General features: G+C 73.1%; 107 protein-coding genes and 1 pseudogene (2 of these 108 cut by a window edge). 64 read left to right on the plus strand and 44 right to left on the minus strand.

Going from position 1 to position 115343, the window contains the following annotated elements:
- A protein-coding gene (locus OG470_RS25060) for a copper resistance CopC family protein (RefSeq protein WP_328416006.1) crosses the window boundary here: on the minus strand, positions 1-100 show its start. 743 nt of this gene lie to the left of the window's left edge; the window shows 100 of its 843 coding nt (coding positions 1-100); its start codon is at positions 98-100; its stop codon lies off the left edge, out of view.
- 103 nt (positions 101-203) lie between these two features.
- Between OG470_RS25060 and OG470_RS25065 the strand changes: the two genes are divergently transcribed.
- The 3 genes from OG470_RS25065 to OG470_RS25075 all read left to right on the plus strand — a co-directional run bounded on the left by OG470_RS25065 (position 204) and on the right by OG470_RS25075 (position 2898).
- The gene (locus tag OG470_RS25065; protein ID WP_328416008.1) at positions 204-677 is read left to right on the plus strand and encodes a hypothetical protein; all 474 of its coding nucleotides are present in this window, start codon (positions 204-206) and stop codon (positions 675-677) included.
- A gap of 5 nt (positions 678-682) precedes the next feature.
- Entirely contained in the window at positions 683-2059 is a 1377-nt protein-coding gene (locus OG470_RS25070) for a hypothetical protein (RefSeq protein WP_328416010.1), read from the plus strand.
- Positions 2060-2121: 62 nt separating this feature from the next.
- The gene (locus OG470_RS25075) at positions 2122-2898 is read left to right on the plus strand and encodes a nucleotidyltransferase domain-containing protein (RefSeq protein WP_328416012.1); all 777 of its coding nucleotides are present in this window, start codon (positions 2122-2124) and stop codon (positions 2896-2898) included.
- A 38-nt stretch (positions 2899-2936) separates the two neighbouring features.
- Here the strand turns inward: OG470_RS25075 and OG470_RS25080 are convergent, their stop codons facing one another.
- The 3 genes from OG470_RS25080 to OG470_RS25090 all read right to left on the minus strand — a co-directional run bounded on the left by OG470_RS25080 (position 2937) and on the right by OG470_RS25090 (position 7912).
- Complete coding sequence (locus OG470_RS25080; RefSeq protein WP_328416014.1) at positions 2937-4331, minus strand: dihydrolipoyl dehydrogenase family protein; 1395 nt, start codon at positions 4329-4331, stop codon at positions 2937-2939.
- Between the two features lie 145 nt (positions 4332-4476).
- Positions 4477-6117, minus strand: a complete 1641-nt coding sequence (locus tag OG470_RS25085; RefSeq protein ID WP_328416016.1) for a hypothetical protein — start codon at positions 6115-6117, stop codon at positions 4477-4479.
- Between the two features lie 229 nt (positions 6118-6346).
- Positions 6347-7912, minus strand: a complete 1566-nt coding sequence (locus OG470_RS25090) for an FAD-dependent oxidoreductase (protein ID WP_442931212.1) — start codon at positions 7910-7912, stop codon at positions 6347-6349.
- Between the two features lie 82 nt (positions 7913-7994).
- On the opposite strand from OG470_RS25090, the gene OG470_RS25095 reads away from it, so the two are divergent.
- Positions 7995-8588 carry a helix-turn-helix domain-containing protein gene (locus OG470_RS25095; RefSeq protein ID WP_328416019.1) on the plus strand — a complete coding sequence of 198 codons (594 nt, stop codon included), beginning with the start codon at positions 7995-7997 and terminating at the stop codon, positions 8586-8588.
- Positions 8589-8670: 82 nt separating this feature from the next.
- Here the strand turns inward: OG470_RS25095 and OG470_RS25100 are convergent, their stop codons facing one another.
- Positions 8671-9063, minus strand: coding sequence for a hypothetical protein (locus OG470_RS25100; protein ID WP_328416021.1), 393 nt, complete (start codon positions 9061-9063; stop codon positions 8671-8673).
- Between the two features lie 133 nt (positions 9064-9196).
- Entirely contained in the window at positions 9197-10063 is an 867-nt protein-coding gene (locus tag OG470_RS25105) for an aldo/keto reductase family oxidoreductase (RefSeq protein ID WP_328416023.1), read from the minus strand.
- A gap of 141 nt (positions 10064-10204) precedes the next feature.
- On the opposite strand from OG470_RS25105, the gene OG470_RS25110 reads away from it, so the two are divergent.
- Positions 10205-10648: a winged helix-turn-helix transcriptional regulator gene (locus tag OG470_RS25110; RefSeq protein ID WP_328416024.1), complete on the plus strand. Its 444-nt coding sequence runs from the start codon at positions 10205-10207 to the stop codon at positions 10646-10648.
- Between the two features lie 26 nt (positions 10649-10674).
- Here the strand turns inward: OG470_RS25110 and OG470_RS25115 are convergent, their stop codons facing one another.
- Entirely contained in the window at positions 10675-12417 is a 1743-nt protein-coding gene (locus OG470_RS25115; RefSeq protein ID WP_442930970.1) for a sulfatase-like hydrolase/transferase, read from the minus strand.
- Positions 12417-13358 carry a CDP-alcohol phosphatidyltransferase family protein gene (locus OG470_RS25120; protein WP_442930971.1) on the minus strand — a complete coding sequence of 314 codons (942 nt, stop codon included), beginning with the start codon at positions 13356-13358 and terminating at the stop codon, positions 12417-12419. Before OG470_RS25120 ends, OG470_RS25115 begins: the two co-directional genes overlap by 1 nt.
- A 93-nt stretch (positions 13359-13451) precedes the next feature.
- On the opposite strand from OG470_RS25120, the gene OG470_RS25125 reads away from it, so the two are divergent.
- From OG470_RS25125 to OG470_RS25155, 7 genes and pseudogenes are all read left to right on the plus strand, one after another.
- Entirely contained in the window at positions 13452-14432 is a 981-nt protein-coding gene (locus OG470_RS25125) for a zinc-dependent alcohol dehydrogenase (RefSeq protein ID WP_328416025.1), read from the plus strand.
- Between the two features lie 2 nt (positions 14433-14434).
- Positions 14435-14833, plus strand: a complete 399-nt coding sequence (locus OG470_RS25130) for a 6-pyruvoyl trahydropterin synthase family protein (RefSeq protein WP_328416026.1) — start codon at positions 14435-14437, stop codon at positions 14831-14833.
- Positions 14830-15915: a glycosyltransferase family 4 protein gene (locus tag OG470_RS25135; RefSeq protein WP_328416028.1), complete on the plus strand. Its 1086-nt coding sequence runs from the start codon at positions 14830-14832 to the stop codon at positions 15913-15915. The genes OG470_RS25130 and OG470_RS25135 overlap by 4 nt, the downstream gene beginning before the upstream one ends.
- Positions 15912-16736, plus strand: a complete 825-nt coding sequence (locus OG470_RS25140; RefSeq protein ID WP_328416030.1) for a class I SAM-dependent methyltransferase — start codon at positions 15912-15914, stop codon at positions 16734-16736. The genes OG470_RS25135 and OG470_RS25140 overlap by 4 nt, the downstream gene beginning before the upstream one ends.
- A gap of 64 nt (positions 16737-16800) precedes the next feature.
- The gene (locus OG470_RS25145; protein WP_328426584.1) at positions 16801-17739 is read left to right on the plus strand and encodes a lysylphosphatidylglycerol synthase transmembrane domain-containing protein; all 939 of its coding nucleotides are present in this window, start codon (positions 16801-16803) and stop codon (positions 17737-17739) included.
- 58 nt (positions 17740-17797) lie between these two features.
- Positions 17798-18415, plus strand: a pseudogene (locus OG470_RS25150) (GTP cyclohydrolase II); the annotation flags it as partial.
- 140 nt (positions 18416-18555) lie between these two features.
- The gene (locus tag OG470_RS25155) at positions 18556-19263 is read left to right on the plus strand and encodes a RibD family protein (protein WP_328416031.1); all 708 of its coding nucleotides are present in this window, start codon (positions 18556-18558) and stop codon (positions 19261-19263) included.
- Here OG470_RS25155 and OG470_RS25160 read toward each other — a convergent pair.
- Entirely contained in the window at positions 19230-19724 is a 495-nt protein-coding gene (locus tag OG470_RS25160; RefSeq protein WP_328416033.1) for a hypothetical protein, read from the minus strand. The genes OG470_RS25155 and OG470_RS25160 overlap by 34 nt on opposite strands.
- On the minus strand, positions 19717-21084 hold the full coding sequence (locus tag OG470_RS25165) for a molybdopterin-dependent oxidoreductase (RefSeq protein WP_328416035.1): 1368 nt from the start codon (positions 21082-21084) through the stop codon (positions 19717-19719). Before OG470_RS25165 ends, OG470_RS25160 begins: the two co-directional genes overlap by 8 nt.
- A 310-nt stretch (positions 21085-21394) precedes the next feature.
- On the opposite strand from OG470_RS25165, the gene OG470_RS25170 reads away from it, so the two are divergent.
- Positions 21395-22459, plus strand: a complete 1065-nt coding sequence (locus OG470_RS25170) for an NAD-dependent epimerase/dehydratase family protein (protein ID WP_328416037.1) — start codon at positions 21395-21397, stop codon at positions 22457-22459.
- A gap of 166 nt (positions 22460-22625) precedes the next feature.
- Here the strand turns inward: OG470_RS25170 and OG470_RS25175 are convergent, their stop codons facing one another.
- The gene (locus OG470_RS25175; RefSeq protein WP_328426586.1) at positions 22626-24161 is read right to left on the minus strand and encodes a hypothetical protein; all 1536 of its coding nucleotides are present in this window, start codon (positions 24159-24161) and stop codon (positions 22626-22628) included.
- Positions 24162-24306: 145 nt separating this feature from the next.
- Between OG470_RS25175 and OG470_RS25180 the strand changes: the two genes are divergently transcribed.
- The 3 genes from OG470_RS25180 to OG470_RS25190 are packed head-to-tail and all read left to right on the plus strand — an operon-like array spanning position 24307 to position 26410.
- The gene (locus OG470_RS25180; protein ID WP_328416039.1) at positions 24307-24981 is read left to right on the plus strand and encodes a glycosyltransferase family 2 protein; all 675 of its coding nucleotides are present in this window, start codon (positions 24307-24309) and stop codon (positions 24979-24981) included.
- Positions 24978-25658 (plus strand): TIGR04282 family arsenosugar biosynthesis glycosyltransferase, encoded by a 681-nt coding sequence (locus tag OG470_RS25185; protein WP_328416040.1) that lies wholly within the window; start codon positions 24978-24980, stop codon positions 25656-25658. Before OG470_RS25180 ends, OG470_RS25185 begins: the two co-directional genes overlap by 4 nt.
- Positions 25655-26410, plus strand: coding sequence for a class I SAM-dependent methyltransferase (locus OG470_RS25190; RefSeq protein ID WP_328416042.1), 756 nt, complete (start codon positions 25655-25657; stop codon positions 26408-26410). The genes OG470_RS25185 and OG470_RS25190 overlap by 4 nt, the downstream gene beginning before the upstream one ends.
- A gap of 27 nt (positions 26411-26437) precedes the next feature.
- On the opposite strand, the gene OG470_RS25195 is transcribed toward OG470_RS25190, so the two are convergent.
- Together OG470_RS25195 and OG470_RS25200 are read right to left on the minus strand one after the other, a co-directional pair.
- Positions 26438-27451, minus strand: coding sequence for a sensor histidine kinase (locus tag OG470_RS25195; protein WP_328416044.1), 1014 nt, complete (start codon positions 27449-27451; stop codon positions 26438-26440).
- On the minus strand, positions 27444-28136 hold the full coding sequence (locus OG470_RS25200) for a response regulator transcription factor (protein WP_328416046.1): 693 nt from the start codon (positions 28134-28136) through the stop codon (positions 27444-27446). Before OG470_RS25200 ends, OG470_RS25195 begins: the two co-directional genes overlap by 8 nt.
- Positions 28137-28300: 164 nt before the next feature.
- On the opposite strand from OG470_RS25200, the gene OG470_RS25205 reads away from it, so the two are divergent.
- Positions 28301-28825, plus strand: a complete 525-nt coding sequence (locus OG470_RS25205; protein ID WP_328416048.1) for a DinB family protein — start codon at positions 28301-28303, stop codon at positions 28823-28825.
- Between the two features lie 268 nt (positions 28826-29093).
- Here OG470_RS25205 and OG470_RS25210 read toward each other — a convergent pair whose 3' ends face one another.
- Positions 29094-29339, minus strand: a complete 246-nt coding sequence (locus OG470_RS25210) for a hypothetical protein (RefSeq protein ID WP_328416050.1) — start codon at positions 29337-29339, stop codon at positions 29094-29096.
- A 282-nt stretch (positions 29340-29621) separates the two neighbouring features.
- On the opposite strand from OG470_RS25210, the gene OG470_RS25215 reads away from it, so the two are divergent.
- The 4 genes from OG470_RS25215 to OG470_RS25230 all read left to right on the plus strand — a co-directional run bounded on the left by OG470_RS25215 (position 29622) and on the right by OG470_RS25230 (position 34936).
- Complete coding sequence (locus OG470_RS25215; protein ID WP_328416052.1) at positions 29622-30839, plus strand: helix-turn-helix domain-containing protein; 1218 nt, start codon at positions 29622-29624, stop codon at positions 30837-30839.
- A 9-nt stretch (positions 30840-30848) separates the two neighbouring features.
- Positions 30849-31391, plus strand: a complete 543-nt coding sequence (locus tag OG470_RS25220; protein WP_328416054.1) for a GNAT family N-acetyltransferase — start codon at positions 30849-30851, stop codon at positions 31389-31391.
- Positions 31392-31623: 232 nt separating this feature from the next.
- Complete coding sequence (locus OG470_RS25225) at positions 31624-31917, plus strand: hypothetical protein (protein WP_328416056.1); 294 nt, start codon at positions 31624-31626, stop codon at positions 31915-31917.
- Between the two features lie 103 nt (positions 31918-32020).
- A complete protein-coding gene (locus OG470_RS25230) occupies positions 32021-34936 on the plus strand; it encodes an Hsp70 family protein (protein ID WP_328416058.1) in 2916 nt (971 codons plus the stop codon).
- A gap of 13 nt (positions 34937-34949) precedes the next feature.
- On the opposite strand, the gene OG470_RS25235 is transcribed toward OG470_RS25230, so the two are convergent.
- Both OG470_RS25235 and OG470_RS25240 read right to left on the minus strand, forming a co-directional pair.
- Positions 34950-35381: a Rieske (2Fe-2S) protein gene (locus tag OG470_RS25235; RefSeq protein WP_328416060.1), complete on the minus strand. Its 432-nt coding sequence runs from the start codon at positions 35379-35381 to the stop codon at positions 34950-34952.
- 175 nt (positions 35382-35556) lie between these two features.
- Complete coding sequence (locus tag OG470_RS25240) at positions 35557-36186, minus strand: hypothetical protein (RefSeq protein WP_328416062.1); 630 nt, start codon at positions 36184-36186, stop codon at positions 35557-35559.
- Between the two features lie 221 nt (positions 36187-36407).
- Here OG470_RS25240 and OG470_RS25245 point away from each other — a divergent pair, with 221 nt between their 5' ends.
- From OG470_RS25245 to OG470_RS25280, 8 genes are all read left to right on the plus strand, one after another.
- Positions 36408-37700 (plus strand): efflux RND transporter periplasmic adaptor subunit, encoded by a 1293-nt coding sequence (locus OG470_RS25245; RefSeq protein ID WP_328416064.1) that lies wholly within the window; start codon positions 36408-36410, stop codon positions 37698-37700.
- Between the two features lie 58 nt (positions 37701-37758).
- Entirely contained in the window at positions 37759-38523 is a 765-nt protein-coding gene (locus tag OG470_RS25250; protein WP_386982411.1) for a response regulator transcription factor, read from the plus strand.
- On the plus strand, positions 38520-40082 hold the full coding sequence (locus OG470_RS25255; RefSeq protein ID WP_328416066.1) for a sensor histidine kinase: 1563 nt from the start codon (positions 38520-38522) through the stop codon (positions 40080-40082). The genes OG470_RS25250 and OG470_RS25255 overlap by 4 nt, the downstream gene beginning before the upstream one ends.
- Before the next feature lie 46 nt (positions 40083-40128).
- Positions 40129-41370, plus strand: a complete 1242-nt coding sequence (locus OG470_RS25260) for an efflux RND transporter periplasmic adaptor subunit (protein ID WP_328416068.1) — start codon at positions 40129-40131, stop codon at positions 41368-41370.
- A gap of 44 nt (positions 41371-41414) precedes the next feature.
- The gene (locus OG470_RS25265) at positions 41415-42107 is read left to right on the plus strand and encodes an ABC transporter ATP-binding protein (RefSeq protein ID WP_328426590.1); all 693 of its coding nucleotides are present in this window, start codon (positions 41415-41417) and stop codon (positions 42105-42107) included.
- Complete coding sequence (locus tag OG470_RS25270) at positions 42104-43297, plus strand: ABC transporter permease (protein WP_328416070.1); 1194 nt, start codon at positions 42104-42106, stop codon at positions 43295-43297. Before OG470_RS25265 ends, OG470_RS25270 begins: the two co-directional genes overlap by 4 nt.
- 21 nt (positions 43298-43318) lie before the next feature.
- The gene (locus OG470_RS25275) at positions 43319-43882 is read left to right on the plus strand and encodes a hypothetical protein (protein WP_328416072.1); all 564 of its coding nucleotides are present in this window, start codon (positions 43319-43321) and stop codon (positions 43880-43882) included.
- A gap of 67 nt (positions 43883-43949) precedes the next feature.
- On the plus strand, positions 43950-44522 hold the full coding sequence (locus OG470_RS25280; RefSeq protein ID WP_328416074.1) for a nucleosidase: 573 nt from the start codon (positions 43950-43952) through the stop codon (positions 44520-44522).
- An 18-nt stretch (positions 44523-44540) separates the two neighbouring features.
- Here OG470_RS25280 and OG470_RS25285 read toward each other — a convergent pair whose 3' ends face one another.
- A complete protein-coding gene (locus tag OG470_RS25285) occupies positions 44541-45722 on the minus strand; it encodes a low temperature requirement protein A (protein WP_328416076.1) in 1182 nt (393 codons plus the stop codon).
- A gap of 186 nt (positions 45723-45908) precedes the next feature.
- Here OG470_RS25285 and OG470_RS25290 point away from each other — a divergent pair, with 186 nt between their 5' ends.
- From OG470_RS25290 to OG470_RS25310, 5 genes are all read left to right on the plus strand, one after another.
- Positions 45909-46775: a S1 family peptidase gene (locus tag OG470_RS25290; RefSeq protein WP_328416078.1), complete on the plus strand. Its 867-nt coding sequence runs from the start codon at positions 45909-45911 to the stop codon at positions 46773-46775.
- An 88-nt stretch (positions 46776-46863) separates the two neighbouring features.
- The gene (locus OG470_RS25295) at positions 46864-47892 is read left to right on the plus strand and encodes a sugar kinase (protein ID WP_328416079.1); all 1029 of its coding nucleotides are present in this window, start codon (positions 46864-46866) and stop codon (positions 47890-47892) included.
- Positions 47893-47895: 3 nt separating this feature from the next.
- Complete coding sequence (locus OG470_RS25300; RefSeq protein ID WP_328416081.1) at positions 47896-48639, plus strand: IclR family transcriptional regulator; 744 nt, start codon at positions 47896-47898, stop codon at positions 48637-48639.
- Complete coding sequence (locus OG470_RS25305; RefSeq protein ID WP_328416083.1) at positions 48636-49253, plus strand: bifunctional 4-hydroxy-2-oxoglutarate aldolase/2-dehydro-3-deoxy-phosphogluconate aldolase; 618 nt, start codon at positions 48636-48638, stop codon at positions 49251-49253. Before OG470_RS25300 ends, OG470_RS25305 begins: the two co-directional genes overlap by 4 nt.
- A 115-nt stretch (positions 49254-49368) precedes the next feature.
- Positions 49369-53085 carry a S8 family peptidase gene (locus tag OG470_RS25310; protein ID WP_328416085.1) on the plus strand — a complete coding sequence of 1239 codons (3717 nt, stop codon included), beginning with the start codon at positions 49369-49371 and terminating at the stop codon, positions 53083-53085.
- A 78-nt stretch (positions 53086-53163) separates the two neighbouring features.
- Here the strand turns inward: OG470_RS25310 and OG470_RS25315 are convergent, their stop codons facing one another.
- The 5 genes from OG470_RS25315 to OG470_RS25335 form a co-directional block, all read right to left on the minus strand.
- Positions 53164-53736, minus strand: coding sequence for a GNAT family N-acetyltransferase (locus OG470_RS25315; RefSeq protein WP_328416087.1), 573 nt, complete (start codon positions 53734-53736; stop codon positions 53164-53166).
- Complete coding sequence (locus OG470_RS25320; protein ID WP_328416089.1) at positions 53726-55789, minus strand: penicillin acylase family protein; 2064 nt, start codon at positions 55787-55789, stop codon at positions 53726-53728. The genes OG470_RS25315 and OG470_RS25320 overlap by 11 nt, the downstream gene beginning before the upstream one ends.
- A 55-nt stretch (positions 55790-55844) precedes the next feature.
- Complete coding sequence (locus OG470_RS25325) at positions 55845-56669, minus strand: ABC transporter ATP-binding protein (RefSeq protein ID WP_328416091.1); 825 nt, start codon at positions 56667-56669, stop codon at positions 55845-55847.
- Between the two features lie 29 nt (positions 56670-56698).
- Positions 56699-57727, minus strand: coding sequence for a FecCD family ABC transporter permease (locus OG470_RS25330; protein ID WP_328416093.1), 1029 nt, complete (start codon positions 57725-57727; stop codon positions 56699-56701).
- 76 nt (positions 57728-57803) lie between these two features.
- Positions 57804-58844 (minus strand): FecCD family ABC transporter permease, encoded by a 1041-nt coding sequence (locus tag OG470_RS25335; protein ID WP_328416095.1) that lies wholly within the window; start codon positions 58842-58844, stop codon positions 57804-57806.
- A gap of 157 nt (positions 58845-59001) precedes the next feature.
- Between OG470_RS25335 and OG470_RS25340 the strand changes: the two genes are divergently transcribed.
- The 9 genes from OG470_RS25340 (at position 59002) to OG470_RS25380 (ending at position 68793) form a co-directional block, all read left to right on the plus strand.
- Positions 59002-60033 (plus strand): ABC transporter substrate-binding protein, encoded by a 1032-nt coding sequence (locus OG470_RS25340; RefSeq protein ID WP_328416097.1) that lies wholly within the window; start codon positions 59002-59004, stop codon positions 60031-60033.
- 4 nt (positions 60034-60037) lie between these two features.
- Entirely contained in the window at positions 60038-60895 is an 858-nt protein-coding gene (locus OG470_RS25345; protein ID WP_328416099.1) for a siderophore-interacting protein, read from the plus strand.
- 97 nt (positions 60896-60992) lie between these two features.
- Entirely contained in the window at positions 60993-62543 is a 1551-nt protein-coding gene (locus tag OG470_RS25350; RefSeq protein WP_442930972.1) for a pyridoxal phosphate-dependent decarboxylase family protein, read from the plus strand.
- A 35-nt stretch (positions 62544-62578) separates the two neighbouring features.
- On the plus strand, positions 62579-63868 hold the full coding sequence (locus OG470_RS25355; RefSeq protein WP_328426594.1) for a lysine N(6)-hydroxylase/L-ornithine N(5)-oxygenase family protein: 1290 nt from the start codon (positions 62579-62581) through the stop codon (positions 63866-63868).
- Positions 63865-64458 carry a GNAT family N-acetyltransferase gene (locus tag OG470_RS25360; RefSeq protein ID WP_328416101.1) on the plus strand — a complete coding sequence of 198 codons (594 nt, stop codon included), beginning with the start codon at positions 63865-63867 and terminating at the stop codon, positions 64456-64458. Before OG470_RS25355 ends, OG470_RS25360 begins: the two co-directional genes overlap by 4 nt.
- A complete protein-coding gene (locus OG470_RS25365; RefSeq protein ID WP_328416103.1) occupies positions 64455-66302 on the plus strand; it encodes an IucA/IucC family protein in 1848 nt (615 codons plus the stop codon). Before OG470_RS25360 ends, OG470_RS25365 begins: the two co-directional genes overlap by 4 nt.
- Positions 66303-66475: 173 nt before the next feature.
- Positions 66476-66979 carry an anthrone oxygenase family protein gene (locus OG470_RS25370; RefSeq protein ID WP_328416105.1) on the plus strand — a complete coding sequence of 168 codons (504 nt, stop codon included), beginning with the start codon at positions 66476-66478 and terminating at the stop codon, positions 66977-66979.
- Positions 66980-67084: 105 nt separating this feature from the next.
- Complete coding sequence (locus OG470_RS25375) at positions 67085-68182, plus strand: LLM class flavin-dependent oxidoreductase (protein WP_328416106.1); 1098 nt, start codon at positions 67085-67087, stop codon at positions 68180-68182.
- Complete coding sequence (locus tag OG470_RS25380) at positions 68179-68793, plus strand: FMN reductase (protein WP_328416107.1); 615 nt, start codon at positions 68179-68181, stop codon at positions 68791-68793. Before OG470_RS25375 ends, OG470_RS25380 begins: the two co-directional genes overlap by 4 nt.
- Before the next feature lie 9 nt (positions 68794-68802).
- Here the strand turns inward: OG470_RS25380 and OG470_RS25385 are convergent, their stop codons facing one another.
- Entirely contained in the window at positions 68803-69267 is a 465-nt protein-coding gene (locus OG470_RS25385; RefSeq protein ID WP_328416108.1) for a MarR family winged helix-turn-helix transcriptional regulator, read from the minus strand.
- 137 nt (positions 69268-69404) lie between these two features.
- Here OG470_RS25385 and OG470_RS25390 point away from each other — a divergent pair, with 137 nt between their 5' ends.
- The 3 genes from OG470_RS25390 to OG470_RS25400 all read left to right on the plus strand — a co-directional run bounded on the left by OG470_RS25390 (position 69405) and on the right by OG470_RS25400 (position 70904).
- Complete coding sequence (locus tag OG470_RS25390) at positions 69405-69965, plus strand: NADPH-dependent FMN reductase (RefSeq protein WP_328416110.1); 561 nt, start codon at positions 69405-69407, stop codon at positions 69963-69965.
- 136 nt (positions 69966-70101) lie between these two features.
- On the plus strand, positions 70102-70425 hold the full coding sequence (locus tag OG470_RS25395) for an ArsR/SmtB family transcription factor (RefSeq protein ID WP_328416112.1): 324 nt from the start codon (positions 70102-70104) through the stop codon (positions 70423-70425).
- On the plus strand, positions 70422-70904 hold the full coding sequence (locus OG470_RS25400) for an SRPBCC family protein (protein WP_328416114.1): 483 nt from the start codon (positions 70422-70424) through the stop codon (positions 70902-70904). Before OG470_RS25395 ends, OG470_RS25400 begins: the two co-directional genes overlap by 4 nt.
- A 3-nt stretch (positions 70905-70907) precedes the next feature.
- On the opposite strand, the gene OG470_RS25405 is transcribed toward OG470_RS25400, so the two are convergent.
- From OG470_RS25405 to OG470_RS25425, 5 genes are all read right to left on the minus strand, one after another.
- Positions 70908-71825, minus strand: a complete 918-nt coding sequence (locus OG470_RS25405; protein ID WP_328416115.1) for an RNA polymerase sigma-70 factor — start codon at positions 71823-71825, stop codon at positions 70908-70910.
- On the minus strand, positions 71822-73027 hold the full coding sequence (locus OG470_RS25410; RefSeq protein WP_328416117.1) for an NAD(P)/FAD-dependent oxidoreductase: 1206 nt from the start codon (positions 73025-73027) through the stop codon (positions 71822-71824). Before OG470_RS25410 ends, OG470_RS25405 begins: the two co-directional genes overlap by 4 nt.
- Positions 73028-73126: 99 nt before the next feature.
- Positions 73127-74248: a hypothetical protein gene (locus tag OG470_RS25415; protein WP_328416119.1), complete on the minus strand. Its 1122-nt coding sequence runs from the start codon at positions 74246-74248 to the stop codon at positions 73127-73129.
- 21 nt (positions 74249-74269) lie between these two features.
- The gene (locus OG470_RS25420) at positions 74270-76258 is read right to left on the minus strand and encodes a zinc ribbon domain-containing protein (RefSeq protein ID WP_328416120.1); all 1989 of its coding nucleotides are present in this window, start codon (positions 76256-76258) and stop codon (positions 74270-74272) included.
- Positions 76258-76866, minus strand: a complete 609-nt coding sequence (locus tag OG470_RS25425; protein WP_328416122.1) for an IS607 family transposase — start codon at positions 76864-76866, stop codon at positions 76258-76260. The genes OG470_RS25420 and OG470_RS25425 overlap by 1 nt, the downstream gene beginning before the upstream one ends.
- Before the next feature lie 120 nt (positions 76867-76986).
- On the opposite strand from OG470_RS25425, the gene OG470_RS25430 reads away from it, so the two are divergent.
- Positions 76987-78261: an MFS transporter gene (locus tag OG470_RS25430; RefSeq protein WP_328416124.1), complete on the plus strand. Its 1275-nt coding sequence runs from the start codon at positions 76987-76989 to the stop codon at positions 78259-78261.
- Between the two features lie 467 nt (positions 78262-78728).
- On the opposite strand, the gene OG470_RS25435 is transcribed toward OG470_RS25430, so the two are convergent.
- Both OG470_RS25435 and OG470_RS25440 read right to left on the minus strand, forming a co-directional pair.
- Positions 78729-79214, minus strand: a complete 486-nt coding sequence (locus OG470_RS25435) for a GNAT family N-acetyltransferase (RefSeq protein WP_328416126.1) — start codon at positions 79212-79214, stop codon at positions 78729-78731.
- 39 nt (positions 79215-79253) lie between these two features.
- The gene (locus OG470_RS25440; protein ID WP_328416128.1) at positions 79254-80342 is read right to left on the minus strand and encodes a LacI family DNA-binding transcriptional regulator; all 1089 of its coding nucleotides are present in this window, start codon (positions 80340-80342) and stop codon (positions 79254-79256) included.
- Positions 80343-80514: 172 nt separating this feature from the next.
- Here OG470_RS25440 and OG470_RS25445 point away from each other — a divergent pair, with 172 nt between their 5' ends.
- From OG470_RS25445 to OG470_RS25485, 9 genes are all read left to right on the plus strand, one after another.
- Complete coding sequence (locus OG470_RS25445) at positions 80515-81231, plus strand: cupin domain-containing protein (protein ID WP_328416130.1); 717 nt, start codon at positions 80515-80517, stop codon at positions 81229-81231.
- A 180-nt stretch (positions 81232-81411) separates the two neighbouring features.
- On the plus strand, positions 81412-82371 hold the full coding sequence (locus tag OG470_RS25450; RefSeq protein ID WP_328416132.1) for an ABC transporter permease: 960 nt from the start codon (positions 81412-81414) through the stop codon (positions 82369-82371).
- Between the two features lie 25 nt (positions 82372-82396).
- Complete coding sequence (locus tag OG470_RS25455) at positions 82397-83401, plus strand: ABC transporter substrate-binding protein (protein WP_328416134.1); 1005 nt, start codon at positions 82397-82399, stop codon at positions 83399-83401.
- A gap of 43 nt (positions 83402-83444) precedes the next feature.
- Entirely contained in the window at positions 83445-84200 is a 756-nt protein-coding gene (locus OG470_RS25460) for an ABC transporter ATP-binding protein (RefSeq protein WP_386984587.1), read from the plus strand.
- 38 nt (positions 84201-84238) lie between these two features.
- The gene (locus OG470_RS25465; protein WP_328416138.1) at positions 84239-85390 is read left to right on the plus strand and encodes a Gfo/Idh/MocA family protein; all 1152 of its coding nucleotides are present in this window, start codon (positions 84239-84241) and stop codon (positions 85388-85390) included.
- Complete coding sequence (locus tag OG470_RS25470) at positions 85387-86538, plus strand: dihydrodipicolinate synthase family protein (protein ID WP_328416140.1); 1152 nt, start codon at positions 85387-85389, stop codon at positions 86536-86538. The genes OG470_RS25465 and OG470_RS25470 overlap by 4 nt, the downstream gene beginning before the upstream one ends.
- The gene (locus OG470_RS25475) at positions 86535-87338 is read left to right on the plus strand and encodes a sugar phosphate isomerase/epimerase family protein (protein WP_328416141.1); all 804 of its coding nucleotides are present in this window, start codon (positions 86535-86537) and stop codon (positions 87336-87338) included. Before OG470_RS25470 ends, OG470_RS25475 begins: the two co-directional genes overlap by 4 nt.
- Positions 87331-88494, plus strand: a complete 1164-nt coding sequence (locus OG470_RS25480) for a hypothetical protein (RefSeq protein ID WP_328416142.1) — start codon at positions 87331-87333, stop codon at positions 88492-88494. Before OG470_RS25475 ends, OG470_RS25480 begins: the two co-directional genes overlap by 8 nt.
- A 130-nt stretch (positions 88495-88624) precedes the next feature.
- Complete coding sequence (locus OG470_RS25485) at positions 88625-89503, plus strand: IS5 family transposase (RefSeq protein ID WP_442930932.1); 879 nt, start codon at positions 88625-88627, stop codon at positions 89501-89503.
- A 418-nt stretch (positions 89504-89921) separates the two neighbouring features.
- Here the strand turns inward: OG470_RS25485 and OG470_RS25495 are convergent, their stop codons facing one another.
- The gene (locus tag OG470_RS25495; RefSeq protein ID WP_442930975.1) at positions 89922-91481 is read right to left on the minus strand and encodes an acetolactate synthase large subunit; all 1560 of its coding nucleotides are present in this window, start codon (positions 91479-91481) and stop codon (positions 89922-89924) included.
- A gap of 114 nt (positions 91482-91595) precedes the next feature.
- On the opposite strand from OG470_RS25495, the gene OG470_RS25500 reads away from it, so the two are divergent.
- The gene (locus OG470_RS25500; RefSeq protein WP_328416144.1) at positions 91596-92123 is read left to right on the plus strand and encodes a hypothetical protein; all 528 of its coding nucleotides are present in this window, start codon (positions 91596-91598) and stop codon (positions 92121-92123) included.
- A 47-nt stretch (positions 92124-92170) separates the two neighbouring features.
- Here OG470_RS25500 and OG470_RS25505 read toward each other — a convergent pair whose 3' ends face one another.
- Together OG470_RS25505 and OG470_RS25510 are read right to left on the minus strand one after the other, a co-directional pair.
- The gene (locus tag OG470_RS25505; RefSeq protein WP_328416146.1) at positions 92171-95635 is read right to left on the minus strand and encodes a ThuA domain-containing protein; all 3465 of its coding nucleotides are present in this window, start codon (positions 95633-95635) and stop codon (positions 92171-92173) included.
- A 143-nt stretch (positions 95636-95778) separates the two neighbouring features.
- Positions 95779-97338 carry an NAD(P)/FAD-dependent oxidoreductase gene (locus tag OG470_RS25510; RefSeq protein ID WP_328416148.1) on the minus strand — a complete coding sequence of 520 codons (1560 nt, stop codon included), beginning with the start codon at positions 97336-97338 and terminating at the stop codon, positions 95779-95781.
- Between the two features lie 188 nt (positions 97339-97526).
- On the opposite strand from OG470_RS25510, the gene OG470_RS25515 reads away from it, so the two are divergent.
- From OG470_RS25515 to OG470_RS25525, 3 genes are all read left to right on the plus strand, one after another.
- Entirely contained in the window at positions 97527-98762 is a 1236-nt protein-coding gene (locus tag OG470_RS25515) for a hypothetical protein (protein ID WP_328416150.1), read from the plus strand.
- 79 nt (positions 98763-98841) lie between these two features.
- Entirely contained in the window at positions 98842-99414 is a 573-nt protein-coding gene (locus OG470_RS25520; protein WP_328416151.1) for a GNAT family N-acetyltransferase, read from the plus strand.
- Positions 99415-99455: 41 nt separating this feature from the next.
- A complete protein-coding gene (locus OG470_RS25525; protein ID WP_328416152.1) occupies positions 99456-99869 on the plus strand; it encodes a type II toxin-antitoxin system Phd/YefM family antitoxin in 414 nt (137 codons plus the stop codon).
- A gap of 54 nt (positions 99870-99923) precedes the next feature.
- On the opposite strand, the gene OG470_RS25530 is transcribed toward OG470_RS25525, so the two are convergent.
- From OG470_RS25530 to OG470_RS25560, 7 genes are all read right to left on the minus strand, one after another.
- Entirely contained in the window at positions 99924-100991 is a 1068-nt protein-coding gene (locus tag OG470_RS25530) for an ABC transporter ATP-binding protein (protein WP_328416153.1), read from the minus strand.
- Positions 100988-101803 carry an ABC transporter permease gene (locus tag OG470_RS25535; protein ID WP_328416155.1) on the minus strand — a complete coding sequence of 272 codons (816 nt, stop codon included), beginning with the start codon at positions 101801-101803 and terminating at the stop codon, positions 100988-100990. Before OG470_RS25535 ends, OG470_RS25530 begins: the two co-directional genes overlap by 4 nt.
- Entirely contained in the window at positions 101800-102552 is a 753-nt protein-coding gene (gene modA / locus OG470_RS25540) for a molybdate ABC transporter substrate-binding protein (RefSeq protein ID WP_328426596.1), read from the minus strand. Before modA ends, OG470_RS25535 begins: the two co-directional genes overlap by 4 nt.
- A 32-nt stretch (positions 102553-102584) precedes the next feature.
- Positions 102585-103010 (minus strand): TOBE domain-containing protein, encoded by a 426-nt coding sequence (locus OG470_RS25545; protein WP_328416157.1) that lies wholly within the window; start codon positions 103008-103010, stop codon positions 102585-102587.
- 263 nt (positions 103011-103273) lie between these two features.
- Positions 103274-103666: an SCO5389 family protein gene (locus OG470_RS25550; protein WP_328416158.1), complete on the minus strand. Its 393-nt coding sequence runs from the start codon at positions 103664-103666 to the stop codon at positions 103274-103276.
- A 137-nt stretch (positions 103667-103803) separates the two neighbouring features.
- Positions 103804-104295 carry an SsrA-binding protein SmpB gene (smpB, locus tag OG470_RS25555; protein ID WP_328416160.1) on the minus strand — a complete coding sequence of 164 codons (492 nt, stop codon included), beginning with the start codon at positions 104293-104295 and terminating at the stop codon, positions 103804-103806.
- 25 nt (positions 104296-104320) lie between these two features.
- Entirely contained in the window at positions 104321-106558 is a 2238-nt protein-coding gene (locus OG470_RS25560) for a hypothetical protein (protein WP_328416162.1), read from the minus strand.
- Between the two features lie 152 nt (positions 106559-106710).
- Between OG470_RS25560 and OG470_RS25565 the strand changes: the two genes are divergently transcribed.
- The 4 genes from OG470_RS25565 (at position 106711) to OG470_RS25580 (ending at position 112757) form a co-directional block, all read left to right on the plus strand.
- Positions 106711-108378 carry an FAD-dependent oxidoreductase gene (locus tag OG470_RS25565; protein ID WP_328416164.1) on the plus strand — a complete coding sequence of 556 codons (1668 nt, stop codon included), beginning with the start codon at positions 106711-106713 and terminating at the stop codon, positions 108376-108378.
- A 115-nt stretch (positions 108379-108493) separates the two neighbouring features.
- Positions 108494-109933: an ATP-binding protein gene (locus OG470_RS25570; protein WP_328416166.1), complete on the plus strand. Its 1440-nt coding sequence runs from the start codon at positions 108494-108496 to the stop codon at positions 109931-109933.
- 102 nt (positions 109934-110035) lie between these two features.
- Positions 110036-110668 (plus strand): flavin reductase family protein, encoded by a 633-nt coding sequence (locus tag OG470_RS25575; RefSeq protein WP_328416168.1) that lies wholly within the window; start codon positions 110036-110038, stop codon positions 110666-110668.
- Positions 110669-110816: 148 nt separating this feature from the next.
- Positions 110817-112757, plus strand: a complete 1941-nt coding sequence (locus OG470_RS25580; RefSeq protein WP_328426598.1) for an ABC transporter ATP-binding protein — start codon at positions 110817-110819, stop codon at positions 112755-112757.
- Between the two features lie 149 nt (positions 112758-112906).
- On the opposite strand, the gene OG470_RS25585 is transcribed toward OG470_RS25580, so the two are convergent.
- The 4 genes from OG470_RS25585 to OG470_RS25600 all read right to left on the minus strand — a co-directional run.
- Positions 112907-113422: an NUDIX domain-containing protein gene (locus OG470_RS25585; protein ID WP_328416170.1), complete on the minus strand. Its 516-nt coding sequence runs from the start codon at positions 113420-113422 to the stop codon at positions 112907-112909.
- A 64-nt stretch (positions 113423-113486) separates the two neighbouring features.
- The gene (locus OG470_RS25590; protein ID WP_328416172.1) at positions 113487-114128 is read right to left on the minus strand and encodes an SRPBCC family protein; all 642 of its coding nucleotides are present in this window, start codon (positions 114126-114128) and stop codon (positions 113487-113489) included.
- 5 nt (positions 114129-114133) lie between these two features.
- A complete protein-coding gene (locus OG470_RS25595; RefSeq protein WP_328416174.1) occupies positions 114134-114490 on the minus strand; it encodes an ArsR/SmtB family transcription factor in 357 nt (118 codons plus the stop codon).
- A gap of 28 nt (positions 114491-114518) precedes the next feature.
- On the minus strand, positions 114519-115343 hold the 3' portion of the coding sequence (locus tag OG470_RS25600) for a xanthine dehydrogenase family protein molybdopterin-binding subunit (RefSeq protein ID WP_328416175.1). Its footprint extends 1275 nt past the window's final position; the window shows 825 of its 2100 coding nt (coding positions 1276-2100); the start codon falls outside the window, past its right edge — the gene reads right to left on this strand; the stop codon is at positions 114519-114521.

The raw sequence follows: 115343 nt of genomic DNA on the forward strand, positions 1-115343 counted from the left end.
CCGGAACGGCCGGCAGCAGCAGCGTCACCACCAACGTCGCGGCCAGCGCCGCCACGGCACGGCTCAGAAGGTGACGGGCAGTGACCAGCCTCGATCGCATCCGTTCATCATGGTCATTTCCTCGCCGCCGAACAAGACGTAGAGTTCTCCTCCCCGACGATCAAATCGACAGCCGTCCCCCTCGCGTCGTTCGGAGTCCGCCCGTGTTCGTCCGTGCCCCCGGTTCCCGCATTCCCGCCGTCCTCGCCACCGGTGTCCTCACCGCCCTGCTCGCCACGGGCTGCGGGCAGAGCGACGACCCGTCCGTGGCCGACCCGTCGACGCTGCCGACGGCCGCAGCGCCGCCGACGACCACCACCGCGCCGGCCCTGCCGGACAGCCCCACACCCAGCGCCACCGCCAGCACGCCAGCGGTGGACCGGCAGATCACCGTCACGATCGCCAAGCGGCGGGTCAACCCGCCGACCGGGCGGATCACCGTGGACAAGGGCCAGTTGGTACGGATCACGGTCACCTCGGAGGTTTCCGACGAGCTGCACGTGCACGGCTACGAGCTGGGCGCCCGACTGCCGGCCGGCACGCCCGCCTCGGTGGAGTTCCGCGCCGAGAAGACCGGACTGTTCGAGGTGGAGACGCACGAGACCGAGCTGGTGCTGTTCCAGCTCGTCGTCCGCTGAGCACCATGACCGGCGCCCCAGCGGTGCTGGCGCATGGTGTCGGTGGTCGCCAGGATCTGCCGATCACGCTGCCGCAGCTCGTCATCGCCGCCGCCCTGGCCCTGGTCGTCACGTTCCTCGCGCTGGGCCTGCTCTGGCGCGAACCACGGCTCGACCGGGACGCGACCGGCGGCCGACCGGTGCCGCAGCGCCTGGCCCGGCTCGTTGACGCGCCCACGTTCCGGTGGGCACTGCGCGGCGTGGGCCTGCTCGCCGCCGGCTGGTTCTGCCTGGGCCTGCTGGCCGGGCCGGACACCCCGGACAATCCGACGGCCGGCGCGCTCTACGTGCTGCTCTGGGTCGGGCTGGTGCCCGTGTCGCTGGTGCTCGGCCCGGTGTGGCGGACGGTCAACCCGCTGCGTACCGTGCACCTGCTCGCCGCGCTGGCGGCGCGGCGTGATCCGGCGAGCGGCGTCCGTGAGCTGCCGGCCGGCCTGGGGCTCTGGCCGGCCGCCGTCACCCTGTTCGGGTTCGTCTGGCTGGAGCTGGTCGCACCCGAGAGGGCCACCCTGCCGGTCATCACCGCCTGGCTCGCCGGGTACGCCGTGGTCATGCTGGCCGGGGCGGCGTTGTTCGGTGCGGGCTGGTTCGACCGGGCCGACCCGTTCGAGGTGTACAGCGGGCTGGTCGGCCAACTCGCCCCGGTCGGCCGGGCCGCGGACGGCGTGCTGGTGTGGCGCAACCCGCTCGACGGGATAGCCGGGCTGCGGCCCCGACCCGGGCTGGTCGCCGTGGTGGTCGTACTGCTCGGCTCGACCATGTTCGACAGCCTCTCCAACGCGCCGGCCTGGCTGCGCTTCAGTCAGGAGAACGGCCTGCCGGCGGCGGTCACCGGCAGCGTCGGGCTGATCCTGGTCATCGCCGCCGTCGCCGCGGCGTACCTCGCCGCCACCGTCGCCGCGGCCCGGATCGGCCAACCCGGCGCGGCTTCGGTCGACGGTGCCGGCTCGGTCGACGGTGCCGGCTCGGGTCGCGGGGTGCCGGGCGAGCTTGTCCACTCGATCGTGCCGATCGCGGCGGGCTACCTGGTGGCGCACTACTACTCGCTGCTGATCCTGGAAGGTCAGCGCACCGTCGCGCTGCTCTCCGACCCCCTCGACACCGGCGCCAACTGGCTCGGCACCGCCGACTGGCAGCCGTACACCGGTCTGGTCACCCCCTCCGGCGTGGCCAGCCTCCAGATCACCGTCATCATCCTCGGGCACCTGCTCGGCACGCTGCTCGCCCACGACCGGGCCCTGTACCTGTTCCCCCGTGCCCGAGCGGTGGCCGGTCAGCTCCCGCTGCTGGCGCTGATGGTCGCCTACACCGTCGCCGGGCTGCTGCTGCTCTACGCCGGGTAGGGCCGCCGCCGGCCGGGCGACCCGGGTTCGGGGCGGTGTTTGGCCACGGGTGAGGATGGGGCGTGGACACGGATCTTCGCCGCTACCTCGACGAGCTGGTCGACGCCGCCCAGGGCGTGCTCGGCGACGACCTGGTGGGCGCGTACGCGGCCGGCTCGGTGGGGCTCGGCGCGTACCAGGCCGGACGCAGCGATGTGGACGTGGCGCTGGTCTGCGCCGGGCCGCTGACCGAGGCAGACAAGCGGGCGCTGGTGGCGCGGCTGCGACACGAGGCGCTGCCCTGTCCGGCACGCGGGCTGGAGTTGGTCGCGTACCAACGGGCGGTGGCCGCCGCCGGTAGCCCGGAGCCCGGCTTCGAGGTCGAGCTGAACACCGGCTCCGGAATGACGTTCCGGTGCACCCTCGACCCGGCGGACCGGCCGGCGACCGACGGCCGGTTCTGGTACGGGCTGGACCGCAGCATCCTGCACCAGAGCGGGCTGCCACTACTCGGGCCGCCAGCCGGCGAGGTCTTCGCGGACCTCGACCCGACCGACCTGCGTCGCCTGCTGATCGAGGCGCTGACCTGGTGGCTGGCCCTGCCAACGCCGCCGGACGACCAGCCGGCGCCCGGCGCGGAGGACGCGGTGCTCGGTGCCTGCCGGTCGTTGGTACGCCACCGCGACGGCGTCTGGCTGTCAAAGGCGGCGGCCGGGCAGCGGCTGATCGACGCCGGAGAGCCGGCCGAGGTGATCCGTCGGGCGGTCGCCGCGCGGCACGGCGGGCCGCCACCCAGCGGCGCCCAGGCGCGCGCCTTCCAGCACCGGGTCCGCGCCGAGATCGCCGGCCAGCCCGACTAGCACCTGGCTGGAGCAGCGCCTGGCCCGGCGCGGCTCGCTCAGCGGACCGGGCGGGACTGGAGCGACGCGAAGAGCAGGTTGAGGCCCTCGGCCATGGTCGGGTGGGTGATGATCGCATCCCGCAGCGCGGTCCACGGCATCCCGGCGAGCATGGCCAACTGCACCGACGTGATGACCTCACCGGCCTCGGCGCCGAGCAGCGCCGCACCCAGGATCTGGTCGGTGCGGGCGTCGACCACTGCCTTCCACATGCCCTCGGTCTGGCGCAACGTACGTGCCCGGGGGATCGCGGCCACCGGCAGATGGGCCACCTGGACCTCGTACCCGGCGCGGCGCGCCTCGCTCTCGGTGAGCCCGACCCGGGCAAGCTCCGGGGTGGTGAAGACGGTGTACGGGATGAGCCGACCCGCGGTGCTGCGCTGCTCACCCGCCAGGTTCGCCCGGATGATCCGGTAGTCGTCGAGCGAGGCGTGGGTGAACTGGGGAGTGCCGGCGACGTCCCCGGCCGCCCAGGTCCGCTCGGCGCTGGTGCGCAGGTACTCGTCGACCACCACGAAGCCCCGATCGTTGAGCCGGACGCCGGCGGCATCCAGCCCGAGCTCGTCGGTGACCGGCGCCCGGCCGGCCGCCACGAGCACGTCGTCCCCGGTCACCAGGCTCCCGTCGTCGAGAGTGACCTGGACCGTGCCGTCGGCGTTGCGGTCGACTCGGGCAACCGTCACGCCGACGCGCACGTCGATGCCGTCGTCGAGGAACACCTGCAGCACCGCGTTGCTGACGTCGGAGTCCTCGCGGCCGAGTAGACGGGGACCACCCTCGATCACCGTCACGGTGCTGCCGAACGACGCGAACATCTGCGCGAACTCCACCCCGACGGTGCCACCGCCGAGCACCACCAGTCGTGGCGGCAGCCGGTCTAGGTGAAGCAGGCTGTCGCTGGTCAACACCCTCGCCTCGGCCATCCCGGGTACGGACGGCAGGTGCGGGCGGGTGCCCGTGTTGACCACCACGTCGGCGCCGCGCAGCAGCCGTTCGCCGCCGTCGGCCAGCGACACCCGCACGGTCCGGGGGCCGACGAACCGGGCCTGACCGATCACCAGGTGCAGACCGGAGTCGAGGAACTGCTGCCGGTTGGCGGCGACCATCCCCTCGACGACGTCCTGTTTGTGCGCCCGCAGGAGGTCCACGTCGACCCGGCCGCCCTCCACCACCAGGCCGAGCGCGGCGGCGCCACGCAGCTGTCGGGCCGCGCGGGCGCTGGTTACCAGCGCCTTGGTCGGGATGCACGCGACGTTGATGCAGCTGCCGCCGATCATGCCGCGTTCGACCAGGGCCACCCGGCGTCCGGACCGAGCGACGTCCATGCTCAGCGTCTTGCCGGCCTTGCCGCCGCCGACGACCAGCAGGTCGAACTCCTCCGGTCGGTCGGTCACGGGGCGCTCCTCTCGCTCGCCGGCCGGGCCGGCGGCCGCCCGTGCGCGACGGCCAACCCAGCCTGCCAGCTCCGCCGAGACCGTCGACCCGGTTCCCGGCAGAATCGCCCCACTCCACCTGCGGCCCGGTCGATCGCCGCCGAGGTCAGTGCCGGGCGGCGCCGTTCTCGCTGATCGGCTGCCCGAAGGGCAGGAACGGCACGGGCGTGGGGTCGCCGTTGCCGCCGGGTCGGCCGAAAGCCGGCTCGGCATCGCCGGTTGACCCCTGCGGGGCGGTCGTCCGGTCGGCGGTCACGGCCGGCTCGTCCGTGCTGACCGGTCCGCCGGCCCGCTCGTCGTCGGACTGGTCGGCTTCGGGCTGATCGCCACCGAGCCGCTCAGCACCGGGCTGGTTGTCAGCGAGCCGCTCGTCGATGGGCTGCTCGTCAGCCGGCTGGTCGTCCGCGAGTCGGTCGGCACCGAGTCGATGGGTGGCGGGTCGGTCGACACCGGGCCGGTCGACGCCGGATCGGGTGCCCACCATCGGGTACTCGGCGGTCTCCGTACCGCCGGCGGCGGCGGCCATCACGGCGGCCGCGGCCAGGTCGGCCACCCGCTTCGCCTCCCGCTGCACCCGGGCGCGGACCTCCTTGGCGTGCCGCTCGGCGGAGTCCCCGGCCCGGCGGGCCTCATCCAGGCGGGTGCTCTCGGCGGTGAGGTCCCGGCGGACCTCGCCCAACCGCTGCTGCATTCGGGACAGCTCGTTCTCCAGCGTCTCGCCCTCCTGGCGGATCTCGGCGAGCTGCTGGCGGGCGGTCTCCAGCTCGTCGTTCAGCTGGGCTGACTCCTCCCGGCGCTCCGCAAGCTCCTGCTGCACGGTGGCGAGCTGCTCCTGGTGGGCGGCGGCCTGCTCGTTGGCGCGATTGCGCAGCTCGGTCACGTGCTGCTGTGCCTCGGCCAGCAGTTCGGCAATCTGCTGCTCGGTCGCGCTGCGCTGCTCGGCCAACTCTCGTTCCGCGGCTGCCTGCTGCTCGGCGACCTCCTGCTCGGCCGCGGTCCGCCGCTCATAGATCTCGCGTTCCACCCCGGACTGCCACTGGGCCAGCTCCTGCTGACTCTTGGACCGGGCCGACTGGATTTCCTGCTGGATCTGGGTACGGGCCGACTTCATCAGCGCGTCGGCGGCGACCCGCGTCTGGTTGAGCTGCTGCGCGCTCTGCTCGGTGATCCGCTTCGCCTCGTGCTGTGCGCGCTCGTGCGCCTCCTCACCGTCGGCGCGCAGCTGCTCCGCACGTTCCCGGATCGCGGTCAGCTCGGCCTCGGCCAGGGTTCGCCGCTCCTCGTGTGCCTGCTCGTGCTCGGCGCGTCGGGCCGCCAGTTCCTCCGACAGGTCCTGACGTGCCTGTGCGGCCCGCTCGCGGGTGTCCATGAGGATCCGCTCCGCCTCGGACCGTAGCTCGTTCGCCCGGTCGGTAGCCGACTCGGTGATTATTCCGGCCTGCTTCTCGGCGAGCGCCATGATCTCCCCGATCATCGGGCCCAGATCCTGGAACGAGGCGCGGTCCACCTGCGCCGGTTGCTCGTGTGCCTCGGCCAGCTCGGCACGCAGCCGCTGCACCTCGGCGGTCAGCTCACGGACCCGGACAGCGGATCGCCCGTGCTCACCGCTCAGCATCTTCAGCTGACCGTCGAGCTGCTCCAGGTGCTTGTCGACCTGCCGTTTGTCGTAGCCGCGCAGGGCGAGCTCGAAGCTCGGCCGAGAGGCCGCGTCGTCGCGTACCGCGAACGGCTCAGCGCCGATGGACATGCACCATCCTCCAGACGATCAGGGCGCCAGGGCCGGCGGTCGAGCACCCCGCGGGCCGTGAGTGTGGCGCAACGCTACCGCCGAGGCCGCGCCGAGAGTAGGCCCGCCCCACCGCCGGCTCCCGAGCCCGCCCTTCCTTGGTCGATCATGGAGTCGTGGTGCCCGGAAGGCCCTGATCCGCCGCTCTTGTCGCCCACCACGACTCCATGATCAACGTGGCTGGGTGGGTTCAGCGCCGCCGGGCGACCAGCACCGCGTCGTGCAGGGTGATCTCCTTGCCGTCCGGGTCGGTGCCGGCGCGGGACCGGGCCTCGGCGGTGAGTACCTCCCACCGGGCCGGATCCAGTGAGACGGCTACGTCCTCGGCGGTGTACATCATGTCCGGCATGTGCATCCGGTGCGTCGACGTCCACAGGTCGGACGGGTGGTGCCCGACGATCAGCAGGATGCCGCCCGGTGCCACGGCGGCGGCCAGCCGGGCGAACAGCTCCCGCCGCTGCGGCGGTGGCAGGTGCATGAACTGCGCGGACAGCAGGTCGTACGCCTCCTCGGCGGGCGGCTTGTCGCGCAGGTCGACGTGCGTGAACTCGATGCGGTCACCGACGCCGGCGGCGTCGGCGTGCTCCGCGGCCCTGCCCAGCGCGGTGGTGGAGATGTCCGCCGCCGTCACCCGCCAGCCGCGCTCGGCCAGCCACACCGCGTCGGCGCCCTCGCCGCTGCCCACGTCCAGCGCCCGTCCCGGGGGCAGGCCGGCGGCCTCGGTGACCAGTTGCGGGTTCGGCCGGCCGCTCCACACCGCCGGCTTGGAGTTGTAACGCTCCTCCCACGCCGGCTCCTCGAAGGTCGTGGCCACCATCTGCCGGTACGCGGTCACCGCGTCGCGGGTCTCCTCGGCGATCAGGTCGGCGTTGATCGCCGCTCCGGCGCCCAGGCCGGCCGCGGCGGCTGCGATCACCTGGCCGCGTACGTCGGCGACGTTGCCGGCCACCCAGACGCCCGGTACGGTCGTCGCCCCGGTGGCGTCGGCGGGGATCTGGCTGCCGATCACGTACCCGCCCATCGTCACCTCCTCTGGGGCCAGGCCCAGCCCGACCAGCAACCCGGCGCGGGGGGCGGTCCGGGTCGAGACCACCAGCGCGTCGAGCGGCAGCACCCGGCCGGAGGCGAGGCGGACGCCGGTCAGCGCGTCCCCGGTCACCTCCAGCGCGGCGACCGGGCCCGGCACCACGGCGATGCCCCGGGCAGCGAGCCGCTCGGCCGCCTCCTCGTCCGGTGCCGGGGCGTCGTGCAGCAGGAGCAGTACGTCCGAGCTCCACTGCCGCCACATCTCGGCCTGGTGCACGGCCATCGGACCGGTGGCCAGCACGCCGATCCGCCGGTCCTGAACCTCCCAGCCGTGGCAGTACGGGCAGTGCAGCACGTCGCGACCCCAGCGCTGCGCCAGACCGGGGACGTCGGGCAGCTCGTCGGTCAGCCCGGTGGCCACCAGCAGCCGTCGGGCCCGCACCGCGTGCCCGTTGTCGAGGCTGAGGCGGAACCCGTCGTCGTCCCGGACCGCCGTCTCCACCCGCCCGGCCAGGAACTGCCCGCCGTATCCGGCCACCTCGGCGCGCCCGGCCGCGACCAGCTCGGCCGGCGGCGTCCCCTCCCGTGCCAGGTAGTTGTGCACATGGCCGGCCGGCGCGTTGCGCGGCTCGCCGGAGTCGATCACCAGCACCGACCGTCGGGCCCGGCTCAAAGCCAGGGCTCCGCTGAGCCCGGCCGCGCCGCCGCCCACCACCACTACGTCGTACATCTCGTCCACCGGTGTTCCCCTTACTTGTCGGCTGCGCCCACCATCCGTCGCCGCCGGCCAGGTGGCAACTATCCTTGCCGTTATGGCAAACGACGACAGTGCGGCGCTGGCCGCCGTCGGCCCACGGCTGCGCGCCCTGCGCAACCAACGGGGCACGACGCTGGCCCAGCTCGCCGAACTGACCGGCATCTCGGTGAGTACCCTGTCCCGGCTGGAAAGCGGCAGTCGCCGGCCCACGCTGGAGCTGCTGCTCCCGCTGGCCCGGGCCTACCAGGTGCCCCTGGACGAGCTGGTGGACGCCCCGGCCACCGGCGACCCACGGGTACGCCCCAAGCCGATCGTCCACCACGGCGTGACGTTCCTGCCGCTGACCCGCCGACCGGGCGGTTTGCAGGCGTTCAAGCAGATCCTCCCGCCGAACACGCCCACCGGGGAGCACACCCAGCAGACCCACGAGGGGTACGAGTGGATCTACGTGCTCTCGGGCCAGCTGCGCCTGCTGCTCGGCGAGCACGATCTGACGTTGACCCCGGGCGAGGTGGCCGAGTTCGACACCCGCATTCCGCACCGGGTGATCAACCCCGGCCCGGGTACCACGGAGGCTCTCAGCCTCTTCGGGCCGCAGGGGGAGCGGCTGCACGTCCGCGCCCGGCCCACCACCTCCGACAACCGGTAGTCCGGCGCGTCTGTCCGGCTAGCCGTCCGCGTGGTGAGTCAGCGCGTCGTCAGCGGCCGACGCGGACGTTCGGTCAACGACCTCAACGACGTGCCGTGAGGGGCACGAGGATGAGGACGGCAACGCCGAGTGCGGTGGCGCCGACAGCCCACCACCAGAAGAATCCCGAAAAGGCCGAGGCGATCAGGAGCCCTATGCCGAGGCCGGCCAGCAGGCCGAGTGCGAACAAGGCCCGAGGGGGCAGGGCGAGATGCGGAAGGCGCCGCACCACGAGCACTTCCAGCCAGGTGCCGCCGAACGCCAGTAGTGCTGCGCCGACCACGTCCACGGCGGACAGTCCGTGACCTTCGCTGAGGGGCACGAGGACTCTGCCCTCGTTACTGGCGGGGACGAAGAGAATGAGCACGCCAGTGACGATGAGCAGAGCGGTGATTGCTACCTGCGTGCGTGGCGCACCCCCGACATCTTGCGACATCGCTACAGTCTCGGCCATCCGCCGTGATCTCCGCAGGGGCCGTATCGGTGAACATCGAATGCCGGCGGCACTCGCCGCGCCTTGATCCCGCCCTCCTGGCCCAACCTTGCGCGATCCGCCGGCGGATGTTCCGTTAGCGGCCGATCTTGTCCAGCTCGGCGAGGTCGTCGTCGGAGAGGGAGAGTCCCGCGCCCGCGATGTTCTCGCGCAGGTGTGTCGTGGACGAGGTGCCCGGGATCAGCAGGATGTTCGGCGAGCGCCGCAGCAGCCAGGCCAGGGCGACAGACATCGGTGTTGCCGCCAGCCGGGCGGCCACGGTCGAGAGCGCCGAGGACTGCAGTGGGCTGAAGCCGCCGAGTGGGAAGAACGGCACGTAGGCGATGCCCTGGTCGGCGAGTGCGTCGATCAGCTCGTCGTCCTGGCCGTGCGCGAGGTTGTACATGTTTTGCACGCACACGATCGGCGCGATCGTCTGCGCCTCGGCGACCTGTTCCGGCGTCGCGTTGCTCACTCCGAGGTGCCGGATCAGGCCCTGCCGCTGGAGTTCGACGAGCGTCTCGAACGCTTCGGCGACCGAACCGGGCTGAGGTCCCTCGGCATTGCCGAGTCGGAGGTTGACCAGGTCGAGCACGTCGAGACCGAGGTTCTCCAGATTCTCGAGCACAGACCGGCGCAGGCTCTCCGGGTCACGGGCCGCGGGCCAGCCGCCCTGCTGGTCGCGGTTCGCGCCGACCTTGGTCACGATGTGCAGCGAGTCGGGGTACGGGTGCAGCGCCTCCCGGATCAGCTGGTTGGTGACATGCGGCCCGTAGGCGTCGGCGGTGTCGATGTGGGTGATGCCGAGCTCGACGGCCTCGCGGAGGACGGCGAGTGCGCCGTCGTGGTCGGCCGGCGGTCCCATGACCCAGGGGCCGGCGAGCTGCATGGCGCCGTAGCCGAACCGGGTGACGGTCAGGTCTCCCAGCGTCCAGGTGCCGCCGGGAAGGGAAGTGGAGGCCATGCTCATACCTCTGGCTTTCGCGTCGCGCTGAGCGGTGCTGGTGCATCGCGGATACCTGTTCCACTATCAGGGGGTAACTTCCTGACGGGAAGTAGGCACCTAGAGGTTCGTAACGCACCCAGCAGTGGGAGGAATGGTTCGATGGCGACGACGACAGCGGCCCAGCAGAGGGCACAGGCCAAGGTGGAATATGACGCTTTCGTGGCGCAGTGTCCCAGCCGCAAGCTGCTCGACCGAATCGCGGACAAGTGGGTCACGTTGGTTCTGGCCGCGCTACGCAGCGACGGCTCGCAGCAGTTCGGCGCCGACTGCGCCGGCGAACCCCGCTCGATGCGGTACTCGGAGCTGTCGCGCATGCTGGCCGGCGTCAGCCAGAAGATGCTGACTCAGACGCTGCGCTCCCTTGAACGCGACGGTCTGGTCACCCGCACTGTGGTGCCGACCGTGCCCGTCACGGTCACCTACGAGCTGACCGACCTCGGCCTCTCCCTGCACCAGGTGATGCGCGGCTTGAAGGGCTGGGCCGAAACGCACATGGACGACGTGCTCGCCAACCGCGCGACATACGACAACCAGGTCGCCTGAGCCCAGCAGACACGACGTTTGCGTGGTCAGCGGGGTGCGGCGATCGGCGGCGTCGATGGCCCGAACGTGGTCAGGAACCGGTCCCGGAAGGTGTCCATCGGCCACACCGGAGCCTGCGGGCCGGGCCGCAGGCCGTCCTGCCAGCCCCAGCCCGCCACCCGGTCCAGCACTGCCGGGTCACGGGCGACGATGGTGATCGGGACGTCCCGGCTGGCGCCCTCGCCGGTGACCACCGGGGCGGGCTGGTGGTCGCCGAGGAAGACCAGCACCAGGTCGTCGTCCCCGTAGGTCTGCACGTAGGAGATCAACGTCTCCAGTGAGTACCCGATGGACTGCCGGTATCCGGCACGGATCCGGCCGGTGTCCCCATCGGTGTCGCCGCTGTCGTCACCGGCGGCGGCGCCGTGGTAGATCGAGCCGTCGCCCACCTCGTCCCAGCCGATCATCCGGGGCACTGCCGTCCACGGGGAGTGGCTGGAGATCAGCGGGATCTCCGCCATGATCGGTCGGTCGGCGCTGGCGCGGACCTGCTGCTGGAAGAACGACATCGTGTACTGGTCGGGCATCGGGGCGTAGCTGAACTTCGGCCCCCGGTAGCCGAGCGCTTCGGCGTCGTAGTAGCGGTCGTACGCGAAGAAGCTTTTCTCCGGCCACGGCTGGGTGGCCGCCGGCAGCACCCCGACGGTCTGCCAGCCGGCCCGCCGGAACGCGCCGTTGAGCGTGAGCCGATCGCTGGCCAGCAGGCTGCGGTGCCGCTGCTCGTTGTCCGTCCACAGGCCCGACAGCAGCGTGTCGTGTGCCAACCAGCTGCCGCCGCCGAAGGTGGGGGAGGTGAGGAAGCCGCTGCGGGCCTGGTACCCGGCCGCGCGCAGCCGCTGGGTACCGGCGTCCAGCACGGCGTTGACCTGCGGCGCCAGCTCCGGGTCCTCGACCGCGTCGCGGCCGTAGCTCTCCACGAAGGCGAGGATGACGTCCTTGCCGCGCAGCCCGGTCAGCAACTGGTCGCCCGGGACGTCGCGGAACGGGTCGGCGGCGATCTGGGCGGTGAAGGCCCCCCGGTCGCGCAGCCGCTCGTCCACCTGCCCGGCGTGCGCGCCGACCAGCGCGGTGCTCCCCGCGTCGGCCACCGGCACGCCCGGGACGACCCGCACCCCGACGACGGCGCAGACCACCCAGGCGACGGTCAGCGCGGCCACCGCCCGGGTCGCCACCCGCTCGTGGCGGGCCAGCAGCGACGCGATCCGGCGCAGCGCCAGCGTCAGCACCAGCAGCAGCGCGCCGACCAGCAGCACGATGCCCACCGCCGCGCCGACCGCGCCGGCCCGGCCGGCCGAGTCCCGGACGAAGCCGAACGCGTCGTCCAGCAGCAGCCAGTCCAGCACCAGGTCGAACGGCCGGTCGAGGGCGGTGCGGAAGCCCAGGTCGGCGAGCTTCACGATGGCCAGCAGGCCGAGCAGCGGCCCGACCACGACCACCACCACCCGCCGGGGCCGCGCCGGCAGCGCCAGTAGCAGCGCGGCGACGAGCAGCCCCTCCAGCGGGATGCGCAGGAAGGCGCCGGGCGTGAGCAGACCCAGCCGGTCCGGGCCGACCAGGACGGCGAACACCAGCAGCACCGCCAGCAGGCTGCCCGCCGCGCCCGCCATCCGCCGCGCACGGCCGCCTCTCGCGGCCAACACCCCGGGGGTACGCGCCGACGCCTCATCCGCCGTCCGGCGGCGCGGGCGGAACCGGTCAGCCAGCCGGCTCAGCCGGGCGGGAAGGGTCATCACAGCCTCCAGTCGGAGTGGACCGTACCGCCCGAGCCGCCCGCCATCGCGGAAGCGTGCACCGGCAGCAGGGGCGGTACGGAGACCGGGGACGGCACCGCGACCGGCAGCATCGGCGGCAGGACCACGAGGGCGGGCACGGCCCGCGGCGCGCGCACCGGCGGCACGGTCGGCGCCGGTGCGGCAACCGTCGGCGGCGCGGTAACCGCCGCCAGTGCGGCAGCCGGTGCCTGCGGGGCCACCGAGCGGGGCGCCGGCCGGCGCCGCCAGAGCCAGGCGACGTCCCGGCCGAACGACTCGACCAGCAGCGCCAGCGCCACCACCAGTACCAGCGTCGTCCACGGCTCCGGCAGCACCCGTGCCGCGGCCACCGCCAGCAGCACGCCCTGCGCGGCGGCCACCACCTTGCGCCAGTAGCGCGGCGGCAGCGACCCGCTCAGCCAGGGCAGCACGGCGCTCGCCGCGACGAACGCGTACCGCATCGCGCCGATGGCCAGCACCCAGGCACCGGCGGTCGGCGCGACGTACACGCTGAGCACCAGGATGAGGAACGCGTCGACCTCCATGTCGAAGCGTGCGCCGAGCGCGCTGACCGTGCCGGTGCGCCGCGCCACCAGGCCGTCCACCGCGTCCAGCAGCAGCGCCACCGCGCTCACCGCGACCAGCAACCCCACCGGCGCCGGCCGGCTGAACGAGTCCACCACCAGCGCGGTGACCGCGCCGACCAGGACACCCCGGGTCAGCGTCACCCGGTCGGCCGGGCCCAGCCGCGACGCGCCGGCCCGGTGCAGGCCCCGGCTCAACGCGAGGCAGGTCACCACCGCGTAGCCGGTCCCGACCAGCCAACCCGCGCCGCTCAGACCCACCGTGGCGGCCAGCGCAGCCAGCACGACCAGTTGCGCGCCCAGCCCGATCATCGGACCGCTTCGAACTGTGGGCACCGTACCTCCGTGTTTATGATCGACGACCCCAACAGGGAACACGGAAAACGTGGCCGTTCGGTTCGGCCGGGAGCAAAGGTGAGGTGCGCGACGGTGATCCGCGAGGCGTACGCCTGCTGGGTGCGCGAGCCCGGCGCGGCGGAGATCCGGCCGGTGTCGCTGCCCGCCCCGGGCCCCGACGAGGTGCTGGTCCGGGCGCGCTACTCCGGGGTCAGCCGGGGCACCGAGACGCTGGTCTTCGCCGGTCGGGTGCCCGCCGACCAGTACGCCGCGATGCGCGCGCCGTTCCAGGAGGGCGACTTCCCGGGCCCGGTGAAGTACGGCTACCTCAGCGTCGGCGTGGTCGAGCAGGGCCCGCCGGAACTGCTCGGGCGCACGGTCTTCTGCCTGCACCCGCACCAGAGCGCGTACATCGTGCCGGCCACCGCCGTGGTGCCGGTGCCGGACGGGGTGCCGCCCGCGCGGGCGGTGCTCGCGGGCACGGTGGAGACCGCAGTGAACGCGCTGTGGGACGCCGCGCCGCTGGTCGGCGACCGGGTCACCGTGGTCGGTGCGGGCATGGTGGGCTGCTGCGTCGCCGCGCTGCTCGCCCGGTTCCCCGGCGTGCACGTCGAACTGGTCGACACCGACGCCCGCCGGGCCGGCGTGGCCGGCGCGCTCGGCGTCGAGTTCGCCAGCCCGGCCGACGCCTCCGGTGACCGGGACCTGGTCGTGCACGCCAGCGCCACCGCCGCCGGGCTGCAACGCTCGCTGGACCTGCTCGCACCGGAGGGCACCGTCGTCGAGCTGAGCTGGTACGGCGACCGCCCGGTGCAGGTGTCGCTGGGTGGGGCGTTCCACTCCGGCCGGCTGACCGTGCGCAGCAGCCAGGTCGGCATGGTCGCACCCGCTCGACGGGGGCGGCGCAGCTACACCGACCGGCTGGCGCTCGCCCTGGACCTGCTCGACGATCCCGCCTTCGACGCGCTGATCACCGGCGCGTCCCGGTTCGCGGAGCTGCCCGACGTGCTCGCCCGACTGAGCACGGGCGACCTGCCCGCGCTCTGCCACCTCATCACCTACGACGGGGAGTGACCATGTTCAGCGTGACCGTTCGGGATCACATGATGATCGCCCACAGCTTCCGGGGCGACGTGTTCGGCCCCGCCCAGCGTCTGCACGGGGCGACGTTCGTGGTGGACGCGACGTTCCGCCGGCCCGACCTGGACGCCGACGGCATCGTGGTCGACATCGGCCTGGCCACCGAGCAGTTGCGGGCCGTGCTCGGCGAGCTGACCTACCGCAACCTCGACGACGAGGCCGCGTTCGCCGGGGTGAACACCACCACCGAGGTGCTGGCCCGCACCGTCGCCGACCGGCTGGCCGAGCGGGTGCACGCCGGCGACCTGGGCGCCGGGGCGCGCGAGCTGGCCGGTATCACCGTCACCCTGCACGAGTCGCACGTCGCCTGGGCCAGCTACGAGCGGTCGCTGTGATCGGTGCCGGCCGACCGGCACCGGTCGACCGACCGGAAGCGCCCGGCCGCGCGGTGCACGTCGTCCTGCCCGGCGACATCGACGACCCGGCCACGCCCAGCGGCGGCAACGTCTACGACCGGCGGATCTGCGCCGGGCTCGGCGAGCACGGCTGGTCGGTGCACGAGCACCCGGTGCCCGGCGCGTGGCCGCACCCCGACCCGGCCGCCCGGGCGGAGCTGGCCCGGCTGCTCGCCGCCGCGCCGGACGACGCCGTGGTGCTGCTCGACGGCCTGATCGCCTCGACCGTGCCCGATCTGCTCACCCCGCACAGCCGACGGCTGCGCCTGGTCGTCCTGGTGCACATGCCGCTGCACGACGAGGCCGAGGCCCGTGCGCTGGCCAGCGCACGGGCCGTCGTCACCACCAGCGAGTGGACCCGCCGCCGCCTGCTGGCCCGCCATCCGCTACCCGCCGACCGGGTCCGGGCCGCGCCGCCAGGGGTGACGCCGACGTCGCCGGTGCCCCCCGGCTCGGCCACCGGCGACCGGCTGCTCTGCGTGGCCGCGGTCACCCACCACAAGGGCCACGACGTGCTGGTCGACGCCCTGTCCGTCCTGGCCGCGGTGCCCTGGACGCTGGTCTGCGTCGGCACGCTGACCCGGGAGCCCGAGCTGGTGCACCGGCTGCGCGACCGGCTCGCCGGCGCGGGCCTCACCGACCGGGTCCGGCTGGCCGGCCCGCTGACCGGTGCGGCGCTCGACGACGCGTACGCCGCCGCTGACCTGCTCGTGCTGCCGTCGCGGGGCGAGACGTACGGCATGGTCGTCACCGAGGCGCTGGCCCGTGGCCTGCCGGTGCTGGGCACAGAGGTGGGCGGCCTACCGGAGGCGCTCGGGCAGACCCCCGATGGTGACCTTCCGGGGCTGCTGGTCCCACCGGACGATCCGGCCGCGCTGGCCGGCGCGCTGAGCTGGTGGTTGGGCGACAACGAGCTGCGCGCCCGGCTGCGGCGTGCCGCGCTCGCCCGACGCGACACCCTGACCGACTGGCCGGTGACCACCGCGCGCCTGGCCGCGGTGCTGGAGGAGGTGGCGGAGTGACCGTCGAGGAGACCCTGCCGTTCGCCGACTGGCTGCGGCTGCGCGAGCCCGCCGACGCGGCGGCCCGCGCCGAGGACCTGGTGGAGGCCCTCCGCCCCCGGCTGACCGGCGACGCCCCGACCCTGATCCACGACCTGGGCAGCGGCACCGGCTCGATGAGCCGCTGGCTGGCGGCCCGCCTGCCAGGGCCGCAGCACTGGGTGCTGCACGACCGGGACGCCGACCTGCTGTCCCGTGCCGCCGACGCGATGGGCAGGATCACCGCCGCCGACGGAGCACCCGTCACGGTCAGCACCCGGCACGGCGACCTCACCCGGCTGACCGCCACCGACCTGGCCGACAGTGCGCTGGTCACCGCGTCCGCGCTGCTGGACATGCTGACCGCCCAGGAGGTCGAGCGGGTGGTGGCCGCCTGCGTCGACGCCGGCTGCCCCACCCTGTTCGCGCTCTCGGTGACCGGGCAGGTCCGGCTCACCCCGGCGGACCCGCTGGACCCGGTGATCGAGGCCGCGTTCAACGACCACCAGCGGCGTACCGTCGACGGCCGGCGGCTGCTCGGCCCGGATGCCGTCGCCGCCACCGCCGCCGCGTTCGCCCGCGGAGGCGTCAACGTGCGGGAGCGGCCCAGCCCGTGGCGGCTCGGCCCCGAGCAGGCCGACCTGGCCGCCGAGTGGTTCCGGGGCTGGCTGAGCGCGGCCTGCGAACAGCGACCCGAGCTGGCCGGCCCCGCCCAGGCGTACGCCGAACGCCGGCTGGCCGACGCGGCGGCCGGCCGGCTCGGAGTGCTCGTCGAGCACCGGGACCTACTCGCCCAGGGATGAACCACTGACGCCCCGGGTACGTGCACTAGAGCAAGTGGACGATCTTCAGGGAGGACCGGCGCCGATGTTCTGGGCCTGGGCACGAGTGGTCGGCGGGGCGGGTCTGCTCGCCGTCCTGCTGTGGCAGGTGGGCAGCGGCCCGTTCCTGGCCGGCGTGCGACTGATCGACGCGCCAGCGCTGGCCGCGGCACTGCTCATCGGCGTACTCACCACGGTCTGCGCGGCCTGGCGGTGGAGCCTGGTCGCCGGTGGCCTGGGCGTACGGCTCCCGCTGGCCACCGCGGTGGCGCACTGCTACCGGGCGGTGTTCCTCAACGCCACCCTGCCCGGCGGGGTGCTCGGCGACGTACATCGGGCGGTCCGCCACGGCCGGGATGCCGGCGACGTGAGCCGGGGCATCCGCGCGGTGGTCTGGGAACGTGCCGCCGGTCAGGTGGTCCTGGTGGTTGTCGCGCTGGTGGTGCTGGCCGCCTTCCCGTCCCCGGTGCGGCCGTACCTGCCGGCCGCCGCCGCGCTGCTGGCCGTCGTCGGACTGGCCGCCGTGCTGCTGGCACGGGTCCTGCCGCACGCCGGTCGGTCGCGGTGGGCGCGCGGGCTGCGCACCGCCGTGGCAGACGTCCGGGCCGGGCTGCTGGCCCGACGGACCTGGTTCGGCGTGCTGCTCGCCTCCGCCGTGATGGTCGCCGGTCACCTGGCCACCTTCCTGGTGGCGGCGCGCACCGCCGGCTCGGACGCCCCGCTGTCCCGGCTGCTGCCGTTGACCCTGCTCGCCCTGCTCGCCATGGGGCTGCCGCTGAACATCGCCGGCTTCGGCCCGCGCGAGGGGGTGGCCGCGTGGGCGTTCGGCGCGGCCGGGCTCAGCGCGGCCGAGGGAGTCGCCACCGCCACCGTCTACGGTGCACTTGTGCTGGTGGCCAGCCTGCCCGGGGCCGCGGTGCTGCTCGCCCGGCGGGCTCGGGTTCCGGCCGCCGGTCGGGAAGGTCCCTCCGGCGGCGGCTGTTGAGCCGGTTGTGAGACGGTACGCGTCGCCGCGCGACGGTGACGCTGGACAAAGGAGTCCCATGCGCGAAGCACTGCCGGTCGCCACGGTCCGTACGCAGGTCACGGTGCCGCTGGCGTTTCCCGATGGCTACGCCACGACCGCCCGGGTGTTCTCGTTCAAGGGCCTGGTGGACGGCCGGGAACACCTCGCTTTCGGCCTCGGCGACTGGGCCGGCGCGCTGGACCGGCTCGCCACCGACGGTGAGCCGCCACTGGTCCGGCCGCACAGCGAGTGCCTGACCGGCGACGTGTTCGGCAGTCAACGCTGCGACTGCGGGCCGCAGTTGCGCGAGGCGGCACAGCGGATCGCCGAGGCCGGTGGTTTCCTGCTCTACCTGCGGCAGGAGGGCCGCGGCATCGGCCTGTACGCCAAGCTCGACGCGTACGCCCTGCAGGACGCGGGGCTGGACACCTACCAGGCGAACCTCGCGCTCGGCAGGGGCGAGGACGAGCGGGACTACAGCGTGGCCGCGCAGATGCTGGCCACCCTGGGTGTGCCGCGGATCCGGCTGCTCAGCAACAACCCCGACAAGGCCGAGCAGTTGACCCGGCTGGGCGTGGCGGTCGCCGAGCGGGTGCCCACCAGCGTCTTCCTGTCCCCGGCCAACGCCGGCTACCTGGCGGCGAAGGCGGCCAAGGCGGCGGAGACCGAGTCGGCCGAGACCACGGCGGCAGCCGAAACGGGGCCGGCAGCGGAGGCCGGGGCGGCTGAGGCGCTGGTGGCGGAGGGTGCGCCGCCGGCGCCGACGGGCCGTACCCCCGACCGGCCCGTCTCCCGGTGAGCTGCTGGCCGGCGACGGCGCGGCCGTACGTGCTGCTGAGCTGCGCCACCTCGATCGACGGGTACATCGACGACACCTCCGACCAGCGGCTGCTGCTGTCCAACGAGGACGACCTGGACCGGGTCGACGCGGTCCGGGCCAGCTGCGACGCGATCCTGGTCGGCGCCGGCACCGTCCGCCGCGACGATCCCCGGCTGCTGGTCCGCTCGGCCCACCGTCGGGCCGAGCGGGTGGCGTGCGGCCGACCCGCCTCACCCACCAAGGTCACCCTGACCGCCCGAGGCGACCTCGACCCGACCGCCCGGTTCTTCACCGCCGGCGACCCGGCCCGGCTCGTCTACTGCGCCACCGGCGCGCTGGAGAAGACCCAGGAGCGGCTCGGCCGGCTGGCCACCGTGGTGGACGCTGGTGAGCCGGTCGACCCCGGATGGCTGCTGGCCGACCTGGCTTCCCGGGGCGTGCGGAGGCTGATGGTGGAGGGCGGCGGGACGGTGCACGCACAGTTCCTCACCGCCGGCCTCGCCGACGAACTGCACCTGGTGGTCGCCCCGTTCTTCGTCGGTGACGACCGGGCGCCCCGGTTTGTCGGCGAGGGTAGCTTCCCCTGGCACCCCGGGCGCCGGGCGCGGCTGGCCGAGGCACGGCAGATCGGCGACGTGGTGCTGCTCCGCTACGCCCTCTCCGACCGCTTCGGCGAAACCTGACGCCGGCCGGCGAGGGCGCGGATGGCGTACGTCAGGGCGCTGAGCAGGAACAGGGCGGCGCTGAGCAGCAGCCAGCGGGCCAGGTAGGGCCGCTGGTCCTGGCCGGTGGCCGCGAGGTGGGTGGACTCGCCGAGCCGCAGGATGCCGGGGGCGAAGACCAGGAACAGCAGGGCGCTCGCGAGCACTGGCACCCGGACATGGTTGAGCAGCGCCACCCGGCGGTCCGTCCCGGGGCGGACGACGGCCCGCAGCATCCGGTCGGCGGTCGCGTACACCGGAAAGAGCACCAGGTCGTGGGCGATGACCGCGCCGAGGAACCAGAGCAGCATCCGGCCGGCCGTCGCCTCCCCGGCCAGCCGCAGCGCCACCCAGCCGGCGAGCACGATGGCGGCCGTCACCACGATCAGATGCCGGGGGCCGGCACCGTAGCCAGTGCGCAGCCGGGCGGCCAGCTCAGTCATCGGCCCGGCCCCGGAAGTCGATCTCGGCGACCCACTTGGTGCAGTGCACCCCAGGCAGGGCCGGGACGATGACCCGGGCCGGGTAGCCGTGGTCGGGGGAGAGGTCGACGCCGTTGACCCGCAGGGCGAGCAGCGAATCCGGATCGAGAACCTGATTGGGCGCGAGGACCGCCTGACGGAACAGCCCCGCCTTCTCCAGTGACGACACCCGCGCGGCGGACGGGTCGGCGTCCCCGACCAGGGCGGCCAGGTCGCGCAGCCGTACACCGGTCCAGGTCTGCCGGGTCGACCAGCCCTCCACGCAGGCGATCGGCAGCACGGCGGTGTGCTGCGCCATGGCCAGCAGCCCGGGGCGGTCCAGGGTCACCGTCCGGCCGCCGCCGCGCAGGGTCAGCCGCCAGCCGGCGCCGGTCTGTTCGGGGCGTACGCCGGCGGCGGCGACGGTGCGGTTGACCGGAAAGCCGTTCGGTCCGGGGCCGGGCTGTCGGCCCCGAGGCAGCAGCAGCGCAGTGCGGCGCAGCGGGCCGTCCAGGCTCTGCCCGACGGTCAGCGCGGCCAGCAGCAGCGCCCCGCCGCCGACCAGGCCGACCGCGCCGCGCCGACTGACCGTGGCCGCACCGGGCGCCGCGGCGACCAGACCGTCCGGGTCGGGTGGCTCGGGCCGGGTCGCGGTGCGCGGGGTCCGCAGCTCGGCGCCCAGGGGCCGGGACCGCAGCGCGGCCACCAGCCGGGGGAACTTGAGCACCACGTGCGCCACGAACGCGCCCGTGAAGATCCAGCCGCCGAAGTAGTGGGCGGTGTAGAAGTCGAAGCCGAACAGGTACGAGTACTGAATGTTGAGCAGACCGGTGGCGATCTGGAACAGGATCCCGCCGACCAGCAGCAGCAGGGTGAGCCGTTCCAGCACCTGGGCCAGCGAGCGCGCCGGCGGCCAGTCGAACAGCTTCGGGAGCACCGACCAGAGCTTGCCCAGCACCACCGGGATGAGCACGATCCCGAGCGTCACGTGCAGACCCTGGGTGACCCGGAACAGCCAGGACGGCCGGGTCGGCCAGTCGAAGTCGGGCAGCCGCAGCCAGCCCACATTGCTCGGCAACGCCTGGTCGAAGCGGGGGCCGTAGGCGACGTAGTCGAGCAGCCCCGTGATGATCACCAGGGGCAGCGCCACCAGCAGCACCGACCCGTAGACAGCCGTGAGCCACGGACCGCGCAGCGGACTGCGCCAACTCCGTTCGACCGCGTCCACCCCGGGTGGCCGGTGCCGGTCCAGCGACCGCCAGAACCGGCGCGGCGCGCCGTAGCCACCCGCGGCCGGCGCGGGGGTCCGGCCGCCACTCGGGCCGGTTCTGCTGGTGGGCACCGCTGCTCCTTCCTCGCCGACGCCGCACCGGCGCGGGCCGCCGGCCGGCGCACCGGCGCGGGCCGCCGGCCGGCGCACCGGCGCGGGCCGCCGGCCGGCGCACCGGCGCGGGCCGCCGGCCGGCGCACCGGACCGCCGGGGTCGGTGGCGGGTGCGTTGCGGGCAGGCTAGACCGCGCCGGTACGGCTCGGGCGGGTTTGCCGCATTACCGAACACTTACCGGTCGCCCACGCCGCCGAGCTGTTGCGAACTCCTTACGGGTCACCCGAACCGGCCCGCCGGGTACCCCGTCCGTCCTACCGTGACCGGAATGCGGGTACTGGTCACCGGCGCGGCCGGGTTCATCGGGTCGCAGGTCGTCGACCTGCTGGTCGAGCAGGGGCACGAGGTGGTGGCGTTGGACGCGCTGCTGCCCCAGGCGCACGGCGGCGAACTGCCCGCCTGGTCCCGCCGCCACGAGGTGGTACGCGGCGACGTCCGCGACGGCCCGCTGCTGGACCGACTGCTGTCCGGGGTGGACGCGGTCTGCCACCAGGCGGCGATGGTCGGGCACGGCCTCGACCCGTCGGACGCCCCCGACTACGTCACGCACAACGACTACGGCACGGCGGTGCTGCTCGCCGCGCTGCACCGGGCCGGGATCGGCCGGTTGGTGCTGGCCAGCTCGATGGTGGTCTACGGCGAGGGGCGCTACACCTGCCCCGGCCACGGCACGGTGCGTCCCACGCCCCGGCGGGCCGAGGACATCGCGGCCGGCCGGTACGACCCGACCTGCCCACGCTGCGGCCTCGGCCTCGACCCGGTGCTGGTGCCCGAGGACGCGCCGCTGGAACCGCGCAGCACGTACGCGGCGAGCAAGCTCGCCCAGGAGCACCTGGCCGCAGCGTGGGCCCGGCAGACCGGCGGCGCGGTCTGGGCGTTGCGCTACCACAACGTCTACGGTCCCCGGATGCCCCGCGACACCCCGTACGCCGGAGTGGCGTCGATCTTCCGGTCCGCGCTGGCAGCCGGCGAGGCTCCCCGAGTGCTGGAGGACGGCCGGCAGCAGCGCGACTTCGTGCACGTCACCGACGTGGCGAAGGCGAACCTGCTGGCCCTGACCAGCACCGCGCCGCCGGCCACGCTGGTTCCGGTGAACGTCTGCTCGGGTGAGCCGCACACCGTGGGGGAGTTGGCGGTCACCCTGGCCGAGGCGATGGGCGGACCTGCCCCGCAGGTGGTCGGTGGCGCCCGGGCGGCCGATGTGCGGCACGTGGTGGCCGACCCGCGCCGGGCCGCCGAACTGCTCGGCTACACCGCCCGGGTCGGCTTCGCCGAGGGGGTGGCCGGCTTCGCCACCGACCCGCTGCGCGAACCGGCCGCCATCGCCGGCTGACCGCGCATCCCCCGCGCGCGGCCAGCTTCGCCGAGGCGGTGTGGGCATTAGGCGTGATGACTCTGAGGCATATTTATGCCTCAGAGTCATCACGCTCGAGCGGGGTAGAGCCCCCACGCCAGGGCGCGCCGCACGCGTCCCGTCCGGGGTGCCGCCGGACCCGTGGCTACGACACCGTCCAGAGCAGGTGGTTGACGGCCAGCGCGGTGGCCGCCTGCCCGGCCAGCCACCAGCGCCGCGAGCCGGCCGGCAGACGGGCGGTGGCCACCAGCAGCCAGACGACGAACGGCAGCCAGATCCGCTCCACCTCGGCCTTGCTCAGCCCGGACAAGTCCGCGCCGAGCACCGCTACCAGGGCGGCCAGCGGCAGCAGGACGGTCGGCCCGACCGCGCGTACCGCCGCTGCCGCCGGCCTGGTCACGCGGCCGGCGGCCCGCCACCCGCTCGCCGCCGCGCTCGGACCGAAGCGTGGGCCGCCCGGTGCCGGCCCGGCCGGCGGCGTGGGGGCGCGGGCCGGCAGCGCCCCGCGCTGCGCAGCTCGCCCGGCGAGGCGGCCACGAGCCGGTAGCCCGCGCCGCCACCACTCCGATCGGCCGGCCAGCAGCACCCGCCGCAGCGCCGGCCCGAGCACCGGCCCGGCGCTGAGCAGCAGGGCGGCCAGGTTGGCCCACACCCAGTAGCCGTACGGGCGGTCGGCGGCCCAGCCCTGGTAGTACCGCTCGACCACCAACCGGTACCCGTCCCACCAGTGGAAACCCGCCGCCATGAAGACCGCCGTCACGGCCACCACCCCGGCGCAGGCGGCGAGCAGCGCACCCCTCCGGTGCGTCCACCGCAGCGCCAGCACGGCAAGCGCGAGCACCCCGACCAGCAGAAACCCGTACGACAGGTGCAGTGCGAAGCCGAGCACCGCGCCGCCGGCCGCTGCGGCGGCCCGGCCACCCACCGCCAGCAGGGCCAGGCCAGCCGCGACCACGGCGGCGAAGATGCCGTCGGCGGAGGCGCCCACCCAGACCGCGCCCGGCAGCAGCACCAGGAACGGGAGCACCGCGCGGGCCGCGTCGGCCGCGCCGAGCGCCCGCAGAGTCACTGGCACCGACACCGCCACCGTGGCCCCGACCAGCACGCAGGCCAGCGCGGCGGCGGTACCCCCGCCCAGGCCGACCCGGTCCAGCCAGACGAAGATCAGCAGTGCGCCCGGGGGATGCCCGGCGGTGTGGGTGGACCAGGCGTCCGGCTGGAAGTCCAGGATGCGGCCGGTGAACCCGGCCAGCATCGCCGGGATGTCGGTGACTCGGGGAACCTCGTGCAGGTACTCGGCCTGCGGGGTGAGCCGCCCGGCCAGCCCCGCCGACCAGCCGTCCACCAGGGCCAACGACAGCGTCCAGGCCACCGCCGCCAACCACGCAGCGACCAGCAGGACACCCCACCGGGCGGTGCGGGCCCACCGTGCGCCCCAGCCCACCACCGCGACCGCGACCAGCAACGCGGCCGGGCTGCCCCAGCCCACATGCGGCCGCCAGGTCGCGTACAGCGGAGCGGCGTCGGCGTACAGCCCGGCACCGCGCGCGTTGAGCAGCGCCCCCACCAGCACGGCCACCGCGAGCAGCGCCGCCTCCACGCCCAGCACCAGCAGGTCCCCCCGAGAGCGGCGGGTCGTGGCCCGTCCGGGGGCGGTGGCGGGAACGGCGGTCGAGGTCATGACCACCGGACGGTACGGCGACAGCCCGCCCTCCCGGGGCGGAACCGCCGGCACGTCACCGGACGGTAAGAAATGCCCTGGTGGTAAGGGTTCGGTAAGCACATTCCGGCCTCCGCCGGCCGGGTCCCGTCCTAGCGTCGGCGGTATGCCGACTCAGATCGACGTGGTGCTGCCCTGCCTGGACGAGGCGGCCGCCCTGCCCGGCGTGCTCACCGCCCTGCCACCCGGCTACCGGGCCATCGTGGTGGACAACGGCTCCCGCGACGGCTCGCCCGAGGTGGCCGCCCGGCACGGCGCCCGGGTGGTCCACGAGCCCCGCCGTGGCTACGGCGCGGCGGTGCACGCCGGCCTGGAAGCCGCCGACGGTGAGCTGATCTGCGTCCTCGACGCCGACGGCTCCTTCGACCCGGCCGAGCTGCCGGCCCTGGTCGCCCCGGTGGCGGCCGGCACGGCTGATCTCAGCGTTGGCCGGCGTCGACCGGTCGGGGCCGGGGTCTGGCCGTGGCACGCCCGCGCCGGTACGGCTCTGGTCGCCGCGCTGCTGCGGCGGCGGGGCGTACCCCTGCGGGACCTCAGCCCGATCCGGGTGGCCCGCCGCGACGAGCTGCTCGCCCTCGGCGTCGCCGACCGGGCCTTCGGCTACCCCCTCGAACTGCTGATCCGGGCCGCCGCCGCCGGCTGGCGGATCCACGAGCTGGACGTGACGTACGCGCCCCGGGCCGCCGGCACCCGATCCAAGGTGTCCGGCTCGGTCCGGGGCACCCTGCGCGCCACCCGCGACTTCGCCGGCGTGCTGCGCACCGTGGACGGCCCCCGGTGACCGTCCTGCTGGTGGTCGCCAAGGCGCCGGTGCCCGGGGCGGTGAAGACCAGGCTCTGCCCGCCGGCCACCGCGCAACAGGCGGCCCAGATCGCCGCCGCCGCGCTGCGCGACACCCTCGACGCCGTTCGCGCCACGCCGGGGGTGACCCCGGTGCTGGCCTCTACGGGCCGGCTGACGGAGGCGGAGGACACGGCCGAGCTGACCGCCGCCCTGACCGGCTGGCCGGTGCTGGACCAGCGGGGCACCGGGCTCGGCGACCGGCTCGCCAACGCGTACGCCGAGGTGGCGGCGGCGTACCCGGGCCGGCCCGTACTCCAGATCGGGATGGACACCCCGCAGCTGACCCCGGCCCGGCTGGCCGCCGCGGTACGCCGGCTGCGGGCCGCCGACGCGGTTCTCGGCCGGGCACGCGACGGCGGCTGGTGGTCGCTGGGGCTGCGCGACCCCCGGCACGCGGACGTGCTGCGCGGGGTGCCGATGTCGACGCCCGACACCGGCCACGACACCTGGGCGGCGCTGACCGGGCGAGGGCTGCGGACCGTGCCGCTGCCGGTCCTGCGCGACGTCGACGAGTGGGCCGACGCGCTGGCGGTGGCGGCAGAGGTGCCGGACGGCCGGTTCGCCCGGGAGGTCGCCGCGGTCCAGCTCGCGTTGGTGCCGGGGGACCGGCGATGAACCCGGTCGACACGGCAGTCGACGTCCCGCCCAAGGCGGCACCGCCCCGCCCCGCCGGGTGCGACGGCTCGCCGGGCTGTGACGCCGGGCCCGACGGCTTCGCCGCCGCGTTGGGCGACCGAGCGGCGGGCGGTCGGTGGTTGGTGCACGGCGACGGGGTGCGCAGCCGGCTTCCGGTGCGACGCTGGCACGGCCCGGCCGAGCCGGCCGTGACCGCGGTAGTGGCCCGGTGCGTCGGGCCGACGCTGGATCTCGGCTGTGGGCCGGGCCGGCTCACCGTGGCGCTGGCCCGGGCCGGGCTGACGGCCGTCGGCGTGGACGTCTCGGCGCACGCGGTGCGGTTGACCCGAGCCCGGGGCGCCGTCGCCCTGCGCCGCAACCTGTTCGACCCGCTACCCAGCGAGGGCCGGTGGGCACACGCGGTGCTGATCGATGGCAACATCGGCATCGGCGGAGACCCGGTCGCGCTGCTGCACCGGTGCCGGACGCTGCTCGGGCCCGACGGCACCGTGCTGGTGGAGCTGGAGCCCCCCGGCGCTGGGTTCTGGCAGGGACACGCCCGGGTGGCCGCCACCTATCCGGCCGGCCGGCTCCGGCTCGGCCCACCGTTCCGCTGGGCGCGGCTCGACGCGCACGTCGTCCACCAGGTCGCCGGGGCCGCCGGGCTGGCCGTGCGGGAGCTTTTCCCCCGGGGCCGGCGCTGGTTCGGTGAGCTGACCGCCGTCCACCCGCGCGTCTCCGACCGCACCTGACCGTACGGGCCGGCCGCTCGACACAGGTCACGCCGCCGGTAGGCGGACCACGAAGCGGCAGCCGCCGACGACATTCTGCACGTCCACCCGACCGCCGTGCGCCTCGACCAACCCTCGGACGATCGCCAACCCCAGCCCGCCCGAGCCCTCCCCGCCCGACCGGGGCGTACGGGCCGGCTCACCCCGGAACGCCACGTCGAACAGTCGGGGCAGGTCGTCCTCCGGGATGCCGCCGCAGGTGTCGGCGACCGCCAGCCAGGCGGCGTCGCGTTCGCACCCGGCGGCCACCCGGACGGTGCCGTCGCTCGGCGTGTAGCGCACCGCGTTGAGCAGCAGGTTGCCCACCACCCGGGCCAACTCGGGCTCGCTCGCCAGCACGGTGGGCCAGCCCGACTCGGCGGCCACCAGTCTGATCCGGCGGGCCTCGGCCAGCGGTGCGGCGCCGGCCAGCGCATCGGAGACCACCTCGCCGAGCGGCACCGCCGACAGCGAGAGCCGCAGCGCCCCGGCGTTGATCCGGGACAGCTCGAACAGGTCGTCCACCAGGCGAGTCATCCGATCGGTCTGCGCGCGGATCCGCCCGTGGTACTCGGCAACCGTCGCCGGGTCGTCGACCACCCGGTCCTCCAACGCCTCCGCCATCGCCCGCAGCCCGGCCAGCGGCGTCCGCAGGTCGTGCGACACCCAGGCGACGAGGTCCCGGCGACCCTTCTCGACCCGACGCTCCCGCTCCCGGGCCTGGTCCGCCCAGACCGCGGCCACGGCCAACCGACGCCCGAAATGCCAGCCGACGGCGAGGCTCACCACCGCCGCAGCGGCAACGGTGAGCAGCACGACCTGGAGGTCGTGCGGGGACAGGAACATCGCCTGGGCGACCACCACCACTCCGGCCACCACGGCGGCCACGGTGACGGTGAGCAGGACGCACACGTGCACGGTGATCGACCGGTCGCGCAGCAGCCGCAGGGTCAGCGCGCCGACCAGGCCGACCCCGAGTGCTGCGGCGAGCGCGGCGCCGAAGATCAGCGCCAGGTCACGCATCGGTCGGCTCGTACCGGTAGCCGACGCCCCAGACCGTGACGATCCGCCGGGGCTCGGCCGGGTCGTCCTCGATCTTCTCCCGCAACCGCCGCACGTGGACGGTCACGGTCGACTGGTCGCCGAAGTTCCAGCCCCACACCCGCTCCAGCAGCTCCGTTCGGCGGAACGCCCGTGCCGGGTGCCGCATCAGGTGTGCCAGCAGGTCGAACTCGCGCAGCGTCAGGGCCAGCTCGCGGCCGTGCAGGCGGGCGACCCGAGGCCCGGTGGCCACCTCCAGGCCCGCGTCGACCAGCGGCTCGGCCGCCGGCCCAGCCGGCTCCCCGGCCCGGCGCAGCACCGAACCGACGCGCAGCACCAACTCGCGTGGGGAGAACGGTTTGCCCAGGTAGTCGTCGGCGCCCAGTTGCAGGCCGAGCACCCGGTCCGCCTCGTCGCCGCGCGCGGTCAGCATGATGATCGGTACGCCGTCCGGCCGCTCCCGCAGCCGCCGGCACACCTGTAACCCGTCCAGCCCGGGCAGCATCAGGTCCAGTACCACCAGGTGTGGCGCCCGGTCCTGCACGGCGTCCAGGGCGGCCAGCCCGTCCCCGACGTGGCTCACGTCGTAGCCGGCGTGCTCCAGGTAGCGGCAGACCACGTCGCTGACGGTCCGGTCGTCGTCGACCACGAGCACCCGCTGCGCCACCGGCCACCTCCCCGGCCAGCCTAGCCAGCACCGCTGCGGTCGACGATTCCGCAGATCTTGCGATCCTCTTACGTCCGGCCGGCCTTCCCGTCCGGAGCAGGCCCCAGCGGCAAGCTGCTGATTATCCTGTCGACGGGGGTGCTGCGCCGCGACAGAATTGCCGGATGCCCGTACCGGCCCTGACCCTCCTGCGCTGGCAGTTCGACCTGACGTGGTCGCTGTTCGAATACCACCTTGAGCGACTCGAACCCGCGGACTTCCTCTGGGAGCCGGCCACGGACTGTTGGTCCGTACGGCGTAGCTCTGACGGCAGTTGGACCCCCGACTGGGCAGACACCGAACCCGACCCGATCCCGGTACCGACGATCAGCTGGCTGACGTGGCACATCGGCTGGTGGTGGACCGTCGGGATGGATCATCTTCGGGGGCAATCACCACGGCAGCGTACGGACGTTGAGTGGCCAGGCGCGGGCGAGCCGACTGTCGCCTGGCTGCGGGACCTGCGCACCGAGTGGCTGGGTCTCCTCGACCGCCTCACCGACGCCGACCTCGAAGGCACCGCGCCGTTCCCCTGGCAGGACGACCCCGATCACACGGTCACGCACATGATCGGCTGGGTCAACTCCGAGCTGATGAAGAACGTCGCGGAGATCGGTCAGCTCCGGCTACTGCGTGCGCAGCCCGCTTAACGTCTGAGCGTCATCGCTGGGCAGTTTCCCTGGCCGAGACCTGTGGGCCGTCTTTACGGTGCCGACGGTCGGGCTGCCCCGGCAGATTGCCGTGCGAAGGGCGTGATGGCGTCCAAGTGGTACACGTCGTGGGCGATCAGCTCGGCCAGAGCCGATGCCCGGGGCCAACACCGGGAACGGGTCCCGCAGCGCGGGCATCGACCGTAACGCTGCTGGTGGTCGGCGAGGGTTTGCCACCATCCGGCGACCTGCATAGGGGTGGGCACGCTCACCGGGCGCCGTCCAGGTTCGCGCGGATCGCCGCCACGAGCACCTTCGCCTCGAAGCACCAACCCCGGGCGCACTCACCCTCAGCGCCGCACACGTGGCCATGCACCAGCACCATCCCGTCGGTGACGTCGCGGTATACGGCCACCGCCCACACCAGTTCGTCACGTGCGGTCGGGTTGGGCTCAATCTCAACGGCCAGGAGGAGGAGGCGGGTGCCACGGGGTACATCCAGTTCCACGATCATGTTCGACGCCTCGGAGGTAGTGGCGGCCCCGGTTGCGGGCGATCCGGTTGCCCGGAGGTTCCGGCGGATCCGTATGCGAGCGGGTGCGTGACGACCGGCATTGCAGGGGTGCTGCCAGTGGCCACGCCGACGGTCGGCGACAGCAGCCTCACCATCAGTCTTCGAGGTGCTGCGCCATTCCGTCGGCATCGTGTGCCAACAGGTTCAGACTTGCCGATACGCTGAGCAGACGGCAGCCGTGAGCAGTGGGCCCACACAGCAGCGCACACGCTGGGAGCGAAGGTGGACGGTTGCGGCGACGTACTCAGGCGGCACCGCAAGGCCGGCAAATTGTCGCTGCGCGCTATGGCCAACCAGGTGGCCTACGACTTCGGGTACCTCGGGCAGATTGAGCGCGGCGATCGGCCAGTCACTGACGCCGTGGTCGCCGCCTACGACGACGCCGTGGGCGCGGGTGGTGCGCTGGTTCAGGCGTACCAACAGGAGCGGACAGGCAACACCGACATGCGCAGACGCACCGTCATCCAAGCCATGGGCGCCCTCGCCGCAGCCCCAGCAGCCTCCCCGCTGGTCGCTTTGGAGGCACTGCGCCACGGATTGGGTGCGGCCGTGGACGTCGACCACGACGAGTGGGAGCAGATTGTCGCTGGCTATGGGCTCGGCTACTACCGCCAGCCCACCGATGCGCTGATGGACGAGCTCGGCGCAGACCTGACCGTCCTGCAACACCAGATCGCCGCCGACACCGGTGCCCGCCGACCCCACCTACTGCGCGCCGCCGGTTGCCTGTCCGTGATCGTCGCCCTTGGCCTGGTCGCGTCCGGGCAGGCACTGATGGCTCGCCGCTGGTGGTTGACCGCGCAGCAGGTGGCCGACGAGTCCGGTGAGCCGGACGTACGGGTACTCGTGCGGGCCTGGGATGTCGTCAACGGCTGCTACGACGGTCGCCCGCCGGCCGAGGTGGTGGCAATGTCGGATCAGGTGCTGCCGCTGCTGCATGGGCGGGCCACCCCAGCGTCGTGTGGATTGCTGGCCGGGCGGGCGCAGGCCCTGTCCCTCGCCGGACGCCACGCCGAGGCGATGGCGACGGTGCGGCAACTCTCCGACCTCACCGAGCAGCTTCCCGCAGCGGTGGTCGGTGACGTGGAGTCGCTGTGGGGGTGGCCGGAGCACCGGCTGCGGCACACCGAGTCGTGGGTGTACACGCACGCCGGCCGGTTCGTCGACGCGGAGGCCGCGCAGGGGCGGGCCTTGGAGCTGTATCCGCAGTCGCAGGCCCGGCTGCGGGCGCAGGTGCAGCTACACCAGGCGGCGTGCCTCATCCGGGGCGGACACATACCCGACGGGCTCAGACTGGCAGCGGACCTGCTGGACGACCTGCCGGTGCAACAGCACAACGCGCTGCTGCGGTCCGTCGCCCGGCAGGTGGCGGACGTGGTGCCCACAGCGGAACGGCGCCGTCCCGTCTACGCGGAGCTCGTGGAGCGGGTCACCGCCTAGCATCCGGGGATGCCCGTCACCTACACCGTCCGCGCCGGGACCGCAGCCGCACTCCTGTTCCCTCCGCTGGTCGAGCTGTACGCGCTCGTCTACGCCGAACCTCCATACGAAGAGGGGCCGGAGCAGGTGAGCCGGTTCGCGGATGGTCTGCCTGCTGAAGCGACCCGGCCCGGGTTCACCCTCGTTGCGGCAGAGGACGACGGCAGGCTCATCGGAGCGGCGTACGGGTGGACGATGCCCGCCGGTAGGTGGTGGTTGCGCAGCGACCAGGATCCGCCTGCCGACGTGCTGGTCGCGGACAAACTCGCCGTGATGGAGTGGATCGTCACCCCTGACCGACGCGGCGATGGTGTCGGTTCCGGGCTGATGGTCCGGCTGCTCGGCGGGCGACCCGAGCGGTACGCCACCCTGGCATCCGATCCGCGAGCTGCCGCGCGCCGCATCTACGAGCGGGCCGGATGGCGGCAGGTCGCCCGGTCGCCGCTGCCGGATGGGACCCCCATGGATCTGCTGCTACTCGACCTGCCGGCGGTGCCAGTTCAGGACGACTGACGGCCGTGCCGCCCTGCCGCACAGGGCTGATCGACGAGACCTGATTGATCGCTCGACGATGAGTTGGTTGCCCGTACGCATGCTTCCACCGATCGACGGAACGCCGGCTGGTAGTCACACTGGAGGGGTGCGAAGGTCTCTGGGTGATGGCTGGTCAATCGAGCTGATCGGTCCTTGGACGCAGCAGGGCGACACACAGAGTGCCGCGACCTGGCGCGAGTCGGGTCGGATGGTGCGTGTCTCGCCAGGCGTCCAGTGGCGGTGTGCCGACGGCGCCGACATCATCGCCTCGCTCGACGCCGAGTTGCCACCGGACCCAGTAGGCAAGGTAGGTGAGGGCGGCTGCGACGGGATCGGTCACAGGGCTGCCTGGCTCTACCGCCACAGCGGCGACCCGGCGTTCACCCTCTATGGCTACAACTTCCGCGACGGAACGTACATGGAGACGGTCTTCGCCAGCGCGGACGCCGCGGACCTCGAGTGGGCGTTCGGTGCTTGGCGTTCGGTGGCCTACTCCACCGATTAGTGGGCTCCGACGTCATCCGCGTGACCGAGTGATCAGGGCGGCCGTGCCGGCTGCGTACGATGCGGGGCTGAGTTCCCCTCGTCGCGGCGGAGGTATCGGGCAGATGGCAGGACAGCACGAGGGCTTCGCTCTCGGCGTCGACCTCGGTACGTCCAACACGGTGGCGGTGCTGCGGTGGCCGGACGGGCGGACGCGTCCGCTGCTGATGGACGGTCAGCCGGTCAGTCCGTCCGGTGTGTACGCCGACCCGGACGGCACGCTGCACGCCGGTTGGGACGCTCGGCGGCTGGCGCAGGCTGACCCGGCCCGGTTCGAGGCTAACCCGAAGCGCCGGGTTGACGCGCCGGGCGTGCTGCTCGGCGACCGCTCGTACCCGCCGGCCGAATTGCTCGCCGCGGTGCTGGCGGCCGTCGCGCGGGCCGCGGTGAACACGGTCGGCTTCCTGCCCCCGGCGGTGGTCACCTGCCCGGCGGCCTGGGATGAGACGCGGCGGCAGGTGCTCGGCGACGCGCTGATGCAGGCGGGCTGGCCGCAGGCGGCTGAGCACACCCTCGCCGGGCCGACGCCACCGGGCACCCGGCTGCTGCGTGAGCCGGTGGCCGCCGCCCGCTACTACACCCAGGTGTTGCACCGGCCGGTGCCGGTCGGCGGCGCGATCGCGGTGTTCGACTTCGGCGGCGGGACGCTCGACGTCGCGGTGCTGCGCAACGAGGGCGCCGACCCGTGGGGTGACTCCGGCTTCAGCGTGGTCGCCGATGGTGGCCTGCCCGACCTCGGCGGCCTGGATCTTGACGCGGCGTTGATGCAGCGGGTCGGCGAGCTGGTCGGCGACCGGCACGCCGCGCAGTGGGCCCGGTTGATCCGGCCGACGGATGTGGCGCAGCGCCGCGACCAGATCCGGCTGTGGGACGAGGTCCGGGGCGCCAAGGAGACGCTGTCCCGGTCCACCGTGGCACCGGTCGCGGTGCCCGGGGTGGCCGAGGCGGTGCGGCTGACCCGGGCGGACGTCGAGCGCGTGGCCACGCCGCTGCTGCGCCGCGCGGTGGACCGCGCCCGGGAGGTGATCGCCGCCGCTGGACTCCGCCCCGATCAGCTCTCTGGGCTGTTCCTGGTCGGCGGCTCGTCGCGGATCCCGTTGGTGGCCCGGATGCTGCACGCCGAGCTGGGGGTGGCGCCGACGGTGCTGGACCAGCCGGAGTTGCCGGTGGCCGAGGGCGCGCTGACCGATCTGCCGCTGCGCCGAGGGGTGCCCGCGCCGGCGTACGCCGGACCGCCCGTTGCCCCGCCCGCCCCGGTCGGCGTACCCGCTCAGGCTCCGGCGGGCCCGTCCGCGTCGCCCGTGCCGACCTCACCGGCCGGACCGCCGTACGCGCCGACGTCACCCGCCGCCCCACCCGCCCCGACCGTGGCGAACGGGGCAGGTTCCACGGCACCTACCGTGCCAGCCGGGGCAGGTTCCGCCGCGCAGACCGTGCCGGCCGGTGCCGGACCGATCGCACCGACCCTGCCGTCGCAGCCCGGGCCGGGTTCGACCCTGCCGGCCGGGCCGGGCTGGCCCGGGGCGTCGGCCCCGACCGTGCACGGGCCGGCGGGCGTACCGTCCACCCTGGTCGGCGGGTCCGGAGCGCCCCCACCGTCGGCGCTCACCCCGGCCACCGGGACGCGCTGGCGGCGGGCCCGTTGGGTGGTGCTCGGCGCGGTGCTCGCCCTGGCCGGGGTGGCCACCGCGGCGACCCTCTACCTCACCCGCGACCGCTACCCGGACCTGGAGTTCCGGGCGCTAAGCGAGCTGTCCCGGCCGGCGGCCGGCGCCGAGCGGCCGGCCGGCATGTGGACGGCGGTGCTCGGCGACCGGGCCTACCTCGGGTACCCGCTGCCGGACGACCGGCTGGAGGTGGTGGCTGTCGACACGGCCACCGGCGACGAGCTGTGGCGCGAGCCGACCGACGTCACCGCCGACGACTGGACGGGGCTGGTCGCCGTCCCGGGGGCGGTCGCGGTCCTCGCCGACGCCCCGGGCGACAGCACCCCTCGCGCGCTGGCCATGCTCGACGGTCGCTCAGGCGAACAGCGCTGGTCGCGGATGGTCCGTGGCGACGACGACGTGTACTTCGCCGACGACGTGGCGGTGCTGGTGGACCGGGCCGGCGGCCGGCTGGTCGGCCTGCGGCTGACCAACGGCAACGAGAAGTGGATCCAGGCCAACCCCGGTGACCGGTACGGCGGCAGTCGCACCGTCGTCCGGCCGGTGGGCACCGATCAGGCGGCCGGCGGGCCGGCCTTCCTCGACGGCACGCCCCGCAACCCGTGGACGGGCAAGGGGCGTCGACTGGTGCAGGTCGGGGCGGACCGGTCGGTGCGGCTGCTCGACATGTCCTCCGGCAGTGTGCTGCGCCAGTGGGGCAGCGTGGCCGACCTCGACGACCTGGTGGTGGCGCACGAGGACCGGCTCTACGTGGCCGCCAACGAGGGCGGTTACCAACTGCTGGCGTACGACCTGGGTTCCGACGCGGAGCCTGTGGTGCTCTACCGGGCCGGGAACGACCAGAACCGGCCGAAGGAGCTGGTGGCCTGCGGCGAGCGGCGGGCGTGCCTGCTGGAGGTGCCGAACAGCGACGCCGAGCGCACCGAGGTGGTGGCGGCGACCGAGGGCGAGCAGGCGATCCACTGGTCGGCGCCGGGCGTGACCGACCTGGTCCCACTCGGCACCCGCCTGCTCGCCCAGCGGGACAGCCCGGAGTCGACGGTCACCCTCTTCGACGCCGCCGGAAAGCCGGTGCTGCGCGACCGCCGCGGCGTGGCGGCCCGACTGGACGAGGGCAACCTGCTGGTCTTCGCCAAGGCGCCCAGCACGGTGGCGGACAACCGCGTCCTGGCCGGTGTGTGGGCGAAGTCAGGCGAGGTCGACGAGTTGGGCGAGCTCCAGGAGGTCCGCAGCGCGTCGTGTTCATGGAACACCCGTGTGATCGCCTGCGGTGCGGACAAGGACTTCGTGCTGTACAGCTTCGCCGACGAGTGACCGCCCGCGATCTTCAGGCGCGGAGGATGTCGGTGCCGTCTACCCGGACGGGGATTTCGGTGAGCCCGCGGGTGGCGGGGCCGCCCAGGCGGGCGCCGTCGGTGGCCGAGAAGGTGGAGTTGTGGGCAGGGCAGGTGATCACCCCGTCGCGGGGGGCGCCGACCCGTACGCCCTGGTGCGGGCAGGTCGCGTCGTACGCCGTGAAGGTGCCCGCCTCGGGCTGGACGACCAGCACGCCGCCGACGATCGTGCCGCCGCCGACGGGCACGTCGCTGGTACGGGTCAGCACGGTGCCGGGCTCGGCGGCCGTCTGACCGGCCGGAGGGTCGCCGGCACCGCAGGCGCTGAGCAGCCCGGCCGCGCCGACCGCACCGGCCCCGGTCAGCAGTGTGCGCCGGCTCAGGCACCAGCGATTGTCGCGGAGGAAATCCTGCCCGTCGTACACCGTCGTCACCTCTCGGTCGGCGGACCGGACCGCCGACGTCGGGGTGCGCCGCCGCGTGGTCGGGATGGCGCATCCGGACGGGCCCGGTGGCTCGCCGGACCAGCCTGCCCCACCTCGCTGGACGCGCGATGCGACCGAGCTGAATGTTGGCTGGGCGCGACCGGCGCGGTGGTGGTCAGGTCCTCGGGGACGGGCTGAGTACCGCGCAGGCGGTCAACGCCTCGCGGGTCTTCGGGTCGCTGTCGTCGAGCCGGTCCGGATCCAGGCCGCGGTCGCTCAGGCAGGTGCGGTAGGCGGTGGACCGCCCGTCGCCCGATCCGCCCGGTCGTGTGCCCGGCGCGCCGGACGCGTCCGGGCCGCCGAAGCCGCCCGGCGGGCCGCTGGGCCGCACCGACGCACACGCCTGCTGCGCCTTCTGCCAGGTCTGTTCGTCGACCCCCTCCGGCCGAGCGCCGCCCGGGAAGCCGCGCCCCGCGCCCCGCGACGGGTCGGCGCTGCCCGACGGCCGGGCGGTCGGGAAGCCCGACGGGCGGTCGGTCGGCATGCCTGACGGGCGGGCGGTCGGGAAGCCCGACGGGCGGGCGGTGCCGCGCGCGCCGCCGGGAACGCGGGACGGATCCATCGTCGGCAACGCCACGCCGTTGTCCCGCAGGCAGTCCTGGTACGCCGTGAAGGAGCTTCCCACCCCGTTCGCGTCGGTCGACTCGTCGTCCGACCCGCCGCCGCACGCCGCCAGCAGTAGCACTGCCGAGGCGGTGGCGGTCAGTACGGCCGCCAACCGACGGCGCCTCTTGGTCAACGGCACGGGTGCTCCTCACGCCTCATCCGGTGGTTGCTCAGCGAACCGGTCCTACCTCGTCGGCGGCTCGGACCCGGCTCGGAGTTCCCTCGGAGCACCCCGGGGGCACCGGCTCCACCGGTTGCCCGCTCTGCGCGGGGCGAGCACCCGAGCCGGTGTCCGGTTCCGAGCCAACTCTGAGGTGGGGTCGAGCCGACCGCGAGGCGCGCTGCGCAGACTGCCCGACCATGGGGATCGGCCTGAAGCGACGCTGGCGTACCCGGCGGACCCGGTGGTGGGCGGCCGGCGCTGCCGGCCTGCTGCTGCTTGGCGCAGCCGGCGTGCGTGCCTGGACCGCGGACGCCGCGGACGCGCCGGCCCGACCGGTGACCGTGGCCGTCGACCGGGGGCCGGTCGCGGTCGAGGTGGCCACCTCGGGCACCGTCCAGCCGGCCACCACCCGCAGCCTCGGCTTCACCATCGCCGGCACGGTGCAGACGGTCAGCGTCCGGCCGGGCAGCGTGGTCAAGGTCGGCCAGCGGCTCGCAGCGATCGCTGACGCCGACGCTGCCGACGCGGCGGACACCGTCCAGGACGCCGAGACCGACCTGGCCGAGGCGCGGGACGCGCTGACCAAGGCCTGGGACGAGGCCGACGACCCGGCGGTGAGCTGCCAGACCGGCACCGGTTCCGGGGTACGACCGGTGGCCTGGCGCTCGCCGCAGCCCACCGGCGCGCCCGAGGCGACGCCGGCCACCGGCACGCCCACCCCTGGCAGCAGCCCAACGCCCCGACCCACCGCGACCTCCGCCGCGCCGAGCCGTACGCCCGGGGGTCCCGTGCCGAGCACCGCCGGTGGATCGGGCACGTCCCGGACACCGGCCGCCCCCGGGCAGAACGGCGCGGACTGCGGCGGGGACGCCGCCCGGGGCACCGACCCGATCCTGACCGCCCAGCGCCGGGTCAACCAGGCCGAGGCCGCCCTCACCGAGGCGCAGGAGGCCCTCGACGGCGCCACCATCACCGCGCCGATGGCTGGCACCGTGCTCTCCGTTGCCGGGCCGGTGGGCAGCCAGGTAGGCCGCGGTGCCACCTTCATCACCCTGGCCGACACGTACGCCATGCAGGTGGTGGCGAAGTTCCCGGAGGCCGACGCCGGCGCGCTCGCGGTCGGGCAGAGCGCGACGCTGGCCCTGGCCGACCGGCCGGAGCAGACGTTCGCGGCGACCGTGGTGCAGGTCGACCCGGTCGGCACCGCCGACGGCACGATGGTCCGCTACGGCGTGGTGCTGTCCTTCACCACCGCCCCGGAGAACCTGCTGGTCGGGCAGAGCGCCGCCGTGACGGTGCAGACCGGTGCCGTGCCGGACGCGCTGCGCGTGCCGTCCACCGCCGTGCACGACGGCGCCGACCGCACCGGCAGCGTGCTGCCAGCCGACGGCGGGCCGGCCCGCACCGTCACCGTGGGGCTGCGCGGCGGCCAGTACACCGAGATAACCTCCGGGATCGCCGCCGGTGAGCTGGTGCTGCGCTCCTGGTGACAGCCGGTGCACAGGTTCAGCACAGCGAATGTCGAGCCCGGTCCGGTACGCAGTGCCAGTGCATACCAACGTCCTCCGGCCGCCCACAGCCAGCCCCGCCCCGACCGCCGAGGGTGAGTCCACAAGCGCCCGCCTCCTGGTGGTCGACGACGAGCCGAACATCTCCACCCTGCTGGCCGCCACCCTGCGGCTCGTCGCGTACGACGTGCGGGTGGCGGGATCCGGGCGGGCCGCGCTGGCCGCCGTGGAGGAGTTCGCTCCGGACCTGGTCATCCTCGACGTGATGCTGCCCGACCTGGACGGCTTCGAGGTGGCCCGGCGTCTGCGCGCCGCCGGCCGGCCGGTGCCGGTGCTCTTCCTCACCGCCCGGGACACCGTTGAGGATCGGGTCGCCGGGTTGGTGGCCGGTGCGGACGACTACGTGGCCAAGCCGTTCAGCCTGGAGGAGGTGGTGCTGCGGATCCGGGCGATCCTGCGGCGTACCCGGTCGGAGCTGCCGCCGACCCCGGACACCCGGCTGCTGCGCTACGCCGACCTGGAGTTGGACGACGACGCCCACGAGGTACGCCGGGGTGGGCGGCCGGTCGACCTGTCGCCCACCGAGTTCCGGCTGCTGCGCTACCTGCTGCTCAACGCCGGTCGGGTGGTCAGCAAGGCGCAGATCCTGGACCGGGTCTGGAACTACGACTTCGGCGGCGACGGGCGGATCGTCGAGTCGTACGTCTACTACCTGCGGCGCAAGGTCGACCGGTCCGGTCCACCGCTGATCCACACAGTGCGCGGGGTGGGCTACACGCTGCGGACGCCGCGCGGCAACGAGTGAGCCGCCTGCCCCGGGTGCGCCCGTGGCCGCACTGGACGCTGCGGTCCCGACTGGTCCTGGTCGTCGGGGCGCTCGCCACGCTGGCCCTGCTCGGGGCGAACGCCGCCGGCCTGCTGCTGCTGCGCAGCTACCTGGTGGACCGGGTCGACGAGCAACTCGCCGTACAGGTCCGCCCGTTCACCGGCGAGCCCCGCCCGGGCACCGGTCCACCCGGTGCCCTGGTCGGACGGATCGCCCGGCTCGGTCCGGACCAGCTCGTCCTGTTCTACCGCGCCGACGGCACCCGCGACGCCGAGCACAGCAGCGCCCCCAGTGCGGCGGCACCGGACCCGGGATCGCTGTCCGAGGTGACCGCCCGCGCCCGCGCCCGCCGGCCGTACACCGTCTCCGGCGACCACGGCGGCGCGGACTGGCGGCTGCTCGCCGTGCCGGCGGGCGGGACCGGCGGGGTCGTGGTGGTCGGCGCCTCCCTGGCCGAGGTGACCCAGACCGCCGACCGGTTGCTGCTCATCGACGTCACGGTCACCGGCGGAGTGCTGCTCGGCCTCGGGCTGCTGGCCGCTTCGGTGGTGCGGCTCGGGCTGCGCCCGCTGACCCGGATGGAGCAGGTCGTCGCCGGCATCACCGGCGGCGACCTGACCCGTCGAGTGGACGACACCGATCCGCACACCGAGCCGGGTCGGCTGGGTGCCGCGGTGAACCTGATGCTGGAACGGATCGGCACCGAGATGAGCGCCCGCGCGGCCTCCGAGCGCCGGCTGCGGCAGTTCGTCGCCGACGCGTCGCACGAGCTGCGGACGCCGCTGACCTCGATCCGCGGCTTCGCCGAGCTGTACCGGCGGGGCGGCACCCCACCCGGTCCCGCGCTGGACGAGACGATGGGTCGGATCGAGAGCGAGGCGGCCCGGATGGGCGTGCTGGTGGAGGACCTGCTCCTACTCGCCCGACTCGACCGGCAGCGCACGCCCACGCTGCGTCCGGTGGATCTGCTGGAGATCGCCGCCGACACCATCCGGGATGCGCACGCCCGTACGCCGGGCCGGCCGGTGCGGCTGAGCACGCTCGCCGAGCACGACCCGACCTTCGAGACGCCGACCGTGCTCGGCGACGAGCACCGGCTGCGCCAGGTCGCCGCCAACCTGGTCGGCAACGCGGTGCAGCACACCGGGCCCGCAGCCCGGGTGACCGTCCGGGTCGGCCGGCTGGTCGCCCCGCCGGCCGGGCCGGTGGCCCGCTCGGGGCCGGTCCCCGCGCCGACCGCCGACGGGCTCGCCGTGCTGGAGGTGCACGACGACGGGCCGGGTATCCCCGCCGAGCACGCCGGTCGGGTCTTCGAGCGGCTGTACCGGGCCGACCCGAGCCGGGGCCGGGGCAGCGGGGGCGGCTCCGGTCTGGGGTTGTCCATCGCCGCGTCGATCGTGCACGCGCACGGCGGGTGGATCGAGCTGGACACCGGGACGGGCTCGGGGACGACCTTCCGGGTGCTGTTGCCCGCCGTACCCCGGCAGCCGGCCCCGCCGAGCGACGATCCGGCGGCACCTATTCCGAGCCAGCTCTGAGCTTGCGCCGAAGATCCTCCCAGCCGTGCCGGCGAGGCTGACCGGCATGCGAGTGCGCCTGCCGGCCGTCCTGCGCCGGCCCCCCGTCGCGGTCAACGCCGCCCTGGTCCTGCTGCTGGCCGGCGGCGGCTGCTGGGCCTGGCTGTCGGTGCGCGGCGATTCGACGGCGGATGCCAGGCCCACCGGCACCCGGACCGTCAGTGTGTCCAGGGGCACCGTGACCGCCACCGTCACCGCCGACGGCTCGGTGCGCAGCGCTTCGACGGCCAGCGCCGGCTTCGCCACCGCCGGCACCGTCACCGCGATCCCGGTGCGGGTCGGCGATCGGGTGAAGAAGGGCCAACTGCTGGCCACCGTCGACCCGGCAGCCGCGCAACGCGACCTCGACGTGGCGAAGGTGGACCTGACCGCCGCGCAGGACGCCCTGGACCGCGCTGAGGAGGCCGGTTCGGACACCTCGTCGGCGGAGAACTCGGTCACCCAGGCCGAGCTGGCGGTGGACGAGGCGCAGGCCGCCGTGAGCGGCACCCGGCTGACCGCGCCGATGGCCGGCACGGTGGTCGCGGTCAACGGCACCGTGGGCAGCTCCTCCGGAGGGTCCGCCACCGGCGGCGGCTCGACCGGGGGCTCCTCCACCGGGCAGCAGGGCGGCAGCGGGTCGACCGGCGCCACCAGCTCCGGGTCCACCACCTCCAGCGGGTTCGTCGAGCTGGCCGACCTGACGAAGCTGCAGGTCACCGCCGGCTTCGCCGAGGCGGACGCGACCCGGCTCAAGGACGGCCAGGCGGCCACCATCACGTGGAACGCGTTGCAGGGGGCCGAGGCCGGTGGCAAGGTCGTCGCGGTCGATCCGCAGGCCACCACCGCCAACAACGTGGTCACCTACGGGGTCACGGTCAGCGTCGACAAGCTGCCGGCCGGCGCGAAGCCGGGGCAGACCGTGCGGGTCGCCGTGGTCACTGGCACCGCTGCGGACGTCCTGTTGGTCACCTCGGCAGCGGTCAGCGGCACCGGCGACCGGCGTACCGTCACGGTGGTCACTGACACGGGGACGGAGAGCCGGCGGGTCACCGTGGGGCTCGCCGGCGACCAGGCGTGCGAGGTCACCTCGGGGCTGACCGAGGGGGAGCGGGTGGTGCTGCCGGAGGGCAGCAGCACGGGCAGCACCGGCGGCGGCCTCCCCGGCGGGGGCGGCCTGCCGGGTGGCGGTGGCTTCCCGGGCGGTGGCGTCCCCGGCGGGGGCGGCGTCCCCGGCGGCGGTGCTCGGGGCGGGAACGGAACCCGTTGATGGCGCCGGGAAACGTGTCACGCCGACCGGTCCTGGACGTCCGGATGCTGACCAAGGTGTACGGCGAGGGCCCGGCCGCGGTGCACGCCCTGCGCGGGGTGTCGCTGGCCGTCACCGCTGGCGACTATGTGGCCATCATGGGCTCCTCCGGCTCCGGCAAGTCGACCCTGATGAACATCCTCGGCTGCCTCGACGTGCCCTCCGGCGGGCAGTACCTGCTGGACGGGGTGGACGTCGGCCGCCTCGCCGACCGTCAGCTCGCCCTGGTCCGCAACCGGCTCATCGGCTTTGTCTTCCAGGCGTTCAACCTGATTCCGCGGACCAGCGCGCTGGCCAACGTCGAGTTGCCACTGGCGTACGCCGGGGTGCGGGCCGGCCAGCGGCGGCAGCGGGCGCTCGCCGCGCTGGACGCCGTGGGACTGGCCGATCGCGCGAACCACCAGCCCAACCAGCTCTCCGGTGGCCAGCAGCAGCGGGTCGCAGTGGCCCGGGCGCTGGTCACCGAGCCGGCACTGGTGCTGGCCGACGAACCGACCGGCAACCTGGACAGCCAGTCCACCGAGGACATCCTGGCCGTCCTCGACCAGCTCAACGCGGCCGGCCGGACCATCGTGCTGATCACCCACGAGCCGGAGGTGGGTGCCCGGGCCGGGCGTCTGATCCGGCTGCTCGACGGGCAGGTCCGCTCGGACGTCCGGCAGGGCGGGCGGCACACGACGGCGGGGTTTGGCCGATGAACCTCGCCGAGACCGTCCGGTTCGCGCTGCGCGGCGTGGCCGCCAACAAGCTGCGTTCGGCGCTGACCATGTTGGGCATCCTGATCGGCGTCGCCGCGGTGATTCTGCTGGTCGCCGTCGGCAACGGCTCTGCCCAGGCGATCACCGACCGGATCGAGGCGCTGGGCACCAACACGCTGACCGTGACCGGCACCAACCGGGGCGGCAGCGCCGGCGGGCTGACCCTCCAGGTCGCCGACGCGCTCGCCGACCCGGTGCTCGCGCCCGATGTACGGTCGGTCTCCCCGCTGGCCACCACCAGCGCCACCCTGACCTTCGAGGGGGCCGACCACGAGGTGCCGCAGTTCGTCGGCACCCGGCCGAGCTGGTTCACCGTGGCCAACTCGCCGGTGGCCAGCGGCACCGCGTTCAGCGCCGACGACGAGGCGCAGGGCCGCCGGGTGGTGGTGCTCGGTCGGACCGTGGCCGACGAGCTGTTCGCCGGGGTGGACCCGGTGGGTCGGCAGGTGACCGTGGGCGGCGCGCTGTTCACCGTGGTCGGGGTGTTGGCGGAGAAGTCCTCGACCGGCTTCCAGGACGCCAACGACACCGCGATCGCTCCGCTGCGGGCGGTACGCGAGGTGCTCACCGGGTACGGGCCGCTCAGCTCGATCCTGGTGGAGGCGAGCGATCCGGACCGGGTGTCGGCGGCGCAGGGGCAGATCTCCACCGTGCTCGCCCAGCGCCTGCCGGCGTCCACCTCGGGCAGCACCCCGTACCGGATCCAGAATGCCGCGCAGCTGTTGCAGACCCAGTCCGAGACGGCCGACACGTTCACCGTGCTGCTGGGCGCGGTGGCCGCGATCAGCCTGCTGGTCGGCGGCATCGGCATCACCAACATCATGTTGGTGACGGTGACCGAGCGGACCCGGGAGATCGGCATCCGCAAGGCGCTCGGGGCACGCCGGCGTACCGTGCTCACCCAGTTCCTGGTGGAGGCGACCCTGCTGAGCCTGCTCGGTGGGGCGCTCGGGGTGGCGGCGGCGCTGATCGGTGCCCGGTTCACCATCGTCGGCGTCCACCCGGTGGTCGTGCCCAGCTCGGTGGGGCTGGCCCTCGGGGTCTCGGTCGCGATCGGCCTGTTCTTCGGCGGCCTTCCGGCGGCCCGGGCGGCCCGGCTGCGCCCCATCGACGCCCTGCGCTACGAGTAGGCCGACATGCGAGGAACCGACATGGACAGCAGCGACACCGTCATCTTCGACCGGGTAGACGACCACCCGGCGGCCTCGGCGGGGGCCCCGGATCGCGACCTGACCGCCGCGCTCGCCGCGGCGGCGCCGCGCCGCTGGTGGAACCGGGCAACCCCGGCGCTCGGCGCGCTCGTGCTGGTGCTGGCCGGTTTCCTGGGCGGGGTTCACGTGCAGCAACGCTGGGGTGAGTCGTCGAGCACCGCCGGGTCGGGGCGGGCCGGCTTCCCGGGTGGTGTTCCCACCGCCTTCCCGGGCGCCGGCGGGCGTGGCCAGAGCGGCGCCGGGCCGAGCGGCACGGGTGAGACCGGTGGCGCGACCGCACCGGCGACCACCAACGGGAAGGTGAAGCTGGTCGACGGCGGAACGCTCTACCTGGAGACCGCCGACGGCACCGTTGTCACCGTGCGCACCACCGACGACACCGAGGTCCGCACCACCAAGGCCAGCAAGCTGAGTGGCCTCAAGGCCGGGCAGAGCGTCACCGTGCAGGGTGGCCCGGCGACCGACGGCACGGTCACCGCCACCGCGGTCACCGCCGGGGGCTGACCGGCGCTCGCGCCGAGCCCGCCGAACCGGCCGGGTATCCCGCCGGGGCGGCCCGTACGATGCTCCGGTGATTCTTCGGGGTACGGTCCGCGCCGATCGTCCGCTGGTGGTCCTCGCCGTCGAGGAGGAGGCCCGGTACCTGCCGCCGGAGCTGCCGGTGCTGCTCACCGGGATGGGCAAGGTGAACGCCGCCAGCGCGGTGGCGGCGGTGCTGGCCGCCGGGCCGCGCCCCGCCCTGCTGCTCAACCTGGGCACGGCGGGCGCGTTGCGCCCCGGCTGGACCGGCATCCACGAGGTCGCCACCGTGCTTCAGCACGACCTGGACACCGCCCTGCTGCGCACGCTCACCGGCCAGACCTACGGCGCGCCGCTGCCGCTGGCCGCCGAGGGCGCGGTGCTGGCGACCGGCGACACCTTCGTGGCCGACGACGCCGCGCGGGACCGGTTGGCGCAGCGCGCCGACCTGGTCGACATGGAGGGGTACGCGGTCGCCTGGGCCGCCAACCAGGCTGGCGTGCCGTGCCGGCTGGTCAAGCAGGTCAGCGACGAGGCGGGGGAGGGTGCCGCCCGGACGTGGCGGGAGTCGGTGGACGCCTGCGCCCGGGACCTCGCCGACTGGACCGGTCGGCACCTCGACTGATCCGGCCGCCCCGGCGGCTCAGGGTTGCGGTCGCCGCATCCGCAGCCCCGGTCTGGTCACCCGGACGTTGCTCGCCGGGACCAGGGCGGCGCCGGCCAGCCCGAGCGCAACGACCACGGTGACCAGCAGCGGCGGCCAGCCACCGGCCCACGGGAGTGCCAGCAGCGGCAGCAGCAGCCAGGCCAGCCGCCGCCATGGCACGATGGCGGTCACCAGATAGGTGAACAGGATGCGCCCGATCACGAACAGCGCCGGGCCACCGAGGATCAGCACGAGCCACGACGTCGGCGTCGTTCCGGTCGGGCGGTCGGCGACCAGGTCGAAGGAGGCCGCCGTGCCGACCACGCCGGCCAGCATCACCAGATGGGTGTACGGGGCCAGTCGGGCCGCTCGCCTCGCGTCGGCACCGGCCTTCAGCAACTCGCCGGCCCGGAAGACGTAGATCTGCCAGAGCATCAGCATGGTGGCGAAGGCGCAGAGCAGGGCGGCGAGCCGGAAGCGGTCGAGATGCGTCCGGCTGACCTCCAGGATGGGCACCAGAATGATGTCGCCGAGGGCCAGGATGATGAACTGCTGGTATCGCTCGCCCAGGTGCCCGGTGGTCCGGTCGTACTGTTCGAGGGGGACCCGGCCCAGCCACGGCATCGGGTACCGGACCGCCGCGGAGACCAGGTCAATCGCTATCGCGACGGTCCAGAGCCTCCAGTTCGGCGATCCGGCCACCGCTCCGGTGATCCAGAAGACGCCGGATACCACGAACCAGAACATGAACCGCGAGGCCCGCTCCATGGCCGCCCGGTGCTGCTGTCGGTGCAACGTGGTGACCAGGACGACGCCGCGCACCACGTGCGTGGTGACGTACGCGATCGCGAAGACCATCGCGTGCCCGGCGGACAGCATCGGCAGCGCCGCCGCCATCCCCACCGACCCCACCATGGCGACCATCAGGATGACCTGGATCGGGCGCTGCTCCGGGTCGTAGAACTCGGTCGTGGTCGAGGTGACCGACCAGGTCCACCAGATCGCCGCCAGCGTCAGCAGCACCGGCCCGGAGCCGCTCCAGGAGTCGCGTTCGGCGATCAGCTTCGAGACCATGGCGAGGGCGGCCACGAAGACCACGTCGAAGAGGAGTTCCAGCAGCGTGGCCCGGGCCGACCCGTCCGGGCGGCGTACCAGCGCCGCAGTGCCTCCGGTGGTCATGCCCGGCCTCCCGCCGCGTCTCCGAGGATTATCGGCGGCACCGGCGCGGCCCGTCCCCGGATCGGCGATTCCCACCGACCCGCCCCCAGGCTGGTCACCCGCGCGTCCGGCCCGAGGTTGCCATGGCGTCAGCCGCCGGGTGATGCTTGACGGCATCCATATATCTCGATCTCTTCGGAGGTTCGGATGCGCCGCTCCCCGCTCGTCGCCCTCGTCCTGACCGCACTCCTGCTCGTCGCGCCCGGCGCGGCGCAGGCCGCCGTCCCCGACCGGGCCGCCCCCGCCGCGCCCGTCGCCGACCCGGCCGCGCTGGCCGGGGTACGCACGCCCGGCACCGCCTGGGGCTTCGACCCGGCCACCGGACGGCCGACCATCACCGTCGACGACACCGTGGCGCCCGCCGAGGTGGTGGCGCTGCGCACGGTGGCCGACCGGGCCGGCGCGCTGCTGCGCCGGGAGCCCGGAACGCTGCGCACCCTGATCGCCGCCGGACAGGGCATCTACGGCGGTGGCGGCCGCTGCTCGCTCGGCGCGAACGTGCGCAGCGGCAGCACCTACTACGTGATCACCGCCGGCCACTGCACCACCGTCGCCAGTGCCTGGTACGCCGACAGCGCGCAGACCACCGTGCTCGGCACCCGTACCGCCACTAGCTTTCCCAGCAACGACTACGGCCTGATCCGCTACACCGGCCGGATCGCCCATCCCAGCGCGGTCTACACCTACCCCGGCCTGCTGACCATCTACGGCGCCGGCAACGCGTACGTCGGTCAGGCGGTGTGCCGCAGCGGCTCCACCACCGGGGTGCGTTGCGGCACCGTCACCGGCCTCAACCAGACCGTCAACTACGCCAGCGGCGATGTGGTCTACGGCCTGATCCGTACCAACATCTGCGCCGAGCCGGGCGACAGTGGCGGGCCGCTCTACGTGGCGGCCACCGGCACCATCCTCGGCATCCTCTCCGGCGGCAGCGGCAACTGCACCTCCGGCGGCACCACCTACTACCAGCCGATCAATGAGGTGCTCGCCGCATACGGGCTGACGGTGCCCTGACTCCCGTTGCGCAGAGCGCAACGGGTTGCTCGTCCTGCGCAACGCACATAGGCTCGGCGGCACCCCGAACCCCCCGCCGGGAGGACGTGTGCCGACCCCCGACTCCCGACCCGACCACGCGACCACCCCGGCCGGCTTCCCACCGGTCGAGGTGGCCACGGTGGGGGAGACCATGGTGGTGCTCTGCCCCGCGCCGGGTGAACCATTGGAGCACGCCGAGCGGGTCGCCGTGTCGGTCGGCGGCGCGGAGTCCAACGTGGCCGGCTACCTGGCCCGGCTCGGACACCGGACGACCTGGGTGAGCCGGGTCGGCGACGACCCCTTCGGCCGGGCCGTCGTCCGGCACGTCGCCGCCGCCGGCGTCCGGGTCGACCTGGTGACCGTCGACCCGGCCGCCCCCACCGGGCTGTACGTCAAGGACCCGGGCCCGGCGTCGACCGCCGTGCACTACTACCGGGCCGGCTCGGCCGCGTCCCGGCTGGACCGGGCGGTACTGGCCGACCCTCGGCTGGCCGGCGTCCGGGTGCTGCACCTGTCCGGGATCACCCCGGCGCTCTCCGCCTCCTGCCGAGCCCTGGTCGAGCACGCGGTGACCGACCGGCCGCTGCCGGGCGCGTTGGTCAGCTTCGACGTCAACCACCGGGCCCGGCTCTGGCCGGCCGACCGGGCCGCCCCGGTGCTGCGCGACCTCGCCGACCGCAGCGACCTGGTCTTCGTCGGCCAGGACGAGGCGGACGCCCTGTGGGGCACCGCCGACCCGGCCGCGGTGCGCCGGCTGCTGCCCGGGCCGGAGACGGTCGTGGTCAAGGACGGCGCGGTGGGCGCCACCGCCCTGCCCCGTGACGCCGAGCCGGTCTTCGTCCCGGCGCCCCGGGTGACGGTGGTGGAGCCGGTCGGCGCCGGGGACGCGTTCGCCGCCGGCTATGTGGCCGGGCTGCTGCGCGGTCTCGACCCGGTACGCCGGCTGCGCCTCGGTCACCTGGTCGCGGCTCAGGCGCTGGGCAGCAGCGGCGACAACGCCCCGGTGCCGCCGTGGGCCTGGTTCGACCGGCTGCTCGACGCCCCCGTCGAAGCATGGTCGCCGCTGGACCTGACCGGCGTGCGAGCGGAGGTCTGAGGCGTGTCGCAGAGCGTCGACCGGGCGATGCGGGTGCTGGAGCTGCTGGCCCGTGAGCCCGCCCAGCTCGGTGACGTCGCCGCCCATCTGGGGGTGCACAAGTCCACCGCGCTGCGCCTGCTGCAGACCATGGAGACCGGTGGTTTCGCCCGACGCCGCGACGGCGGCTGGGCTGTCGGGCTGCGGCTGATCGGCCTCGCCCAGCAGGCCCTGGACTCCCTGGACGTGCGCACGGTGGCCCACCCGCACCTGGCGGCGCTCGGCCGCGACTGCGGGCACACCATCCACCTGGCCCAACTGGTCGACGACGAGCTGGTCTACGTGGACAAGATCGAGGCCCGTGGCCAGGTGCGGATGTACTCCCGGATCGGGCGCACCGCGCCGTTGCACGCCAGCGGGGTGGGCAAGGTGGTGCTGGCGTTCTGCCCGGAGCCCCGGCTGACCGGGCTGCTCGACCGCACCGAGCTGCGCGCGTACACCCCAGGCACCATCTGCGACCCGGCGGCGCTGCGCGCGGAGCTGGCGGCCGTCGCCGACCGGGGCTGGGCCGCCGACGACGGCGAGTTCGAGCCACTGATCACCTGCGTGGCGGCCCCGGTGCGGCAGGCCGACGGCGCGGTCACCGCGGCCGTGTCGGTGACCGCGCCGACGGTGGTCGCCACCCTGGCCGACCTGCGACGCCTGCTACCTCGGCTGCTGGCCACCACGCAACAGATCTCCCGCGACCTCGGATGGAGTGGACCATGACCACAGCGGACTTCGAGCACATCTTCGGCGCTGCCCGCGTGATGGCGATCCTGCGCGGCCTGCCGGTGGCGGAGACCGTCCGGCTCGCCGGCCGGGCCTGGGACCTCGGTATCGACGTGGTGGAGGTGCCGGTGGCCACCGCCGACGCGGTGCCGGCGCTGCGCGCCGCCGTCGAGGCGGGCGCTGAGCGCGGCCGGATCGTCGGCGCCGGCACCGTCCTCGGCGTGGAGCAGGTCGCCGCGGCGGCCGACGCCGGGGCGGCGTTCACCGTCGCGCCCGGCCTGGACCTGGCGGTCGCCGACGCCGCCGCCGGGCGCGGCCTGCCCCACCTGCCTGGCGTGGCCACCCCGACCGAGGCACAGCAGGCGATGCGACACGGCCTCACCTGGCTCAAGGCGTTCCCCGCGATCTCCCTCGGGCCGGCCTGGTTCCGGGCCGTTGCCGGCCCACTGCCGCACCTACGCTTCGTCGCCACCGGCGGCCTCGACGCCGACAACGCCGGGGCGTTCCTCGCCGCCGGAGTGCGGGTGGTGGCGGTCGGCTCCGCGCTGTCCGACCCGAACCAACTCGACCGCCTGGCCGACCTGCTCGCCCTCGGAGCGCCCACCCGCTGACCCCGGGTGGCCAAGTTGTGTCACGGCGCAAAGGCGTCGATGGGCTGCGGCGGTCGAGGGTGTGCGTTGCATCGATGCTGGGCTGCGTACCGCTTCTCGACATAAAGAGGTCACCTTGGCTCTCTCTTCCAGGCGCCGCCGGTCCGGGCTGATCGCCCTCGGTGCCGCCCTCACCCTGGCGGCCGGGTTCACCCCACCCGGCGCGGGGGCGTCCGCCGCCCCACCGAACACCCCCGACCGTCCGGCGGGCCAGCCCCTGGCAGCCGCCGGACGGGCCGCCTCCGTCACTCTGATCACCGGGGACATCGTCACCGTCACCACCGCGGCCGACGGCAGCACCGTCTCGACCGTCCGCCGGTCGGACGGCAGCACGCCGAGCTTCCACCGCACCGTGCTCGGCGGAGACACCTACGTCTATCCGGACGACGCGCTGCCCTACGTCACCGGCGGCGTGTTGGACCGGCAGTTGTTCAATGTCACCGAGCTCATCGCGGACGGCTACGACGACGCGCACACCGACAAGCTGCCGCTGATCGTCACCATGACCGAAGCGGCGGCCCGCAACCGCACCCGCCCCACTGTGGACGGGGCCGAACTGGTCCGGCCGCTGGACAGCGTGCAGGGCGCGGCGCTGACCCGTCAGCGTGCCACCGCCGAGAAGTTCTGGACCGCGCTCACCGCCAGCACGGCCCGTCGCGCGGGCGCCACCCCGACCCTGGCCAACGGCATAGCCAAGGTGTGGCTGGATGCCCGGGTGCACGCCGACCTGACCGAGTCCACCGCGCAGATCGGCGCGCCGACGGTCTGGGCTGAGGGCAACACCGCTACCGGTGTCGACGTCGCCGTGCTCGACTCCGGTGCGGACGTCGAACACCCGGACCTCGCCGGGCAGATCACCGGCACCAGCAGCTTCGTGCCCGAAGAGCCCGACGTGCTCGACTACAAGGGACACGGCACGCACGTCGCCTCGACGATCGCCGGCACCGGTGCCGCCTCCGCCGGTGCCGAGCGGGGCGTCGCCCCGGGTGCCCGGCTGCACATCGGCAAGGTGCTCAACAGCGAGGGCAGCGGGCAGAACTCCTGGATCATCGCGGGCATGGAGTGGGCCGTCCGGGAGCAGAAGGCCCGAGTCGTCAACATGAGCCTGGGCGGCGAGGCCACCGACGGCACGGACCCGCTGAGCCAGGCGGTCAACCAGCTCAGCGCCGAGACCGGTGCACTCTTCGTGGTCGCCGCCGGCAACGGCGGCCCCAACTCCATCGGCACCCCGGCCGCCGCCGACTCCGCGCTCACCGTGGGCGCGGTCGACGCCACCGACCACCTCGCCGACTTTTCCAGCCAGGGCCCGCGCGCCGGTGACGGCGGGCTCAAGCCCGAGCTGACCGCACCCGGCGTGGACATCCTGGCCGCCCGCTCACACTTCGTGCGGGGCGGCACCGGGGACTACACGCTGATGAGTGGCACGTCGATGGCCACCCCGCACGTGGCCGGCACGGCCGCCCTGGTCGCCGCCGCACACCCCGACTGGACCGGTCAGCGCATCAAGGAGGCGCTGGTCAGCACGGTCAAGGCCACCCCCGGGTACACGCCGTACCAGGCCGGTGCCGGCCGGGTGGATGCCGCTGCCGCGGTGCACGCCACCGTCTTCGCCACCGCGAGCGCCTACTCCGGTTTCCAGGCCTGGCCGCAGTCACCGGGGATGACCGTCGACCGGCAGGTCACCTACACCAACACCGGCAGCGCGCCGGTGACCCTGAAGCTGGCCCTCGACGCGGCCACCGCGCCGGCCGGCCTCTTCGCCCTGTCCGCCGACACGGTCACCGTGCCCGCCGGCGGCACCGCCGCCGTGACCCTGACCGCGGCCTACGACCGGCTCCCGGTCGAGCGGCAGGTCAGCGGCGCGATCATCGCCACCGACGGCACCGGTACGGTCCGCGGCCGCACCCTGATCGGCGCCAGCAAGGAGGGGCAGCGGCAGAACCTGACGCTGGTCGCCAAGGATCGGGACGGAAAGCCGCTCGTCGGCAAGGTCATCCTCACCACCGATGGCCTGTTCACCGCCGTGGACCTGTCCGAGAGCGGCACCGCCACGCTGCGGTTGCCGGTGGCGACGTGGACCGGCTGGCTCTCCGGTGACGTGCGCGGCGTACACGGACCGCACTCCAAGGGCATGGCACTGCTCAGCTTCGCCGACGTCACCCTGGACCGGGACCGCACCGTCACCCTGGACGCCCAGGCCGCCCGGCAGGTCCGGGTCCAGGTGCCCCAGGAGGCCACCCCCAGCGCATTGCGCCTGGACATCCACCGGTCCTTCGGGAACAGCCTCACCGAGAGCCAGATGCTGCCCGACGCCTCGTACGACAGCATGTGGGCGCTGCCGACGGGCCGCCCGGTCACCGACGGCGAGTTCGAGTTCGGCGCGCGGTGGCGGTTGGAGCAGCCGGCGCTGACCGTCGCCGCCGGCGATCGCTCGTACGACGACCTGCTGGTGAAGCGGGCGACCCCGGCGCTGCCGGCCGGCCGCCGCCAGTTCGATGCGGTCTACGCGGCCGACACCTCGGCGGCCGGGCTGGCCAAGCGGCCGGTCCGGGACCGGGCGGTGGTGGTCCGGCGCAGCGACACCGTGGACATCGCCAGCCAGGCCCAGGCCGCCGCAGCTGCCGGGGCGAAGCTGCTACTGGTCGTCAACGACGGCGTCGGCCGGCTCCAGCCCTGGGACGAAACCCCGTGGAGCCCGGAGAGCCCGGCCCCGGTGACCGTGGCGACGCTCGGAGCCGACGAGGGCGGGCAGCTCATCTCCGCGCTGGAGCGCGGCACGGTGCGGCTGACCGTCGACTCGCACCCGGAGACCGAGTACCTCTACGACGTGGTGCACCACTGGGCCGGCGCGGTGCCGACCGACCCCAGCTACCGGCCCGCCAGCCGGCAGTTGGCCCGGGTCGACGTGGAGTTCCGCAACTACCGGCCGGGCAAGGCGCTGGAGTTCCGTACCGACATCTGGCGCGGCTGGGCGTCGAGCAACCTGGTGACCGCCCCGGCGCAGGGCCGGCGTACCGACTGGGTGACCGCCGACGCGAGCTGGATCGACGACGCGCACATCGTCGGCGAGACCGGTCAGCACCTGATGGACGTGGCCCGGTACCCGGCCGACAGGCCGAGCAGCGTCACCTGGTTCGGGCCGATCCAGCGGCCCCGGATGGGGGCGCTTGGCTACCTGCCGGTCCGCTACCTGGACACCGTCTACCTGCCCGCGCCTGGCTGGGGTGACGGGGGCGGCCACATCGGTGACGCGTACGGCAACTACGACAAGGTCAACCGGACGACCCTCTACCAGGGCGACAAGGAGCTGAACTGGGGTAACGCCGAGTACCTCCGGGTCTCCGGCCTGGCCGAACAGCGGCTGCCGTACCGGCTGGTGGTGGAGAACGACCGGGCGGCGTGGACCAACCCGTACTCCCGGCAGACCCGCACCGAGTGGGGCTTCAGCTCGGCGGTCACCGGGACGGAGACGTCCGAGGTGCTGCCGATGATCCAGCTGGACTACCAGGTGGCCATCGACCGGGACGGCACGGCGTCGCGGCGGGCGCCGCTCACGGTGATCGCCTCCCAGTTGCCCGGCGTCAACGGCAAGGTCGGCGCGGTGACCGTCGAGGTCTCCTACGACGACGGGGCGACCTGGCAGAAGCCCCGGCTCACCCGGCACGGCGATGGCTGGCGCACCTCGCTGGCCGCACCGAAGACGGCCAGCTTCGTCAGCCTGCGCACCACCGCGCGGGACGCCGCCGGCAACACCGTGAGCCAGAGCATCACCCGGGCGTTCGGCCTGCGCTGACGCCACGACGGTCGGCCGCCGGTCGGGGTCCCCACGTACCCCGGCCGGCGGTCAGCCGGTTGTCGAGAAGGGGACGGCTCAGCCGGTGACCGCTGCCCGGTCCAGGAAGAACAGTCGCGCGCGCTTCTCCGGCAGGTCGATCAGCGGGCCGGGCTGGAACCCGGTGCGCAGCAGCCGGTCGAGGATCTTGTCGTTGCGGGCGTCCGGCTCCATCACGATTCGCAGTCGGGCCGGATCGGCGAGGACGAAGTCCAGGATCGCGCCGAGCAGCGCGCCGGTGAAGCCGCGCTCGACCGTCACCGGTGGCCCGATCAGCAGGTGCATGCCGACGTCGCCGGGGCGCACGTCGTAGCACTCGCCGACCGGGTCGGCCTCGGGCTGGTAGGTCTGCACCAGCGCCGCCGGCACGCCGTCGCGGTGCACGAGGTACGCGTGGTGGGTGGCCAGCGAGTCCAGGTACGCGTAGATCTCGTGCACCCGGTCGCGGCTCGCCTCGCGCATGCCCCAGAACCGGGCCCGTTCCTCGGTGACCCAGCCGTGCAGCAGGTCGACGTCCTCGTCCGGCCGCACCGGCCGGATGGTCACCACCCCGAACCCGGTGACGTCCCGCCGGTAGTGGTGCTGGTCGGCCCTCGTCGCGTCAGTACTCATCTCGCTCCTCGGTGAGCTGGTCCCAGTCGGTGGTCACCGGTAGCAGGTCGCCGGCCAACCACGCGGCGTTCTGGTCGCCGTGGTGCGGGTCGCCGGGCACCCCGCAGGCGCCCAGCGGGACCACCCAGCGACTGTCCTCCCGCCGCGCCAGGTCCCAGACGAAGCGCGCCGCCGGCCCGCGTGCGCACCAGTGGGTGACCCCGGGCACGCTGGAGGTGGCCAGCACGCAGTCGTGGTCGCCGTCCAGCCGGGGACCGGGCCCGGCGTCCGGATCGGGCAGCGCCCGCCACGGTGCCAGCCGGTGCAGGTCTCCCCAGCGCGTCTGTCCGTTCGCCGCACCGGTCGGGCCGGCGACCTCCTCGGCCGCCGCGCCCACCAGCGCCGCCACGTCCAAGCCGGGTAACCGGGCGGTGCCCAGCAGGTGCTCCAGCGCGTAGCCGACCCGCGGCGTCAGCGCCAACCAGGGTGCGAACACCTCCGGGTACGCCGGCGGCTCGGCCAGCGCGGCCACCGCCGGGTGGGCGGCCAGCCGGCGGACCACGGCCGCCCGCAGGGTGGCGAAGTCCGCGGCGTCGGTGCTGTCGGCGGCCATCCGTCGGTCCCAGCGCAGCAGCCGGTCCCGCAGCGCGGCGGCGGCCGGGCCGAGCGCGGTCACCTCGGCCAGTACGGCCAGCAGCGCGCTGGCCGAGCCGAGGTACGTGTCGGTGTGCACGGCGGCCAGCCGCTCGGGCGTCCAGCCGTCACCGGCGTCGAGCAACTCGGCGATCCGGCGCGCCCGGTGTGGCGGGGCGAACTGGACCCCGAGCGGCGCCGCCAGCCCTCGCTCGTTGGCCATCACCGCGCGGTCGACCACCTCGGCGCGGGGCAGCGGCGCGTACCAGCCGCGCCAGGCGTGCTCGGCCCGCCAGGCCGGAACCACCCGCCGGCCGTTCTCCGGATGCCGCACCGGCACCGCGCCGGCGACCCGGTGCAGCAGCCCGCCGGCGGTGTCCGCCGCCTGCACCACGTTGACCGGCTCCACCCAGTGCCGCAGCGCCCGGTCCACATCAGCCACAGTCCGGGCGCGCAGCAGCTCCGGCAGCGCCGCGAAGCCGAGCTCGGCGCGGACCCGGGGCGGGTAGCGAAGGCTGATCGCGGTCGGCTCGTCCGGCCCGCCGGCGATCACCGGCCCCCGGTCGGTCTCCACCACCTCGACCTCGACCGGGTCCGCCCCGGCCACCTCGATCATCTCGACGTGGGCGTGCGCGGGTCGCCAACCGTCCGGGCCGAGCGCCCGCACCTCGTTGCCGTGCCGGCTTAGCTGCTCGGCGTACAGGTCCTGGTAGTCGGCCATGGCGTTGGTGATGGCCCAGGCCGCCGCGCCGGTGTGCGCGAAGTGGGCGATGCCCGGCACGCCCGGCATCGCCAGCCCGACCACGTCGTACTCCGGGCAGGCCAGCCGGATCTGCTGGTAGACGCCGGGATCCTCGATGAACCGGTGCGGGTCGCCGGCGAGCAGTGCGGCGCCGGTGCCGGTCCGCCCGGGGGCGAGCAGCCACCCGTTGCTGCCGGCGACGGCCGGCCCGTCGGTGGCGAACAGGTCGACCGCGGCCGGGCCGAGCCGGTGCGCCACGTGCTCGCGCCAGAGCTTGGAGGGGAACCCGGCGAACAGGATGTGGTGGCCCAGCCAGACCGCCAGCGGGGTCCACGGCTGCCACCGGCCGGGAGTCAGCCCGGCGGCGGCGAACTCGGGCGCTCGGGCCGCCCCGGCGGCAAGACCGGCGTTCACCCCGGCCACGTACGCGGCCACCCAGGCGGCGGTGGCCGGGTCGAGCGCGGCGTGGCAGCGGCGGGCGGTGTCGTCGAGCCGGACCTGCCGGGCGAAGCGGTCCCAGCCGAGCGCGTCGACGCCGAGGAAGGCGGCGCTGGTGCCCTGGGCCCGGTGTCGCTCCACCTCAATCTGCCAGGCCCGGTCGTACGCGGTCACCCGGCCCTGCGCCGTCGCCAGGGCGAGCGGGTCGTCGGCCCGCAGGTGCGGCACGCCCCACCGGTCGCGGAAGCGTCCGGCGGTCACGCCGCCGCCATCCGGTACGGGCGGGTCGTCGCGCCGGTCACCCGGCGCGCGCGGGTCACGCCGGCTCCGGGGCGGGCGCGGTGGCCCGGCGCCGGGCGGCGGGGATGACCAGCGGGGTGCCGGTCTCGGGGTCGTCGATCACCCGGCAGGGCAGCCCGAAAACCTCGGCCACCAGGTCGGCGGTGACCACCGACGCCGGCTCCCCGGCGGCCACCACCCGCCCGTCGCGCATGGCGATCAGGTGGGTGGCGTAGCGGGCCGCGTGATTGAGGTCGTGCAGCACCGCGACCAGCGTGCGTCCCTGCTCCTCGTGTAGCCGGGCGCAGAGGTCCAGGATCTCGATCTGGTGGGCGATGTCGAGGTACGTGGTCGGCTCGTCGAGCAGCAGCAGCGGGGTCTGCTGGGCCAGCGCCATGGCGATCCAGACCCGCTGCCGCTGGCCGCCGGAGAGCTCGTCCACCGGCCGGTCGGCGAGGTCGTCGACCCCGGTGGCGGCCATCGACTCCTCGACCACCCGCTCGTCCTCGCGCGACCACTGCCGCAGCAACCCCTGGTGGGGGTAGCGGCCTCGGGCGACCAGCTCGGCGACGCTGATCCCGTCGGGCGCGATCGACGACTGCGGCAGCAGGCCGAGGGTGCGGGCCACCTTCCGGGCGGGCAGGTCGTGGATGTCCCGGCCGTCCAGCAGGACCGTTCCGACGGTCGGGCGCAGCATCCGGGACAGCGCCCGCAGCAGGGTCGACTTGCCGCAGGCGTTCGGGCCGATGATCACGGTGAACGACTGGTCGGGCACCGCCACGGTCAGGTCTTCGGCGATCGTGCGCCGGTCGTAGGCGAGGGTCAGCGCGGTGCCGCCGAGCCGGGAACTGCCGGGGTGCATGGGTGCTCCTTCGAAGGCGTCGCGGGTGTTCACAGCCGACCCGCCCGGCGTTCCATGGCCAGCAGCCAGACCAGGTAGCCGCCGCCGATCACTCCGGTCACCACACCGACCGGAAGCTGGTGCCCGGCGAACGCGCGCTGAGCCAGCAGGTCGGCGCCGACCAACAGCGCCGCGCCGACCGCCATCGACGGCAGCAGGTTCGGGCCGGGCGCCCGGGTCAGCCGCTTCGTCACGTGCGGCGCGACGAGCGCCACGAAGGACACCGGTCCTGCGGCGGCCGCCGCGAACGAGACGAGGAGCACCGCCGCGGCCAGCAGGATCAGGCGTAGCTGGCGTACCGGCACACCGAGGGCGCTGGCCGTGTCGTCGCCCAGCTCCATCATCCGCAGCGCCGGGCCGCAGCCGACGAGCACCAGCGGTCCCAGCACGGCGGTGACGACGAGCAGTGGCCCGGCGTTGGCCCAGCCCCGCCCGTCCAGGCTGCCAGTCAGCCAGAGCACCGCGCGGGCGGCGTCCATCAGCGGTGCCCGGGTCAGCAGGTAGCCGTTGACGCCGGTGAGAATCGCGGCGACGCCGATGCCGACCAGGATCAGCCGGTAGCCGTGCACCCCGCGCCGCCAGGCGAGGGCGTAGATCAACAGGCCGGTGGCGAGCCCGCCGGCCACCGCCGCGCCGGCCAGCGCCAGGCTGCCGCCGCCGAGGACGACCACCACCAGCGCGCCGGTCGACGCGCCCTGGGTGAAGCCGAGCACGTCCGGGCTGCCGAGCGGGTTGCGCACCAGCGACTGGAACACGGTGCCGGCCAGCGCCAGCGCCGCGCCGACCAGCAGCGCGGTGACCAGCCGGGGCAGCCGCAGCTCGTTCACGATGAAATGCTCCGCCGGGGTGCCGCCGCCGGTGAGCGTACGCAGCACGTCGGCCGGGCCCATCGGGTAGTCGCCGCTGCCCATGGCCACCAGGCCCAGCCCGGCGGCGAGTAGCGCGGCGCCGGCGCCAACGGCCAGCGCGCGGGGGCGGAACCGCAGCGAAAGCCCGCCAGGGGTACGGATGACGGTCACGCCACAGCTCCGCTTCGCTCCGCGGTGGCGCGACGCGCCACGGTGCTGAGCCTGCTAGTTCGCTCGCTGTGCTCGCTCACGGGTGGGCCACCCGCCCGCGGGCGACCAGCCAGAGGAAGAGCGGGCCGCCCAGCACGGCGGTCACCATGCCGACCTGGAGTTCACCCGGTCGGCCCAGCACCCGGCCCAGCACGTCGGCGCCGAGCAGCAGCACCGGGGAGAGCACCGCGCAGTACGGCAGCAGCCAGCGCAGGTCGGGGCCGGTCAGGGCCCGGACCAGGTGCGGCACCAGCAGCCCGACGAAGACGATCGGGCCGCAGGCGGCGGTCGCCGCTCCGCAGAGCAGGGTGACCGCGACGATCACGGCGGCCCGGATCAGCGCGGGTCGGGCACCCAGGGCCCGTGCCGCGTCGTCGCCGAGCGCGAGGGCGTTCAGCGGGCGGGCGGCGCCGAGCGCGACCAGCAGGCCGACCAGGATGAACGGCAGCACCCGGGTCACGGTCGCGGAGTCCGCGCTGGCCAGTGAGCCGACCGTCCAGAACCGCAGCCGCTCCAACGAGGCGGTGTCCAGCAGCATCACCGCGCTCACGTACGAGTAGAGGGTGGCGTTCAGCGCCGCGCCGGCCAGTGCGAGGCGGGCCGGGGTGGCGCCGCGTCCGCCACCCACGGCGTAGACCAGCGCGGTGACCACGGCCGCGCCGAGCAGCGCGAACCAGACGTACCCGCCGATGGCGGTGACGCCCAGGAAGGCGGCGGCGGTGGCGACGGCGGCGGACGCGCCGGCGTTGATGCCGAGCAGCCCGGGGTCGGCCAGCGGGTTGCGGGTGAGGGCCTGCATCACCGCGCCGGCGACTCCGAGCGCCGCGCCGGCGAGCAGCCCGAGCAGGGTGCGCGGTAGGCGCATCCGGTGCACCACGGCGTACTCGGCAGCGTCGTGGTGCAGCAACCCGGACCAGACGTCGCCGAGCGGCATGGCCTTCGCGCCGACGGCGATGCTGAGCAGGAGGACCACGCCGAGCAGCGCCACGGCGCCGACCAGGCCGGCGGCGCGGGCCGCCTGGCGACCGCGCCGCGCCGGCGGTGGTGCGGGGGGTGGTGCCGCCGACCCATCCGGCACGGATCGTGCCGAGCGGATGACGGAGGGTGTGGCGTCCAGTGTGGGCTCCGGGGGTGTGGCGACACGGCGTACCGCTGTTGACAAAGGCCGAGGTTAGGCTAACCTAACCCCGCTGTCCTGGTCGACCCCGGCCATCCCCTGATCGAAAGACGACACCATGCCCGATGCTCTGTCCGCCCGTCGCCTCTCTCGCCGTGGGCTGCTGGCCGCCGGTGGCGCCGCCACGCTGGCCGCCCTGCTCGCCGGCTGCGGCAAGGACGACGACGCAAAGCCCGCTGCCAGCAACGGAAGTGGTCCCTGGTCGTTCACCGACGACCGCAACCAGAAGATCGACGCAGCGGCCCGCCCGGCCCGCGTGGTCGCCTTCACCGGCGTGGCGGCGGCCCTGGTCGACTTCGGTCTCAACAAGCAGATCGTCGGCGTGTTCGGCGAGACCAAGCGCGCCGACGGCACGGCCGACCCGCAGGCCGGTGACCTGAACGTCGAGTCGGTGGAGATCCTCGGCAACGTGTGGGGCGAGTTCAGCCTGGAGAAGTACGCGGCGCTGCGCCCCGAGCTGCTGGTCACCCACATGTACGACCCGGACGCCCTCTGGTACGTGCCGGACGAGAGCAAGGCCAAGATCCTGCCGCTGGCGCCCAGCGTGGCGATCACCACCGCCCGGGTGCCGATGACCAAGCCGATCGAGCGGTACGCCGCCCTGGCCGAGTCGCTCGGCGCCGACCTGACGGCCAAGAAGGTCACCGACGCGAAGGCCCGCTTCGACGCCGCCTCCGAGGCGGTCCGCCAGGCGGTCAAGGCCAACCCGGGTATCAAGGTGATGGCCTGCTCCGGCAGCCCCGACCTGTTCTACGTCTCCAACCCCAAGGTGAGCACCGACCTGATGTACTTCGCCGAGCTGGGCGTGGACATCGTGATCCCCACCAAGCTCGAAGCCGGCGACTACTTCGAGGCGCTCAGCTGGGAGAACACCGCCAAGTTCCCGGCCGACCTGATCCTGCTGGACAACCGCAGCACCGCCCTGCAGCCCAAGGACCTCGCGGCCAAGCCCACCTGGCAGCAGCTGCCGGCAGTCAAGACCAACCAGGTGACCCCGTGGGACGCGGTGCCCCGCTTCTCGTACGCCGGGTCCGCGCCACTGCTGGAGAACCTCGCCACCGCCATCCGGAACGCGAAGAAGGTCAGCTGACGCCATGAGTACGAGCACCGTCGAGCCCGTCGCCCTCCAGTACCGCTTCTTCGCCGCGCACGTCGTCCGGGCCCGCCGGGTCGGGGCTTCACTGGTACGGGTCACACTCGGCGGTGCGGAGCTGGCCGGGTTCGCCGGCGGCGGCCGGGACCAGAGCGTCTCGCTGTTCCTGCCGCACCCCGGACAGGACGCCCCGGTGGTGCCGATCGAGCTGAGCGACGACTGGTTCGGCGCCTGGCGGGCACTTCCGCCGGACATCCGCGCGGTGATGCGCTCGTACACCATCCGGGAGCACCGCCCGGCCGCCGCCGAGGTGGACATCGATTTCGTCAGCCACGGTGACACCGGCCCCGCCTCGCGCTGGGCCGGTCAGGCCGGGCTCGGTGACCGGTTACTGCTGCTCGGCCCGGCCGTGCGGGACAACCGCAGCGTCTGCTTCCGCCCGCCGGACGACACCGACGTCGTCCTGCTGGCCGCCGACGAGACCGCGCTGCCGGCCGCCGCCGGCATCCTTGCCTGGCTGCCCGCCGGCACCCGGGTCCGCGCCTGGATCGAGGTGCCGGCCGCCGCCGACATCGGAGAGCTGCCCACCGCGGCGGACGCCGAGATCAGGTGGATCGTGCGGGGCAGCACCCCACCCGGCAGCGACCTGCTGGTCACCGCGATCCGCAGCGCCCGGCTGCCCGCCGACACCCCGTACGCCTGGATCGCCGGTGAATCCGGCGCGGTGCGGGCACTGCGCCGGCACCTGGTCGGCGAGCGGGGCATCGACCGCCGACGGGTGACCTTCGCCGGCTACTGGCGACGCGGGGCATCCGAGGAAGACCTGCGCGCCGAGGCGCTCGTCGGCGCCACCGCCTGAGCGGCGACCCATCTGAAGGCAGCACGGCCCCCGGCGTGCACGAACGCGCCGGGGGAGGGTTCCGGCTGCCCATCGTCGAGAACGTGGAGGACATCCCGTGACCGTGCCGACGTACCCCGTCAAGACCACCGCACCGCCACCGGCACCGGCTGCCGCTCCGGCCGCCGCGCGAGCCCAGCTGCTCCACGACGGATCGGTCGAGCAGTACCGGCGGACACTCGCCGCCGGCGTCGACCGGGTCGCCCGCCGGGTGGCCACCGTGGACCAGCCCGGCACCGGGATCACCCCAGCCGAGCTGGCCCCCCTGGTCAACCGCGTCGACCTGGACCGGCCGCTCGGCGACGCCACCGCCGCGCTGGACGAGCTGGAGGACGTCTACCTGCACGACGCCGTCTGGTTCCACCACCCCCGCTACCTCGCCCACCTCAACTGCCCGGTGGCCATCCCGGCGCTGCTCGGCGAGGCGGTGCTCACCGCGGTCAACTCCTCGCTGGACACCTGGGACCAGAGCGCCGGGGCCACCCTCATCGAGCGGCGGTTGATCGACTGGACCGCCAACCGGATCGGCCTCGGCCCGAACGCCGACGGCGTGTTCACCAGCGGGGGCAGCCAGTCCAACCTGCACGCGCTGCTGCTGGCCCGCGAGGAGGCGTGCGCCGCCGCGACCAGCCCGGCGGACCGCGCCGAACTGCTGCCCCGGCTGCGCGTCATCACCTCCGCGGCCGGCCACTTCAGCGTGCAGAAGTCGGCCAAGCTGCTCGGCCTCGCCCCGGACGCGGTGATCGCGGTGTCCACCGACCCGCAGCGGCGGATCCGGCCCGCCGCCGTCCGCGACGAGATCGCCCGGTGCCGGCAGGCCGGGCTGGTGGTGATGGCCGTCGTCGGCACCGCCGGCACCACCGACTTCGGCTCCATCGACCCGCTCGCCGAGCTGGCCGGGATCTGCGCGGCGGCCGGCGTCTGGCTGCACGTGGACGCCGCGTACGGCTGCGGGCTGCTGGTCTCGCCGACCCGCCGGCACCTGCTCGACGGCATCGAGCGGGCCGACTCGGTGACCGTCGACTACCACAAGTCGTTCTTCCAGCCGGTCAGCTCCAGCGCGCTGCTGGTCCGCGACCGGCAGGTGCTGCGGCACGCCACCTACCACGCCGACTACCTCAACCCGGCGCGCATGGTGGAGCAGCGGATCCCCAACCAGGTCGACAAGAGCCTGCAGACCACCCGCCGCTTCGACGCGCTGAAGCTCTGGCTGACCCTGCGGGTGATGGGCCCGGACGCGCTCGGCGCGCTCTTCGACGAGGTGGTCGACCGGGCCGCCGACGCCTGGGAGTTGGTCAGCGAGGACCCCCGCTTCGAGGTGGTCACCCGCTCGGCGCTCAGCACGGTGGTCTTCCGCTACCTGCCCACCGGCCAGGGCCGGGAGCTGGCCGACGCGGCCAACCTGCACGCCCGGGAGGCGCTGGCCGCCTCCGGTGCCGCGCTGGTCGCCAGCACCCGGGTGGACGGGCGGCACTTCCTGAAGTTCACCCTGCTCAACCCGGCCACCACGGTCGAGGACGTCGGGCACGTGCTCGAACTGATCGCGACCCACGCCGGCCGGTACGTGCACGACCGCGCCGCCGCTGACCTGACCTGCCACGTCGGCTGATGCCGGTGTCCCCGAACCCGCGGCTGGAGGGCCGGATGTCCACCCACGACTTCATCGCCATCGGGCTCGGCCCGTACAACCTGGGCCTGGCCTGCCTCACCGCGCCGATCGACGAACTGGACGGCGTGTTCCTGGAGGCCCGGCCGACCCTGGCCTGGCACCCCGGCATGCTGCTGGAATCGGCCCGGTTGCAGACGCCGTTCATCGCCGACCTGGTCAGCCTCGCCGGCCCGACCTCGCCGTACTCCTTCCTCAACTACCTCAAGGAGATCGGCCGGCTCTACCCGTTCTACATCCGGGAGAGCTTCTACCCCCTGCGCAGCGAGTACGACGCCTACTGCCGCTGGGCGGCGGCGAAGCTGCCGAACCTGCGTTTCGGTCAGTCGGTGACCACCGTGGAGTACGACGCGGCCGACGAGCACTACGTGGTGCGGGCCAGCACCGGCGCGGGGAAGACGCTCGAATACCGCGCCCCGCACCTGGTGCTCGGCACCGGCACACCGCCGTACCTGCCCGCAGCCGTCGCCGGGCTGCCTGGCGACGCGGTGCACAACTCGCGCTACCTGGAGCACCGGGACGACCTGCGGGCCAAGCGCAGCATCACCGTGGTGGGCAGCGGGCAGAGCGCCGCGGAGATCTACCACGACCTGCTCGGCGACATCGGCCGGTACGGCTACCAGCTCAACTGGGTCACCCGCTCGCCGCGCTTCTTCCCACTCGAGTACACCAAGCTCACCCTGGAGATGACCTCACCGGACTACGTGGACTACTTCCACGCGCTGCCCGAGGAGACCCGCTACCGGTTGGAGTCGGCGCAGAAGGGCCTGTTCAAGGGGATCAACGCCGACCTGATCAACGAGATCTTCGACCAGCTCTATGCGCTGAGCATCGACGGGCCGGTGAACACCCGGCTGCTCACCAACACCGAGCTGACCAGCGCCGGCTACCACGACGGGGCGTACACGCTGGGGTTGCGCCAGGTGGAGCAGGAGCGGGACTTCACCCTGCGGACCGAGGGCCTGGTGTTGGCCACCGGCTACCACTACCAGGTGCCGGAGTTCCTGACGCCGGTGCGCGACCGCATCCGCTGGGATTCCCACGGCCGGTTCGACGTGGCCCGCAACTACAGCATCGACCACACCGGTCGGGGCATCTTCCTGCAGAACGCGGGCACCCACACGCACAGCATCACCTCGCCCGACCTGGGCATGGGCCCGTACCGCAACTCCTGGATCATCCGGGAACTGCTCGGCCGGGAGCACTACCCGATCGAGAAGAGCATCACGTTCCAGGAGTTCGGCGCGCCCGCCGGGATGTCGTCGTGAGCGTCGTCTTCACCCGCGTCGACGACCAGCTCGGCGAGTTCGCGCTGCGGACCCTCGACCCGGACGCCGACGCCGCACTGCTGCACGCCTGGGTGACCCACCCGAAGGCCGCGTTCTGGCTGATGCAGGACGCGGACCCGGCGCGGGTGGCCGAGGAGTACCGGCGAATCGCTGACCACCCGCACCACGACGCGTACCTCGGCCTGTGGCGCGGGCAACCCGCCTTCCTCGCCGAACGCTACGACCCTGCCCACGTCGAGCTGGTCGGCCTGTACGACGCCCAGCCCGGCGACGTGGGCATGCACTTCCTCTGCGCGCCCACCGGCAGCCCGGCGCACGGCTTCACCCGGGCGGTGATCAGCACCGTGATGGCCTGGCTCTTCGCCGACCCGTCGACCCAACGGGTGCTGGTCGAGCCGGACGTGCGCAACACCGCCGTGCACGCGCTGAACGCCGCCGTCGGCTTCGAGGTCGTCGGCACCATCGCCAAGCCCGAGAAGGACGCGCTGCTCAGCGTCTGCACCCGGGCGCAGTTCCACGCCGCCATGCAGCGCGCCGCCGCCACCCGAGCCGAAGGAGCCCCGGCGTGACCGCCACCGCCGTCCCCACCCAGTCGTCCGCCGCCGTCCCGGCCGCCGCCGTTGACCCGGTCGGGCATCTCACCCCGCAGCGCTGGGCCCGGGCCAACCGGCTGCTGGTCCGCAAGGCTCTCTCCGAGTTCACCCACGAACGGCTGCTCACCCCGGAACCCGTGTCGGCCGCCGACGACGACCGGCAGTGGTACGAGATCCACAGCGACGACGGCACGGTCACCTACCGGTTCGCCGCCCGCGTGCTCGCCCTGGCGCACTGGCAGATCGACCCGGACAGCATCACCCGGCACCGCGACGGCACGTCTCTGCCGCCCGACGCGGTGGACCTGATCGTCGAGCTGCGTGACACCCTCGGGCTCTCCGCACGGGTGCTCCCGGTCTACCTGGAGGAGATCACCTCCACGCTGGCCGGCACCGCGTACAAACTGGCCCAGCCCGCACCGAGCGCCGCTGAGCTGGCCGGGGCGGACTTCCAGACCATCGAGACGTCGATGACCGAGGGCCACCCGTGCTTCGTGGCCAACAACGGCCGGCTCGGCTTCGGTGTCGACGAGTACCACCGGTACGCCCCGGAGGCCGCCGCGCCGGTCCGGCTCGAGTGGCTGGCCGCGCACCGGGACCACTCGACGTTCAGCAGCGCCGCCGATCTCGACTACGACGCGCTGATCGACGGTGAGCTGGACGCGGAGACCCGGGCACGGTTCGCGGCCACGATGGCCGACCTCGGCCTGGATCTCGCCGACTACCACCTGATCCCGGCGCACCCCTGGCAGTGGTGGAACAAGCTGGCGGTGACCTTCGCCGGTGAGCTGGCCGAGCGCCGGCTGGTGCACCTCGGCCCGGGGCCGGACAGCTACCTGGCCCAGCAGTCCATCCGCACCTTCTTCAACGTCACCGAGCCGAGCCGGCACTATGTCAAGACCGCGCTGTCGGTGCTGAACATGGGCTTCATGCGCGGGCTGTCGGCCGCGTACATGGCGGCCACCCCGGCGATCAACGACTGGCTGGCCGAGCTGATCGCCGGTGACGAGGTGCTGGCCGGCACCGGGCTGACCGTTATCCGGGAGCGGGCCGCGGTGGGCTACCGGCACCGCCAGTACGAGTCGGCCACCGACCGCACCTCCCCGTACCGCAAGATGTTGGCCGCCCTGTGGCGGGAGAGCCCGGTGCCCGGCCTGGCGCCGGGGCGGCGACTGTCCACGATGGCCGCGCTGCTGCACGTGGACGCCGACGGCGGCTCGCTGGCGGCGGCGCTGATCGCCCGGTCCGGCCTGGCGCCCGAGGTGTGGCTGCGCCGCTACCTGGACGCCTACCTGACCCCGCTGCTGCACAGCTTCTATGCCCACGACCTGGCCTTCATGCCGCACGGCGAGAACGTCATCCTGGTCCTCGACGAGCAGGACACCGTCGAGCGGGTGATCTTCAAGGACATCGCCGAGGAGATCGCGGTGATGAGCACCGAGGTCGAGCTGCCGGCGGCGGTGGAGCGGATCAGGGTCGAGGTGCCCGACGACACCAAGCTGCTGACCATCTTCACCGACGTGGTGGACTGCTTCCTGCGCCACCTCAACGCGGTGCTGGCCGAGGCCGGCGTGCTGGCCGAGGAGGACTTCTGGCGGACCGTCGCCGCCTGCGCCACCGACTATCTGGACCGGGTGCCGCACCTGGCCGAGCGCGCCCGCCGCTACGACCTGTTCGCTCCGGAGTTCACGTTGTCCTGCCTCAACCGGCTCCAACTTCGCGACAACCAGCAGATGATCGACCTGACCGACCCGTCGGCCGCCCTCCAGTTCGTCGGCACCCTGACCAACCCGCTGGCCCCCTACGGCCCGTCCCGCTGACCACGCGCTCCGGCCCGGTCGGCGACGCCGACCGGCCCGGCGCGAGACGCACGCGTATCCCCGCGACGCTGTCGCACATGGCCAGGGCGCTCGCCAACGGGTGCAATGGACGCATGACTGATACCGGGTGACCCCGCGGTCGGCCGCCGCCACCGGCGTCTGGGCGGTGTGAGATGGGCTTCCTGCGTACCGCGAGCCTGCTCGCCGCCACCCTGACCACCGGCCTGGCCGCCGGGCTGTTCGCCGCGTTCGCGTACGCGGTCATGCCGGGCCTGGGCCGCACCGACGACCGGACGCTGGTGCTCGCCATGCAGCGGATCAACGAGTCCATCCTCAACGGCTGGTTCGCCGTCTGCTTCGGCGGCGCGCTGCTGTTCACGCTGCTGGCGGCGGCGCTGCACCTGAGCGAAGGGCACCGCGCGGTGCTGCCGTGGATCGTCGCCGCCCTGCTGCTTTACCTGGTGGTGCTCGGCGTGACCGCCGTGGTCAACGTGCCGCTCAACAACGTGCTGGCCCAAGCTGGCGACGTCGACCGGGTCACCGACCTCGCCGCCCTGCGGGAGCGTTTCGAGGTGGCCTGGGTGCGCGGCAACGTGGTCCGGGCGGTCGCCTCGACCGGCGCGTTCGGGCTGCTCGCCTGGGCCCTGGTCGGGATCGGCCGGCAGGCAGGTACGTGACCGCCGCCACAAAACTCCTTGACCAGTCAAGGAATCTGTACCGCCCGCCCGAGGTTGCTGATGAGCGTCAGGCACGACCGGTGCGAGCGAGGCAGGCGAGTTCGGATGCAGTTCGGAATCTTCGGCGTGGGAGACGTGGCACGCGACCCCGTGAACGGGCGGATGCCGTCCGAGCACGAACGGATCAAGGCTGTGGTGGAGTACGCGAAGCTGGCCGAAGAGGTCGGGCTGGACGTCTTCGCCATCGGCGAGCACCACAACCCGCCATTCTTCCCGTCCTCGCCCACCACCCTGCTCGGTCACGTCGCGGCCCGGACCGAGAAGATCATTCTGTCCACCTCGACCACGCTGATCACCACCAACGACCCGGTGAAGATCGCCGAGGACTACGCGATGCTCCAGCACCTGGCCGATGGCCGGGTCGACCTGATGATGGGGCGCGGCAACACCGGCCCGGTCTACCCCTGGTTCGGGCAGGACATCCGTAACGGCATCCCGCTCGCGGTCGAGAACTACGACCTGCTGCGCCGGCTCTGGCGCGAGGAGGTGGTCGACTGGGAGGGGAGGTTCCGCACGCCCCTGCAGTCGTTCACGTCGACCCCGCGCCCGCTGGACGGCGTGCCGCCGTTCGTCTGGCACGGTTCGATCCGCAGCCCGGAGATCGCCGAGCAGGCCGCCTACTACGGCGACGGGTTCCTGCACAACAACCTGCTCTGGCCCAAGGCCCACGTCCAGCGGATGGTCGGGCTCTACCGCCGGCGGTTCGAGCACTACGGGCATGGCCCCGCGGACCAGGCGATCGTCGGCCTGGGCGCCCAGGTGTTCATGCGGAAGAACTCGCAGGACGCGAAGCGGGAGTTCCGCCCGTACTTCGACAACTCCGCGGCGTACGGGCACGGGCCGTCCCTGGAGGAGACGATGAAGCAGACGGCCCTTCTGGTCGGCAGCCCGCAGGAGGTGATCGACCGGACCCTGGCCTTCCGGGAGTACGCCGGCGGCGACTACCAGCGGCAGGTCTTCAACGTCGACGGGATCGGGGTCCCCCGCAGGACCGTGCTGGAGCAGATCGAGATGCTGGGCGAGGTCGTCCAGGTGCTGCGTAAGGAGTTCGCGGTGGGCCGTCCCGCCCACGTCCCGGACGCACCCACCCACGCCTCGCTGAAGGCCGCGGCGCTGGCCGGTGCCGTGGAGGAGGTCCGATGAAGCGCACCATCGCCGTCGTGTCGGCCGGCCTGCGACAGCCGTCGTCGACCCGGATGCTCGCCGACCGGTTGGCTGACGCGGTCCGCCGTGAGCTGGAGCGGCTCGGCGCCGAGGTCGACGTCGAGCTGATCGAGGTACGCGACCACGCGCACGACCTGGTCAACAACCTGCTGGCGGGGTACCCGTCGGAGGACCTTGAGCGGGTGCAGGACATCGTCCGGCGTGCCGACGCGCTGGTCGCGGTGACGCCGACGTTCTCCGCCTCGTACAACGGGATCTTCAAGATGTTCGTCGAGGTCCTCGACGACGCCGCCCTGGTCGACAAGCCGGTGCTGGTCGCCGCCACCGGCGGGACGGGGCGTCATTCGCTGGTGCTGGAGCACGCGTTGCGGCCGCTCTTCAGCTACCTGCACGCGGTCGTGGTGCCCACCGCGGTGTTCGCGGCACCGGAGGACTGGGGGGCCGGCGACGCGGCCCAGGGCTCGCTGGTCCAGCGGATCGACCGGGCGGCCGGCGAGCTGGCCCGCGAGGTGGACCGGCGTGACCCACCCGCTCCCGTCGACCCGTACGCCGACCCGGCGCCGTTCGAGCGGTTGCTCGGCGGCGGCTGAGCGCCTGGCTCAGTCGGCCGTCCCGACCCGCCGGAAGGCGCGGGCCAACTGGGCGAGGTCGAGGCCCTCGAAGTGGTCCAGGAACCGCCGCCGCACGGCGGCCAGGTGGCTCGGCCAGGACTCTTCCAGCCGGGCGAAGCCGGCGTCGGTGAGGACGGCGTTCCAGCCGCGGGCATCCTGCTCGCTGCGGACCCGCTCGACCAGGCCGTGCGTCTCCAGCCGAATGATGGTGCGGGTCATCCCGCTGAGCGAGAGCTGACACTCCGCGGCGAGTTCGTTCATCCGCATCTGCCGGCCCGGCGCCTCGGAGAGGACCCGCAGGGCGGTGTACTCGGTCAGCGGCAGCTGACGGTCGCCGGTCATGTCCGCGTCGATCGCCCGGGGCAGGACGAACATCAGCTGGCCCAGGGAACGGACCAGCGCCTCCTCGTCGGGGTTGAGGGGGAGCAGGGGTTCTGCCGAGCTGCCGGACATGCCCCAATCCTAGTTGCTTGACCGAGCAATTGCTCACCCTCGTTGTGACGGTAAGCATAGGACAGGTATTTGCTTGATCAAGCAAGAAGTAGCTAGCTTTCATCCGCCAGGCAAGGACCTTCTGGAAAGGCGCAACCATGACCAGGATCGGGATCATCCTCGGGAGCACCCGCCCGGGGCGTAACGGCGAAGCCGTCGCCCGCTGGGTGCTCGAGGTCGCCAAGCAGCGCTCCGACGCGGAGTTCGAGCTGATCGACCTGCTCGACTACAAGCTGCCGCACCTCGACGAGGCGTACCCGCCGTCGATGGGTCAGTACACCCAGCCGCACACGCTGCGGTGGGCCGAGACCATCGCGTCGTTTGACGGGTTCGTGATGGTCACCCCGGAGTACAACCACTCCACCTCGGGCGCCCTGAAGAACGCCATCGACTTCCTCTACGCCGAGTGGAACAACAAGGCCGTCGGCTTCGTCAGCTACGGCTCGGTCGGCGGCGCGCGGGCCGTCGAGCACCTGCGTCTGATCGCCGGTGAGCTCCAGATGGCGGACGTGCGCTCGCAGGTCGCGCTGTCGCTCTTCACCGACTTCGAGAACTTCAGCGTCTTCAAGCCCAACGAGCACCAGCGGGACGCGCTCGGCGTGACCCTCGACCAGGTCGTGGCCTGGAGCACCGCGCTCGCACCGCTGCGCCAGCGCTGACCACGTTTCGCACCGATCCGGAGCCGGCCGCGGGGATCCTTCCCGCGGCCGGCTCCGTGCGTTCATCCCGCGGCGGGGCAGGTCTTTCGGCCGGTGCTGGTTGACTCGGTGACCCGTAAGCCGTAGCTTACCGTTCGTGGATACTTACCGAGCTGGCGATGGTTGGGACGCCCTGGGCGACCCCACCAGGCGCGCCATCGTCGCGTGCTTGGCTGAGCGGCCGCAGGCCGTCGGCGAACTCGCCGAAGCGCTGCCGATCAGCCGGCCCGCGGTCTCCCAGCACCTGAAGGTGCTCAAGGACGCCGGGCTGGTCACCGACCGCGCAGCCGGCACCCGCCGGGTCTATCGACTCAACCCGGCGGGCGTCGCCGCCCTGCGCGACCAGCTCGACACGTTCTGGAACCGTGCCCTGGCCAGCTACCAGGAAGTGGTCGAACAACCCACCGAGGAGAAGTCATGACCCCAGCAACAGACACCGTGGTCCGCCGGCAGATCATTGTCGAGGCGCCGATCGAGCGAGCCTTCACCGTGTTCACCGAGCGGTTCGGCGACGTCAAACCGCCGGAGCACAACCTCCTCGGCGCGGCCATCGCCGAGACCGTGTTCGAACCGAAGGTCGGCGGTCACATCTACGACCGGGGCGTCGACGGCACCGAGTGCCGCTGGGCCCGTGTCCTCGCCTACGACCCACCGGACCGGGTCGTGTTCAGCTGGGACATCAGCCCGCAGTGGCAGGTCGAGACCGAGCCGGACAACACCAGCGAGGTCGAGGTCACGTTCGTCGCCGAGTCGCCGCAGCGCACCCGGGTGGAGCTGGAGCACCGTCACCTCGACCGGCACGGACCCGGCTGGCAGTCCGTCAGCGACGGCGTCGCCCACGACGAGGGATGGCCGCTGTACCTGACCCGGTACGCCGCCCTGTTCACCGAGAGCGACTGACGGTCAGGTCGTGATGTCGTGAGCGGTGCCCCCGGCGACGGCGTGGAGCTTGTCGGGGTTGGCGACGTTGTGGATGGCGGCGATGCGGCCGTCAGCGTCGATGTCGAAGGTGACGGTGGCGATCACCCGGCCCGCACCCCGGAACACCATGCCCGGGCCGCCGTTGATCTCGACCACCTCGGCCGTCATGTCGGCAGGCTCGATGCCCTGGTAGGTGACGGTGCCGATGGCCGCGAACCAGGCGGCGACCGTCCGCGCACCCACGATGGGACGCAGGGCCTGGCGGACCTTGCCACCGCCGTCGGTCCACAGCGTGACGTCCGGGGACAGCAACTCCATCAGGGTGTTGATGTCGCCACCGGTCGCGGCGGCGATGAAGCGCTCGGTGACCCCACGCTGCTGCGACCGGTCCGCCGTGAAGCGTGGCCGCCGGGCGCGCACGTGCTCGCGAGCACGATGCGCGGCCTGGCGCACCGCGGCCTCTGAGCGTTCCACCGCCACCGCGATCTCGGCATGGCTGAAGTCGAAGACCTCCTTCAGGACGAACACGGCCCGCTCCAGCGGGCTGAGCGTCTCCAACACCACCAGCATCGCCATCGACACCGACTCGGCATCCGTGACGGTGTCGGCGGTGTCGCCCTCGGTCAGGATCGGCTCGGGAAGCCACGGCCCTACGTAGGTCTCGCGCTGGTGCCGGCTGGAGCGCAACCGTTGTAGCGCGAGGTTCGACACGATCCGCGCCAGGTACGCCTTGGGGTCGGCCACCTGGGAGCGATCGGCCGCCGACCACTTGATCCAGGCGTCCTGGACCGCATCCTCGGCGTCCGCCGCGCTGCCGAGGATGCGGTACGCCACCGAGAACAGCAGGTTGCGGTGGTTGTGGAAGACCTGCTGGTCGGGATCCGGGTGCGGATGGGTCACCGCGCGCCCCGCAACCGGGTGAAGCGGCCACCGTGCGGCCAGAACGCGCCCGAGGAGGGCATCTTCTTCATTCGCCGATAGGTCGGCCAGGGGGAGGCGCTCACGGTCTCCTTGTACCAGGTCGCCGTACGGCCGGTCAGGAAGCCCCGACGAGGGCTGTCGTCGGGGTGGGTGAACTGCACCACCGCGTCGTGCCGTCCGAGGCTCACCGGCGTGTGGTAGTAGCCGAAGCGGAACGGCTTCGGCTGCCTGCCGTTGAGCGCACGGACGATCGACACCGCGGCGTGCACACCGGTCGGCATCCCGCTCTGGCAGGTGCCGTGCATGACGCCGTAGCCCTGCCGGATCGCGGCCGCATCGCCGACCGCGTACACGTCGGGGTGCGACACCGACCGCAGCGCGGCGTCGGTCACGACGCGGCCGCGACCGTCGACGGTCAAGCCCGCGGCGGCCGCCACCGGAGACACCCGCGTACCGCCAGTCCACAGCACGACGTCGGCGGCGATGGACTCCCCGCCCGCCAGCTCGACCGAGTCGGGCAGCACCTTCGTCACCGCCGTTCCGCTGCGCACCTGGACACCGAGCCGATCGAGCGCGGCCCGCAGGTATGCCCGGGCCTTCACGGTCATGCTGGCGCCGGGTTCCTGCCGGCCCGCCAGTACCACGTTCACCTTCGGGTACCGTTCGGCGATCTCCGCGGCCGACTCGACGCCGGTCAGCCCGCTGCCGGCGACCACCACCGTGCCGCTGGCGAGCCGCGCCAGCCGGTCGGCCAGCAACGCGGCGTCCTGGGCGCTGTTGAGGGTGTACGCGTGGTCGTCGACACCCGGCACCAGCGCCGTGTCGGCCACGCTGCCCAACCCGTACACCAGGGTGTCGTAGTGAAGCACCCGGCTGTCGTCGATCCGCACGGTCTTCGTGTGCACGTCCACCGCCGTCACCCAGCCGCGTACGAACCGCGCGCCCGTGCCCGCCAGGAGCGCCGGGATGTCCATCTCGCCGAGCTGCTGCCCGGTCGCCGTCATGTGCAGCCGCAACCGCTCGGTGAACCGCTCCTGCGCGTTCACCAGGGTCACCTGCACATCGGCGCGCCGCTTGGTGCGGGCCGCGAGCTGGATCGCCGCGGCCATGCCCGCGTAGCCCGCGCCCAGGATCAGGACGCGGTGCGTGCTCGCCGTGCCGGCTCCGTGTGGTGTGTTCATCGTCGTGCCCCTCCGCCGCTCGTGTTGACGACCACGAGATGCGGAGCGCCCGTCCGTCCGTGACATGGGAGCGGTGTGACGCCCGACACATGTCGATCGTCACCTGCGGAGGCGCTTCGAATGGTTCCTTGCCAGCCGCTCAACTCGCCATCGTCCATATTCGTGGACCAGAGCGAGATAGAGGGCAACGGGGGCGACCGGAGTCCAGGCCCGCGTCGGCCACCCGCCATGCAGCCGCTGCAGGACGGACCGGACAGTGAAGGGGGCGAACTCCCAGGACTCGATCTCCAGCCCACGGTCCTTGCCGCTTCGCTGCAGCCGGCGATCGAGTTGCTCTGAGCTGAGGTCGTGCGCGTACGCCACGAACACCGAATCCCATTGGTGACGCTCGGTGTCGATGGTGAAGCCGAGCAGAGCCAGGCGATACTCATGATCTTCGAGGGACAGTTCCTCACACAGCCCGCGCCGGGCGGCAGCGTGTATCCGAGGCGGAAGACCGCTCGGCGAGTCGAGCCTCGCGCTGAGCCCTTCGTCGGCCGAGACCCCCCAGTGCAGAGGGCGGGACCCGACATCCGGGCCCCTCTGGCAGATCAGAACATGGTTGTCGGTCGTGATGACCAGAACGCTGGTGCCGAGGCTCAGCGACATGAACACGGGCGCCCTGCGGTGGCCGACCGGGTCGATGTACCTGCTCCGCGGCGTCGTGCCGTCCCTGAATCGCCTGTCGAGGTGCTGACTGGCCAGAAAGCTGTAGTAATCCGTCCGTCGCAGGTGGAGGAAGATCTCCACCTCCTCGTCGCGAGCCGTCCGCTCCTCGACCAGTTTCTCGACCGCGAAACAATCACCGTTCCAGTGATGCGGTGACCCAGATGTCTTCCTGGCCTGCTCCTCAGCGGCGATCTCCGACCGCCACGCTGCCAACTCCGCAGGTAGTTCGATGGGCTCGTCACTGACGACGAGATGCACCAGCTCCTCTTTGATGGCCTCGGTGCCATCGCCCGCCACGATCATGAACGGCGACGTGGCGCCGCCAAACTCGAAGCCCGACGCGTTCGGCGTGCGTCGTCTCGACCGTAGAACTCTGCTCCTTCGGCGCACTCCCTGCAGGAGTTTCTTGAGCGGGTCCTCGAAGGCCACTGTCATCAGGAGGCCCAGCGCGGCCCCGATGAGAAGACCGCCGCCGCCCGTGGAGATCCAGGTCAGTGCTCCCTTGAGCGTCACGGTGCGAGCGTCTCTGGTTTCCTATGTGATCCTCAGCGAGGCGGACATCGCGCCGGTGCCGCCGTCCCGGTTGGTGATGGGGGTGGCGTGTACGTGGCGGTGGAAGCCGCGGGCGAGGGTTGCCCTGCGGACCCGGTGTGGGTGTCGCGGGGCGGTGGTGGTGGAAGCCGTGTGCGGCACCTGGCGGACCGGCCCTGGCGGGTTGGTCTCCTGGGGTGTCCGTCCCGCCGGACGCTTGCCGCCAGTTCCCGGTGGGGGTTCTGTCGGGGCGGGAACCTGCCGTCGCGAGGGCAGCAGGCGTGAGGTTTTGGCAGTTGCAGGTCGGGTCTGCTTCGGGGTGGGTGCTGTTTTGCGTCGGTTCCGCACCGGCCTGGTTGTCACGGCTGGGGTTGGTCGACGCGCCCGGCGCCGCGCGGGTGTGTCGGTGGCTGTGCGGATCGCGGCCTGGCCGCTACGGTCGCGGCGGGTTTTGGTCTGGTTGGCCAGGCCTCGGGCGGCGATGCGTTGCGCGGCGGCGTGGTCGCGGTCCAGTGACAGGCCACACGAGCAGGTGGCCCACCGGTACCCGGCCACGCACCGGTCCGGTGCCTTGACATGCGTGACCGCAGCGCCGCAGCGGGGACAGCCCGACGACGTACCACGCGCCGGCACAGTCACGACTGCGATACCGGCTTTCGCGGCGAGGTGGGCGACGGCGGTGAACACGGCTCCGCGTACCGCACCGGACAGTCGCCGGTTGAGGCTGCGTGACCGGCCACCCGCCTCGAGGGTGGCGAGGTTCTCGACGTAGACGACGGTGGCGCCGGCCGCGGTCGCGTGGTCGACGAGCCACCGCGCCGCCGACCAGGCAACCGCGTGGTTGAGGTGCCGGATCCGGGCGCACACCGCCGCATGTTCAGCCTCCAAGCAGGCAAGCTTGCCAGCCAGGGCCGAGTCGGCGGGGGCGTCGGCGGGCCGGCCGTCCCGCAGCCGAGTCAGGTGGTCGGCTTTGGTGCGCAGGCGTTCGCGGTGGCGGCGTAGTCGCACCAGTTTCGCCGACACGCCGGTCGCGTCGAACCGCAACGGACGCCCGTCCACGACGACGGAGCCGCCCTCGAGGTCGGCCACGGTGGCGGTCAGCAGGGTGTTCACCCCCCAGTCGACACCCAGCCCCCGCGTGTGCCCGTCTACCGGCGGCGGCGTGTGCGGGGCCCGCCACGGCAGGTCGACACGAACTCTGCCATCGCGGGGCCGCACCGTCGGAGTACACACCTTCACCCCGGCGGGCACGATCACCGGCAGCACCACGTCGAAGGCATGCCACACCCAGTCACGGTACGAGACCGGCCCCGCACATGTCGGAAGCTGCGAGCACACCCGCACCATGCGGTCGTCGACCCGGTCGACGACGACCTGTTGCCGGTCGGCCGCGGCCAGGCTCACCTGCCGCGCCACAACCGGCGGACCCTCCAACTCACACACGTCCGCGGGCAGCCGCCCATGCACGCCAAGGTATCCGGCGATCTGCCGGGTGCGGTTGCGGATCGTCGCGGTATCGCATCCTTCGGGTAGCGCCGCCCGCAACGCCGACCATTCGCCATCGGTCCGGGCGAATGGATCGGCCGGCCACGTCGCCAGCAGCGCGGCAACGACCACGCGACGGTGACATCCCAGACGCAGAGCCCGGGCGGCTTCCTCCTCGGCGATGCGACGAACCCGGTCCGACACCACCACACCCGCCGCCGCCACCGCACCCCAGCCGAGCCGGCGCAACGCCATCCACCCACTCGCCGGCAGACGCCGCCCATCAACGCCGACCCCAGCCGCAAGCACCGCAAGATCCGCATCCGACCAATGCGCGGCGATCACCTGATCGGCCATGCCCCGCACCAGGTCCGCCAGCCACCCCACCCGCTCGGCAAACACCCGCCCCGCCACCGGCACCCGCACACCCGGCGCGTCGGGCGCACCGCCGCACACCGCCCGGTACGCCGTGCACGTCGCGGTCGACGTCAGCCAGGAGCCAGCCACTACCCCACGCCCTCACCCGCGGCTGCCAGCAGCCGGCGCTTGGCCTCACGCGACCGAATCCCGTACATCCGGCCAGCGAACGTTGCCACCAGGGACATAAAGTCGTCTAACAGTTCCTCGATCCCACCGGCCGAACCCTTCGAATACAGCACCTCGACGCTCACCCCGTCACGGGCAAGCAGAGCGCTCAACCAGGCGGTGCCGAACCGGGCCAGCCGGTCGCTGTGGGTCACTCTCACCACCGTGAACTCGCCCGCCGCCGCTGCCTTCAACAGCCGCGTCAGACCCGGCCGGTTCTCCCGCAGCCCAGACGCCCTGTCCCTGAACATCGCCACCACCTCGCCGGCAGCCGTAGCCCTCAGCTCCGCCTCCTGGGCCACCAGCGACGACTCCTGACCCGTCGTACCCGACACCCGCACATACAACGCCTCACGCCGCGGCCGTTCCGCCTCACCACGACCCACGAACACGTCCAGCAACGCAGAGTCGAACCGACGTTCCCGACCCACCCACGTCACCGCCACACGTCCCTCATCCGCCCACCGACGCAAAGTCACAGGATGCACACCGATGTACTCCGCAGCCGAACCCAGACGCAGCAACGACATGACCGAGAAAGTAGTACATAGGATCGCTTAGCCAATCAACCAGCAGCGGCACACCCTATCGATGGCACGCGATCGCCTGGCGGTCCGAACGGGGCGACCGCGCGCACTACCCTCGGCGAGATGAGTCGACCTGCCGGCGGTGGCCGGACCCCACTGTGGCGGGATCGCACCTTTGGCACGTACTGGGTCGCGCAGTCGCTCTCCGCGGCCGGCGACTCGTTCGCCTACCTCGCGGTGCCGTTGCTGGTGCTCCAGGCGACCGGGTCGATCACCCAGATGGGCCTGCTCACGGCCGTGGCCGGCGCAGCGTCCGTCGCCGCCGGGATCTTCGGTGGGGTGCTGGTCGACCGGTACGATCGGCGCACCCTGATGATCGTGGCGGATGTGGCCCGGCTGGTGCTCTATGGCCTGGTGCCGCTGGCTTGGCTCGCCGGTCCGCAGGTCTGGTTGCTCTTCGTGGTGCTGCCGATCTGCGAGGCCGCCGGGATGGTGTTTCAGGTCGCCGCGGTGACCGCGGTCCGCAACCTGGTCGACCGGGACCGGATCACCGAGGCCAACGGGCGGTTGCAGGCGACCTACGCGGCGGCGGCCGTGCTCGGGCCGCTGCTCGCCGGCGTGGTGTCGGCCCGGTTCGGCCCGGCGACGGCGATCGCCGTCAACGCGGCGAGCTTCGCTCTCTCCGCTGCCGGCCTCCGGATGATCCGGCTGCGGCCCGCCCAGCCCGACGGCTTCGCTCCGGTAGGCCGGGAGCGGCCGCTGGCCGAGTTCCTGGCCGGGGCGCGGTTCCTGTGGCGCCAGCCGGTGCTGCGGTCGCTGACCGTGCTGCTGTCGGTGTTCATCTTCCTCACCTACGGCTTCACCGACGTGCTCGTCTACCACGTCAAGCACGACCTCGGCGGTTCCGACCGGACCGTCGGCACGGTGCTCGGCCTGGCGGCGCTCGGCACGGTCGTCGGGGCGCTACTGGTGGCGCCGTTGCGCCGCCGACGCGGCTTCGGCGTGACCTGGATCAGCGCGCACTGCGTCTGCGGTCTGGCCCTCGCGGGCGTCGGCCTCGCGACCACCGTGCCGACGGTCACCGTGCTGACCGCGGTCTACCTGTGCTGCCTCAGCGTGGGCGGGATCTGTTCGATGTCGCTTCGTCAGGAGATCACCCCCGACCACCTGCTCGGCCGGGTCACCTCGGCCTTCTGGAGCACGCACTACGCCCTCGGGCCGGCCGGCGCAGTCGCGCTGACCTGGGCCGCCGCCCGGTACGGCGTCCCGACGGTCGCCCTCGTCGCGGGGACGGGCTGCCTGCTGGTCGCGGTCGGCGGCCTGTTCAGCCCGATCCGCCGGGCCGGCGCGGAGCCACGTCGGTCGCCCGTCGCCATCCCGGTGGGGGAGGCCGGTTAGCCGCGGCTCCACCCCGGTCGTCCTTCGAGCCGATCGGTCCCGCGCTGCGGCACGAGCCGGATCCCGTCCCGCTGCCCCTGTCCGCCCCGCGCTGCGGCACGAGCCGGATCCCGTCCCGCTGCCCCCGTCCGCCCCGCGCCAACCGCCGGCCGAGCACGTACCCGTCGCGGTGCCAGCTGCGCCCGCTCGTCTACTCCACCCTGGTTGCCTGTCGAGCTGCCCCAGAAATGGGGCAGCAATGCCGTCGCGCGCTGCCTCTGACGGGACCGGCGAGTTCGAGTGACCGCGGGCCGGGTTGGAAGCGACCGCAGGCCGGGGTGGAAGTGACCGCAGGCCGGGGGTGGACCAGCCCGCACCGCCGGCACCGTTGGCCGGGAACCGCCTGCCCCACATCTGGGGCAGCTCGACAGGCACGCAGCAGTGCCACGCACCCGGCGGCGGTTGTTCCGCCGCACCCGCTGGTCCGGTCAGAACTCCTGGTACATGACGTGCAGGCCGACCCGGCCGAGGGCGGGGTGGCGGAACGCGCCCGGCACCGTGCCGACCACGTCGAAGCCCTCCCGCCGGTACAGCTCCACCGCCGACCGGTTGCTCTCCACCACGGCGTTGAACTGCATGCCGGCGTACCCCTGCTGGCGGGCCCAGGCCAGCGCGTCGCGGCACAGCGCGGTGCCCACGCCCCGGCCCCGGGCGTCGGCGGCGACCATGAAGCTCGCGGTGGACACGTGCGCGCCCGGCCCGGGCCGGTTGGTGCCCATCTTCGCGGTGCCGAGCACCCGCTCGCCGTCCACCGCCACGACGGTCCGCCCCGGCGCCGCCTCGGCCCACATGCCGTACGACTGCTCGGCGGTCATCGCGGGATCGTAGGGAAAGGTCTCCTGTGCCCGGATCACCTCCTCGATGATCGGCCACACCTGCGACCAGTCCTGGTCGACGAACTCCCGAATCAGCACCGGGGGAGGTTAAGCCCCGGACGAGCCCTGGACAATTCGTTATTCCGAGGTGCGTCCGGGCGTCCGACCGCCCCGCCGAGCGCGTGGCGCCGAGCCTGCGGCATCCCGCTCGGGCTGTGGGGCCGGGCCCGCGGTGTCCCGCCGGACCAGCTCGGCGGGGAGCACCTCGACGCGGGGCGCCGGCGCCTCGGCGCCGAGCACCAGGGACATCGCGCGGACTCCCATGTCGACCAGCGGCAGCCGTACGGTGGTCAGCGCCGGGGTCACGTCCCGGGCGATCGGCATGTCGTCGAAGCCCACCACCGAGACCCGCTGCGGCACCGCCATCGAGCGGGCCCGCAGCGTGGCGAGCGCGCCAATGGCCATCGAGTCGTTGAGCGCCACGATCGCGGTCAGCTCCGGATCGGCGTCGAGCAGCCGGGCGGTGGCCTCGGCGCCACCGTCGCGGTCGAACTCGGCGTACCGGATCCGCCGCTCGGGCAAGTCGCGGTCCTGCTCGGCCAGGGCCTGCCGGAACCCGGCCAGTCGGTCGGTGGTGGTGGTGAGGATGCGTGGGCCGGCCACCACGCCGATGGCCCGGTGTCCAAGGTCGCACAGTTCCCGCCCGGCCAGGTAGCCACCGGCCCGGTTGTCGGGCATCACCGCGTCGCCGGAGTGCTCGTGCCGGCCGATCACCGCGACCCGTCCGCCGGTCGCCTCGTACGCGGCGAGCTTCTCGTTGAGCTGCCGCGTGAACGCGTCGTCGTGGTAGCCGGAGCCGGCCAGGATCAGCGCCGCCACCTGGTGGCCCCGCAGCAGCTCCACGTACTCCAACTCGCGGTCCGGGTCCCGGTAGCTGTTGCAGATCATCAGCAGCCGGCCCCGGTCGGTGGCCACCCGTTGCAGCCCGCGGGTGATCTCGGCGAAGTACGGGTCGGAGACGTCGTGCACGATCACGCCGACCGCGCTGCGGTGCGAGCGGGCCAGCAGTTGGGCGTGTGCGTTCGGGACGTACTGCAACTCGGCGACGGCGGCCAGCACCCGCTCGCGCAACTCGTCGGTGACCGGCTTGCTGCTGCCGTTGATCACGCGGGACGCGGTGGCGGGCGAGACGCCCGCGCGACGCGCCACGTCAGACAGGGTCGCCATGGCCCGCCCCCTCGATCTGTTGACGGCGTTTCGTCGTGCCGGCTAGCGTCACGGTACCGCAGAGAAAGCCCTTTCCCGCAGGGAGGTCCGGCCGTGTCCGATCGCTTCGCGGTGCTTCCACTCGACGACCTCACCGTGCTGCCGAGGGCGCATGACATCGGCGGGTGCGCCGGTGTCTGACCGGTCGGCTCCGCTGCCCGGCGGGATCGGGGTCTCCCGGCTGCGCGTCTACGACACCGTCGCGCCGGACGGCGTGGTCGGCGGCACCCCGCACGTGCACCTCTGCTGCACCGAGGGGTACGTGGTGACCGGCGGCGAGGGCGTGGTGCAGACCCTCACCGCCGCCGGCTACCAGGAGACCCCGCTGCAGCCGGGGGCGGTGGTCTGGTTCGAGCCGGGCACCGTGCACCGCCTGGTCAACGGCGGTGGGCTGACCATTGTGGTGCTGATGCAGAACAGCGGCCTGCCCGAGGCCGGCGACGCGGTGCTCACGTTCCCGCCCGAGGTGCTGGCCGACCCGGCCGCGTACGCCGCTGCGGCGGAGCTGCCGGGCGGGGGAGCGCCGGGCGCCGACGTGAGCGCGGCGTATCGCCGGCGGGATCTGGCGGTGACCGGCTTCCAGGCACTGCGGAGCGGCGGGCCGCCGGCGCTGACGGCGTTCCACTCCGCTGCTCTGGCGCTGCGCCGGCCGCTGCTGGCGCGGTGGCGAGAGCGGTGGGCGGCCGGCGCGGGCCGGGCTGCCGCCGGCACCGGCGAGCAGCTCGACGCCCTCGAACGGGGAGATCCCGGGCACCTGGGTCAGGCCGGGGTGTACGCGGTGAACGAGCCGATCGAGCGGGGCCGGCTGGGCATGTGCGGATTGCTCGACACCTATCCGGCCACGGCTTGACCATCCACTGGGGATGGTTGTTGGGCCGGGTGCGGGGCCTCGGCGCAGGTGCGGTGGAAACAGATCGAGGAAAGGCCTTGCCTGCCGTCGAGGGGCCGCCTACGCTCCAGGAAAGCGTTTGCCTGATCTGCCGACCGGCCCGTTCCGCGGCTGTTGTGCCGGGCCCCGAGGAGGTTCCGCGTGACCGAGAACGCTCTGGACACGGCGGGCCGGAAGGCCGCCGCCGCCGCGACGGCGGCCGGTGAATCCGCCACACCGGCGGCCGCCCAGCCGGCCGGCGGCTCCGGATCGTCCATGGTGGCCGGTCCACCACCCGGTGTCGGTGGCCGACCGCCACGACCGACGATCGGCCGGCGGGCGCTGGTCCTCGCCGACTCGCTCTGGCGTCCGGCGCTGGTGCTGGCGGCGTTCTTCGCCGTCTGGTGGTTCGTCGCCGCCCGGGAGTACGTGCCCAACTACCTGGTGCCCACTCCCGTCCAGGTCTGGACCACGATGACCGACCAGTGGTCCGAGCTGGCCCGGCACACCATGGTCACGCTCTACGAGACGGTGGTCGGGTTCGTGCTGGCCGCAGCGCTGGGGCTGGCCACCGCGGTCGCCATCGCCTACTCGCGCACCCTGGACAAGGCGCTCTACCCGATCGTCCTGTTCGCGCAGGTCATTCCGAAGATCGCCATCGCGCCGCTGCTGGTGGTCTGGTTCGGCCTCGGCTTCACCCCGAAGATCATCCTGGCCGTGCTCATCGCGTTCTTCCCGGTGGTCATCTCCGGAGTGGCCGGGCTGCGCTCCACCGACCCGGAGCTGCTCGACCTCGCCGCCACGATGGGCGCCGGGCCGTGGCGCACCTTCCGCAAGATCCGTTTCCCGAACGCGCTGCCACACCTGATGGCCGGCCTCAAGGTGGCGGTCACCCTCGCGGTGGTCGGCGCCGTGGTCGGCGAGTTCGTTGGCGCCAGCGAAGGGCTCGGCTACGTCCTGTTGCTGGCCAACGGCAACCTCGACGCCCCGCTGCTGTTCGCCGACCTGATCCTGATGTCCGCCATCGGCATCGTCCTGTTCGTCCTGGTCGAGATCGCCGAGGCGCTGCTCATTCCCTGGCATGCCAGCCGTCGGGCCGGCGTGCCGCTCACCACCTCCTGACCGACCCCATCACGGAGGAAAACCGATGAAGCGCACCGCCACCACCATCCTGGCCACCGCCGCCCTGCTGCTCGCCGCCACCGGCTGCGGCGGGGACGACTCCTCCGGCACCACCGGCGCCGGCGGCAACAAGGAGGTCACGCTCACCCTCAACTGGGTGCCCTACGGCGAGCACGCCCCGTTCTACTACGGGCTCCAGAAGGGCTACTACGCCGCCGAGGGCATCGAGCTGAAGATCCGCCCGGGCAACGGCTCGGGCAACACCATCAAGCAGGTCGCCCAGAAGCAGACCGACTTCGGCTGGGCGGACAGCCCGGTGCTGCTCAAGTCGGTGGCCACCGGCATGCCGGTCCGTAGCCTCGGCGCGTACCTGGAGAAGGGCCCCTCCTCGGTGGAGTTCTTCGCGGAAGAGAACATCAAGTCTCCGGCCGACCTCAAGGGCAAGACCGTCGGCGGCACCCCCGGAGACGCCCTCTACGCGACCTTCCCGGCCTGGCTGGAGAAGAACGGCCTCAAGCAGAGCGACGTCAAGGTGGTCAACGTGGACGCCGCCGGCAAGATCGCCGCGCTGGCCGAGGGCAAGGTCGACGCCATCATGGGCTTCTTCCACGACCAGGCCCCCACCATCGAGAACCGGACGAGCAAGAAGGTCGACGTGCTGCTCTTCGCCGACTACGGGATGAACCTGCTCGGCACCGGCCTGATCGCCAACACCCAGACGCTGCAGAAGGACCCGGAGTTGGCCCGCAGGTTCGTCCGGGCCACCCAGAAGTCCTGGGCTGACGCTGCTCGGGACCCCGCGGGCGCGGTGAGCGCGATGACCGCCCTGGCCGAGAACGAGCCCCCGGCCGAGGTGCTCACCAAGCAACTCGCCCTCAACCTGCCGCTGATCGGCGCCGACGGCCCGCCCGGGGTGAACACCGAGGCCCAGTGGACCGAGACCATCGACCTGATGGCCCGCTACGCGGAGCTGAAGGACCCGGGCGCGCCCAACGCGTACTGGGACGCCTCGTACGCGGCCCAGGGGTGACCCGGTGACCGCCGCGCCGGCACGCACCGGCACCGCCATCGGGATGGCCGGGTTGACCGTCCGGTTCAGCTCCCGGCGGTCGCAGACCACAGCGCTGGACGACGTGTCGCTGGACATCGAACCGGGAGAGTTCGTCACCATCGTCGGTCCGTCCGGCTGCGGCAAGTCCACCCTGCTGAAGATCGTCGCCGGGCTGGTCCGGCCGACCAGCGGCGAGGTGTCGCTGCTGGACCGCCCGGTACGCGGCCCGCAGAAGGAGATCGGCTTCGTCTTCCAGAAGGCCGCGCTGCTGGAGTGGCGCGGCGCGCGGGCCAACATCCTGCTCCAGGCCGAGATGCGCGGCATGGACCGGGCGCAGGCGGCCCGCCGGGCGGACGAGTTGATCGAGATGACCGGCCTGACCGGCTTCGAGAAGGCGCTGCCGCACGAGCTGTCCGGCGGCATGCAGCAGCGGGTGGCGCTCTGCCGAGCGCTGCTGCACTCCCCGCCGGTGCTGCTCATGGACGAGCCGTTCGGTGCCCTGGATGCCCTGACCCGGGAACAGATGAACGCCGAGCTGCACCGGATCTGGCGGGAGACCGGCACGACCGTGGTCCTGGTCACCCACTCCATCGCCGAGGCGGTGTTCCTCGGCACCCGGGTCGTGGTGATGAGCGCCCGGCCCGGCCGGATCATCCGCACCTTCCCGGTCGAGCTGCCAGCGCACCGCGACTACGCGCAGGTGATGTCGGATCCGCGCTTCGACCGGCTCGCCACCGACCTGCGCGGGTTGCTCGGCAGCGCGGCCGCCAACCACTGAACGTGGATCGGCACGACCAGTACGACGGAAGGAACACCATGACCCGCAGGTCGATCGGCATCATCGTCAACGGCGTGACCGGAAGGATGGGCTACCGGCAGCACCTCGTCCGCTCGCTGCTGGCCATCCGCGAGTCCGGCGGCCTGACGTTGGCCGACGGCACGACCATCTGGCCGGAACCGGTCCTGGTCGGGCGCAACGAGACGAAGCTCCGGGAGCTCGCCGAGCGGCACGGGCTGACCGACTGGACCACCGACCTGACCTCGGCGCTGGCCCGCGACGACGTCGAGATCTACTTCGACGCCCAGGTCACCCAGCAGCGGGAGAAGGCGATCCGGCAGGCGATCGAGGCCGGCAAGCACATCTACACGGAGAAGCCCCTCGCTGAGGACACCGCCGTCGCGCTCGACCTGGCCCGGGCCGCCGACGCGGCCGGGGTACGGACCGGGGTGGTGCAGGACAAGCTCTTCCTGCCCGGGCTGCGCAAGCTCAAGCGGCTCATCGACGGTGGCTTCTTCGGCCGGATCCTCTCGGTGCGCGGCGAGTTCGGCTACTGGGTCTTCGAGGGCGACTGGCAGCCGGCCCAGCGTCCGTCCTGGAACTACCGGGCCGAGGACGGTGGCGGCATCACGGTGGACATGTTCCCGCACTGGCACTACGTGCTGGAGGAGCTGTTCGGCCGGGTCAATGCCGTCTCCTGCGTGACCGCCACCCACGTGCCCGAGCGCGTCGACGAGGACGGCCGCAGTTACCCGGCCACCGCCGACGACGCCGCGTACGCCATCTTCGAGCTGGACGGCGGGATCATCGCGCAGCTCAACTCGTCCTGGTCCGTGCGGGTGTACCGCGACGAGCTGGTCGAGTTCCAGGTCGACGGCACCGAGGGCAGCGCGGTGGCCGGGCTGCGCCGCTGCCGGGTGCAGCACCGGGCGGTCACCCCGAAACCGGTGTGGAACCCGGACCTGCCGGTCACCGAGGACTTCCGGGCCCAGTGGACCGAGGTGCCCGACAACGAGGACTTCGACAACGGCTTCAAGGTGCAGTGGGAGGCGTTCCTGCGGCACGTCGTGGCCGGTGAGCCGTTCCGCTGGGACTTCCTGGCCGGCGCGCGCGGCGTACAGCTCGCCGAGCTGGGGCTGCGCTCGGCCCGCGAGGGCGTTCGTGTCGAGGTGCCGGAGCTGCACTCATGACCGCGGAGGTGGTGCTGCCGGGCGGGCGGCGGCATCGGCTGGCCGGGGGGAGCGGCTTCGCCCGCCCGGCCGCGCCGGCGACCAGCCGGATCGCGTACGCCGCCGCGCACGTGGTGGCCGACCCTAGCGCGGAGAACGTGCCAGGCGCCCCGGCGGCCGTCGACTGGGACACCACCCTCGCGTTCCGACGGCACCTCTGGTCGTACGGGCTGGGGGTCGCCGAGGCGATGGACACCGCCCAGCGGGGGATGGGGCTGGATTACCCGGCCACCCGGGAGCTGATCCGCCGCAGCGCCGCCGAGGCCCGCGCGGTGGGCGGGCGGATCGTCGCCGGGGTCGGCACCGACCAACTGCCGGTCGGCCCGGCCACCCTGGCCGAGGTGACCGCGGCGTACCGGGAGCAGCTCGACGACGTGCGCGCGGCCGGCGCCCGGCCGGTGCTGATGTGCAGCCGGCACCTGGCCGCCGCGGCCCGCGGCCCGGAGGACTACCTGCGGGTGTACGACGAGCTGCTGACCGTCGCCGAGGAGCCGGTGGTGCTGCACTGGCTGGGTCCGATGTTCGACCCGGCGCTGACCGGCTACTGGGGTGCGGTCGATCTGGACCTGGCCGCCGACACGGTCGTCGAGCTGATCAAGGCGCATCAGTCCAAGGTGGACGGCATTAAGGTGTCGCTGCTGGACGCCGGGCGGGAGGTGGCGCTGCGCCGCCGACTGCCGGCCGGGGTACGGCTCTACACCGGCGACGACTTCCACTACCCGGAGCTGATCCGGGGCGACGAGGTGGGCCACTCCGACGCGCTGCTCGGGGTCTTCGCGGCCATCGCGCCGGCCGCCGCCGCCGCGCTGGCCGCGCTGGACCGGGGGGACCTGGCGGCGTACGACGAGATCTTCACGCCGACCGTGCCGCTGGCCCGGCACCTGTTCGCGGCGCCGACCTGGCACTACAAGACGGGGATCGTGTTCCTGGCCTGGCTGGCCGGGCACCAGGAGCACTTCACCATGGTCGGTGGCGCGCAGTCCGGCCGGTCCCCGGCGCACCTGGCGACCCTGCTCACCCTGGCCGACGAGGCGGGGCTGTTGCCGAACGCCGACCTGGCCGCTGCCCGCGCCCGGGCACTGTTCACCGTCGCGGGGGTAGCGCAATGAGCCTCGCGCGGTTCTCGTTCAACCAGGCCACGGCGCAGCGCTGGCCGCTGCCGGAGGTGGTGGCTGGGTGCGTGGCGGCCGGGGTGCCGGGCATCGGGTTGTGGCGGGAGCCGGTCGCGGAGCACGGGCTGGCCCGCTCGGCGAAGCTGGTTCGCGACGCCGGTCTCACCGTCACCTCGCTGTGCCGGGGCGGCTTCTTCCAGGCCGACGGCTGGCGCTCGGAGAACCTGCGGGCCATTGAGGAGGCGGCCACCCTGGGCGCCCCCGAGCTGGTGCTCGTCTCCGGAGGGCTGCCGATGGGCAGACGGGACATCGACGGCGCCCGGCGGCGGGTCGCCGACGCGATCGGCGAGTTGGCCCCGCACGCGGCGGCGGCCGGCGTACGCCTGGCGATCGAGCCGCTGCACCCGATGTTCGCTGCCGACCGCTGCGTGATCGCCACCCTCGGCCAGGCGCTGGACATCGCTGAGCGCTTCGACCCGTCGGTGGTCGGCGTGGTCGTGGACGCGTACCACGTGTGGTGGGACGACACCGTGTACGCGCAGATCGCGCGCGCGGGTTCGCGGATCTCCGCGTTCCAGGTCTGCGACTGGGTGACTCCGCTGCCGGAGGGGGTGCTGCTCGGTCGGGCGCTTCCCGGCGACGGCTGCATCGAGCTGCGCCGGCTGCGCGAGGCGGTGGACGCGGCCGGTTATGCCGGCCCGATCGAGGTGGAGGTCTTCTCCGCCGAGGTGTGGGCGCGTCCGGGCGCGGAGGTGCTGGACGCGGCGATAGCCGGCTACCTGCGCCACGTTGTCTGAGACTCCCGAGCGGCGCTGGCCGGCGGCGGTCGGTGCCTGGCTGGGCATCGGCACCGCGCCGGCCACCCTGGTGCTCGGCGCGGCGATGGCCGCCCGGCACGGCGGCGCGGTGCCGGTGGCGGGGCTGCTGGTCGGTGGCGCGCTGATGGCCGTGCTGCTCTGGGGGCACGGCCGGATCGGTCTGCGCCGGCCGCTCGGGGACGGCGGAACGCTGACCGCCGTGCTGCCCGCATACCTGGGGAACGCCTCGCGGCTGCTGTTGGCGGCCGTGCTGACCGTGTCGATGGTCGGCTGGAACGGGTTCAACGTCGGGCTGGGCGGCGCCTCGCTGGCGGCGTTGACGCACCTGCCGGGCTGGGTCGGGCCGGTGCTGCTGGAGGTGGCGGTCCTCGCCGTCTCCTGGGCGCCGGCTCGGTTCGGCAACCGGGTCGCCGTGGTCACCACGCTCAGCGCGGTGGTGCTGGTCGGCTGGTGCCTGACCGTGCTGCCGCCGCCGGGCGCGCCGGTCCGCCTCGCCGCCGGTGGGCTGGCCGACGCCGCCGCGCTGATCGGCTACGCGGCGGTCTTCGCCTTGCGCGCACCGGACTTCAGCGTCGGCCTGGCCCGGCGGCGGGACCTGGCCTGGTGCGTGGGGCTGCTGATCGGGCCGGCGCTGCTCGGGGTGCTCGCCGGTGCCGGCCTGTGGCTGCGGACCGGCTCGGCGGACGTGGTCGCGCTGCTCGCCACCGGGTCGGGGTTGGCCGCGTACGCGAATCTGTTCGTCGCGGTGGCCGTCTTCGCCGCCGCGCTGACCACCACGTACTCCGGGGCGCTGGCGATGCGCGGCCTGGCGCCCCGGGTGCCGGCCCGCGCGGCGATGCTCGCCGTCGCGATGCTCGGCGGGGTGCTGGCGGTGGCGCGTTTCGACCGCCTGGTCCTGCCCTGGCTGACGCTGCTGGCCGCCGCGCTGCCCGTGCTGGTGGTGCCGATGGCGGTGGAGGCGGCGGCCCGTCGGCGCGGTCGTGCCCCGCGTACCGTGCCCGCCTGGTGCTGGATGCCCCCGGCGCTGCTCGCGGTCGCCTGCACCCTCGCCGGGGTCGGCGTCGCCCCGCTGCTCGGGCTGGCCCTCGCCGGGGCGTGCACTCTGTTCTGGCGGCGCCTGGGCAACGCGACCTAAGGCGTGTTTCAAAAGTGGAGTCTGATCGAAGTCACCGCGTGGCGGTGATCGACAGCTGAAGAGGTCTCCGGTAACTGGTTCTGCGACCAAGCAAGAACTTCATACCGGAGACCTCGTGCCCAGCGTAGCGGTGACGAGGCGGCATGACCTGACCGACGGGCAGTGGGCTGTTCTGGCTCCGTTGCTGCCTGCCGCGCCGAGGACGGGTCGTCCGCCGAAGTGGAAGAAACGACAGCTCATTGACGGGATCCGGTGGCGGATCCGGATCGGTGCCCCGTGGCGTGACGTCCCGTCCGAGTACGCGCCCTGGCCCACCGTCTACGGCCTGTTCCGCCGCTGGCAGCGTGACGGAACCTGGGACAAGATCCTGTCCGCGCTGCAAGCCGCTGGCGACGCGACCGGCCGGATCGGTTGGACGGTGAGCGTGGACTCGATGACCAGCCGCGCCCACCAGCACGCCGCCGGAGCCCGCACCGACGGGCATCTGCAGAAGGAGCCGCCCGGCGGGGTGCACGACGAGCCGGCCGATCACGCGCTGGGCCGATCGCGCGGCGGGCTGACCACCAAGACTCATCTGGCCTGCGAGCAGGGACAGAAGGTCCTCTCCCTGATCGTGACCGCCGGGCACCGTGGTGACAGCCCGCAGTTCATCCCCGTCCTGCGCCGCATCCATGTGACCCGCCTCGGCGTGGGTCGACCCCGCACCTGCCCCGACCTGGTCTTGGCCGACAAGGCCTACACCAGCCGCGGCAACCGCAGTCATCTGCGCTCACGCGGGATCCAGGCCTGCATCCCCAGCAAGACCGACCAGGACGCCCATCGCAAGGCCAAAGGCTCCAAGGGTGGCCGCCCACCCGCGTTCGACAAGGACCTCTACCGGCTACGCCACGCCGTGGAGAACGGCATCAACCGGCTCAAACGCCACCGCGGCGTCGCCACCCGCTACGACAAGCTGGCAGTCCGCTTCCAAGCCGTTCTCACCATCACGATCATCACCGAGTGGCTCTGACCGGCTTATGAAACACGCCTTAGGCGGCGGATCTTCGAGGTCGCACCTCGGACTGTGGAGCGCGACGAGCTGGTGCCGCGCAGGGCCGTCGTCGCCGCATGGATGCGAGGCCGGGGTGCCGGTGAAGGCATGTGGGTGCACCCAGCCGCGGCTGACCAGGTTGGTGACCAGGCGACTGACGGCCAGCTAGCCCTCGGCCACCGAACCCTGCCCGATGTGCCGGACACCTGGCCAGACTGCCTCCTCCGCGACCGCCTCACCGAACACTTCCTGACAACGGCCTTTCCCCGAGTGCCGGTCCAGGCCTGGCCCTGCAACTAACCAGCGGACGAGTTCAGGAGCCCTGGCCCCGTCGCAGCGCGTCGGTGTCTGCGAGACGTCAACCGACTCGTTGATTCGTCCTGCTGGGAAACGCGACCTAGGCGGCGGGTGGGACGGTGGCGTCGATGAGGTGTGGGCCGGTCCGGGCCAGCGCCTGGGAGAACTGCTCCGCGAGTTGCTCGGCGGTGGTGGCGCGGCTGGCGGGCATGCCGAACGCGTTCGCCAGCCCGACGAAGTCGATCTGGGGGGTCGCCAGGTCGAACAGCGGGTTGTTGTCAGGATCGGCGAGGCCGGGACGATTGCTGAAGTGTCCCCACTCCTGGCGCAGGATCGCGTACGCGTGGTTGTTGAGGATCACGTTGGTGATGTTCAACTGCTCGCGTACCTGGGTCCACAGCGCAGTGACGGTGTACATGACGCAGCCGTCGGCCACCAGTGCCACCACCGGCCGGTCGGGTGCGGCGACAGCGGCACCGACGGCCAGGGGCAGACCGTCGCCCATGGCACCACCGGTCTGCATGAGCACGTCGTGCCGAGGAGCGCCAGCGGTGGCGGACGCCAGGGCGGTGCCGGAGCTGACGGTCTCGTCGATGATGATGGCCCGCTCGGGTAGCAGAGCTGCGACGACGTCGGCCCAGTTCTGCAGCGTGAGTGGGCCCGTGGGCAGTGCCGGTCGATGCGGGTCGGTGACCTGGGCGGCCGTGTCCGGTGCCACCAGGTCGGCGAGTTGAACGAGCGCGGCGACGGTGTCCTGGCCTACCTCGGCCAGGATGTGCGTCTGGGCGCCCTCGGGCACGAGGAGGCTCGGTTGATCGGGGTAGGCGAAGAAGGAGACGGGCGCCTTGGTGCCCGCGACGATGACGTGACGTACCCCGTGCAGTTGTTCGAGCACCTGCTCCGGGTAGAAGCCGAGCCGGGGGAACGCGGGCAGGCCTGCCCCGCGTTCGACCCGGTTGGAGTAGAGCTCCTGCAGCACCCGTGCACCAGTCGCCGCGGCGATGCGGCCTGCGGCCAGCAAGCCCGCTTCTCGGAGAGCCGTTCCCCCGATGACCAGGGCGGTCGTTCCGCCGCTGCGAAGGACATCCGCGACCTGCCTGATCACCTCCTGGTCGACGGTTGGTGCCGGCCGGGGCTGCACGGGTGCGCCGGCCGCACCCCCGTCCGTCCAGGACACGTCCGCCGGCATGATCACGGTGGCGATCTGCCCGGGAGGCTCCAGTACGGCCGCGAGGGTGGCCGCGGCGTCAGGGCCCGCGCCGGCCGCGTCCTCGGGGCGGCGGACCGGGCCGCGCAGCCATCCAGCCAGGGCGGCGATGTCCGAGTTCAACGGGGGGTCGAAGGCGTTGTGGAACGTCGCGTGGTCCCCGACGATGCTCACCACCGGCGAGTTGGCGCGCCGGCTGTTGTGCAGGTTCGTGAGGCCGTACGCGAGCCCCGGCCCGAGATGCAGCAGCGTCGCGGCGGGCTTGCCCGCGATACGGGCGTAACCGTCGGCAGCGCCGGTGACCACGCCCTCGAAGAGAGCGAGCACGCCGCGCATCTCCGGAACCGACTCCAGCGCGCCGACCAGGTGCAACTCGGTGGTGCCGGGGTTGGTGAAGAGCACCTGCACCCCGCCGTCGACCAATGTCCGCAGCAGTGCCTCGGCCCCGTTCACGCACATCACCTCGTCGACGGCAGGATCAACAGTGATTCGATACTAAACTCGCATTTCGGACCAGTGCTGCTAGGTTAAATGAAACCGCTCGTCCGGTAGGGAGATGTGGGCACGATGAGACAGGGTCGCGCCGAGCGCAGCTACCAGGCCCGGTGCCTGGACATCAGTATCGATCGCTCGTTCGAGGACTTCCGGCGGCAGTACGAGCAGGCCGTTCCGCCCTACGACGACGCGGCATTCAACGCGCTGGTGGCCCGCGACGCCCCCTGGGACGATGTGCTCTCCCTGATGCGAGAACGAGCACCCCACGACTTCCTCATCTATTGGAGCAGCGGTGACCTCCAGCCGATGATGAAGCTCGCGGGCGACTCCCTGCACTGTGTCGAATACCTGATGGGCAACCACACCACTGCGGAGCGGATGTTCCGGCATGACCCCGCCGCCATGCTGTACGCGCCATTGCGAACGATGATCAGCGACGGACCCGACGGCGGGGCAAGGTTCATCATCGAGCAACCCAGTCGCGCATTCGGCTCGTTCGGCGTGGACGCGATCCACGAGGTGGGTCTGGAACTCGACCGTGAGGTCGCCGCCCTCCTGGCGTTCCTGGAGGTACCCGTACCGGCGCACCTGTCTGACTGAGCGTGGCGGTGGCGGGCGGGGTGGACCCTACCGCCACCGGCCGGTGGTCAGTTGACGGTGATGGTCAGGTTGGCCGAGCGGGTCTCCCCGCCGGTGTAGGTGACCGTCACCCGCGCGGTGAAGGTCCCCTTGCGGGGGTAGCTATGGGCGCTCGACCGCAGCGTGGCGCCGTGCGTGACGGCGCTGTTGTCGCCGAAGTCCCACGCGTAGTCGGTGATGCTCAGCCCTGACGGTGCTGTCGCGGTGGCGGTCAGGGTGGTGGTCAGTGGCGCCGTGCCGCCGGCCGGGTTGGCGGCGAGGGACAGCGTCCCGCCGGGCTCCTGCTTGACCCCGGCTCCGTTGAACCGCAGCCAGTCCAGCGAGAGCAGGTCCGGGGTGCCGCCGACCTGGGCGGCGTTGACGAACTTCGCGTACAGGGTGGTGGTGCCGGCGGGCTTGTTGGTCAGCGTGACGGTGGGCGAGACCAGGTTGTCCCATCCGCCGGTCGATCCGATGGTGGCCTTGCCGATCAGGGTGCCGGTGGGTGAGCCGGTCCGCAGCTCGATGTCGCCGCCGAGCCCGCCGTTGGTCACCCCGAGCGTCACCGAGCCGACGTTGCGCAGGTCAACTGGCCCGTACGCCGCCCAGTCGTTGTGGTCGACGTCGCCGAGCCGCTTGCCGGCGCGGGCGATGGGCCGGTCGTTGACCGTGATGCCGGACTGGGCGGTGAAGTGCTCGGCCTCCTTGCTCTTGGGCTGCAACTGCGCCCGGGTCGAGCCGGTCAGGGCCGGTACGCCGCCGGCCGCGCCGCCATCGGTGTACTGCGCGGTGACGACCGTGTAGAGGTTCTGCCCCGGCCCGTGCCCGTCACCGGCGTCGGCCTCGGTGGCCAGCAGCTCCGAGCAGCCGGTGTACACGTCCAGCGGGTGGGCGTGCGAGTCGTGGCCGAGCTGGGTCTGCACGGTCACCTTCGCGCAGTCGATGGTGGCGTCCTCCGGGTCGGTGACCGTCACCGTGTACGGGATCTTGTCGCCGAAGTCGAAGAAGCCGCCGTCGGGCACGGTGATGGTCACCGTGGGTCGGGTGTTGCCGACCACCACGTCGGTGACCGCGCTGGCGGTCAACCCGTTGCCGCTGTTGCGCACGGTCAGCCGAGCGGTGAACTTCCCGGCCGTCGAGTAGGTGTGGCTCGGATTGGCGGCGGTGGAGTCGGTGCTGCCGTCGTTGGTGAAGTCCCAGGCGTAGCTGAGCGCCGAGCCGTCGCCGGCGGCCGATCCGGCCGAGGAAAAGGCCACGGTCAGCGGCGGGCGTCCACTGTCCGGGTTGGACATGACCTTCACGGCCGGCGGCCGGCCGTTGGCCACGTAGTCGATCCGGTAGATGCCGGCGCCGGCGTTGCTGCCGCCGCGACCGCTGCCGGTGCCCTCGCCGAAGTCGATGACGTAGAGCGAGCCGTCCGGGCCGAACTCCGCCTCGAAGGGCTGGATCCAGCTCATGTTGCCGAAGATCCCGTTGATGGACTGGAGGTCACCCACGGCGGTGGGGCCGAAGCGCGCGTTGCTGAAGGTCTGCGCCGTCTTGTGGATCGAGAGCGTCTTGAACCACTTGCGGGTGAACTCGTAGGTGATCCACTTGCCCTCGAAGTACTCGGGGAACTTGGTGGTGCGGGTGTTGGCCGGATCGTGGTCGTAGACCGGGCCGCTCATCGGCCCGCCGCCGCCGGTGCCCACCTCAGGGAACTGGCTGGAGGCGGAGTACGCGTACCAGACCAGCGCCGACTTCGCCGCCGGAAGGGCCGTCAGGCCGGTGTTGTTGGGGGAGTTGTTCACCGGGGCGGCGCAGGTGAACTTCGCCCCGGAGGTGCTGGTGGCGAAGTTGTAGTCGTTGAACGGGATGTTGTTGCCCACGCAGTACGGCCAGCCGTAGTTGCCGGCGGCGGTGATCCGGTTGAACTCGACCGTCCCCTCCGGACCCCGGTTGGGATCGGCGGCACGGGCGTCCGGGCCGTAGTCGCCCACCAGCAGCGCGTTGGTCAGCGGGTCGATGGTGATCCGGAACGGGTTGCGCATGCCCATCGCGTAGATCTCCGGCCGGGTCCTCGCGGTGCCGGCCGGGAAGAGGTTGCCGCTCGGGATGGCGTACGTGCCGTCGGCCTGCGGGGTGATCCGCAGGATCTTGCCGCGCAGGTCGTTGGTGTTGCCGGCGGTGCCCTGGGCGTCCCAGGCGGCCCGCCCGGCCTGCTCGTCGATCGGGGTGTACCCGCTGGAGGCGAACGGGTCGGTGTTGTCGCCGATCGCGGCGTAGAGCCGCCCGGCGGCGTCCATGGTCAGCGAGCCGCCCATGTGCGAGTTGGCCCGGCCCACACCGCGGAAGGTGGGGATGGCCAGCAGCCGTTTCTCCGAGGAGAGCGCGACGCTGTTGTTGGCGACCGTGAACCGGGACAGGTTGAGCTGTTTGAGGGTCTTGTCGGACCAGAGCAGGTAGATCCAGCCGTTGCTGGCGAAGTTGCGGTCCAGCGTCATCCCGAGCAGCCCGTCGGACTGGTCGGTCATCGCCGAGGTGTACGCGAGGTCCAGCAGCGTGCTGACCTGAAGGGTGTCCTGGTTGACCACCTTCAACGCGCCGGTGCGCTGGATGTAGTAGACCTTCCGGTCGGGGGCGACGGCCAGTTCGAACGGGTCGGCGAGGTTCTCGGTGACCAGCCCCACCCGTTCGAAGTTGGTGGTCTCGGTGGCCGAGCAGTCGCCGGCCACCGCGCCGGCGGCCCACTCGATGCCGTAGCGCAGGTGCTCCAGGAAGGCCGGCTCGGTGAACCGGGAGCTGGCGTGCCCGCCAGCGGTGAACCAGGACCGGCCGCCGTCGTAACGCTGACACCAGGAGTACGCGTGGTCGACGCCCTCGTCGAGCCCGTTGATCCCGTCCCGCACCTTGATCTGCGCGAGGGTGTGCACGTTGCCGGTCGGATTGGTCCGCCAGTTGTACCACTCCTCGCTCTGCTCCCAGAGCTCCGGCAGGTTCCGCGTCGAGGGGTGCGCCCGGTCGAGCACCTTGACCCGGCCGGGATAGGTGCCGCCGGTGGCGGAGAAGTCGGGGTGGAAGTCGAAGATGGTGCCGACCAGGCCCTCGTACCAAGGCCAGTCGCGCTCGCTGGCCGAGGCGGCGTGCAGGCCGGCCCAACCGCCACCGTTGCGGATGAACGTCTGCAACGCCGCGCGCTGGCTGGCGTTGAGCAGGTCACCGGAGGCCGGGGTGGAGTTGGTGTTGTTGAACACCAGGGCGTCGAAGGTGGCGAGGTTCGCGTCGGTGAACGCGGCCGCGTCGGTGGTGGCGACGACCTCGAAGTTGTGGGTGGTGCCGAGTTGCTGGATCGCGGCGACGCCGGCCGGGATCGAGTCGTGGTAGAAGTTGGTGATCTTGGAGAAGACCAGCACCCGGAAGCGGGGGGCGGCCTCGGCGGGCAGGGCGGTGGTGGTGCTCAGCACGGTGGCGACGGCGAGCAGGGCGAGGCAGAACGCGCGCAGGAATCGGGGCATGGGGGCGCTCCCTGTCGGACGGTGAGGGTCGGAAAGCGCTTTCTTGCTGCCCGCATCACGGTACTGGCGGCCAGTGATAACCGTCAATTGCCCTTAAGGTAAGCGTTTTCCTGACCTGATCGCCCCGGGCCCCGCCACCGCCGTTAACCCTGCGGCACCTGCGCCGGCCGCTCGCCGTCCCCGGTGGCGCCGATGCCCCCGGGAACTGTGACCGGGGCAGTGATGATCCGGCTCGGCAGCACCGGCGCGTCCCGGCCCGTGCCCCGCCGCCGGTCGCCGCCGGTGGACTGCTCGTGGTAGTCCTGCTCCACGTTCACCGACCAGACGTCATGCGCGCTGCCGGTGGCGATGTTCTCCGCGGTGAGCATGGCGGTCAGCATCGAGTGGTCCTGGTTGTTGTAGCGGTGCATGCCGTTGCGCCCCACCGGGTGCACGTTCGGCACCGCCTCGGCCAGCCAGGCCCGGATCACGTCCACGTTGTGCTGGTAGCGCTCGTCGTACACCGGGTACGCCTTCGGCATCCGCACCACGTAGCCGGCCTCCACCACGCCGGGCCGGGCCAACCCCAGCCGCTCCAGCTCCGCGGTGGCCAGCGCCACCAGGTCGGCGTCCGGGGTACGCCACATCTCGTCGTCCTCGAAGACGAAGTACTCCAGGCCCAGGCAGGTGCGGCCGTCCTTGACCAGGTACGGTGACCAGGAGCCGAAGTTCTGGATCCGGCCCACCCGCACGCCCTGGTCGTGCACGTAGATCCAGTTGTCCGGGAACGAGAACTCGGCCGGCACCACCAGCGCGACCGTCAGGAAGTCGCGGTAGCGCAGGTCGGCGGCGCAGGCCAGCACCTCCGGCGGCGGCTCCGGGCGCAGCGCCGCCACCAACTCCGAGATCGGCATCGACGAGACCACGTGGTCGGCCGGTGTGGTGCGTTGCCCGCCCGGGCCGTTGACCGTCACGCTGATCGCCCGCCGTCGTCGCGGGTCGCGGTGCACCGCGGTGACCCAGGTGCCGGTCGACACCTCCCCGCCACGGTCGCGCACCTGCTCGGCGCAGCGTTCCCACATCATCCCCGGTCCGTACTTCGGGTACTGGAACTGCTCGATCAGACTGGTCACGTCCGTGCGGTACCGCCGGGGCAGCACCGCGTTGCGGATCGCCTTGGCCAGCGACAAGTTCTTGATCCGCTGCGCGGCCCAGTCCGCCTGCAGCCGGTCCGCCGGCATCCCCCAGACCTTCTCGGTGTACGTCTTGAAGAAGATCGAGTACAGCCGCCAGCCGAACCGGGCCGACACCCAGCCCTCGAAGTGCGACTGGTCCTGCGGCGGGCGCAGCCGGGCACGGGCGTACGAGCCCAGGCAGCGGGCGGCCTCCGGCAGCCCGAGGTTGCGCAGCGCGTTCGCCGCGCTCAGCGGGTAGTTGAACAGCGCGCCCCGGTAGTAGATCCGGCTCATCCGGGGCCGGGTGAGGAAGTCCTCGTCCGGCAGGATCTCGTGCCAGAACGCCTCCACCCGGGGCACCTTGGTGAAGAACCGGTGCCCGCCGATGTCGAAGCGCCACCCGTCGCGCTCCACGGTCCGGCTGATCCCGCCGACCACCTCGTCCGCCTCGAACACCTGTACCGGCAGCCCGTGCCGGAGCAGCTCGTACGCAGCCGTGAGTCCAGCCGGCCCCGCACCGATGACCACCGTGCCGTGCTGCTCGCCCATGCCCCCGCGCTCCCTGCTCACCCGCTGTGGTTGAGGCGCGGCGCGTACCCGTTCTGCGCCGGACTTCACTCTCGCGGCGGCGCGGGTCACGGCGGTTTCCGCTCCGGCGGGGTGCGCGGCGGCGTACAACGGGAGGGGCGACACCCCCGCGGCGGGTGAGTCTGGGGCGGACCGGGGGAGCGGGGCGGATGCGCCGGTGGCGGAGCGGCCGGGGGCGCGCGACGGCGCTGGCCGCCGGCCTGGCCGGGGCGGCCCGGGCCGGGACGCGGCTGGCCCGCCGGGTGCCGTCGCCCTGGCCCTACCTGCTCGGCCTCTTCCTCGGCGCGAAGCTGCTGCTCACCCTGGTCGGATTGCTGGTCCTGCACGCCTGGGACGGCATCCCCGGCGCGCCGCCGCCGGACGAGGCGTTGATGTGGGCGCAGCAGCGGGACGTTTCCGGGCACCGGTGGATCTCCTTCTGGTTCGCCTGGGACGCGCTGCTCTACCTGCGGCTGAGCCAGCTGCCGCTGACCGGGCCGTGGGCGGACTTCGGCTTCCCGTTGCTCTACCCGTTCCTGGCCCGGCCGGTCGGCGCGCTGCTCGGCGGCGACAACGCGCTGGCCCTGCTGCTGATCAGCAACGTCGCGTTCCTGCTGGCCCTCTGGTACGGCTACCGGCTGGCCGAGCTGCTGCTCGGCGATCCGGACGCGGCTCGCCGGTTCACCCGGTACCTGGTGCTGCTGCCGACCGCGTTCCTGTTCCAGGCCGCGCTGACCGAGTCGCTCTTCGTCTGCCTCGCGCTGGCCTCGTTCTACTACGCGGAGCGGCGCCGCTGGCTGCTGGTCGGCGTGCTCGGCTACTTCCTGGCGATGAGCCGGTCGGTCGGCCTGCTCGTCGCGCTGCCGCTGGCCCTGGTGCTGCTCCGCCAGCACGACTGGCGGCTCGGCCCGCGCGCCTTGCTCGGATACCTGCGGATCGGTTGGCCGCTGTTGCTGCTGCCCGCCGGCTGGTTCACCTTCATGGCGTTCTGTCGGTGGCGTGGTGGGGACTGGTTCGCCTACCAGCACGCCCAGCAGGAAGGGTGGGGGATCGAGGTGCAGAACCCGGTGCCGGTGCTGTTGGGTGGGTTGGCCGGGGAGACGCGCGACGCCGCCCGGGTCTGGTTCGCCGTGGCCGTGCTGGCCGTGCTGGTCGCGGGGTTCCGCCGCCGGGAGCTGGCCTACCTGGTCTACGGCGTACTCATGGTGCTGGTGCCGCTGTCGATGGGCCCGCCGGTCTACAAGAGCCTGCTGCGCTACCTGCTCGCCGCGTTCCCGGTGGCCCTGGTGCTGACCCGCTGGGCGCGCCGCGCCACCGTCGACGTGTGGCTGACCGCGGCCCTCGCCCTGGTGCAGGGCGCGCTGTTCGTACTCTGGCTCAGCTACTGGACACACATGATCATCTGAGCGGGCCTCCGGCCTGCCGGGCCCACCGGGCCTGTGGGAGCCTGCTACCCGACGTCGGCCCGTACCCCGTGGAGGTTCCATGTTCGCCCTTCCGCTGACCGAGGAGGTCGAGCTGCGCCCGCTCGACCCGTGGCGGGCCGAGGAGTTCCTCGCCCACCTGGACCGGGCCCGGGAACACATCCAGCCCTGGGTGTCGCCGTCGTTCGTCGCCACCGACCTGCCCTCGGCCCGGGCGGTGCTCCAGCGGTACGCCGACCGCTGGGCCACCGACTCTGGTGGCATCTGGGGGCTGTGGTGGCGCGGCACGCTGGTCGGCGGGGTGATGTTCGTGTCGTTCGACGTGGCGCTGGGCGTCTGCGAGGTGGGCTGTTGGGTGGAGCCGGCGGCGCAGGGGCGCGGCATGGTCGCACCGGCGATCCGCCGAATCGTCGACTGGGCCGTACGCGAGCGCGGCATCCAGCGGGTGGAGTGGCGCACCAACGCCGAGAACGCCCGCAGCATCGCGCTCGCCCGCCGGCTCGGCCTGCGCCACGACGGCACTCTCCGCCAGGTGTACCCGCGCCCGAACGGGCGGATCGACCTTGAGGTCTGGTCGGTGCTGGCCGACGAGTGGCTGGCCGGGCCGGCCGCCGGGCAGCCCACCGTCCACTGACGACGGCGGATTCTGTCGTACCCGGGCGGCACCATGCATCCATGGCCGTCCCCGCGCTCACCCCGCACCCCGACCCGCCGCGCTCCGTGCCGCTGCGCGAGGCGCGCACCCGGTTCAGTCAGCTTGTCGCGCTGGCCGAGCTGACCGACGCGGTCACCGTCGTCACCCGCGACGGCGATCCCCGTCCGATCGCCGCCATCGTCCCGGCCGCCGCCGCCCGCAGCGGTGCGCAGGCCCGCGCCGACGCCGACCGGCTCGCCACGGTCACCGCCGGCTGGGCCCGTCGGCTCGACGAGCAGCACCGGCGCAGCAGTCAGCGGCACGCCGCCGAGTTGGGTGCCGTCCGCGCGGCGCTGGCCGAGGCGTGGGCTGAGCTGGACCGGCGCGTCATCCCCGGCAGCGACCCGGCGCTGGCCCGGCTGCGCGCCGCGCACAACGACCTGCTTGCCGGCTGAGTCGCTGTAGGCCGGCCGCCCGCACGCCGACCCTGCTCGCGCCGGGGGCCGGGGTCAGCCGTTGGCCGGGTAGGCGTGCGTCTCGGTCGCCTTGACCGCCACCCAGACGCGCTGCCCGGGGATCAGCCGCAGCTGGGCGGCGGCGGCCGGGGTGACGTCCGCGGCCACGCCGATCGGTCCGTCCAGCTGCACCCGCACGTTGTCGCCGTGCCGCTGGACGCCGGCGACGGTGCCCGCCCAGGTGTTGCGCGGGCTGCCCTCCGGCCGGGACGGGTGCAGGGCCACCGCCGCCGGGCGGAACGCGACGAACGCCTCGCCGTCCAGCCGGTCGGCGACGGTGAGGGACAGGTCCGGCGCGACCCGTACCCCGTGCCCCTCGGCTCGGCCCCGGTAGAGGTTCAGCCCGACCAGCCGGGCCACGTAGTCCGTGCGGGGGCGGGCGGTCACGCTCGGGCCGTCGCCCTCCTGCACCACCCGCCCACCCTCCACGATGACGAGTCGGTCGGCCAGCGCCAACGCGTCCAGCGGGTCGTGGGTGACCAGCACCGTCGCCCCGGGGTGCGCGGACAGGTGGCGGTGCAGCTCCGCGCGGGTGTCCAACCGGGTGCGGGCGTCCAGCGCGGCGAGCGGCTCGTCCAGGAGCAGCAATGACGGCTCGACGGCCAGTGCCCGGGCCAGCGCCACCCGCTGCGCCTGCCCGCCGGAGAGCTGTCGGGGCCGGCGGTGCGCCTGGCCGGCCAGCCCCACCCGGCCGAGCCAGTCCCGGGCCGTGGCCCGCGCCGCCCGCCGGTCGACGCCGTGCCGGCGCGGGCCGAATGCCACGTTGTCCAGGGCACTCAGGTGCGGAAAGAGCAGATAGTCCTGGAAGACCACGCCGATCGGCCGACGTTCGGTGGGCACCCAGCCCCGGCTTGCCGGCCGGTCCAGGTCGAGGCCGTCGAGGGTGACGTGCCCGGCGGTGAGCGGCTGCAGCCCGGCCAGCGCGCGCAGCGCGGTGGTCTTGCCGGCGCCGTTCGGCCCGAGCAACGCGACCACCTCGCCGGGCGCGACCCGCAACGGCACGTCAAGCCGGAAGGCGTCCCGGTTGACGACGAGCCGGGCGTCGAGCAGCGGCGCGGTCATGGGCCGGTGATCCAGCGGTCCCGTAGCGCGGCCAGGATGCCCACCGAGACGATGAGCAGCACCAGGCTGAGCACCATCGCGGATTCCAGGTCGGTCTCCAGGGCCAGGTAGACGGCGAGCGGCATGGTCTGCGTCCGGCCCGGATAGTTGCCGGCGAAGGTGATGGTGGCGCCGAACTCGCCGAGCGCCCGGGCCCAGCAGAGCACCGCGCCGGCGGCCAGCCCCGGTGCCACCAGGGGCAGCGTGACGTGGGTGAAGGTGGTCCACCGGCCGGCGCCCAGCGTCGCGGCGGCCTCCTCGTACCGGTTGTCGGTGGCCCGCAGCGCACCCTCCACGGCGATCACCAGGAACGGCATGGCGACGAACGCCTCGGCCAGCACCACGCCCGCGGTGGTGAAGGGCAGGGTGATGCCGAACGTGGCGTCGAGCCAGCCGCCGAGCATCCCCCGACGGCCGAAGACCAGCAGCAGTGCCACCCCTCCGACCACCGGCGGCAGCACCAGCGGCACGGTGACCAGGGCGCGGACCAGCCGCCGGCCGGGGAACTCGACCCGGGCCAGCAGCCAGGCCAGCGGCACGCCGAGCAGCAGGCAGAGCACGGTGGCGAGGGTGGCGGTCTGCACCGACAGTCGCAGCGCGGTCAGCGCTCCCGGCTCGGTGAGCCGCTGCGGCAGCGTCGTCCACGGCGCCCGGACGACCAGCCCGGCCAGCGGCAGGACGAGGAAGAGCAGCCCCAACCCGGCGGGGATCAGCAGCGCCGCCGGCACCCGACCCCGCCGACGGGGCGCGGCGGCGTCGAGGACCCGGCTCACGGAGCCTGGAACCCGGCCTCGGCGAGAACCGCCTGCGCTGGTGCCGAGCGGACGTACGCGACGAAGGCCCGCGCGCCGGCCGGGTTCGGCGCCTCCTTCAGCGCCACGATCGGGTAGTCGTTGACCGCCCGCGCCGACTCGGGAAACTCCACGCCGGTCACGTCGGCGGCCGCCGCCCGCGCGTCGCTGCGGTAGACCAGGGCCGCGTCGACCTCGCCGAGCTTCACCTTGGCCAGCGCGCCCTTGACGTCCTGCTCCAGGGTGACCGGCGTCAGCGCGACGCCGGCCGCGTCCAGCGCGGTCCGGGCCGCCGCGCCGCAGGGCACCTGTTCGGCGCAGAGCGCCACCTTCACCCCTGGCCGGATCAGGTCGGCGAGCCCGGTCACCCCCTTCGGGTTGCCCCGGGGCACCGCGATCACCAGTTGATTGCGGGCGAACGTGCTCGGTGTGCCGTCGGCGTTGCCGGCCTTGGTCACCGTGGTCATGTTCGTCGGCGCGGCCGAGGCGAACACGTCCGCCGGCGCCCCCTGGTTGATCTGGTTGGCCAGGGCCGAGCTGCCCGCGAAGTTGAAGGTGACCGAGCTGCCCGGGTTGGCGGCCTCGAAGTCACTGCCGATGCGGGTGAACGACTCGGTCAGCGAGGCGGCGGCGAACACCGTCACCGTGCCGGTGACCCGGCCGTCCGCGGCGCCACCCGGGGCCTCGTCCCCGGCGCAGCCGGAAACCGCCAGCCCGGCCACCGCCACCATGGCCACCAGCGCGGCGCGCACTCCCTGCCTGCTCATCCGCCGGTCCTTCCCCTGGTCGGGGCGGCGGGTGCGGCCCGTTCCACCACCACCGTGGTCGACTTGATCACTGCGACGGCCACCGACCCGACCCGCAGGTCGAGCTCGTCGACCGCTTCCCGGCTCATCAGCGACACGATCCGGAACGGGCCGGCCTGGATGTCGACCTGGGCCATCACGGTGTCCTTGCGGACGTCGACGACGATGCCGCGCAGCCGGTTGCGAGCCGAGGACAGCTCCGCGCCCGCGTCCGGGTCGGCCGCCTGGGCGCGGGCGAAACCGGCCAGGTCGACGCCGTCGATGACCCGGTGGCCGTGCGCGTCCCGCCCGGCGGGCAGTCGCCCGGCGTCCACCCAGCGGCGGATCGTGTCGGCGCTGACGCCGAGCAGGTCGGCCGCCTCGCCGATCCGAAACATCGTCACGGCCACACCCTAGCGCCCGCATCTGCGAGTGCGAAAGGGCCTGGAAGGCAGCTTTCACGTACCCCGAGGGCTCTTTCAGGCCGCAGATGCGGCCCTCGGTGACCGCCCCGGAAGTCGTTCTTCCTGGTGTCCGGATCAGCCCAGTTGCAGGGAAGGTGCTGCCTGCGGCCGCCTCGACGCGGCCCTTTCCCTGGCGTTGCGGATCTCGGGCACGGCCCCACCCGCGCACGGCCGGGGGTGGGGCCGGCTCATCCCGGGGAGGTTCAGCAGTTGCGCAGCTCGGGCGACTGGTTGAGCAGTTGACCGCGCGGTGAGACGAAGCGGCGGTAGGCCGGCCCGTCCACCGTGTCGGGGCGGAAGGCCGCCACGCGGTGGCAGTTCTGGAAGGCGAGGCGAACCCCGAAGTGCCGCTCCAGGCCGGCCCGGATCGCGTCGCTCGCCAACGCCCGGAGCAGTTGCCCCCGGTCGGCGTCGGTCGGGGGCGGGATGGCGTTGTCGGCGCGGTCGGACCCGCTGGACTCCAGTTCGGCGACCACCCGGCTGACGGTGGCCCAGGCGTACGGCAGTGAGTCGCGGACGCAGGCGATGAAGGCGTCGTCATCGACAGGGCCACGTTCGGCGGCGTCGAGCAGGGCGGGCGGGACGGTCAGCGACATGGTTCTCCTCCAAGTCGATAACGAAAGCCGTTGTCGTTAACGGCGCGAACTGAGCACACCACGTCCTCCGGACGACGTCAACGATGTCCGCGCGCGGCGTACCGCCGTTTTGCGGTCTCCGGGCGGTCAGGCGGCGGTCAGGCCCGGCGGGGGTGGCCCTTGAGGTGCCGGCCCAGTTCGCGGGCGATCTCCCGGTTGGCGTCCCGCTCGGCCAGCGTCTGCCGCTTGTCGTAGGTGCGCTTGCCCTTGGCCAGGGCCAGCTCGACCTTGGCCCAGCCGTTGTCGAAGTACATCGACAGCGGGACCAGGGTCACCCCGCCCTCGCGGACCTTTTCCAGGATCCGGTCGATCTCGGACCGGCGCAGCAGCAGCTTGCGGTTGCGCCGGGGGGCGTGGTTGGTCCACGTGCCGTAGGCGTACTCGGCGATGTGCAGGCCGTACAGCATGAGCTCGCCGTCGCGCTCGTGGGCGAACGCGTCCACCAGCGACGCCCGCCCCTCGCGCAGCGACTTCACCTCGGTGCCGACCAGCACGATCCCCGCCTCGTACGTCCGGAGCACGGTGTAGTCGTGCCGGGCCTTCTTGTTCGAGGCGATCAGCCGGCGTTCGGGCTGCTGGGACGGAGTCACCCGGCGACGATATCCGGCCGGCGGCTCAGGGGCTCAGCCGCCGGTCCGCGCGCAGCCGCTCAATCAGGTCCCGCTCCGCCGCCACGAACGACTCCTCCGACTCGCACGGCCAGTGGCCCAGGATCGGCGGTGGCACGCTGTCGTACGGCGGCGGCACCACGCCGTGTGGGTCGGCCCGCCGGGTGTCCACCGCCGCCATCGGCCCGGTCAGCGTCTCGTGGTCTCCGGGTCGGTGCCGGGCGAAGATCCAGCCACCGAGCGGGTCGGTGTCCCGCCACAGGTTCCTCCATCGCCAGCCGACGCGCTCGCCGATCTCCCGCAGCACCTCGTCGTTGACGTACGCGGGGAACAGCCGCGCGTACACCCGTTGCAGCGGCGACCCGTAGGTCAGCAGGGCGACCCGGTCGGTGACCCGGGGTGGCAGTTGCAGCACCGTGGCGGCGAGCAGCACCGACCCGTGGCTGTGCCCGGCCAGCAACACCCTCTCGCCCTGCTCGACCAGGTAGGTGATCCGCCGGGTCAGCTCCGGCACGGCCCGCTCGGCGTAGCAGGGCGGAGCGAAGGGGTGCGCGGCCCGGGGCCAGAAGGTGCCGAGATCCCACAGCACGCCCACGTACCGGCGGAACTGCGCCGTCCGGTACGCGAAGATGCCGCCGATCACCAACCCGAGCACGATCGCGGCGATCGCGTAGCTGCCCATCCCGATCAGGAAGTTGACCAGGTCGGCGGGCACACCGACGTAGCGCTGGATCACGTCGCCGGGATAGAGCTGGAGCAGGCCGAGCACGCTGGTGGCCAGGCCGAGCGCGGCCAGTCCCGCGTAGACCGTGGTGAGCGGTTCCAGCCGTTCGGTGAACCGGGCCCGGGCCACCGTCCGCTCGACCTGCCGCAGCCGGTCCGCCGCCTCCGGCGGCGCGTGCGGGAAGTCGGCGGCCACGATCGCCCTCGCGGCCCGCCACCGCCCAGGCCGGGTCAGCACCGTGACCACGCCGGCAACCAGCAGCGCGGTCAGCACCGCGATGAAAAACCCGAAGATCGCCCACTTGTACGCCAGTGGCGGGCTGGTGGCCAGCCCGTCAGCGGTGTCCCCGTCGCGGTCCAGCAGATCCGACACCCGGTAGACCAGCTCGGCGGAGAACGCCACGGCGAGGCCCGCGGCCACCGTGACGAAGACCGGCGCGCCCAGCGCCCGCAGCGGTGAGCTGCCCGGCGACCCGCCCCGCCGCCAGATCACCAGCGCGGCGAGTACGACCAGTAGCGCGGTCTGGCTGGCGAACAGCCAGGCCACGGTGGCGCCGTACCCGGGCAGCTCGCGGCTCTGCGGCCACGGCTGCGGACTACTGATGGTGTGCACGATCACCAGGATGGTCAGCCCGCAGGTGATCGTGCGCAGCCCGCGGGTGAGCCCGTCGACCCGGGCGGCCGGGCGGGGTCGGTCGATGCTCTGCACCACGGTGAGCAGGACCAGGCAGGCGAGCAGCACCGCCCCGGTGGCCACCAGCAGCAGCAGCAAATCCCACGAGGCACCCTGACTGGCCCGGGCGGCCAGCAGGCTGCCGTCCAGGGTGGCGAACGCGGCGGCGACGTGCACCGAGCGCAGCCGGCCCACCAGCGGTGCGCCGTCCCACTGGCCGACCGCACTCAACTGGGTCTCGGAGGCTGCGGGCTCCCGGGTCCGAAACGCGTCGAACGAGTGGCCGGGGCGCGCGCCCAGCCACCAGACGAGCCCGATGGCGGCGACCGGCACCAGCGCCAGCACGCCCAGGCGCATTCCGGGCGAACGCCCGCCGAGCCAGGACAGCCAGCTCCGCTCGGCCAGGCAGGACGAGGTGCCCATGCAGCGCCAGGCGACCAGGTCCAGCGCCACCCCGACGATGGACAGCACGTAGAGCATGGTGAGGGTGAGCGCGAGCACCCGGCACAGCGCGACGATGCCGTGCTTCGAGGCGCGGCTCGCCGGGCGCATCCAGAGCGCCACGTTGCAGAGCATGAACGGCAGCAGGAACACCAGCGACAGCGTCCGCACGGCCGTGCCGGACGGCAGGTCACTCCACCGGTACGCCTCCAGCGTCATTCCGCCCGTCCCGGTTTCGTCCGGGTAGCCCGGGCGTGGGCGGTAGAACCCGCCGCTGCGGTCCCCGGCGACCTGATGGACGTGCGGCCGGTCCAGCACCTGGTCCGCCCCGGCACCGGAGACGCCGTGCACCCGCAGCTCCACGATGCGGCCCGACGTCGTCGGTCCGGTCGGCGACGCGTCCGCCATAGGCCCCCCGAGGTGTGCGCGGCAGCTGGGCGGGTGGTCGGCGTGCGGCCACCCGCGCGGCGACCCGGCTTACCCGTCCCGGCCCCGGCCAAGCGTGCTTCGGCGGCCGGACCGACCCCGGCCGGTGCGGCGTACCCCGGTCAGGTGGTTTCATGGGCGCCATGGCGAACCCGGTGATCCTGACCGTCGACGACGACCCGGTGGTCTCCCGGGCGGTGGCCCGGGACATCCGCCGCCACTACGGCGACCGCTACCGGGTGCTGCGGGCCGCCTCCGGCCCGGAGGCGCTGGACGCGTTGCGGGAGGTCAAACTGCGCGGCGAGCAGGTGGCGCTGCTGCTGGCCGACCACCGGATGCCGGAGATGACCGGCGTCGAGTTCCTGGAGGCCGCGATGGACATCTTCCCGGCCGCCCGCCGGGTGCTGCTCACCGCGTACGCGGACACCGACGCCGCCATCGAGGCGATCAACGTGGTCGACCTGGACCATTACCTGCTCAAGCCCTGGCACCCGCCGGAGGAGAAGCTGTACCCGGTGGTGGACGGCCTGCTGGAGGCGTGGGCGCTCACCCCGGACGCGGCGACCACCGAGATCCGGGTGGTCGGTCACCGCTGGTCAGCGCCGTCGTTCAAGGTCCGCGACTTCCTGGCCCGCAATCTGGTGCCGTACCGCTGGCTGCTGGCCGACGATCCGGAGGGCGCCCGACTGCTCGACGCGGCGGGGGCCACCGAGGCGGACGTGCCGCTGGTGGTGACCGCCGAGGGTAAGGCGCTGATCGCGCCGAGCGAGGCCGAGTTGGCCGGGCTGGCCGGGCTGACCGTGGTGCCGGCGTCCGACTTCTACGACCTCGTGGTGATCGGCGCCGGCCCGGCCGGTCTGGGCTCGGCCGTGTACGGCGCGTCGGAGGGCCTGCGCACCGTGCTGGTCGAGCGGCGGGCGACCGGCGGGCAGGCTGGCCAGAGCAGTCGGATCGAGAACTACCTGGGCTTCCCGGACGGCGTCTCTGGCGCGCAGCTGACCGACCGGGCCCGGCGGCAGGCGGTGAAGTTCGGCGCCGAGCTGCTCAGTGCCCGGGAGGTGGTCGGCCTGACCGAGGCCGGCTCCGCCCGGCTGCTGCGCTTCGGCGACGGCACCGAGATCGCCGCGCACACCGTGGTGCTGGCCACCGGGGTCTCCTACCGGGTGCTTGACGCCCCCGGGCTGGCCGACTTCACCGGCCGGGGGGTCTTCTACGGCTCCACCGCCATGGAGGCGCCGAACTGCGTCGAGCAGGACGTCTACATCGTCGGCGGGGCCAACTCGGCCGGCCAGGCCGCAGTGCACTTCTCCCGGTACGCGGCCAGGGTGCACCTGCTGATCCGGGGCGCTGACCTGACCACCTCGATGTCGCGGTACCTGATCGACCAGTTGGAGCGGATCGACCGGATCACGGTGCACCCGCACACGGCCGTGGTCGGCGGCGCCGGGCAGGACCACCTGCAACGGCTCACCCTCTGCGACACCCGCACCGGGGAGGCCCGCTCGGTCGACACGTCCTGGCTGTTCATCTTCATCGGCGCCGAGCCCCGGACCGACTGGCTGGACGGGGTGCTGGTCCGCGACGGGCGTGGCTTCATCGTCACCGGTCCCGACCTGGTGACCGGTGGTCGGCGGCCGGCCGGCTGGTCGCTGTCGCGCGACCCGTACCACCTGGAGACCAGCCTGCCGGGGGTGTTCGCCGCCGGGGACGTGCGGGCCGAGTCGGTCAAGCGGGTCGCCTCGGCCGTCGGCGAGGGCGCCATGGCCGTGTCGCTCGTGCACCGCTACCTGGAGGCCCAGTGAGCGCGAGGAGTGAGCCGGGCCTGCGAGCCCCGCAGTCGCGAACCAAGGAGGCCCAGTGAGCGCGAGGAGTGAGCCGGGCCTGCCGAGCCCCGCAGTCGCGAACCAAGGAGGCCCAGTGAGCACCGAGACCGATCGCCTGACGCCCGCGCAGCTGCGCACCCTGTTCCTGTTCGAGGCACTCGACGAGGCGCAGCTCGACTGGCTGGCCGAACACGGCCGGGTCGAGCAGCGTGCCGGCGGCACCCTGGTGTACGGCGAAGGCGAGGCCGCCACCTGCTTCTTCGTGCTGCTGCGCGGCGCGGTGGCGTTGAGCCGGCAGGTGCGCGGCGACGACGTCGAGACCAGCCGGACCGACCAGCGCGGGGTGTACGGCGGGGCCACCCAGGCGTACCTGGGCGACCAGGTCGAGCAGATCTACCGCAACAGCCTGCGGGCGGTGACCGACGCGGAGTTCTTCGTGCTGCCGGCGGAGGACTTCGCGCACGCCCTGCGGTCCTGGTTCCCGATGCCCATGCACCTGCTGGAGGGGCTGTTCTTCGGGATGCGGAACAGCCAGACGATCGTCGGCGAACGGGAGCGGCTGCTGGCGCTCGGCTCACTCTCGGCGGGGCTGACCCATGAGCTGAACAATCCGGCCGCGGCGGCGGTGCGGGCCACCTCGGTGCTGCGCGACCGGGTCGCCGGGATGCGGCACAAGCTCGCGATGATCGCCGACGGCCGGCTGGACGGCCGGGCATTGCACGGGCTGGTCGCGTTGCAGGAGGAGGCGGTGGCCCGAGTGGCCACCGCGCCGAAGCTGACCCCGATGGCCACCGCCGACGCGGAGGACACCCTCACCGAGTGGCTGGAGGAGCGCGGGGTGAGCGGCGCCTGGGACCTGGCGCCGATCCTGGTCGGCGGCGGGCTCGACGTGGCCTGGCTGGGTCGGGTGAAGGAGGCGGTCGGCCCGGCGGACCTGGAGGCGGCGGTGCGCTGGCTCACCTACACCGTCGACACCGAGCTGCTGATGCGCGAGATCGGCGACGCGGTGACCCGGATCTCCGGCCTGGTCGGCGCCGCCAAGCAGTACTCCCAGCTGGACCGCGCGCCGTACCAGGTGGTGGACGTGCACGACCTGCTCGACGCCACGCTGGTGATGTTCAAGGCGAAGATCCCCGCCCAGGTCAAGCTGGTCCGCGAGTACGACCACGGCCTCCCGCCGGTCCCCGCGTACGCCGCCGAGCTGAACCAGGTGTGGACCAACCTGATCGACAACGCGCTGGGCGCGATGGGGGAGAAGGGCGTGCTGACCGTCCGCACCGGACGCGTCGGCGACCTCCTGGCCGTGGAGATCACCGACACCGGCCCCGGCATCCCGCCCGAGGTACGCCCCCGCATCTTCGAGCCCTTCTTCACCACCAAGCCGGTGGGCGCGGGCACCGGCCTGGGGCTGGACATCTCGTACCGGATCGTGGTGCACAAGCACCACGGCGACATCCGGGTGGAGACCGAGCCGGGGCGGACCACCTTCCGGGTGCTGCTGCCGGTCACCGAGGCCACACCGCCGACCCCCTGACCCGCGGAGTTGGCGGGCGTTCATCGCCTTCGCCCGGCGTGGCTGACCTGGAATGGTCGCTTCGGCGCGGGCCGAACGATGACGGCCGTACGGTCGGCGACCATGACGATCAGCCACACCCCAACCGCCACCGAGCACCTGACGATCAACCCGAGCATCCTGTACTTCGGCACCCCGGTGGCGCTGCTCAGCACCGAGAACGACGACGGCAGCGCCAACCTGGCACCGATCTCGTCGGCGTGGGCCCTCGGCCAGGTCGTCGTGCTGGGCCTCGGCCGCGATGGGCAGACCGCGCACAATCTCGCCGCTCGCCCCGACCTGGTGATCAATCTTCCCGCTGCTGACCAGTGGGAGGCTGTCGAGCGGCTGGCGCCGTTGACCGGACGGCACCCGGTGCCGGTGGCCAAGCGGGACCGGTTCCGACACGAGCCGGCGAAGTTCGAGGCCGCCGGCCTGCGGCCGCAGCCGTCGCGCTGCGTCCGACCGCCCCGGGTGGCCGAGTGCCCGCTGCACCTGGAGGCCCGTGCCACCCGGATCCACGCCGACGTCACTGACACGTTCCTCATCGTCGAGGCCCACGTCCTGGCGGTGCACGCCGACGCCCGCATCGTCCTGCCGGGCACCGACCATGTCGACCCGGCGGCCTGGCATCCGTTGATCTACAACTTCCGCCACTACTTCGGGCTCGGCGCCGAGCTGGGTCACAGCTTCCGCTCGGAGACGCCGGCCGGCTGACCTGGGTGACTCGGGATCTTCCGGTTGGTGACGACACGCCATTGGCACACCCGTGCGACGCGCCGATTACCTGAAGACATCGAACGGTTGCGGGCAGTAGTGTCGGGCGGCATCCGTGATCCCGCCCCGAGGAGGGTCCGTGGAGTCGATGGCCCGGCAGCGCACCGCTCCCCAGGACGACGATCCGCCGGGCGATCCGCCCGACACCATGCTGCCGGAGCTGGAGGATCGCGACTGGATGCACCACGCGCAGGAGTTCGCGCACACCAGTTTCTGGGCGGTGGCCCGCCGGCTGCCCCGGCTGGTCAGGGAGGCGGTCGGGCTGGCCTGGGCCACCAACCGCAGGGACACCGTCGCCTCCATCGGGCTCAACGTCGCCGCCGGGGTGATGACCACGTTCGGCCTGCTCGCCACGACCAGTGTGCTGCGCGAGTTGTTCGCCGCGGGTCCCACCCCGGACCGGGTCCGCTCGGCCCTGCCGGCGCTGATCGTGGCCGCTGCGGCGGTGTCGGCGCGCGGCGGTCTCACGATCGCGGCAGGCTGGGCCCAGGCCCGACTGACCCCGCAGATCAACTATCAGGTCGAGCTTCGGCTGTTCGAGGCCACCACGGCGGTGGACCTGGCCGCGTTCGACGACGCCGGCTTCGCCGAGGAGATGGATCGGGCGCGGGACCGGGGGATGGCGGAGGCGGCGTACATCGTCGACCACACCGTCAACCTGGTCACCGGTGTGGTCGGCATGCTCGCCACCGCGGTGGCGGTGACCGTCATCCAGCCGCTGCTGCTGCCCTGCCTGCTGCTCGCGGCGATACCCCAGGCGATCACTGCGGTGCGGATGGCCCGCCGGGAGTACCTGGCGATGCTGGCCCGGATCACCCGACGGCGTCGGATGTGGATGCTGGCCCACCTGATGGCCAACCGGCACACCGCCGCCGAGGTGCGCGCCTACCAGATGCGCGACTTCCTGCTGGCCGAGTATCGCGGGGTGATGGCCGTCGAGACCCGGGCCCAACTGCGCCTGGTCCGCTCGCAGACCGGCACCCGGGTGGTCGGCGCCACGGTGGCGGGCCTGGCCACCTTCGGGGTGTACGCGGTCCTCGGCGGCCTGTTGCTGAACGGGATGGTCGCCCTCGCGGCCGCGGCCACCGCACTGCTCGCCCTGCAGTCCGCGCGGACCAGCCTGGGCGTCGCGGTCATCGCCACCAACTCGCTGTACGAGGACGCCCTCTACTACCAGGACTACCGCGACTTCCTCGACCGCGCCCAGACCCGCGTGCCGATCGGCGGCGACCAGGTGGCCGAGGGTGTCGACGCGATCGAGGTGGACGAGGTGAGCCTGCGCTATCCGGACACCGACGCGCCGGCGGTGGACCGGGTCAGCCTGACCGTCCGGCGAGGCGAGGTGATCGCGCTGGTCGGCGAGAACGGCTCCGGCAAGACCACCCTGGCCAAACTGATCGCGGGGCTCTACCGGCCGACCGGCGGGGTGATCCGCTGGGACGGCGTCGACGCCGCTGAGCTCGACCCACGCGCCCTCGGCGCGCAAGTGGCCGTGATGACCCAGGAATGGTGGAAGTTCCCGTTCACCGCCGGGCAGAACATCCGCGTCGGCCGGCACGACCGCCCGCCGGAGCGACCCGGCCCCAGCGTGCAGGAGGCAGCCGGAGCGGCCGCCGCGCACGACATGATCGTCGGCCTGCCGCACGGCTATGACACCCTGCTCGACCGGGAGTTCAAGGATGGGCACGAGCTGTCCGGCGGGCAGTGGCAGCGGCTGGTCGCCGCTCGCGGCCTCTACCGCGACGCCGCGCTGCTGATCTGCGACGAACCGTCGGCCGCGCTGGACGCCCGCGCCGAACACGCCCTATTCCAGCACCTGCGCCGCCGACCCGACCGAGCGGTCGTCCTGATCACCCACCGGCTGGCCAACGTCCGGCACGCCGACCGGATCTTCGTCATGGACCGGGGTCGACTCGTCCAGCACGGCAACCACGACGAGCTGATGGCGGCCGGCGGTCTCTACCGGGAGCTGTTCGAGCTCCAGGCCGCCGGCTACCTCGCCGGCACTGACGACGCACTACCCCGCTGACACCCGCGCCGATCGCGCGGCTGTCGCGCCGACCGAACCGACTCAAGATCGCGCTAGATCCTGGTCGTAGTGGCCTCCAACCGCGCCGATACCACTACAACCAGGATGCAGCGCGATCTTGACCCGGGAGAGGCCGGGGGAGTGGGAGGTCAGGCGCGGCGGTTGGGGGTGAGGAAGTCGGCGAGCACCCGGGTGTGGGTGGAGAACGCCAGCTCGACCGGGTCGGTGAGCACCAGCCACTCGGTGGCCTCCTCGGTCGGCGCCGACGGCGGCAGTTCCTCGATCGGCCGCTCGGGCAGCACTCCGAAGATCATCATGGTGCCGCCGGCCGGTGCCCCGTGCACCGCGAAGAGGCGGGCGCCCTCGGCCGCCGCGACCAGCCCGGTCTCCTCCCGCAGCTCACGGACCAGCGCGTCGGACCACTCCTCGCCGTACTCGATGAAGCCGCCGGGCAGCGCGAGCAGCCCGCGGGCCGGCGCGATGTCCCGGCGGACCACCACCACGCCCAGGCCCTCGGCGGTGCGGACCGGCAGCACCGCCACCGCGACGGGCAGCGGGTTGCGCCAGACGGTCTCGCCGCAGCCCGCGCAGACCCGCGGCCACCCGGCCGTCGCCGGGTAGGCGGCGCCGCAGTAGGAGCAGTGCGAGTACGGCGAACCGATCATGCGGCTGCACGTTACCCGCACCGCCGCCGTCGATCGGAGGACGGCGGCGGCGCGGGGGATGTGCTCAGGCGGTCGGGGCGCCGGTGTAGAAGGCGGTGGTGCGCTCGGCGGCGGCCTTTGCCTCGTCGGCGTCGGTGCCGGCGGCGGTGCTCGCCTCCCCCCACAGTTGGCTGCTCAGCTCCATGAACCGGCGCCCCTCGTCGGAGGCGCTCCACTCGACGCTCTGCTCCGGCGAGACCCCGCTGCCGTCGCCGGCCAAATAGGAGGCGAGGCCGAGCAGGCCCAGGTCCCACCCGACGCCGACGGCACCCGGGCCGAACTGGGCCCACCGGTCCTGGTCGACATGCGCGATGTGGTCCAGCTCGAAGCGGGTCCGCTCGGCGTCCACCGGGGTGAGCCGCACCTCGATCCAGCTCACCTCGTTGCCGTACTCCCAGGTGGCGGTGAAGCGGTGCGGCGGGTCGCAGGTCTCGATGGTGCCGCCCGCGTTGCCCTCGAGCTGGTAACGCCCGTGCAGCCGCAGGTCGCCGGAGATCGGCAGGAACCAACGCGGAATACGTTCGGCGTTGGTGCAGGCATCCCAGAGATCTTCGAGCGTCGCGTGGTACGTCTGGCTGACCGTGCTCACCCGGGCCTCGCCGGCCTCCAGGGTGCGGCTGCCGACCGTGCGCTGGACGGCGTTGATCTGCTCGGTCGCGTCGATCATCGTGTCTACCTCTCTTCGGGGTCTCCTGGCCCACGCAGCCGACGCTCGCGTCGGCCCCGGGCCAGCTCGGTGGCGAGTGCCGCCAGGGGCGGGGTCCAGAACCGGCGAAAGTGCTCCAGCCAGCCGTCGACCTCGCGCAGCGGGCGCGGGTCGACCGCGTACAGCCGCCGGGTACCCTCCGGCCGCACGGTGGCGAAGCCGTTGTCCCGCAACACCTTGAGGTGCTGCGACACGGCGGGCTGTGAGATGCCGAACTCGTCACGGATCACCGCGCTGACCGCGCCGGCGGTCTGCTCGCCGGCGGCGAGCAGCTCCAGGATGCGGCGCCGGACCGGATCGCCCAGCACGTCGAAAGCGTGCACGACGAGCTTTATATCATTGCCGGCTTATTTAAGCCAAGGGTGATAGACCGATCAGCTTGTCCAGCCGGATCGGCAGGTCGCGTATCCGCACCCCGGTGGCATGGTGCACGGCGTTGGCGATCGCCGCCGCGGCGCCGACGATGCCGATCTCGCCGATGCCCTTCACCCCGGCCGGGTTCAGCTCGGCATCCTGCTCGTCGATCCAGTGCGCCTCGATCCGCTCCACGTCCGCGCAGCCGGTGATGTGGTAGGTGGCCAGGTCGTGGTTGACCCAGTCGCCGTACCGCTCGTCGAGCAGGCCCTCCTCGTGCAGGGCCATCGAGATCCCCATCGTCATGCCGCCGATGAGCTGGCTGCGCGCGGTCGTCGGGTTGACCACCCGCCCGGGGGCGAACACCCCGAGCAGCCGGTTCACCCGCACCTCGCCGGTGTCCGCGTCCACCCGGACCTCGACGAAGTGCGCCCCGTACGCGTACCGGGGCAGCGCGGGCTGCGCGCCCACCTCGTCGGCGGTGTTCACCTCGGCGGTCACCTCGCCGTCGGCCGGCACCCCCTCGGGGGCGTCCCGCAGCTTCTCGCGTAGCGCGTCACACGCCCGGATCACCGCCCAGCTCCACGAGGCGGTGCCCATCGACCCGCCGGCCACCCCTGCAGCCGGCAAGTCGCTGTCGCCGATCCGGATCTCCACCCGCTCCGGCGGCACCCCCAGCGCGTCCGCCGCCACCTGCCAGAGCGCGGTCCGGGCGCCGGTGCCGATGTCGGTGGCGTCGATCCGCACCAGGAATCCGCCGTCGGAGCGCGCGGTGGCCGCCGCGGCGGCGGCGTGCGACCGGGCCGGATAGCTCGCGCCGGC

The organism is Micromonospora sp. NBC_00389, from assembly GCF_036059255.1.
Taxonomy (GTDB): domain Bacteria; phylum Actinomycetota; class Actinomycetes; order Mycobacteriales; family Micromonosporaceae; genus Micromonospora.

Coding starts and splice junctions, on each gene's coding strand:
- OG470_RS25500 (WP_328416144.1), top strand. CDS start 91,596: ATGAGACAGGGTCGCGCCGAGCGCAGCTACCAGGCCCGGTGCCTGGAC.
- OG470_RS25275 (WP_328416072.1), top strand. CDS start 43,319: ATGGACAGCAGCGACACCGTCATCTTCGACCGGGTAGACGACCACCCG.
- OG470_RS25110 (WP_328416024.1), top strand. CDS start 10,205: ATGGCGACGACGACAGCGGCCCAGCAGAGGGCACAGGCCAAGGTGGAA.
- OG470_RS25175 (WP_328426586.1), bottom strand. CDS start 24,161: ATGACCTCGACCGCCGTTCCCGCCACCGCCCCCGGACGGGCCACGACC.
- OG470_RS25590 (WP_328416172.1), bottom strand. CDS start 114,128: ATGATCGACGCGACCGAGCAGATCAACGCCGTCCAGCGCACGGTCGGC.
- OG470_RS25505 (WP_328416146.1), bottom strand. CDS start 95,635: ATGCCCCGATTCCTGCGCGCGTTCTGCCTCGCCCTGCTCGCCGTCGCC.
- OG470_RS25115 (WP_442930970.1), bottom strand. CDS start 12,417: ATGACCCTTCCCGCCCGGCTGAGCCGGCTGGCTGACCGGTTCCGCCCG.
- OG470_RS25230 (WP_328416058.1), top strand. CDS start 32,021: ATGGCAGGACAGCACGAGGGCTTCGCTCTCGGCGTCGACCTCGGTACG.
- OG470_RS25070 (WP_328416010.1), top strand. CDS start 683: ATGACCGGCGCCCCAGCGGTGCTGGCGCATGGTGTCGGTGGTCGCCAG.
- OG470_RS25305 (WP_328416083.1), top strand. CDS start 48,636: ATGACCACAGCGGACTTCGAGCACATCTTCGGCGCTGCCCGCGTGATG.
- OG470_RS25105 (WP_328416023.1), bottom strand. CDS start 10,063: ATGGCCTCCACTTCCCTTCCCGGCGGCACCTGGACGCTGGGAGACCTG.
- OG470_RS25400 (WP_328416114.1), top strand. CDS start 70,422: ATGACCCCAGCAACAGACACCGTGGTCCGCCGGCAGATCATTGTCGAG.
- OG470_RS25430 (WP_328416124.1), top strand. CDS start 76,987: ATGAGTCGACCTGCCGGCGGTGGCCGGACCCCACTGTGGCGGGATCGC.
- OG470_RS25315 (WP_328416087.1), bottom strand. CDS start 53,736: ATGAGTACTGACGCGACGAGGGCCGACCAGCACCACTACCGGCGGGAC.
- OG470_RS25440 (WP_328416128.1), bottom strand. CDS start 80,342: ATGGCGACCCTGTCTGACGTGGCGCGTCGCGCGGGCGTCTCGCCCGCC.
- OG470_RS25520 (WP_328416151.1), top strand. CDS start 98,842: ATGTTCGCCCTTCCGCTGACCGAGGAGGTCGAGCTGCGCCCGCTCGAC.
- OG470_RS25130 (WP_328416026.1), top strand. CDS start 14,435: ATGTTCAGCGTGACCGTTCGGGATCACATGATGATCGCCCACAGCTTC.
- OG470_RS25180 (WP_328416039.1), top strand. CDS start 24,307: ATGCCGACTCAGATCGACGTGGTGCTGCCCTGCCTGGACGAGGCGGCC.
- OG470_RS25355 (WP_328426594.1), top strand. CDS start 62,579: ATGTCCACCCACGACTTCATCGCCATCGGGCTCGGCCCGTACAACCTG.
- OG470_RS25345 (WP_328416099.1), top strand. CDS start 60,038: ATGAGTACGAGCACCGTCGAGCCCGTCGCCCTCCAGTACCGCTTCTTC.
- OG470_RS25380 (WP_328416107.1), top strand. CDS start 68,179: ATGAAGCGCACCATCGCCGTCGTGTCGGCCGGCCTGCGACAGCCGTCG.
- OG470_RS25090 (WP_442931212.1), bottom strand. CDS start 7,912: ATGTACGACGTAGTGGTGGTGGGCGGCGGCGCGGCCGGGCTCAGCGGA.
- OG470_RS25575 (WP_328416168.1), top strand. CDS start 110,036: ATGACGATCAGCCACACCCCAACCGCCACCGAGCACCTGACGATCAAC.
- OG470_RS25370 (WP_328416105.1), top strand. CDS start 66,476: ATGGGCTTCCTGCGTACCGCGAGCCTGCTCGCCGCCACCCTGACCACC.
- OG470_RS25565 (WP_328416164.1), top strand. CDS start 106,711: ATGGGCGCCATGGCGAACCCGGTGATCCTGACCGTCGACGACGACCCG.
- OG470_RS25170 (WP_328416037.1), top strand. CDS start 21,395: ATGCGGGTACTGGTCACCGGCGCGGCCGGGTTCATCGGGTCGCAGGTC.
- OG470_RS25460 (WP_386984587.1), top strand. CDS start 83,445: ATGGCCGGGTTGACCGTCCGGTTCAGCTCCCGGCGGTCGCAGACCACA.
- OG470_RS25550 (WP_328416158.1), bottom strand. CDS start 103,666: ATGTCGCTGACCGTCCCGCCCGCCCTGCTCGACGCCGCCGAACGTGGC.
- OG470_RS25425 (WP_328416122.1), bottom strand. CDS start 76,866: ATGTCGTTGCTGCGTCTGGGTTCGGCTGCGGAGTACATCGGTGTGCAT.
- OG470_RS25285 (WP_328416076.1), bottom strand. CDS start 45,722: ATGACCACCGGAGGCACTGCGGCGCTGGTACGCCGCCCGGACGGGTCG.
- OG470_RS25260 (WP_328416068.1), top strand. CDS start 40,129: ATGCGAGTGCGCCTGCCGGCCGTCCTGCGCCGGCCCCCCGTCGCGGTC.
- OG470_RS25290 (WP_328416078.1), top strand. CDS start 45,909: ATGCGCCGCTCCCCGCTCGTCGCCCTCGTCCTGACCGCACTCCTGCTC.
- OG470_RS25265 (WP_328426590.1), top strand. CDS start 41,415: ATGCTGACCAAGGTGTACGGCGAGGGCCCGGCCGCGGTGCACGCCCTG.
- OG470_RS25210 (WP_328416050.1), bottom strand. CDS start 29,339: ATGATCGTGGAACTGGATGTACCCCGTGGCACCCGCCTCCTCCTCCTG.
- OG470_RS25160 (WP_328416033.1), bottom strand. CDS start 19,724: ATGACTGAGCTGGCCGCCCGGCTGCGCACTGGCTACGGTGCCGGCCCC.
- OG470_RS25340 (WP_328416097.1), top strand. CDS start 59,002: ATGCCCGATGCTCTGTCCGCCCGTCGCCTCTCTCGCCGTGGGCTGCTG.
- OG470_RS25515 (WP_328416150.1), top strand. CDS start 97,527: ATGCGCCGGTGGCGGAGCGGCCGGGGGCGCGCGACGGCGCTGGCCGCC.
- OG470_RS25470 (WP_328416140.1), top strand. CDS start 85,387: ATGACCGCGGAGGTGGTGCTGCCGGGCGGGCGGCGGCATCGGCTGGCC.
- OG470_RS25145 (WP_328426584.1), top strand. CDS start 16,801: ATGTTCTGGGCCTGGGCACGAGTGGTCGGCGGGGCGGGTCTGCTCGCC.
- OG470_RS25525 (WP_328416152.1), top strand. CDS start 99,456: ATGGCCGTCCCCGCGCTCACCCCGCACCCCGACCCGCCGCGCTCCGTG.
- OG470_RS25085 (WP_328416016.1), bottom strand. CDS start 6,117: ATGTCCATCGGCGCTGAGCCGTTCGCGGTACGCGACGACGCGGCCTCT.
- OG470_RS25245 (WP_328416064.1), top strand. CDS start 36,408: ATGGGGATCGGCCTGAAGCGACGCTGGCGTACCCGGCGGACCCGGTGG.
- OG470_RS25410 (WP_328416117.1), bottom strand. CDS start 73,027: ATGAACACACCACACGGAGCCGGCACGGCGAGCACGCACCGCGTCCTG.
- OG470_RS25095 (WP_328416019.1), top strand. CDS start 7,995: ATGGCAAACGACGACAGTGCGGCGCTGGCCGCCGTCGGCCCACGGCTG.
- OG470_RS25270 (WP_328416070.1), top strand. CDS start 42,104: ATGAACCTCGCCGAGACCGTCCGGTTCGCGCTGCGCGGCGTGGCCGCC.
- OG470_RS25455 (WP_328416134.1), top strand. CDS start 82,397: ATGAAGCGCACCGCCACCACCATCCTGGCCACCGCCGCCCTGCTGCTC.
- OG470_RS25100 (WP_328416021.1), bottom strand. CDS start 9,063: ATGTCGCAAGATGTCGGGGGTGCGCCACGCACGCAGGTAGCAATCACC.
- OG470_RS25560 (WP_328416162.1), bottom strand. CDS start 106,558: ATGGCGGACGCGTCGCCGACCGGACCGACGACGTCGGGCCGCATCGTG.
- OG470_RS25475 (WP_328416141.1), top strand. CDS start 86,535: ATGAGCCTCGCGCGGTTCTCGTTCAACCAGGCCACGGCGCAGCGCTGG.
- OG470_RS25465 (WP_328416138.1), top strand. CDS start 84,239: ATGACCCGCAGGTCGATCGGCATCATCGTCAACGGCGTGACCGGAAGG.
- OG470_RS25385 (WP_328416108.1), bottom strand. CDS start 69,267: ATGTCCGGCAGCTCGGCAGAACCCCTGCTCCCCCTCAACCCCGACGAG.
- modA (WP_328426596.1), bottom strand. CDS start 102,552: ATGGTGGCGGTGGCCGGGCTGGCGGTTTCCGGCTGCGCCGGGGACGAG.
- OG470_RS25205 (WP_328416048.1), top strand. CDS start 28,301: ATGCCCGTACCGGCCCTGACCCTCCTGCGCTGGCAGTTCGACCTGACG.
- OG470_RS25190 (WP_328416042.1), top strand. CDS start 25,655: ATGAACCCGGTCGACACGGCAGTCGACGTCCCGCCCAAGGCGGCACCG.
- OG470_RS25530 (WP_328416153.1), bottom strand. CDS start 100,991: ATGACCGCGCCGCTGCTCGACGCCCGGCTCGTCGTCAACCGGGACGCC.
- OG470_RS25585 (WP_328416170.1), bottom strand. CDS start 113,422: ATGATCGGTTCGCCGTACTCGCACTGCTCCTACTGCGGCGCCGCCTAC.
- OG470_RS25325 (WP_328416091.1), bottom strand. CDS start 56,669: ATGCACCCCGGCAGTTCCCGGCTCGGCGGCACCGCGCTGACCCTCGCC.
- OG470_RS25220 (WP_328416054.1), top strand. CDS start 30,849: ATGCCCGTCACCTACACCGTCCGCGCCGGGACCGCAGCCGCACTCCTG.
- OG470_RS25375 (WP_328416106.1), top strand. CDS start 67,085: ATGCAGTTCGGAATCTTCGGCGTGGGAGACGTGGCACGCGACCCCGTG.
- OG470_RS25195 (WP_328416044.1), bottom strand. CDS start 27,451: ATGCGTGACCTGGCGCTGATCTTCGGCGCCGCGCTCGCCGCAGCACTC.
- OG470_RS25510 (WP_328416148.1), bottom strand. CDS start 97,338: ATGGGCGAGCAGCACGGCACGGTGGTCATCGGTGCGGGGCCGGCTGGA.
- OG470_RS25390 (WP_328416110.1), top strand. CDS start 69,405: ATGACCAGGATCGGGATCATCCTCGGGAGCACCCGCCCGGGGCGTAAC.
- OG470_RS25580 (WP_328426598.1), top strand. CDS start 110,817: ATGGCCCGGCAGCGCACCGCTCCCCAGGACGACGATCCGCCGGGCGAT.